We start from the raw sequence: 114,491 nt of genomic DNA, 5'->3' as shown, positions 1-114,491 counted from the left end.
CCGGTGGGTCGCGCATCCTGCTCAAGCGCGAAGATCTCAACCACACCGGCAGCCACAAGATCAACAACGTGCTCGGCCAGGCGCTCCTCGCGAAGCGGCTCGGCAAGACGCGCATCATCGCCGAGACGGGCGCGGGTCAGCACGGCGTGGCGAGCGCGACCGCGGCCGCTCTCTTCGGTCTCGAGTGCGTCGTCTACATGGGCGAGGTGGACACCGAGCGTCAGGCGCTCAATGTTGCGCGCATGAACCTGCTCGGGGCCACCGTCGTGCCGGTCACCGTCGGCTCGCGCACTCTCAAGGACGCCATCAACGAGGCCCTGCGCGACTGGGTCGCGAACGTCGACACGACGCACTACCTCCTGGGCACGGTCGCGGGCCCGCATCCGTTCCCGACCATGGTGCGCGACTTCCACGCCGTCATCGGCACGGAGGCGCGCGAGCAGGTGCTCGAGCTCACCGGCCGCCTGCCCGACGCCGTCGTGGCGTGCGTGGGCGGCGGCAGCAATGCGATGGGCATCTTCCACGCCTTCCTCGACGATGCGGAGGTGCGGCTCGTCGGCAGCGAGGCCGCCGGTGACGGCGTCGACACGCTGCACCACGCCGCGACGATCAGCCGCGGCCGACCCGGTGTGCTGCACGGCGCACGCAGCCTCATGCTGCAGGACGAAGACGGCCAGACGATGGAGTCGCACTCGATCTCCGCGGGCCTCGACTATCCGGGAGTCGGCCCCGAGCACGCCTGGCTTGCCGAGATCGGGCGCGCCGAGTACCACGGTGTCACCGATGCCGAAGCCATGGATGCTCTGCGCCTGCTGAGCCGCACCGAGGGCATCATCCCCGCCATCGAGACGGCGCACGCTCTGCACGGCGCTCTCCTCCTGGGCCGCGAGCTCGGGCCAGACGGCACGGTGCTCGTCTCCCTCAGCGGCCGGGGCGACAAAGACATGGAGACCGCGGCGCGGTACTTCGGGCTTCTCGACGCGGCCGCGGCGGGGGAGGACTCGTGACCGCGAGCACCGTCGAGGCGACGATCGCTTCCCGGGTCGACGCCGGTTCGGGCGCCCTCATCGGCTACCTCCCGGTCGGTTTTCCCGATCTCGACACGAGCGTCGAGGCGGCTGTGGCGCTCGTCGAGAACGGCGTCGACATCATCGAGCTGGGGCTCCCGTACAGCGACCCCGTGATGGACGGCCTCGCGATCCAGGCTGCGACGCAGGCCGCGCTCGAGCGGGGCTTCCGGCTGCGGGACGGCTTCACGGCGCTCGAGCGCATCCGTTCGCGCGTTGACGCTCCCGTGCTCGTCATGACCTACTGGAACCCGGTCGTGCAGTACGGCGTCGAGCGCTTCGCGAGTGCCTTGCGCGACGCGGGCGGTGCGGGGCTCATCACCCCCGACCTCATCCCCGATGAGGCCGGGGAATGGCTCGCGGTCTCCGAAGAGTTCGGTCTCGACCGGGTGTTCCTCGCCGCGCCCTCGTCGAGCGCTGCCAGGCTCCAGAGGGCGGTGGAGGTGAGCCGCGGCTTCGTCTACGCGGTCTCCACGATGGGCATCACGGGAGCGCGCGCCGACGTCGACGCTGCGGCACGAGGCGTCGTCTCGAGGCTGCGAGACGCGGGCTCGACCTCGGCGTGCGTCGGGCTCGGCATCTCCACGGCCGAGCAGGTGCGCGACGTGCTCGAGTACGCGGACGGTGCGATCGTCGGATCCCGGCTCGTCACCGCACTCGCCGAGGGTGGCGTGAGTGCCGTCGCGAGCGCGGCGGCCGAACTCGCTGCGGGCACCGCCTGACCCCCGAGCCGCACCCGTCGCCGCTAGGCTGATCGAGCCCTCCGGCCAGAAAGGTACCCCCTCACCGTGACCCTCCCCATGAGCATTCCGAGCCCCGATCCCGAGTGGCAGGTCTTCAATCTCGGGCAATGGTTGCGCGACCTGGGTCTGAGCTGGTTCAGCTTCGACCTCAACATCTACGCCTACGCGCTGTGCATCCTCGCGGGCATCATCGCGGCCGTGCTGCTCACGCACTACCGGCTCACGCGCCGCGGCGCTGAGCCGTGGATCGTGCTCGACATCGCGCTCTTCGCGGTGCCCTTCGGCATCATCGGCGGTCGCGTCTACCACGTGCTCACCCACCCCAACGACTACTTCTTCGAGGGCGCCGACCTCTTCGCCACTCTGCGCATCTGGGAGGGCGGCATGGCGATCTTCGGCGCCCTTCTCGGTGGTGCGATCGGCGCATGGATCGGCTGTCGCGTGACGGGTGTTCGGTTCACGGCCTTCGCCGACGCCCTCGCGCCGGGTCTCCTGCTCGCGCAGGCCTTCGGCCGCCTGGGCAACTGGTTCAACCAGGAGCTCTTCGGTCTCCCGACCAATGCTCCGTGGGGTCTCGAGATCGACCGACCCAATGCGGCGATCCCGATCGGTCTCCCCGACGACACCCTCTTCCACCCGACGTTCCTCTACGAGATCATCTGGAACCTCGCCGGTGTAGCCGTGCTCCTCCTGCTCGACGCGCGCTTGCGCGTCCAGTGGGGCAAGCTGCTCGGCGCCTATCTCATCTGGTACGGGGTCGGCCGCAGCGTCTTCGAGACGATCCGTCTCGACCCCAGTGAGCTCTTCTTGGGCGTGCGCGTCAACGTGTGGGCGGCCTGGGGTGCGGTGCTGCTCGGTCTCATCATCGTGCTCGTGCAGAGGCGTCGCCACACGGGCGACGAGCCCTCGGTCTACCAGCCTGGCCGGGAGTGGGATCCGAGCGCTGGGGTAGACTCTGACGACGTGTACTCCGACTCGGACGACGACGGCAACGACGCTGCGGAGTCCGGTGCACGCGCCGGGTCTTCCTCCGCCACAAGCGGGGCCGGCGCCACACCATAGCGCCGCGGTCGCCACCCTCGACCATTCGACGGGGTCGACGAATCCCTGCCGCGCGACCAGTTCATCATCGGGCCAGCGACGTCCCGTACGCCTCCAGTCTCACCGTGAGGACGGTTCTTCCATGGCTTCAGCCTCTCCCTATCAGCGGTTCTCCACCGTGCCCGCCGCGCAGGGCCTGTACGACCCTGCGCGCGAGCACGATGCGTGCGGCCTCGCGATGGTCGCCACCCTCCGGGGCACGGCGGGTCATGACATCATCCAGGCGGCACTGGACGCTCTGCGCAACCTCGAGCACCGCGGCGCGATCGGCTCCGATGCCGGCACGGGCGACGGTGCGGGCATCCTCACGCAGATTCCCGATGAGTTCCTGCGTGCGGTGACGGCCTTCGCCCTACCGCCCGTGGGGGCGTACGCCGTCGGCATGGCCTTCCTGCCCACCGACGACGACGAGCGGGCGACCGAGAAGAGCGAGATCGAGCGCATCGCCGGCGAGGAGGACCTCGAGGTCGTCGGCTGGCGCGAGGTGCCCATCGACCCCGACAACATCGGCAACCTGGCGCGCGCGGCGATGCCGACCTTCGAGCAACTCTTCGTGCGGTCCCGCCGTCACGACGCCGAGGGCGAGGCGCTCGTCGGCATCGCTCTCGACCGCCAGACCTTCCGTCTGCGCAAGCGCGCCGAGCGCGAGCTCGGGTCGTACTTCCCCTCGCTCTCGAGCCGCACACTCGTCTACAAGGGCATGGTCACGACGCTCCAGCTCGAGCCGTTCTACCCCGACCTGAGCGACGAGCGCTTCGCGTCGAAGCTCGCTCTCGTGCACTCGCGCTACTCGACGAACACCTTCCCGTCGTGGCCGCTCGCGCAGCCGTTCCGCATGATGGCGCACAACGGCGAGATCAACACCGTGCAGGGCAACCGCAACTGGATGCGCGCCCGACAGTCTCAGCTCGAGAACGAGGTGTTCGGCGATCTGAGCGACGTGTTCCCGATCGTCACGCCCGGCGCGAGCGACTCGGCATCGTTCGACGAGGTCGTCGAGCTTCTCGAGCTCGGGGGCCGACCACTGCCTCACGCGATCATGATGATGGTGCCCGAGGCGTGGGAGAACCAGGTCGATATCGACCCCGACCTCCGAAGCTTCTACGAGTACCACGGCATGCTCATGGAGCCGTGGGACGGCCCTGCGGCGCTGACCTTCACCGACGGCGACCTCGTCGGCGCGACCCTCGACCGCAACGGGCTGCGTCCCGGGCGTTTTCTCGTCACCGAGGACGGCCTCGTCGTGCTCGCGAGCGAGATCGGCGTGCTCGACATCGATCCGGCCCGCGTCGTGCGCAAGGGCCGGCTGCGCCCTGGCCGGATGTTCCTCGTCGACACCGCCGAGGGCCGCATCATCGAGGACGACGAGATCAAGAGCGAGATCGCCGCATCCGGCCCGTGGGGCGAGTGGCTGGAGACCCAGCGCATCAACCTCAAGGATCTCCCGGAGCGGGAGCACATCGTGCACACCCCCGCCTCGATCGTGCGCCGCCAGCGCACCTTCGGCTACACGGAGGAGGAGGTGCGCGTTCTCCTCACCCCCATGGCGAGGACGGGTGCCGAGCCCCTCGGCGCCATGGGGTCCGACACTCCAATCGCCGTGCTCTCCGATCGTCCGCGGCTCATCTTCGACTACTTCACCCAGCAGTTCGCGCAGGTCACGAACCCACCCCTCGACTCGATCCGGGAAGAGGTCGTGACCTCGATGCGGCTCGGCCTCGGGCCGGAGCGCAACCTGCTCGCGGCCACACCCCGGCACGCGCGCCAGGTCGTCCTCGACTTCCCCGTGATCGACAATGACGAGCTCGCGAAGATCCAGCACATCGATCCGCGGCCGGGCAGCTCGCTCACCAAGACGATCCGCGGGCTCTACCGTGTGGATCGCGGCCCCAAGGCGCTCGAGAAGCGACTGGCGGCGGTGTGCGCCGAGGTCGACGAAGCGATCGACGACGGCGCGGAGTTCGTCGTGCTGAGCGATCGCGACTCGAACGCCGATCTCGCGCCGATCCCCTCCCTGCTGCTGCTCTCCGCGGTGCACCACCATCTCATCCGCTCCGAGAAGCGCATGCGCGTCGGCATCATCGTCGAGGCGGGAGACGTGCGCGAGGTGCACCACATCGCGCTCCTCATCGGCTTCGGCGCCTCCGCCGTCAACCCCTACCTCGCGATGGAGACTGTCGAGAACCTCGTGCGCTCCGGCATGATCACGGGCCTCACGCCCGAGGCGGCGGTGCGCAACGTCATCAAGGGCCTCGGCAAGGGCGTGCTCAAGATCATGTCCAAGATGGGCATCTCGACCGTGAGCTCCTACGCAGGCGCTCAGGCCTTCGAGGCGGTCGGTCTTGACCAGGACTTCGTCGACGAGTACTTCACGGGTACGACGAGCATCCTCGGCGGTGTCGGCATCGAGACGATCGCGCGCGAGAACGCCGCGCGCCACGCGCTCGCCTACCCGCCCAGCGTTCCGGTGAACCCGCACGAGCGGCTGCAGACCGGCGGCGAGTACCAGTGGCGCCGCGAGGGCCCGCCGCACCTCTTCGATCCCCAGACGGTCTTCCGACTGCAGCACGCGACCCGGTCCAAGCGCTACGACATCTTCCGCGAGTACACCCGGTCGGTCGACGAGCAGGCCGAGCGGCTCATGACGCTGCGCGGCATGTTCCGCCTCAAAACCGGGGAGCGTCCTCCGGTTCCGCTCGAGGAGGTCGAGTCCGTCGCGTCGATCGTGAAGCGCTTCACGACGGGAGCGATGAGCCTCGGTGCGATCAGCCCCGAGATGCACGAGACGCTCGCGATCGCGATGAACCGGCTCGGGGGTCGTTCGAACACGGGGGAGGGCGGCGAGTCGACCGAACGCCTGCTCGACCCGGAGCGACGCAGCGCCATCAAGCAGGTCGCCTCAGGCCGCTTCGGCGTCACGAGCATGTACCTCACGCACGCCGACGACATCCAGATCAAGATGGCCCAGGGTGCGAAGCCGGGGGAGGGCGGTCAGTTGCCCTCCAACAAGGTCTATCCGCTCATCGCGCGGCTGCGGCACGGAACTCCCGGTGTCGGGCTCATCTCGCCTCCGCCGCACCACGACATCTACTCCATCGAAGACCTCAAGCAGCTCATCTTCGACCTCAAGCGCTCCAACCCGTCCGCGCGCATCCACGTCAAGCTCGTGAGCCAGTCGGGCATCGGCGCGGTGGCGGCGGGAGTGGCGAAGGCCAAGGCCGATGTCATTCTGGTATCCGGTCACGACGGCGGCACGGGGGCGAGCCCGCTCAACTCGCTCAAGCACGCGGGGACGCCGTGGGAGCTCGGCCTCGCGGAGGCGCAGCAGACACTCATGCTCAACAACATGCGTGACCGCGTCACCGTGCAGGTCGACGGCCAGATGAAGACCGGCCGCGACGTCGTCATCGCCGCACTCCTCGGTGCCGAGGAGTTCGGCTTCGCGACGGCCCCCATGGTCGTCTCGGGCTGCATCCTCATGCGCGTGTGCCACCTGGACACGTGCCCGGTCGGGGTCGCGACGCAGAATCCCGTGCTGCGCGAGCGCTTCAGCGGTACGCCCGAGTTCGTCGTGAACTTCTTCGAGTTCCTCGCCGAGGAGGTGCGCGAGTACCTCGCCGAACTCGGTTTCCGCTCGCTCGACGAGGCGATCGGGCGCAGCGAGCTGCTCGACATCGATCGTGCCGTGCACCACTGGAAGGCCGACGGCCTCGATCTGCGCCCGATCCTGGAGGGGCCCGTCTTCGCCGAGGACGTGGCGCGCATCAAGACGGTCGAGCAGGACCACGAGATCGATGAGCACTTCGACAACGAGCTCATCCGTCTCAGCGGCGACGCCCTCGAGCACGGTGGCCCCGTGCGCATCGACCTGCCCGTGCGCAACACGGCCCGCGCCGTAGGCACGATGCTCGGCCACGAGGTCACCCTGCGGCACGGTGAAGAGGGGCTGGCAACCGACACGATCGACGTGACGCTCACGGGTTCCGCTGGGCAGAGCCTCGGCGCATTCCTCCCGCACGGCATCACCCTGCGGCTGTTCGGCGACAGCAACGACTATGTCGGCAAGGGGCTCTCGGGCGGCCGCGTCATCGTGCGCCCGCACCGCGAGAGCGTCTTCCACGCCGAGCGCAACGTCATCGCCGGCAACGTGATCGGCTACGGCGCGACGAGCGGCGAGATGTTCATCCGCGGCATCGTGGGCGAGCGGTTCCTCGTGCGCAACTCCGGGGCCACCGCCGTCGTGGAGGGTGTGGGCGACCACGCGCTCGAGTACATGACCGGCGGCACGGCGCTCATCCTCGGATCGACGGGCCGCAACCTGGGCGCGGGAATGTCGGGCGGGACGGCGTACGTGCTCGATCTTGTGACCGAGCGTGTCAATCGTGACGCGATCGAGTCGGGCGAGCTCACTCTGCGCCCGCTCACCGACGTCGAGCGGGAGGAGGTCACCGAGTTCCTCCGCCGGCACCGCGACGAGACCGAGTCGGCTCTCGCCGACCGACTGCTCGACGACCTCGACACGACCCTCGGTCGCATGACGACCGTCATGCCGCGCGACTTCGCAGCGGTGATCGAAACCCGCCGTACAGCGGCGGATGAAGGACTGGATCCGGACGGCGACGTCGTCTGGGAGAGGATTCTGGAGGTGACCGGTGGCTGACCCCCGCGGCTTTCTGAAGACGACCGAGCGTGAGCTGCCGCCGCGCCGGCCCGTGCCGATTCGACTCATGGACTGGAAAGAGGTCTACGAGCAGGGCGACCCCGCGCAGCTGCGCCGTCAGGCCGGCCGCTGCATGGACTGCGGTGTGCCGTTCTGCCATCAGGGGTGCCCCCTCGCGAACCTCATCCCCGAGTGGAACGACCTGACCTGGCGCGGTGAGGGCCGTCAGGCGATCGAGCGACTGCACGCGACCAACAACTTTCCGGAGTTCACCGGCAAGCTGTGCCCCGCACCGTGCGAGGCCTCGTGCGTGCTCGCGATCAACCAGCCTGCCGTGACGATCAAGCAGGTCGAGGCGTCCATCATCGAGAACGCGTGGAACAACGGCTGGGTGCAGCCGATCCCGCCTGAGCGCCTCACCGGCAAGACTGTCGCGGTCGTCGGGAGTGGTCCCGCGGGCCTCGCGGCCGCCCAGCAGCTCACTCGCGTGGGCCACACCGTCGCGGTCTTCGAGCGGGACGACCGCATCGGCGGCCTGCTGCGGTACGGCATCCCTGATTTCAAGATGGAGAAGCGCCATCTGGATGCCCGGCTCACGCAGATGCAGGCCGAGGGCACCCGGTTCCGCGCCGGGGTGACGATCGGCCGCGACATCACCTGGAGTGACCTGCGCGACCGCTACGACGCCGTGATCGTCGCCACGGGCGCTCCGCAGCCGCGCGACCTGCCCATCCCGGGGCGCGACGCTCTCGGCGTGCACTTCGCGATGGAGTACTTGACGCAGTCCAATCGGGTGCAGGCGGGCGACGCGGTCGACGACCAGATCACGGCCGAGGGCAAGCACGTCGTCGTCCTCGGCGGCGGCGACACCGGTGCTGATTGCATTGGCACCGCGCACCGCCAGGGTGCCCTGAGCGTCACCAACCTCGCGATCGGCGTGCAGCCGCCCGCGGAGCGCCCCGAGCACCAGCCGTGGCCCGTGCAGCCGACGCTCTTCGAGATGCAGAGCGCGCACGAGGAGGGCGGTGAGCGCCGCTACCTGGCCTCGACCGTCGAGTTCTTGCGCAACGACGCGGGCGAGGTGCGCGCGCTGCGCGTCGCCGAGACGGAGTTCGTCGACGGGCGCCGCGTGCCGAAGGCGGGCACCGAGCACGAGATCCCGGCCGACCTCGTGCTGCTGGCCCTCGGCTTCACGGGGGCCGAGCGCGACACGCTCGAGCCGCAGCTGTCCATCCCGTTCGAGGAGCACGGCACGGTGTCGCGCGCCGCCGACTACACGACCTCGGAGCCCGGCGTGTTCGTCGCGGGCGACGCAGGCCGCGGTGCCTCACTCATCGTGTGGGCGATCGCCGAGGGCCGTGCAGCGGCGGCCGAGGCCGATCGCTACCTGCAGGGCAGCAGCGAGCTGCCCGCGCCCGTGCGCGCCACCGACCAGCCGCTGCGCGTGTAGCGACGCACCCACCCTTTCGCACCTCCCTTCTCCACCCCACCACCACCACAGTGAAGGAAGCCATGAGACGAGCAAAGATCGTCGCCACCCTCGGGCCGGCGACGTCGAGCTACGAGAACATCCGAGCGATCATCGAAGCCGGCGTCGACGTCGCCCGTATGAACCTCAGCCACGGCACGTACGACGTGCACGAGGAGGTCTACGGCAACGTGCGCAAGGCCGCGGAGGACACGGGTCGCCCCGTCGCCATCCTCGTCGACCTGCAGGGCCCCAAGATCCGGCTCGGCAAGTTCTCCGATGGGCCGCACGAGCTCGCCGAGGGCGACATCTTCACGATCACGACCGAAGACGTCCTCGGCACGAAGGAGCAGTGCGGTACGACCTTCAAGGGCTTGCCGCAGGACGTCAAGCCGGGCGACTTCCTTCTCGTCGATGACGGCAAGGTCAAGCTGCGCGTGCTCGACACCGACGGAGTGCGCGTGCGTACCGAGGTCGTCGTTGCGGGCGCCGTGTCCAACAACAAGGGCATCAACCTGCCCGGCGTCGCCGTCAACGTTCCCGCGTTGTCGGAGAAGGACGAGGACGACCTGCGCTGGGGCCTGCGCCTCGGCGCCGACTACATCGCGCTCTCGTTCGTGCGCAACGCGAGCGACATCACACGCGTGCACGAGATCATGCGCGAGGAGGGCGTAACCCTTCCTGTCATCGCCAAGATCGAGAAGCCGCAGGCGGTCGACGCGCTCGAGGAGATCGTCGACGCCTTCGACGGCATCATGGTCGCGCGCGGGGACCTCGGGGTGGAGCTTCCGCTCGAGGCCGTGCCGATCGTACAAAAGCGCGCCGTCGAGCTCGCGCGCCGCATGGCGAAGCCCGTCATCGTCGCGACGCAGATGCTCGAGTCGATGATCAGCAGCCCGATCCCGACCCGCGCCGAGACGAGCGACGTCGCCAACGCAGTCCTCGACGGTGCCGACGCGGTCATGCTCAGTGGCGAGACGAGCGTGGGGGAGTTCCCCGTCATCACGGTCTCCACGATGGCGCGCATCGTGGCCGCGACCGAGGAGCACGGGCTCGAGCGCATCCCGCCGCTCGGCACGAAGCCCCGCACGCAGGGCGGCGCCATCACGCTCGCCGCCGCGGAGGTCGCAGAGTTCGTGGAGGCGAAGTACGTGTGCGTCTTCACCGAGGGCGGCGATTCGGCTCGTCGTATGTCGCGGCTGCGGTTCCGCATCCCGATGAAGGCGTTCACGCCGAACCCGCACGTGCAGCGGCGCATGTCGCTCACGTGGGGCATCGAGTCGTTCCTCGTCAAGAGCGTCACCCACACCGACGCCATGTACCGGCAGGTCGACGACGTGCTGCTCGGTCGCGGACTGGCCGAGACGGGCGACAAGGTCGTCGTGATCTCCGGCTCGCCTCCCGGGGTCTCGGGCGGCACCAACGACATCCGCGTGCACACCGTGGGCGACACCGTGGGCACCGAGCTGCCCGCGTGGATCTCGGGCGGCAGCGTCGAGTAGCACCCTCGGCGCCGCGTTGCCGATGTATGCTCGCGTTCATGACGGGGCGCGAGCAGAACTGGTGGGGACGCCGGATGCTCGGCGGTGGCCTCGCGGTGGCGGTGCTCGTCGTCGTTGCCGCGTGCACCGGGCCTGCGGAGCCCCGCGTGCCGACTGAGGCCGCGACGATGGCCCCGACCGAGTCCGCGGCTCCTGCGGCCGCTCCCCGCCCGACGCTCGACGGAGGCCAGGTCGTGGCCACGGGAACTCTCGCGGGCGATGTCGCCGGGACGGTCACGATCACTGCGACCGGTGATGACGGCTTCGGCGTGCGCATCGACGACCTCGAGACCGAGCTCGACGGCACGCTCTCGGCATACCTGAGCACGGAGCCCTTCGTGCCCGGCGAGTACTGCGCGTCGAGACGTGCGGGACTTCACGGATTCGGCGACTTCACGCCCGCGCCTACGTACTCCTTCGCCCTCGGGGGCTTCGGCCATGGAGACTCGTCGTGGCCTGACCCCGCGTACCTCGACGATGTCGTCCTGACGCGCTCAGGAGCACCCCTCGAGGACTGCTTCTACGCGGTCGCGGCTGTCGCACCGCTCACCTGGACGATGCCGGACATGCGACCGGGACTCGTCGTGACGGATGCCGGGTCTACCGGGGGAGCACGGGGCAACGTCGAGTTGTCGGACGGCGTTCCGATCGACTACGCGGTCGCGGACGACGATCGGCTGGCGGAGATCGCTGCACGCTTCGGGATCACCCTCGACGATCTTTTGTACCTCAACCCAGCGCGTCTCGTGCCGGGCGACGACCCCGCACTCGCCTATGTGGGCGAGGTACTCAACCTCGACCCTGCGAATCGCTAGTGATGCGTATCGGCTGTGGGATTCGAACCCCGCGACGCACAGCGTTGCGCAGAGCCGCACGGTCGTGTCGTGCGACTAGTGATGCGTACCGGCTGTGGGATTCGAACCCACACGCCCTCTCGGACAAAGCATTTTGAGTGCTCCGCGTCTACCATTCCGCCAAGCCGGCCCCGCCGCGTCGCAAGCGGCATGTTGACGATACCGTAGGCTCGTGATCGTGAGTGATCAGGAGCAGAGTACTTCAGCACCGCGACGCGTCGTCGTCGCCGAGGATGAGTCGCTCATCCGCATGGACATCGTCGAGATCCTTCGGGACAACGGCTTCGATGTGGTCGGTGAGGCGGGCGATGGCGAGACCGCGGTGGCTCTCGCGACGGAGCTGCGCCCCGACCTCGTCATCATGGACATCAGGATGCCCCAGCTCGACGGCATCGAGGCCGCGAAGCGTCTCAGCGAGAACCACATCGCCCCCGTCGTGCTGCTGACGGCATTCAGCCAGAAGGAGCTCGTCGAGCAGGCGAGCGAGGCGGGTGCTCTCGCCTACGTCGTGAAGCCGTTCACCCCCAACGACCTGCTGCCGGCGATCGAGATCGCGCTGAGCCGCTACCAGCAGATCCTGACGCTCGAGACCGAGGTCGCCGACCTCGTCGAGCGCTTCGAGACGCGCAAGCTCGTCGACCGCGCGAAGGGTCTCCTCAACGAGCGCATGGGCCTCAGCGAGCCGGAAGCGTTCCGCTGGATCCAGAAGGCCTCGATGGATCGCCGCACCACCATGCAGGCCGTCGCCCAGGCCGTCATCGAGCAGCTCGCGCCGAAGAAGGACGCCCCGGCCAAGAAGGCCGCGACCGAGCCCACCGACGACTGACCCGTCGAGGCCGCAGCTCGACGGAGCCTGAACCCGCCGGCGACCTAGCGGTCGCGCAGCAGGTTCGTCATGCGCACGGTCGACAGCCGGCGGCCCTCGTCGTCGGTGATGACGATCTCGTGCGTGCACAGCGTGCGCCCGAGCACGAGGGCCGTGCACGTTCCCGTGACCATGCCCTCGGTGACGGACCGGCTGTGCGTGGCGTTGATCTCGATGCCGACCGCGTAGCGCCCCGGCCCGGCGTGGATGGCTGAGGAGATCGAGCCGAGGCTCTCTCCGAGCACGACGTGGGCGCCCCCGTGCAGCAGACCGATGACCTGCGTATTGCCCGCGACGGGCATCCGCGCCAGGGAGCGCTCGGCCGACAGCTCGACGAAGTCGATCTCCATCTTCTGCGCGAGGGCTCCGCCGCGCGTGGTGACGAGGCGCTCCACGAGCTCCGGGTCGAGGTCGTCGGGCAGTCGGGTCATCGGGTTCCTCTCGAGGTGGGCGGCGAGCCGGGGCGGCGGTCGGTGCGCCTCGCTAGGCTGACCGCGTGACGGACTCAGAAAAGCCTACGCTCCTCATCGTCGACGGCCACTCGCTCGCCTTCCGGGCGTTCTACGCGCTGCCGATCGACAGCTTCGTCACGCGCGACGGGCAGCACACGAACGCCATCCACGGCTTCATCTCGATGTTCCTGGGGCTCCTCGCGAAGGAGAAGCCCACCCACGTGGCGGTCGCGTTCGACATCTCGCGCTACTCCTTCCGCACGCGCGAGTACCCGGAGTACAAGGGCACCCGCGGCGAGACTCCACCCGAGTTCGTGGGCCAGGTGCCGCTCCTGCAGGAGGCACTCGCCGCGATGAGCGTCACGACGATCACAAAGGAGGACTACGAGGCCGACGACATTCTCGCGACCCTCGCCTCCCAGGGCGCCGCGGAGGGGATGCACGTGCTCGTCGTCTCGGGTGACCGCGACACCATCCAGCTCGTGACCGACGACGTCACTCTGCTGTACCCGAACGCGCGAGGGGTCTCCGAGCTCAAGCGCTACGACCCGACGACGGTGCGCGAGCGCTACGGCATAGCGCCCGAGCAGTACCCGGAGATCGCAGCCCTCGTGGGCGAGACGAGCGACAACCTTCCCGGCATCGACAAGGTCGGCGAGAAGACCGCTGTGAAGTGGATCACCCAGTACGGCTCACTCGAGGGAATCTGGGAGCACATCGACGAGATCGGGGGAGTGGTCGGCAACAATCTGCGCGAGCAGCGTGATCGAGCCGAGCGCAACCGTCGGCTCAACCGCCTCGTGACCGATGTCGAGCTGCCCGTCGGCCCGCGCGACCTCGAGCGGCGTCCTATCGACGTGCCGGCGGTGCAGGAGGTGTTCGAGCGCTTGCAGTTCCGCACCCTGACCGAGCGCGTGCTCAAGATCGCCGCGAGCGAGGGCGCCGTCATCGACGACGCTCCCGCAGCCCCGCACGCCGACACGCCCGCGGTGCGCACGCTCGTGGACGAAGAGCTCGCGGCCTGGTTGCGCACCGCGACCACGACCGGCGGCGACATCGCCATGATCGTGGATGCTCCGCTCGGCGAACTCGCCGCGATCGGGCTCGCGACCGCGACCGAGAGCGTGCAGGTGAACTGGGCCGCGCACCGCCCCGACTACGCCGCACTCGAGCAGTGGCTCGCGAGCGACCACCCGAAGGTGCTCGCCGACGCGAAGACGGCGCACTCGGTGCTCAGCGCGCTCGACATCACCCTCGACGGAGTCGTGTGGGACGCGAAGCTCGCCGCGTGGATCGAGCGTCCCGGCGCGAAGTCGTACGCCCTCGCCGACCTCGTGCACAGCGTGCTCGGCGACACTCTGCCCGAGGCCGACCCCAACCAGCTGGTACCCGACACGGGCGCCGTCTCGCCCGCGACCTCGGCGTGGTACCTGCACCGCTTGGCCACCGCGCAGCGCGAGTCTCTCGTGGCGAGCAGTGCGACCGTGCTCACCGACCTCGACCTCCCGACCGCCCCGGTGCTCGCCGCCATGCAGCGTGCCGGAGTCGCCGTCGATCGGTCCGTGCTGGAAGCGCTGAGCGCCGAGCTCGCCGACGTGGCGGCCGACCTCGCCCAGAAGGCCTTCGCAGAGATCGGGCACGAGGTCAACCTCGGGTCGCCGAAGCAGCTGCAGGAGGTGCTCTTCGAGGAGCTCGGCATGCCGAAGACGCGGGCGACCAAGACCGGGTACACGACGGACGCGGCCGCCCTGGCCGATCTGCAGGAGGCGCATCCCCACCCCTTCCTCGGTCTGCTGCTGCAGCACCGCGACGCGACGAAGCTGCGTCAGATCATCGAGACCCTCGTCGCCTCGATCCACACCGACGGCCGCATCCGCACGACCTACGAGCAGACCGGCACGACGACGGGTCGCATCTCGTCGACCGACCCGAATCTGCAGAACATCCCCGTGCGCACGGAGGTTGGGCACCGGATCCGCGCCGCCTTCGTGGCCGGTGAGGGCTACGAGAGCCTGCTCACCGCTGACTACTCGCAGATCGAGATGCGCATCATGGCGCACCTCTCCGGCGACGAGGGGCTCATCGAGGCGTTCCGCTCGGGGGAGGATCTGCACCGCTTCGTCGGCGCGCGCATCTTCTCGGTCGACCCCGCCGACGTGACTCCGGCGATGCGCACCAAGGTCAAGGCCATGAGCTACGGGCTCGCCTACGGGCTCAGCGCCTTCGGGCTCAGCAAGCAGCTGCGCATCCCCTCCGCGGAGGCGAAGCAGCTCATGACCGACTACTTCGCGCGATTCGGAGCGGTGCGCGACTACCTGCGCAGCGTCGTCGAGCAGGCGAAGGTCGACGGCTACACCGAGACGATCTTCGGGCGGCGTCGGCCCTTCCCCGACCTCGCGAGCCCCAACCGGGTGCTGCGCGAGAACGCGGAGCGCGCCGCACTCAACGCCCCCATCCAGGGTTCCGCCGCCGACATCATGAAGATCGCGATGATCGGCGTCGCCAACGACCTGCGCGCGCAGTCGCTCGGGTCGCGCCTGCTCCTCCAGGTGCACGACGAGCTCGTGCTCGAGGTGGCGCCGGGGGAGCGGGAGTCCGTCGAGACCATCGTGCGCGAGCGCATGGGGAGCGCGGCCGAGCTCGCCGTTCCACTCGACGTGCAGGTGGGCGTCGGTGCCGACTGGGACGACGCCGCTCACTAGGCTGACCCGCATGACCGACTCCGCTCCAGCCCGCACCCCCACCCGCGTCGATGCGATCGCAGAAGGCTGGGTCGCCACCCTCGCCCAGCTCGACCCCGAGGTCGCCATCTACGCCGGAGTTCCCGGGCCCGTCGAGACCTTCGCCGACTACTCGCCCGAGGGCGTCGCCGAGCTCGCTCAGGCTGCCCGCGCAGCGCTCGGCGAACTCGAGGCTGCGGAGGCAGAGGACGCGGTCGACCGCGTCACGATCGCCGATCTGTCGAGCGAGCTGCGCCTGCACCTCGAGCTCGACGAGGCAGGGTGGACGGAGCGGGACCTCAACGTCATCGCCTCGCCCGCGCAGAGCATCCGCGAGATTCTTGACCTCCTGCCGACCGGCAGCGAGTCAGACTGGCACACCATCGCCGTCAAGCTCGGCAATGTGCCGGGCGCGCTCGAGGGATACGCGGCGACCCTGCGCGAGGGAATCCGGCTCGGTCGCACACCCGCGCGGCGACAGGTCGAGCGCGTGCTCGAGCAGGCCCGTCAGAACTCCGCGGCTGAGGGCTTCTTTGGCGACTTCACCGCCAGCGCGGCCCTTGCTGAGGGCGAGTTGAGCGCAGCGCTGCGCAGCGACCTTCGCCGTGGCGGCGAGACCGCGGCCGCCGCCTACGGCGCCTTCGCCGACTTCCTCGAGCACGAGCTCGCCCCCGCAGCGACGGAGACCGACGCCGTGGGTCGCGAGCTGTACACCCTTCACTCGCGCCGCTTCCTCGGCGCCACGATTGACCTCGACGAGACCTACGAGTGGGGCATCGAGGAACTCGCGCGCATGGTCGAGGAGCAGACCCGCACCGCCGACCTCATCCTGCCCGGCGCGAGCGTCGAGGAGGCCATCGCGCATCTCGAGCGCGACCCGGCCCGCAAACTGCACGGCCGCGAGGCGCTGCGGCAGTGGATGCAGCAGCTCAGCGACACCGCCGTCGACGAGCTCTCGCGCACGCACTTCGACATCCCGGAGCCCGTGCGGCGGCTCGAGTGCATGATCGCGCCCACCGCGGGTGGTGCGATCTACTACACGGGCCCGACCGACGACTTCTCGCGACCGGGGCGCATGTGGTGGAGCATCCCGGAAGGGGTCGACGAGTTCGACACCTGGCGCGAGGCGACGACGGTCTACCACGAGGGCGTGCCCGGCCATCACCTGCAGATCGGTCAAGCCGTCTACAACCGCGCGCAGCTGAACTCGTGGCGCCGGCTGCTCGCCGGCACGAGCGGTCACGCTGAGGGTTGGGCGCTCTACGCCGAGCGGCTCATGGAGGAGCTCGGCTACCTCGACGACCCCGCCGACCGGCTGGGCATGCTCGACGGTCAGCGCATGCGGGCCGCCCGTGTCGTGCTCGACATCGGCGTGCACCTCGGCAAGATCCACCCCGAGACGGGCGCGGTCTGGACGAGCGATGACGCCTTCCGCTTCCTGCACCGCCACGTCAACATGAACGATGGCTTCATCGACTTCGAGGTGCATCGCTATCTCGGGTGGCCCGGGCAGGCGCCCTCCTACAAGGTGGGTCAGCGCATCTGGGAGCAGCTGCGCGCCGAGACGCGCACTCGCGAGGGGGCGTCGTACAGCGACAAGTCCTTCCACAAGCGCGCACTCGACCTCGGGGGTGTGGGGCTCGACACGCTGCGCGGCGCGCTGCTGGGCTCGTGAACCGGTGGGCTGGCAGTTTGCCGGTCCGGCGCCGAGCAGGATAGGCTGGAGAGTCGTCGATGTGACGACCATCCTGTCCGCATGCCCGAAACGACACTCCAGAACCACGTCGTCCCGGGCCCGAATACTGTCCGCATCGGAGCACTCATCTCTATGACCACCGTAACGACCAAGGCACCCGAGCAGATCGCCATCAATGACATCGGCTCTGCAGAAGACTTTCTGGCCGCGGTCGAACTGACCCTCAAGTTCTTCAACGACGGCGACCTCATCGAAGGAACCGTCGTGAAGATCGACCGCGACGAGGTCCTCCTCGACGTCGGCTACAAGACCGAGGGCGTCATCCCCTCGCGCGAGCTCTCGATCAAGCACGACGTCGACCCCACCGAGGTCGTCTCCGTCGGCGACATGGTCGAGGCCCTCGTCCTCCAGAAGGAGGACAAGGAAGGCCGCCTCATCCTCTCCAAGAAGCGCGCGCAGTACGAGCGTGCCTGGGGTGACGTCGAGAAGATCAAGGATGACGACGGTGTCGTCACCGGTACCGTCATCGAGGTCGTCAAGGGCGGCCTCATCGTCGACATCGGCCTGCGCGGCTTCCTGCCCGCGTCCCTCATCGAGCTGCGCCGCGTGCGCGACCTCACGCCGTACCTTGGCCAGGAGATCGAGGCGAAGATCCTCGAGCTCGACAAGAACCGCAACAACGTCGTGCTCTCGCGCCGCGCCCTGCTCGAGCAGACGCAGTCCGAGACACGCTCGACGTTCCTCAACAACCTCGCCAAGGGCCAGGTGCGCAAGGGCGTCGTGTCGTCGATCGTCAACTTCGGCGCGTTCGTCGACCTCGGCGGAGTGGACGGCCTCGTGCACGTCTCCGAGCTCAGCTGGAAGCACATCGAGCACGCGAGCGAGGTCGTCGAGGTGGGCCAGGAGGTCACCGTCGAGATCCTCGAGGTCGACCTCGAGCGCGAGCGCGTCTCGCTCTCGCTCAAGGCGACGCAGGAGGACCCGTGGCAGGTCTTCGCCCGCACTCACGCGATCGGTCAGGTCGCACCGGGCAAGGTCACGAAGCTCGTCCCGTTCGGCGCGTTCGTGCGCGTCGCGGACGGCATCGAGGGCCTCGTGCACATCTCCGAGCTCTCGGCCAAGCACGTCGAGCTCGCCGAGCAGATCGTGTCGGTCGGTGACGAGGTGTTCGTCAAGGTCATCGACATCGACCTCGAGCGCCGTCGCATCTCGCTGAGCCTCAAGCAGGCGAACGAGGGCGTCGACCCCGAGGGCACCGAGTTCGACCCCGCCGTCTACGGCATGCCCACCGAGTACGACGAGGCCGGCAACTACAAGTACCCGGACGGCTTCGACCCCGAGTCGGGCGAGTGGAAGGACGGCTTCGACGAGCAGCGCGGCAAGTGGGAGCAGGACTACGCTGCCGCCCAGGCTCGCTGGGAGCAGCACAAGAAGCAGGTCGCGACCGCGCTCGTCGAGGACGAGAACCTGGAGGCTCCGTCCACCGGAGGTGCAGGGTTCAGTTCCGACGCCGCGGGTGCGGGCACCCTCGCCGACGACGAGTCGCTCGCCGCGCTGCGCGAGAAGCTCTCGGGCAACGTCTGATCTGAGTCACCACCCGTCACGCCCCGCGCGTGAACTGGGTCGAACGGGCCGTACTCCTCGCGAGTGCGGCCCGTTCGTGCGTTCGGGCAGCAGCGCTAGTGCGGTGAGGGGACGGGCTCGACGGACTGACGTCGACGCCCCGCCCGCCGGAAGGCGAGCACGACGGCGAGCACGAGCCCCACGAGAGCCACGATCACGAGCACGGGGATGAGGAGGGCGAGGAGGCTCAGAACGACCGCGCCGATGTCCTCACCGGTCGACAGCACGGGCGCGGCTGCCCCGGCCGTGAGGGTGTTGGCCGCGGGCCGGGCGAGCATCTTTCCGCCGTGCACCACGAGAGCGATGACGATGCCGACGACGACGGGCACCCACTGATCACCCTCGAAGAAGGCGGCGGGGTCGCTCACCGCGGCCGTCTGCGTGGCGCTTCCCGTGCCGAACACGATGCCGCCCGCCGCAGGGCGGATGAGCGTCTGGAGCCAGTCGTTGATCGAGTCGACCGCGGGAATCTTGTCGGCGATGATCTCGATCACGAGGAGCGCCCCGATGATGATGAGCACCCAGTCGTTGGTGAGCCATGCCCATGCGGCGGGCAGCTCGATGACGTCCACGAAGCGACCCGCGAGGCCGAGGATGAGGAGGGGGATGTAGGCGTTGAGACCCGCGGCGACCGCCAGGCCCGTGCCGGTGAGAATCTCGAGCACGTCGTCCTCCCTCGCGTTCGCTGAGCGCCATGATATCCGCTTCGGCCGCGTGAGCGCCGTTAGGCTGGAGCCCGTGGATGTGATCGCGCTGACGGGGGGAATCGCCGCGGGCAAGAGCACTGTCGCGCGCCGCTGGCGCGGGCACGGCGCAGTGATCATCGACGCGGATGCGCTCGCTCGAGAGGCGGTCGCCCCCGGCTCGGCGGGTCTCGAGGCCATCGCCGAGCGTTTCGGGGCCGAGGTGCTCGACGAGCACGGCACCCTCGACCGCGGCGCGCTGGGCCGTAGGGTCTTCGCCGACGAGGCTGAGCGCTCCGCCCTCAATGCGATCGTGCATCCCGAGGTTCATCGCCTCTACCACGAGTCGGTCGCCCGGGCGCGCGACGCCGATCCGGGAGCGCTCATCGTCTACGACGTACCGCTGCTCGGCCAGGCGCGCGGGCGCGACGAGTTCGGCCTCGTCGTGGTCGTGGATGCCCCCGCGCAGACCCGGGTGCGGCGACTGGTCGAGCATCGGGGCATGACGGAGGAGGAGGCGCGCGTGCGCGTCGCGGCGCAGCTGACGGATGATGAGCGGCGCGCACTCGCCGACATCGTGATCGACGCCTCCGGCACCCTCGAGCGCACCCTCGAGCAGGCGGACCAGGTGTGGAGCACAGTGCGCTCTCGGGCGAGTGTCGGGGGCGCGGAATAGGCTGGCGGCATGCAGCCGACCCGATCCGTGCGCCCCTTCGAGGTCGTCAGTGACTACCAGCCGAGCGGCGACCAGCCGCAGGCGATCGCCGAGCTCGCCGCCCGCATCAACGCGGGCGAGACCGACGTCGTGCTCCTGGGCGCCACGGGCACGGGCAAGTCGGCCACGACCGCCTGGCTCATCGAGCAGGTGCAGCGCCCGACGCTCGTCATGGCGCACAACAAGACCCTCGCGGCGCAGTTGGCGACGGAGTTCCGCGAGCTGCTGCCCCACAATGCGGTCGAGTACTTCGTCTCGTACTACGACTACTACCAGCCCGAGGCGTACGTGCCTCAGACGGACACCTTCATCGAGAAGGACAGCTCGATCAACGCCGAGGTCGAGCGGCTGCGGCACTCGACGACCAACTCGCTCCTGAGCCGACGCGACGTCGTCGTCGTGTCCACGGTGTCGTGCATCTACGGTCTGGGGGCGGCGGAGGAGTACCTCGAGGCGATGGTGGCGCTGCAGGTCGGGGAGACCATCGCGCGCGACGACCTCATCCGCCGCTTCGTCGGCATGCAGTACCAGCGCAACGACGTGGACTTCTCGCGCGGCAAGTTCCGCGTGCGCGGCGACACCATCGAGATCATTCCCATGTACGAAGAGCTCGCCATTCGCATCGAGATGTTCGGCGACGAGATCGAGGCTCTGTACGCCTTGCACCCGCTCACGGGCGATGTCGTGCGCTCCCTCGATGCGGTGTCGGTCTTCCCGGCGACGCACTACGCCGCCTCGCCGGCGACCATGGAGCGCGCGGTCGGCACGATCCGGGTGGAGCTCGAGGAGCGCCTGGCCGAGCTCGAGCGCCAGGGCAACCTGCTCGAGGCGCAGCGGCTGCGCATGCGCACGACCTTCGACCTCGAGATGATGGAGCAGATCGGGTTCTGCAGCGGTATCGAGAACTACTCCCGCCACATCGACGGCCGCGCGGCGGGGGAGCCGCCGAACTGCCTTCTCGACTACTTTCCGGAGGATTTCCTCGTCGTGATCGACGAGAGTCACGCGACCGTGCCCCAGATCGGCGCGATGTTCGAGGGCGACGCCTCACGCAAGCGCACGCTCGTCGAGCACGGCTTCCGCTTGCCGAGCGCGATGGACAACCGGCCGCTGCGCTGGGAGGAGTTCCTCGCCCGCACCGGGCAGAAGGTGTACCTCTCGGCCACCCCTGGCAAGTACGAGCTGGGCATCACCGACTCGGTCGTCGAGCAGATCATCCGCCCCACGGGCCTCATCGACCCAGAGATCGTCGTCAAGCCCAGCAAGGGCCAGATCGACGATCTGCTCGAGCAGATCCGCCAGCGCACCGAACGCGACGAGCGCGTGCTCGTGACGACGCTCACGAAGAAGATGGCGGAGGAGCTCACGGAGTTCCTGACGGAAGCGGGCGTGCGCGTACGCTACCTGCACTCCGACGTCGACACCCTGCGCCGCGTGGAACTGTTGCGCGAATTGCGCCAGGGCGTGTACGACGTTCTCGTCGGCATCAACCTGCTCCGCGAGGGGCTCGACCTGCCGGAGGTCTCGCTCGTGGCGATCCTCGACGCCGACAAGGAGGGCTTCCTGCGGTCGGCGACCTCGCTCATCCAGACCATCGGGCGCGCGGCCCGCAATGTGAGCGGCCAGGTTCACATGTACGCCGACACCGTGACGCCCTCGATGGCGCAGGCGATCGACGAGACCACCCGCCGCCGCGACCGCCAGATCGCCTACAACACCGAGATGGGCATCGATCCGACACCGCTCCGCAAGCGCATCGCCGACATCACCGATCAGCTCGTGCGCGAGGGCGCCGACACCGAGGCCCTGCTCTCCGGGCGCGGCGGGGGCAAGCGCGCTCCGGCACCGGTGTCGCGCCGGGAGGGGCGGGCGGCCTCGGGCGCCGCCGAGCTCGAGTCGATCATCGCCGACCTCAATGCGCAGATGCTCACGGCGGCCGACGAGCTCAAGTTCGAGCTCGCGGCGCGCCTGCGGGACGAGGTGCAGGATCTCAAGAAGGAGCTGCGGCAGATGATCGAGGTCGGGCACGTGCGCTGAGCGCTTCCTGCGCGATGAGTGCGCACGGCTCGTTGTCGGGGGCCCCACCTACAATGACGAGAGTGCCGGCTACTCCTGACGAATCCGTTCCCCACCTGAGCGTGCGCGGTGCGCGCGTGCACAATCTGCGCGACGTCGACCTCGTGATTCCGCGCGACTCGCTCGTGGTCTTCACCGGGCTCTCAGGCTCGGGCAAGAGCTCGCTCGCCTTCGACACGATCTTCGCCGAGGGGCAGCGCCGCTACGTCGAATCGCTCTCCGCGTACGCGCGGCAGTTCCTCGGCCAGGTCGACCGGCCCGATGTCGACTTCATTGAGGGGCTCAGCCCGGCCGTCTCGATCGACCAGAAGTCGACCAACCGCAACCCGCGCTCGACGGTGGGCACGATCACCGAGATCTACGACTACATGCGCCTCCTCTGGGCGCGCGTCGGCATTCCGCACTGTCCCGAGTGCGGGGAGCGCATCCAGCGCCAGACCGTGCAGCAGATCGCCGATGAGCTCATGACGCTCGAGAGCGGTCGGCGCTATCAGGTGCTCGCTCCCGTCGTCAGCCAGAAGAAGGGCGAGTTCGTCGACCTCTTCAAGGAACTAGCGGCGGGAGGGTACTCACGAGCGGTCGTCGATGGCGAGGTCATCCAGCTCAGCGACCCGCCCACGCTCAAGAAGCAGGTCAAGCACGACATCGCCGTGGTCGTCGATCGGCTCGTCGCGAAGGACGACATCCTCACGCGCCTCACCGACTCGCTCGAGACCGCGCTGCGGCTCACCGACGGCCTCGTCGTGATCGACTTCGTGGACGAGGAGGGGGAGGAGACGACCCGCACCTTCAGCGAAAAGCTCAGCTGCCCCAACCGTCATCCTCTGCGACTGACCGAGATCGAGCCTCGCACCTTCTCGTTCAATGCGCCCTTCGGCGCCTGCCCCGTGTGCTCCGGTCTCGGCACGCGCCAGGCGGTCGACGTCGACCTGCTCATCGGTGACCCGAGCCTCACCCTCAATGACGGCGTGATTCTCCCCTGGAACCAGCAGGGCAAGGGGCTCTACAGCTACTTCCAGAAGCTCCTGGGCGGCCTCGCGAACGACCTCGGGTTCTCCCTCGATACGCCGTGGGGAGAGCTCGAGGAGAGCACGCAGCACGCCGTGCTGCACGGCAACGACTTCGACGTGCGGGTGAAGTGGCGCAACCGCTACGGGCGCGATGTGACCTACACGACGGGCTTCGAGGGAGTCATCCCCTACATCGAGCGCAAGTACCGTGAGGCAGAAAGCGACTGGTCGCAGCAGAGGTTCGCCGAGTACCTGCGGGAGGTTCCCTGCCCCGAGTGCGACGGCGCGCGCCTCAAGCCCGAAGTGCTCGCCGTGCTCGTCGACGACCGCAACATCGCCGAGGTCGCCGAGCTGAGCCTGCAGGACGCCTTTGCATTCGTCACCGCGATCAGCCTCACCGAGCGGGAGGCGTCGATCGCCGCGGCCGTGCTGCGGGAGATCAGAGCGCGCCTGGAGTTCCTCCTCGAAGTCGGTCTCGGCTATCTGACGATGGCCCGTGCGGCCGGCAGCCTCTCCGGCGGCGAAGCGCAGCGCATCCGGCTCGCGACGCAGATCGGCAGCGGCCTCACCGGCGTGCTCTACGTGCTCGACGAACCGAGCATCGGGCTGCACCAGCGCGACAATCGGCGACTCATCGACACTCTCGTCAAGCTCAAGAACCTCGGCAACACCCTCATCGTCGTCGAGCACGACGAAGACACCATCCGCACGGCCGATTGGATCGTCGACATCGGGCCGGGTGCGGGGGAGCACGGCGGGCGTGTCGTGCACTCCGGCTCCTACGCCGGGCTGCTCAAGAACAAGGAGTCGATCACGGGGGACTACCTCGCCGGTCGGCGGCAGGTCATCGAGCGCGTGACACGGCGGCCGATCGACCGCGGGCGCATCCTCACCGTGGAGGGCGCGCGTGCCAACAACCTGCAGAACGTGACCGTCGACTTTCCCCTCGGCGTCTTCGTCGCGGTGACGGGCGTGAGCGGCTCCGGCAAGTCGTCACTCGTGAACGACATCCTCTACAAGGTTCTCGCCAACCGGCTCAACGGGGCACGGCAAGTGCCGGGCAAGCACGCGCGCGTGCACGGGCTCGAGCACCTCGACAAGGTCGTGCACGTCGATCAGGCACCCATCGGTCGCACACCCCGTTCGAATCCCGCGACGTACACGGGCGTCTTCGACCGCATTCGCTCGCTGTTCGCCGAGACGCTCGAGGCGAAGTCGCGCGGCTACCTGCCCGGGCGATTCAGCTTCAACGTCAAGGGCGGTCGCTGCGAGAACTGCGCGGGCGACGGCACCATCAAGATCGAGATGAACTTCCTGCCCGACGTCTACGTCGCGTGCGAGGTCTGCCACGGTGCCCGCTACAACCGTGACACCCTCACCGTGCACTACAAGGGCAAGAACATCTCCGAAGTGCTCGACATGCCCATCGAGGAGGCGGCGGAGTTCTTCGAGCCCATCTCGGCCATCCACCGCTACTTGAGAACCCTCGTCGACGTGGGCCTCGGGTACGTGAGACTCGGCCAGAGCGCCACGACGCTCTCGGGCGGCGAGGCGCAGCGCGTCAAGCTCGCGACGGAGCTGCAGAAGCGATCGATGGGCCGCAGCGTCTATGTGCTCGACGAGCCCACGACGGGGTTGCACTTCGAAGACGTGCGCAAGCTGCTCGTCGTACTGGGAGGCCTCGTCGACAAGGGCAATACCGTCATCGTCATCGAGCACAACCTCGACGTCATCCGGGCCGCCGACTGGCTCATCGATCTCGGGCCCGAAGGCGGCGCCGGCGGCGGTCAGGTGCTCGTCACGGGCACGCCGGAGCAGGTCGCTCAGCACGCCGACAGCTACACCGGGCAGTTCCTCGCCGAACTGCTGCCGCAGACCGAGGTCATCGGCGCCTGACATGTCCACGCGCGAGCACTGGCGCCCCGCACGCGGAGAGATTCCCGTCGAGCCGGGGGTCTACCGCTTCCACGACGAGAGCGGTCGAGTTCTCTACGTGGGCAAGGCCAAGAACCTGCGCTCGCGGCTGAGCAACTACTTCCAGCCACTCACGAGCCTGCACGAGCGCACTCGTCGCATGGTCACGTCGGCGCGCGGCGTCGAGTGGACCGTCGTCGGCAGCGAGCTCGAGGCGCTGCAGCTCGAGTACACCTGGATCAAAGAGTTCGACCCGCCCTTCAACGTGCAGTTTCGAGACGACAAGACGTACCCCTACGTCGCCATCACCCTCGGCGAGAGGGTGCCGCGGGTCATGGTGACGCGCACGCGCGGCATGGAGGGCGCGCGGTACTTCGGCCCGTACACGAAGGTCTGGGCGGTGCGGGAGACCATCGACATCCTGCTCAAGGCCTTCCCCATGCGTTCCTGCTCGAATGCCATCTACCAGCGCGCGCAGCGCACCGGCCGGCCGTGCCTGCTCGGGGACATCGGCAAGTGCGCGGCGCCGTGCGTGGGCCGCGTAACGCCCGAGCAGCATCGGGGCATCGCCCTCGATCTCGCCTCCTTCATGGCGGGCAACGACGAGCGCTTCGTGCGCGATCTCAAGCAGCGGATGGCGGCCGCGGCCGCCGAGCTCGACTACGAGAGCGCCGCGCGGCTGCGCGACCAGGTCGGCGCTCTCGAGACTGCTCTCGCCAAGAACGCGATCGTGCTCGCCGAGGACGTCGATGCCGACATCTTCGGTGTCGCGTACGACGAGCTCGCTGCCGCTGTGCAGCTGTTCATCGTGCGCGGCGGGCGCATTCGCGGGGTGCGCGGATGGGTCGTCGACACCGAGCTCGATGTCACGCTCGCCGAGCTCGTCGACACGGTGCTGCAGAAGGCCTACGACGATGGCACGGTACCGGCGCGCGAGGTCATCGTGCCCGCCGTGCCCGACGACGCGGCCGCCCTGCAGACGCTGCTGGGGGAGCGGCGGCGTGCCGCGAACGAGCGCGGTGCCGTGACGGTGCGGGTGGCCCAGCGCGGCGAGAAGGCCGCCCTCGCGCAGACCGTCGCCACCAATGCGCAGGGCGCCCTGCGCCTGTACAAGACCCGTCGGAGCGGCGACTTCACCGCGCGCTCCCAAGCGCTGGCCGACCTCCAGGAAGCCCTCGGGCTCGAGAGCGCGCCACTGCGACTCGAGTGCTTTGACGTTTCCCATCTCGGCGGCACCAACCAAGTGGCGTCCATGGTGGTCTTCGAGGACGGGCTCCCGCGCAAGAACCAGTACCGCACCTTCGCGATCCCGCAGGCCCGCGACGACACCGATGCGCTCTACCAGGTGCTGCGACGGCGCCTCGCTCACCTTGATCGCGGGGTGAGCGAGGAGACCGGTGCGGCAGCCGTGCTCGCCGACTCCGGTGATGCAGCGGTCGGCGACGGAGAGGTCGTCCAGGAGTCGACCCGCCAGTCCTTCCACTACCGGCCGGGTCTGCTCGTCGTCGACGGCGGGCAACCGCAGGTCGAGGCGGCAGCCCGCGCCCTGCACGACGAGGGGATCGACGACATCGCCGTCTGCGGCATCGCGAAACGGCTCGAGGAGATCTGGCTGCCAGGAAACCCGTACCCCGTGATCCTGCCGAGAACCTCGGACGCACTGTTCCTCCTGCAGCGACTTCGCGACGAGGCGCACCGCTTCGCGCTCCGCTACCAGCGCACGACGCGCTCGCGAGATATCCGCAGTCGGCTCTCCACGGTGCCGGGTCTCGGCCCCACGCGCATCAAGCGGCTCCTGCAGCACTTCGGCTCCGTCGCCCGCCTGCGGGCGGCGTCCACCGAGGAGATCGAGAAGGTCGACGGCATCGGCGCGGTCGTCGCGGCGGCGATCCATCGCGAGCTTCGCGACGGCGCGGGAGTCTAGGCTGGTGCCGCCCCATTCCCGACCTGAACACGAGGCCACCGTGAGCGAGAGCACGCCGAACGACGTCCTCATCGTCACAGGCATGTCCGGAGCCGGGCGCTCCACAGTCGCGAATGCTCTGGAAGATCTCGGCTGGTACGTCGTCGACAACCTGCCGCCGCAGATGCTGCGCCCGCTCCTCGACCTCGCCATGCACCCGGGCAGCGCGCTGCCCTCCATCGCCGCCGTCGTCGACGTGCGCGGAGGGAAGCTCTTCGCCGATCTTGCGAGCAACATCGGCGAGCTTCGCGAACGCACGCCCGTGCGTGTCGTGTACCTCGACGCGACCGATCAGGCGCTCGTCCGTCGCTTCGAGCAGGTGCGACGACCGCACCCGCTGCAGGCCGACGGCACCCTGCTCGACGGCATCGCGCGCGAGCGCGCACTCATGAGCTCGGTGCGCGAACTGAGCGACCTCATCATCGACACGAGCGAGTACAACATCCACCAGCTCGCCACGACCGTCACCGAGCTCTTCGCCGACGAGGGTCGAGCCCTCGTGCGGGTGACGCTCGAGAGCTTCGGCTTCAAGTACGGCATCCCGACGGACGCCGACATCGTGGCGGATGCGCGATTTCTGCCCAACCCCTTCTGGCAGGACGAGCTGCGCGGTGCCACGGGGCATGACCCTCGGGTGAGCGAGTTCGTGCTGGAGCAGGAGGGAGCGCGGGAGTTCGTGCAGCACTTCGTCGCCGCCCTCGGCCCCGTCCTCTCCGGGTACGCTCGAGAGAACAAGCCGCACGCGACGATCGCGGTCGGCTGCACCGGGGGCAAGCATCGCTCGGTCGCGCTGGTCGAGGAATTCGCCACCCACCTCCGCGGCATGCCCGGCATCGATGTGACCGTGAAGCACCGCGACCTCGGACGCGAGTAAGGTCGAGTGTCATCCCGACCCGCAGGGCGAGGACGAGGCAGAACGAGAGGAGCGCGATTGTGGCGCTGACCGCCGACGTGAAAGAGGAACTGGCACAGTTGGCGGTCACCAAGACCACCGTGCGTGCGGCCGAGCTCGCGACCGTGCTGCGCTTCGCGGGCGGGCTCCACCTGATCTCCGGTCGTGTGGCCGTCGAGATCGAGGTCGATGCGCCGGCCATCGCGCGCCGCGTGCGGAAGGATCTCGCTGAGTTGTACGGCATGCGCAGCGACGCGGCCGTCATGTCGCCGAGCGGCATTCGCAAGACTCCCACCTACCTCGTCCGAGTTCTCGAGGGCGGCGAGACCCTCGCGCGTCAGACGGGACTGCTGGATGCGCGGCGGCGCCCCGTGCGGGGCCTCCCGAACCGGCTGACGACCGGCACCAAAGAGGAACTCGCGGCCGTCTGGCGGGGTGCCTTCCTCGCGCACGGCTCCCTCACCGATCCGGGGCGGTCAGCGGCTCTCGAGATCAGCTGCCCCGGCAACGAGTCCGCGATGGCGCTCGTGGGGGCCGCTGGTCGACTCGGCATCCCCGTGAAGGCTCGCGAGGTGCGCGGCGTGCACCGCGTCGTGATTCGTGACGGCGACAAGATCGGGCTCATGCTGCGCACGATGGGCGCCGAGCGCACGGTCGAGGACTGGGAGGCGATGCGGCAGCGCCGGGAGGTGCGCGCAACAGCGAACCGCCTCGTCAATTTCGACGACGCCAATCTCCGACGCTCGGCGCAGGCCGCCGTCGCGGCCTGCGCGCGCGTCGAGCGAGCGCTGCAGATCCTCGAGGACGACCTGCCCGACCACCTGCGTTACGCCGGTGAGCTGAGGCTCAACCATCGCGATGCGAGCCTGGACGAGCTGGGCCACCACGCCGATCCGCCCATGACCAAGGACGCCGTCGCCGGGCGCATCCGGCGCCTGCTGGCGATGGCGGACAAGAAGGCTGAGCAGCTGGGCATTCCCGGGACGGAGGCCGGGCTCCCCGCTGAGGTCGACTGAGCGTGAGGTGGGTATCGGGAACACACTGGGAGGCCACGGGGTTGCCCTCACTAGACTGATCACCCGTCAGGAGGGTCGCGCGCACGGCGTTGCGGCCTGACGAGAATTCGCGAGGAGAGATACGCACATGTCCGTCTACACCCTTCCCGAACTGTCCTACGACTACGGTTCGCTCGAGCCGCACATCAGTGGCCGCATCATGGAGCTCCACCACTCGAAGCACCACGCCGCGTACGTCGCCGGCGCCAACAGCGCTCTCGAGGGCATGGCGGCCGCGCGCGAGTCGGGAGACTTCGCCAACATCAACCGACTGGAGAAGGATCTCGCCTTCCACCTGGGCGGCCACGTGAACCACTCCATCTTCTGGACCAATCTGTCGCCCGAGGGCGGCGACAAGCCGACCGGCGAGCTCGCGAGCGCGATCGACGAGTTCTTCGGCTCCTTCGACCAGTTCGTCGCGCACTTCACCGCGGCCTCCATGGGCATTCAGGGTTCCGGCTGGGGAGTGCTCTCCTGGGACCCGATCGGCCGTCGGCTCGTGATTCAGCAGCTCTTCGATCAGCAGGGCAACACCGCCCAGACGACCGTTCCGCTGCTGCAGCTCGACATGTGGGAGCACGCCTTCTACCTCGACTACGTCAACGTCAAGGCCGACTACATCAAGGCATTCTGGAACATCGTCAACTGGCAGAACGTCGCAGACCGGTTCGCCGCGGCGCGCTCAGGCACCGACGCCCTCCTGCTACTGTCGTAAGCGGCATCGTGGCCGGGGCGATGTCCCCGGCCACACTCTTGTCACCACCACCACCCCCACCCGGACCATCCCACGGCGCCGTGGAGCGCCCCCACGACAAGGAGCTCACGTGAGCGTGAAGATCGGCATCAACGGATTCGGACGCATCGGCCGCAACTACCTGCGCGCGGCTCTCGCCCAGGGCAGCGACCTCGAGATCGTCGCGGTCAACGACCTCACGGACAACGCGGCCCTCGCGCATCTACTCAAGTACGACTCCGTCGGCGGCCCGCTCGCCCACGACGTCTCGCACGACGGCGACTCGATCACGGTGGGCGATAAGCGCATTCGCGTCTTCGCCGAGCGCGACCCCGCCGACCTTCCCTGGGGCGACCTAGGGGTCGACATCGTCATCGAGTCGACCGGTCGCTTCACCAAGGCTGAGGATGCAAAGAAGCACATCGCCGGCGGCGCGAAGAAGGTCCTCATCTCGGCTCCGGCCTCGGGCAACGACGCGACGATCGTCATGGGCGTCAATGAGGAGAGCTACGACCCGGCCTCCGACGTCATCATCTCGAACGCGTCGTGCACGACGAACTGCCTCGCGCCCCTCGCGCAGGTCTTCAACGACGCCTTCGGCATCGAGCGCGGCTTCATGATGACCGCGCACGCCTACACCGCTGACCAGAACCTGCAGGACGGCCCCCACAGCGACCTGCGTCGTGCCCGTGGTGCGGCCATCAACATCGTTCCCGCCTCGACCGGCGCCGCCAAGGCCATCGGCCTCGTGCTGCCCGAGCTCAACGGCAAGCTCAGCGGCTCCTCGTACCGTGTGCCCGTGCCCACCGGATCGATCGTCGACCTCACGGTCATCACCCCCGCCGAGGGCCTCACCGCGGAGACCATCAACGCGGCCTACAAGGCCGCCGCTGCGGAGGGGCGTCTGAAGGGCATCCTGCAGTACACGGAGGACCCGATCGTCTCGAGCGACATCCAGCTCAACCCGCACTCGTCGATCTTCGACTCCGAGCTCACGAACGTAAGCGGCAACCTCGTCAAGGTCTCCGCCTGGTACGACAACGAGTGGGGCTACTCCAACCGCCTCGTCGACCTGACCGAGTACGTCGGCGCGCGGCTCTAGCCGAGCATCCAGGAGAACCGTCGTGGCCCTGCGCACGATCGAATCCCTCGGAGACCTCTCCGGCCGCCGCGTCATCGTTCGGTGCGACCTCAACGTGCCGCTCTCCGACGGCGTCGTGACGGACGACGGGCGCATTCGTGCGTCCCTGCCGACGCTCAACGCCCTTCTGCATCGGGGCGCGCGCGTCATCGTCGTCTCGCACCTGGGCCGGCCGGAGGGCGCGCCGGACGCGCGCTACAGCCTCAAGCCGGTCGCCCAGCGCCTGTGCGAGCTGCTCGGCACACCCGTCGCCTTCGCGGAGGACACCGTCGGGTCTGCCGCGGAGAAGACCGTCGGGGCACTCGAGGACGGCCGCATCGCGCTGCTCGAGAACCTGCGGTTCAACGCGGGGGAGACGAGCAAGGACGAGACCGAGCGCCGGGCCTTCGCCGAGCGCCTCGCGCGCTTCGGGGACGCCATGGTCTCGGACGGCTTCGGGGTCGTGCACCGCAAGCAGGCGAGCGTCTTCGAGCTCGCGCAGCTGCTGCCGAGCGCTGCGGGTTCGCTCATCGCCACCGAGCTCGAGGTTCTTGACCGCCTGACCGAGACCCCCGAGCGCCCCTACACGGTCGTCCTCGGCGGGTCAAAGGTCTCCGACAAGCTCGGCGTCATCGCCCACCTGCTGCCCAGGGTCGACCGTCTTCTCATCGGCGGCGGCATGCTCTTCACGTTCCTCAAGGCGCAGGGGCATGCGGTCGGGGCGAGCCTGCTCGAGGAGGATCAGCTCGACACGGTGCGCGCCTACCTCGATGAGGCGCGCGAGCGGGGCGTCGAGATCGTCCTGCCGACGGACGTCGCCGTCGCCGAGTCGTTCTCGGCCGACGCCGCCCACACCGTCCAGCCAGCAGACGACCTCGAGGGCGGACCCGCAGGAGCAGCCGGTATCGGTCTCGACATCGGTCCCGACACCGCTGCGCGATTCGCCGCGCTCGTCTCGTCCTCGGCCACCGTGTTCTGGAACGGGCCGATGGGCGTCTTCGAGTTCCCGCCCTTCGCGGCGGGCACGAAGGCGGTCGCCGAGGCGCTGTCCAGGATGCCCGGCCTCGGCGTCGTCGGCGGTGGCGACTCTGCTGCGGCCGTGCGCGCACTCGGCTACCGCGACAGAGATTTCGGCCACGTCTCCACGGGAGGCGGCGCCAGCCTTGAGTTCCTCGAGGGCAAGAAGCTACCCGGACTGGAGGTCCTCGGATGGTCATGACGCGCACCCCGCTCATCGCGGGCAATTGGAAGATGAACCTGGACCACCTGCAGTCGATCGCGTTCGTGCAGAAGCTGGCCTGGTCCTTGCGCGACGCGAAGCACTCCTCAGCAGAGGTGGAGGTGGCGGTCTTCCCGCCCTTCACCGATCTGCGCAGCGTGCAGACGCTCATCTCCGCCGACAAGCTCGACCTCGCCCACGGTGGGCAGGATCTCTCTGCGCACGACAGCGGCGCGTACACCGGCGAGATATCGGGCGCCTTCCTCGCGGCCCTCGAGTGCCGCTACGTCATCATCGGTCACTCCGAGCGGCGGCAGTACCACCACGAGGACGACGCGCTCGTCGCCGCGAAGACGGTCGCCGCCCTGCGTCACGGCGTGACGCCGGTCGTCTGCGTGGGCGAGACTGCGGAGGACCTCGAGGCGCACGGCCCCTCGGCAGTTCCCGTGGGGCAATTGGCCGCGGTGCTTGCCGAACTCGCTCCCGACCAGGAGATCGTGGTCGCGTACGAGCCGGTCTGGGCGATCGGCTCGGGCCAGGCCGCGACACCCGAACAGGCTCAGCAGGTCTGTGTAGCGCTGCGCGCGGAGATCGAGACTGCCCTCGGGGCCGAGGCAGCGCAGCGTACGCGCATCCTCTACGGCGGCAGTGTGAAGGCCGCGAACATCGCCGGTTTCATGAAGCAGAAGGACGTCGACGGCGCCCTCGTCGGGGGAGCGAGCCTCGACGTCGACGAGTTCTCCGCCATCGCCCGCTTCCCGAAGCACGTCGGCACTGTCTGACGCACCAGCCCTTCCCTGTCCGGTAGGGTAGGAGACTGTCCGAAACGCTCGAGAGGTTCTATCCGTGGAAATTCTTCAGGTCGTGCTCCAGGTCATCCTGGGAATCACGAGCCTCCTGCTGACGCTCATGATCCTGCTGCACCGCGGTCGCGGTGGCGGGCTCTCCGACATGTTCGGCGGCGGCGTCACGTCCAACCTCGGTGCATCCGGGGTGGCGGAGCGGAACCTCAACCGCATCACGATCATCCTCGCCCTCGTCTGGGTGTCCGCGATCATCGTGCTCGGTCTCATCACGCGCTTCGACGCGGCATAGGGGGAAACGTCATGGTGTCAGGAGGAAGCGCTATTCGCGGTTCCCGAGTCGGTTCGGGCCCCATGGGGGAGCAGGACCGCGGGATTCAGGCTGAGCGCCTCACGATCTCGTACTGGGATGCGCTCGGCAACGAGACGGTGCGCCACTTCGCCGCGAATCTGCCAGAGGAGGAGATTCCGGAGACGATCGATTCACCGGCCTCGGGCCTGCCTGCGGGGCGCGACAAGAACAACCCGCCCGCGATGGCGAAGAACGAGCCGTACAAGACGCACCTCGCCTACGTGAAGGAGCGCCGCAGCGACGAGGAGGCCAAGCAGATCCTCGATGAGGCACTGCAGCGCCTGCGTCAGCGTCGCGGCACCGCCTAGCAGCTCCGCCCTTATCCGGCTCCAGCGCTCATCACGTGTCGGTCGGGCGCCAGGTCTCCGGTTGCCAGTCGGACTGGTCCATCGCGCCCGTCCAGTACGACGTCGGTGCGATGAGGGCCTCGGGAACCTCGGCGGAGGCGTCCTCGTCGACGAAGAACACCGTGCGCTTCGTGCCCTTCGCCCCGGCCGCCGGCACGTCGGCGAAGGACGCGCCGGCGAGAGCCAACCCCAGTGCGGGTGCCTTGTCGGCACCGGCGAGAACGAGCCAGATGCGCTCGGAGCGGCGCAGCAGGGGCAGGGTGAGGCTCAGTCGACCGGGCGGCGGCTTGGGGGAGTCGTGCACGGCGATGACGCTGGCGCGCTCGATGGTCGGTCCTTCCCGGTCGGGGAAGAGCGACGCGATGTGGCCATCGGGGCCGACCCCCAGGAAGGTGATGGCGAACGTGGGGAACTCCGCACCGTCAGCGTGCGCGCGCAACGCCTCCTCGTAGCGCTCGGCCGCCTGCTCGAGCTCGATGCCGTCATCCGAGGCGGGGAAGGCGTGCACGTTGTGCGGCGGGATCGCGATGTGATCGATGAGCGCGTGGCGGGCCTGGGTCTCGTTGCGATCCGCGTCACCGCGCGGCAACCATCGCTCGTCGCCCCACCACAGGTGCACGGCACTCCAGGCGACGCTGTCACGGCCCGGGGAGTGCGCGATCGCCTCGAGCACCTCTATGCCCACGCTGCCTCCCGTGAGCACGACGTGCGCCCTCCCCTCGTCCTCGATGAGGTCGACGAGCTTGGTGAGGAACCGGGCGGCCACCGCTCCCGCGAGGGTCGAACGGTCAGGATGCACGAGCACGCGTCGATCGGTGGTCACGAGTATCACGAGCCTTTCAGGTGGGGCGGGGCGCAGCGACGACTCAGCGCGTAGTGGTGGCGCTCTCGCGAGACGCGGCGAGCACGGCACCGAACACGTCGTCCGGGTCGAGCCTACGCAATTCCTCTGCGAGGCACTCCCGCAGCCCGCGGCGCGGCAGCGAGATCTCATGATCGGGCTGCCCCGGCTGGGTGAGGGTTCCCACGGCGGGCTCGGTGCGCGCGAGGCGGATCGGACCGCTCGCGCGGTGCAGGACGACGCTGTGGATGCCCGACGCAGGGGCGTACCCCTCGGTGCGCACCTCGACGGGAACCTCGAGTCGCCACTTCAGCCATGCCGCGAGCAGCGTGGTCGAGGGCGCATCCGGCGCCCCGGAGACCTCCACCGCCGCGATGCTCTCGTACGGAGGCTGGTCCAGCGCCGCTGCGAGCTGAGCACGCCACAGGGTCAGGCGGGTCCAGCCGAAGTCCGTATTGCCGGGTCGATAGCCCGCCGCGACGCGATCGAGGGCTGCGACGGGGTCGCTGCTCGCCGCCGAGTCGGTGATCCGACGCTGCGCGAGACGCCCGAGGGGCGTGTCGCAGACGCCTTCGGGACACTCTTTGGGCCACCAGGAGACCACCGGGGCATCCGGCAGCAGCAGCCCCGTCACGAGGCCGCGCTGGTCGCTCGCCGTCTCACCGTAGGCACGCAGCACGATGACCTCGCTCGCCCCGGCGTCGCCGCCGACCCGAATCTCGGCGTCGAGCCGCGGGGTCTGCTCCGCGTCGTCGGTCGAGACGACGATGATGCGCATCGGGTGCTCGCGCGACGCCTCGTTGGCAGCGGCGATGACCTCCTCCTCGTCACCGATCGTCGACACGATGATGAGCGTGAGCACGCGTCCGAGCGCGACCGCACCCGCCTCGTCGCGAATGCGCACGAGGGTCTTCGAGACCGCGCTCGCGGTCGTGCTGGGCAGGTCGATGATCATGGGCGCCTCCAGACTCGTCCATCGCGCGCGAGCAGATCGTCGGCGGAAGCGGGGCCCCAGGTTCCCGGAGCGTAGGACTCGGGCGTACCCTGCGTCGCCCAGAACTCCTCGATGGGGTCGAGGATCTTCCAACTGAGCTCCACCTCCTCGTGCCGGGGGAAGAGCGGAGGCTCGCCCAGCAGGACGTCGAGGATGAGTCGCTCGTAGGCTTCGGGGCTCGCTTCGGTGAAGGCGTGGCCATAGCCGAAGTCCATCGTCACGTCGCGCACCTGCATGCCGGCGCCGGGAACCTTCGATCCGAAGCGGATCGTCACACCCTCATCAGGTTGCACGCGGATGACGAGGGCGTTCTGGCCCAGTGCCGAGGTCTGGCTCTCCGCGAAGAGGTACTGAGGCGCTCTCTTGAACACGACAGCGATCTCCGTCACGCGGCGCCCGAGCCTCTTGCCCGCCCGCAGGTAGAAGGGAACTCCCGCCCACCGTCGCGTGTTGATGTCGAGCCTCATGGCGGCGTAGGTCTCGGTCACCGACTCAGGGTTCATGCCCTCCTCCTCGAGGAAACCGGGAACCCACTCACCGCCCTGCCAGCCACTCGCGTACTGGCCGCGCGCGGTGCCCGTGGCGAGATCCTTCGGCAGACGCACGGCCGAGAGAACCTTCTCCTTCTCGGCGCGCAGATCCGCCGCCGCGAACGACACGGGTTCTTCCATGGCGGTGAGGGCGAGCAGCTGCAAGAGGTGGTTCTGGATGACGTCTCGGGCCGCCCCGATGCCGTCGTAGTACCCGGCTCGACCCCCGACGCCGATGTCCTCCGCCATGGTGATCTGCACGTGGTCGACGTAGTTCGCGTTCCACAGCGGCTCGTAGAGCATGTTCGCGAATCGCATCGCCAGGATGTTCTGGACCGTCTCCTTGCCGAGATAGTGGTCGATGCGGAACACCGAGTCGGGCGGAAAGACGGACTCGACGACGTCGTTGAGCTCGCGTGCGGTGCGCAAGTCGCTGCCGAAGGGCTTCTCGATGACGACGCGCCGCCACTGACCGTCGTCGGCCTTCGCCAGTCCGCTGCGGCGCAGCTGCTCCGTCACGAGCGGGAACGATTTGGGCGGAATCGACAGGTAGAAGGCATGGTTGCCCATCGTGCCGCGCTCGCGGTCCAGCTCGGCGACGGTCTGGGCGAGCCGGGTGAACGCCTCGTCGTCGTCGAACTCACCCGAGACGAAGCGGATGCCGTGGGTGAGCTGGCGCCAGACATTCTCGTCGAACGGCGTGCGCGCATACTGCTTCACCGCGTCGTGGACGACCTTCTCGAAGTCCTGCGTGTCCCAGTCGCGCCGGGCGAAGCCGACGAGCCCGAAGCCCGGCGGCAGCAGACCGCGATTGGCGAGGTCGTACACCGCGGGCATGAGCTTCTTGCGCGAGAGATCGCCCGTGACGCCGAAGATGATGAGTCCGCTGGGCCCCGCGATGCGGTTGAGGCGTCGATCATCGAGCGATCGCAGCGGATTATGGTCGGAGGAGATCTCGACCGGTGACATGGAGCTCCTAGCGGTCGGGTCGATCAGGATGCGGCGGCGATGACGGCCGCGATCGCGTCCGCATCGCTCACGGTCAGGGTCACGACGGGGCGCCCGTGCTCGGCGAGCACCGCGGAGTCGCCCGCCGCCTGCGCCGCGATGAGCTCACCGAAGGTGAACGGGCGGTCGGCGATCTCGAGGTCGGTGCTCGACCTCCCGACGATCTGCAGGAACACACCGTGCGCTGGTCCGCCCTTGTGGTACTGCCCTGTCGAGTGCAGGAACCGCGGGCCCCACCCGAAGGTGACGGGCCGTCCGGAGCGGGCGGCGAGGTGGTGGCGCACCGCTTCAAGCTCGGGGTGGGCCTGCCGGTCGAGGTAGGCGTGCACCGAGATGTAGCCGTCGGCGGGCGTCGCCTCGCGGAGACGATCGATGGCCTCGGCGATCGTGGATGCTCCCGCCAAGAGCTCCTGTGGTCCACGTGCCTCGACCCCGCCTTCGACGAAGACGGGCTCGGTCGGCTCGGGACGGTGATCCAGCAGCCCGCGCGCGGCGATCTTCGCCGATTCCACGTCGGGCTGGTCGAACGGGTTGATGCCGAGCAGGCGACCGGCGACCGCGGTGGCGTACTCCCACGTCATGAGCAGCGCACCGAGTGAGCCGGAGATCTCGATCTCATCGTCCGCGACCTCGCGTGTGGCGCGCGAGTCTCCGACGAGACGCAGCACCTGAACGTCGGGGGAGCCCGAGCTGAGCTCGGGTGCGTCGGGGCCGACGACGACCGGCAGGATGCCCGTGCCCTCCTTGCCCGTGGATTCCGCGACGAGCTGCTCGATCCAGTCGCCGAGACCGACGACGTGGGTGCCGTCGGCGACGATCACGAGCTTGTCGCGGCGCGGCGTCGCGCCCGCGATGGCGGCGGCGAGTTGCAGACCCGGGTTCGACGGGGAGTCGACCGCGAGGGGCAGCGATGCCGCCTCGGCCTCGTCCAGGAGCTGATCGAGGTCGACACCCGCGAGCCCGGAGGGCACGAGCCCGAAAGCTGTGAGTGCGGAATAGCGGCCGCCCACGGTGGGGTCTGCAAGAAAGACGCGGTAGCCGGCGGCGCGCGAGGCCTCCTCCATGGGAGAGCCCGGGTCGGTGACGACGACCATGCGCTCGGCAGGATCGATCCCCGCCGCGCGGAACGCGGTCTCGAAGGCGCGCTTCTGGCTGTCGGTCTCGACCGTCGAACCCGACTTGGAGGAGACGACGACCGCGGTGGACTCGATGCCCTCCTCCACGGCGGAGCGCACCTGACCGGGGTCGGTGGCGTCGAGGACGACGAGGGGCACCCCTGCCGTGCGCGTGATCACCTCGGGGGCGAGCGAGGAACCACCCATGCCGCACAGCACGATGCGCGTGACGCCGGCCTCGGCGAAGTGGTCCCGCAGCGCAGCGATCTCGCCCACGAGGGGGCGCGAGATCGTCACTGCCTGCGTCCATCCCAGTCGCTTGCCGGCCTCGTCCTCCGCCTCGGGGCCCCACAGTGTCGCGTCGCCCGCCGTGATCCGGCTCGCGACGAGCTCGTCGACGAGTGCCGGTACGAGTCGGTCGATGGCCTCCTGGGCCGACCCTCGTGCCGCGACGACGACCGTCATCGTGCCGCCTCCAGTGCGGCGGCGACGGTGTCGAGCAGTTCGTTCCAGCTCACGACGAACTTCTCGACGCCTTCCTTCTCGAGGAGGGCCGTCACCTCGTCGTACGAGATGCCGAGTTCGGCGAGGCTGCTGAGCACTGCCCGCGCGTCGTCGTAGTGGGCCGTGACCTGGTCGCCCGCGATGACACCGTGGTCGAAGGTGGCCTCGAGAGTCTTCTCGGGCATCGTGTTCACGGTGTTGGCGACGGCGAGCTCGGTGACGTACAGGGTGTCGGGCAGGCTCGGGTCCTTGACCCCCGTCGACGCCCACAGGGGACGCTGCGCGTTGCCGCCCGCCGACAGCAGCGTTGCAGCACGGTCGGTCGCGAACGAGCTCTCGAACAGTTCGTAGGCGAGTCGTGCATTCGCGACGCCAGCCTTGCTCTTGAGGGCGAGGGCTTCGGGCGTGCCGAGGTCGACGAGCCGCTTGTCGATCTCGGTGTCCACGCGCGAGACGAAGAAGGACGCGACCGAGTGGATGGTGGAGAGATCGATGCCCGCGGCGTGAGCCTTCTCGAGGCCCGCGAGGTAGGCCTCGATGACCTCGCGATAGCGCTCGAGGCTGAAGATGAGCGTGACGTTGACGCTGATGCCCGCCCCGATGGTCTCTGTGATCGCCTCGAGGCCCTCGCGCGTGGCGGGGATCTTGATCATGGCGTTGGGGCGATCCACCGTCGACCAGAGTGCGCGCGCTTCGGCGATCGTGCCGGCGGCGTCGTGCGCGAGGCCGGGCTCGACCTCGATCGAGACGCGGCCATCGCGACCGTTTGTCGACTCGTAGACGCCCGCGAAGATGTCGCTCGCGGCAGCGACATCACTCGTGGTGATCGCGAAGACGGCGTCGGTGACGCTCGCCTCGGCGCGCGCGAGCTCGCTCACCTGCTCGTCGTAGGTCGTGCCCGTGGCGAGGGCGGCAGCGAAGATCGTCGGGTTCGTCGTCACGCCGACGACGTTGCGGCTCTCGATGAGGGCGGCGAGCGCACCGGACGAGATGCGGTCGCGGGAGAGGTCGTCGAGCCAGATGCTGACACCGAGCTCGCTCAGCTGTGCGGTGGGGGTGGAGGTCATGGGGTTCTCACTTCTCGTAGGTGGCGGGCGATGAGGTCGTGGGGTGTCAGCCGGCGGCGAGGGAGGCGCGCGCGGCCTCGACGACGGCGTCCGTCGTGATGCCGAACTCGCGGAAGAGGGTCTGGTAGTCCGCCGAGGCTCCGAAGTGCTCGATCGAGACGGCGCGGCCGCGGGATCCGAGGTAGCGGTGCCAGCTGAGGGCGAGGCCCGCCTCGACCGAGACGCGGGCGGTGACGGCACCGGGAAGGACCGACTCGCGGTACTCCTCGCTCTGCTCGTCGAACCACTCGAGGCACGGAGCGGACACCACGCGGGCATTCACGCCCTCCTGCGCGAGGCGCGTGCGCGCCTCGACGGCGAGCTGCACCTCGGAGCCCGTCGCGAGCAGGATGACGTCGGGAGTGCCGCCCGGGGCTTCCGCGAGGATGTACGCGCCGTGGGCGGCGAAGCGCGCCGAGGCGAGCGTGTCGCCCTCCGCCGCGCCCTCGCCGCGCTCGAAGACGGGAATGTTCTGGCGGGTCAGCGCGAGGCCGACCGGTCGGTCGTGGCGCTCGAGCACCGACTTCCAGACCCACGCGGTCTCCGTCGCGTCAGCCGGTCGGGCGATATCGAGGCCCGGGATGGCGCGCAGCGCGGCGAGCTGCTCGATCGGCTGGTGCGTCGGGCCGTCCTCGCCCAGGGCGACCGAGTCGTGGGTCCACACGTACGTCACGGGGATGCGCATGAGGGCGGCGAGGCGCGCGGCCGGCCGCATGTAGTCGCTGAAGATGAGGAACGTGCCGCCGAAGACGCGCGTGCGGCCGTGCAGGGCGATGCCGTTGAGGATCGACCCCATGGCGTGCTCGCGGATGCCGAAGTGCAGGACGCGACCGTACGGGTGGCCGCTCCACTGCTCGGTCGAGTGCTCCGTCGGCACGAAAGAGCCGCCCTCGGCGATCGTCGTCAGGTTCGACTCGGCGAGGTCGGCCGAACCGCCCCAGAACTCGGGCACGACGCCGGCGATGGCGTTGATGACCTTGCCCGATGCGGCGCGAGTCGAGACGCTCGAGCCCGCCTCGAAGGTGGGCAGGGCATCCTCGAGGCCGCTCGGGAGCTCGCCAGCCTGCATGCGGTCCAGGAGAGCCTTGCCCTCGGGGTTCGCCGCGGCCCAGGCGTCGAAGCGCTCCTGCCAGGCGGCGCGACGCTCGGCGCCGCGTTCGACGGCCCCGCGCGTGTGGGTGAGAACCTCGTCGCTCACGTGGAAGTGCTTCTCGGGGTCGGCACCCATGGCGACCTTCGTCGCCGCGAGCTCCTCGCCGCCGAGGGCCGAGCCGTGGATCTTGCCCGTGTTCTGCTTCGTGGGAGCGGGCCAGCCGATGATGGTCTTCACGACGATGAGCGAGGGCTTGCTCGACTCTGCCTTCGCGGCCTCGATCGCAGCGTGCAGGGCGTGCACATCCTCGACGTACTCGCCCGTCTTCTTCCAGTCGACGGTCTGCACGTGCCAGCCGTATGCCTCGTAGCGCGCCGCGACGTCCTCCGTGAAGGCGATGTCGGTGTCGTCCTCGATCGAGATCTGGTTGGCGTCGTAGATCGCGATGAGGTTGCCGAGCTGCTGGTGCCCGGCGAGCGAGCCCGCCTCGCTCGTCACACCCTCCTGCACGTCGCCGTCGCTCGCGATCACGAAGATGTGGTGGTCGAAGACGCTCTCGCCGGGTGCGGCGTCCGGGTCGAGGAGTCCGCGCTCGAAGCGCGCGGCGTAGGCGAATCCGACGGAGGACGCGAGGCCCTGCCCGAGGGGGCCGGTCGTGATCTCGACGCCGTCGGTGTGGCCGAACTCGGGGTGGCCGGGAGTCTTGGAGCCCCACGTGCGCAGCGACTTCAGGTCGTCGAGCTCAAGGCCGTAGCCGCCGAGGTAGAGCTGCACGTACTGGGTGAGCGAGCTGTGCCCGGCAGAGAGGATGAACCGGTCGCGGCCGAGCCAGTGCGGGTCGCTCGGGTCGTGCTCCATGACCTTCTGGTGCAGCAGGTAGGCGACCGGTGCGAGGCTCATGGCGGTGCCGGGGTGCCCGTTGCCCACCTTCTCGACAGCGTCGGCCGCGAGCAGTCGGGCCGTGTCCACGGCAGCGGAATCCAGTTCGTTCCAGATGAGGTCGGTCATGGCAGCAGTGGTGCCCTTTCTCGAATCGACCGCGGGACCTTCTTGGGTGGCGCCCCGCGAGGTAGCCCCTTGCCCGGATCGGCCTCGATCCTGACCGCACTCCGCCCGAGCGCGATGCGCTCCGTTCGAGAGACGGAATACGTGCGGTTGACAAGCACAGCCCAGTATAGGGAGACCGCTCGCGGCGGGCGGCATGCGCCCCGGCGGCCGCTCAGGGCGGCTCCCGTAGACTGTCCGTGCTCGACACGGCCGAAGAGGAGACATGGATACCGCGCTCGATCAGCCTCTGACCTCCCGTCGCCGCGGATTCCGTCGTCTCCTCACCGCCTACGTCGCCCTCACGAAGCCGCGCGTGATCGAGTTGCTGCTCATCACGACCGTGCCCGTGATGTTCCTGGCCGAGGGCGGGCTGCCCGATCTGGGCCTCGTCGTGGCCACTCTCGTCGGCGGATCGCTCGCCGCCGGCTCGGCGAACGCGTTCAACATGTACCTCGACCGCGACATCGACCGCATCATGAACCGCACGCGCAAGCGTCCTCTCGTGACGGGCGAGCTCAGTGATCGGGAGGCGCTCGGCTTCGCATGGATCATCGGAGTCGTCTCGATCGCCTGGCTGCTCCTGACGACCAACGCGCTCGCGGCGGGGCTCGCGCTCACGGCGATTCTGTTTTATGTGTTCGTCTACACGCTCGTGCTCAAGCGACGCACCGAGCAGAACATCGTCTGGGGCGGGATCGCGGGATGCTTCCCGGTTCTCATCGGCTGGAGCGCCGTGACCGGCTCGCTCGACTGGGCGCCGCTCGTCCTGTTCCTCGTCATCTTCCTGTGGACGCCGCCGCACTACTGGCCGCTCTCGATGAAGTACCGGGCCGACTACGCCTCCGTGGGCGTGCCGATGCTGTCGGTCGTGCGCGAGCAGGCCGTGGTGAGCATCCAGGTCGTCCTCTACGCCTGGGCGACCGTCGTGATGTCTCTCATGCTCATCCCCGTGGCGGGCATGGGCGCGCTCTACATCGCGCTGGCCGTGGTGGCCGGTGGCTGGTTCGTCGTGGAGAGCCACCGGCTGTACTCGCGGGCCGCGAGCGGGCGGGAAGCCGCGCCGATGCGCGTCTTCCACGTGAGCAACACCTACCTCACGCTGCTCTTCGTCGGCGTCGCGATCGACCCGCTGCTGCCCTTCTGATCGCGCGCATCCGACCGCGTCGCTGAACCCTCGCTCACCCGCAGGGTGAGCAGCATGTGCGTGAGCGCGGCGACGAGCACGCACGCGAGCACCATGTGCGTTCCGACCAGGAGCTCGGGCAGACCGAGTCGCGCTTGCGCGAGGCCGACGGCCATCTGCACGGCCTCCACAGCGAGGAGGCCGAGGACGGCGCGGCGCAGGGGAGCGTGGCCGACGCGCATCGCGGCGACGAGGAGCAGGACACTGAGCGCCGCAGTGATGTACGCGGGCCAGGAATGCACGTGCTGCCACACTGCGGGATCAAGGCCGTTGCGCGGCGTGTCCGCATCGCCCGCGTGCGGCCCGGAGCCCGTCACGACGATGCCGACGAGAACAGTCACCCAGACCCCGACGGCGGTCGCGAGCGCCAGCAGGCGCACGGGCGGCGGCACCGCAAGACGCGACGTCGCGCGCCCGTGATAGACGCGGTGCACGAGCACGGCGGCGAGAGCCACGAGCACGCTCGACACGACGAAGTGCAGGCCGACGATCCAGGAGTTCAAGCCCGTGAGCACGGTGATGCCGCCGATGATCGCCTGGGCGATGATGCCGAGACCCAGGGCAAGCGTGAGCCGCAGCAGCTCGGGGCGCTCGCGCCGCATCCGCACGACGAAGAGGAAGGCCAGCAGGGCGATGACGATGAGGACGAAGGTGAGCAGACGGTTGCCGAACTCGACGATGCCGTGGATGCCCATCTCAGGCGTGGCGACGAACGAGTCGTCGGTGCACCGGGGCCAGGTGGGGCACCCGAGCCCCGATCCGGTGAGGCGCACCGCGCCACCCGTGCCGACGATCAGGATCTGCGAGACGAGCGACGCGCAGGCGATCACGCGCACCCGGCGATCGATCGTCGTCGGGAACCATTGCCACAGCCGATTCACGGTCTGCATCCTCCTCATTCCAGTGCGAGCCTGTAGAATCGCTGAAGCTCATCAATCAGTGACGATCGCGAGATTCGCGAGAACTGCAGCGCCCAGCCTCGAGTACGAGGTCAGTGTATGCGCGTTCATTGAGCAACAACCCGACGCCTACGACGGAGAGCTCACCCCGCACGTTCAGGCGCAGGAATGCCCGAGAGCGATCTCGGGTTGGGTTCGGCAAAGGAGAGGAATCGCATGTCAGACGTGCTCATCGACCGACCCGAACTGGAGGGTCTCGGCCAGTACGAATTCGGCTGGGCCGACTCCGATACAGCGGGAGCGACCGCGCGCCGCGGCATCAACGCCGACGTCGTCACCGACATCTCCCGACTCAAGAACGAGCCGGAGTGGATGCTCAAGAAGCGCCTGCGCGGCTACGAGATGTTCGGCAAGAAGCCCATGCCGCTGTGGGGCGCCGACCTCTCCGGCATCGACTTCGACAACATCAAGTACTTCGTGCGCTCGACCGAGAAGCAGGCGACGAGCTGGGAGGACCTCCCCGACGACATCAAGGAGACGTACGAGAAGCTCGGCATCCCGGAGGCGGAGCGCCAGCGCCTCGTCGCGGGTGTCGCCGCTCAGTACGAGTCGGAGGTCGTCTACCACCAGATCCGCGAGGACCTCGAGCAGCAGGGTGTCATCTTCATGGACACCGACACGGCGTTGCGCGAGCACCCCGAGTTCTTCGAGGAGCACTTCGGCACGGTCATCCCCGAGGGCGACAATAAGTTCGCAGCCCTCAACACGGCCGTCTGGTCGGGCGGATCGTTCGTCTACGTGCCGCCGGGCGTGCACGTCGACATCCCGCTGCAGGCCTACTTCCGCATCAACACGGAGAACATGGGTCAGTTCGAGCGGACGCTCATCATCGCCGACGAGGGCTCGTACGTGCACTACATCGAGGGCTGCACGGCGCCGATCTACAAGAGCGACTCGCTGCACTCCGCGGTCGTGGAGATCATCGTCAAGAAGAACGCCCGCGTGCGCTACACGACCATCCAGAACTGGTCGAACAACGTGTACAACCTCGTGACGAAGCGCGCCGTCGCCCACGAGGGCGCGACCATGGAGTGGATCGACGGCAACATCGGATCCAAGGTCACGATGAAGTACCCCTCGATCTTCCTCGTCGGAGAGCACGCCAAGGGTGAGACCCTGTCGGTCGCCTTCGCGGGCCCCGGCCAGCACCAGGACGCTGGCGCGAAGATGATCCACATGGCGCCGTACACGACGTCGTCGATCGTCTCGAAGTCGATCGCCCGCGGCGGCGGTCGCGCGGGCTACCGCGGTGAGGTACGGGTGGATGCCACGGCGCATCACTCCGCCAACACCGTGCGATGCGACGCCCTGCTCGTGGACACGATCTCTCGGTCTGACACCTACCCGGCGATCGACATCCGCGTCGACGACGTGCAGCTCGGTCACGAGGCGACCGTCTCGCGGGTGAGTGAGGAGCAGCTGTTCTACCTCATGTCGCGGGGGCTCGAAGAGGATGAAGCCATGGCGATGATCGTGCGCGGCTTCATCGAGCCCATCGCGCGCGAGCTGCCCATGGAGTACGCACTCGAACTCAACAAGCTCATCGAGATGAGCATGGAAGGATCCGTAGGCTAGATGACTTCTGCCATCGACACCGATCGCGTCGTGCCCGGTGCCACCGAGCACGCGCACGGCCCCGGTTCACCCGTTCCCGTCCAGTCCCGCGCCGAGCGCTTCGCGTCCGCCGTCCACGCCGACTTCCCTGAGGTCACGGGCCGCGAACTCGAGTGGCGCCTGACGCCGGTCGCCTCCGTCCGTGATCTTCTCGACGACGCGCTCGACGGCAGCGCGCTCCCCGTCGAGGTGACGGACGCGCCGGGCGTGACGAGCGAGTGGATCGCGCGGGACGACCCGCGCGTCGGCTCTGCGGGTCTCGCCGAAGAGCGCGCCGCAGCGAATGCGTGGAGCTCCTTTGAGAAGGCGCACGCCGTCACGCTCACCTCGGAGACCCCCGTCGAGGTGACGATCCGGCGCGCGAGCCCCGATGCCGCGCCCCGTGCGGCTCACACTGTGATCACGGCGCGCCCGAACTCGCGCGGACTCGTCATCATCGACAACTCCGGGCCTGCTCGGTTGTCGGAGAACGTCGAGATCGTCGTGGAATCCGGAGCGCAGCTCACGGTCGTCAGCCTGCAGGAGTGGGACGACGACGCCGTGCATCTGTCGAGCCAGTTCGCCCGCGTTGACCGCGATGCGAGCCTCAAGCACGTGGTGGTCTCCCTGGGAGGGTCGCTCGTGCGGGTGAACCCCTCGACGAGGCTCGCGGGGGAGGGCGCTGCCGGCGAACTCCTCGGCCTGTACTTCGCCGACGCCGGTCAGCACCTCGAGCAGCAGGTGTTCGTGCACCACATCGCACCGCGCACGGTGAGTCGCGTCAACTACAAGGGTGCCCTCAACGGTGCCAAGGCGCGCACGGTCTGGGTGGGCGACGTGCTCATCGGCCGCGACGCGACGGGCACCGACTCGTACGAGCAGAATCGCAACCTCGTGCTGAGCGATGGCGCCCGTGCCGACTCGATCCCGAACCTGGAGATCGAGACCGGCGACATCGCTGGGGCCGGCCACGCGAGCGCGACAGGTCGCTTCGACGACGAGCAGCTGTTCTACCTGCGCTCGCGAGGCGTGCCCGAGCCGGAGGCGCGTCGCCTCGTCGTGCACGGCTTCCTCGTCGAGGTCGTGCAGAAGATCGGCAACGCCGCCCTGCAGGAGCGCCTGCTCGCAGCCATCGAGGCCGAGCTCGCCCAGATCGAGGTGATCTAGCTCGTGGCCGCCACTCGTGTCTGCTCCGATGCAGAGCTCGCGCCCGCGACCGCGATGCGCGTCGTCATCGAGGGCACGCCCATCGCCGTCGTGAAGGACTCCTCGGGCGCGGTGCACGCGCTCGGCGACACCTGCACGCACGGTGAGATCTCTCTCTCGGAGGGCTTCGTCGAGGACGACGCCATCGAGTGCTGGGCCCACGGGTCGAAGTTCGACCTCGCGAGCGGCGCCCCCCGCAACTTCCCGGCCTACGAGCCGGTGCCCGTGTACGCCGTCACGATCACCGACGGCGACATCTTCGTCGACCCGACACCCAAGCCGTAAAGGACTTCTCAGACCATGACTTCTCTCATCATCCGCGACCTCCACGTGAGCATCGAGACCGACCAGGGCACGACCCCGATCCTGCGCGGTGTGGACCTCACGATCAACTCGGGCGAGATCCACGCCATCATGGGCCCCAACGGCTCCGGGAAGTCGACGCTCGCCTACACGATCGCCGGCCACCCGCGCTACACCGTCGACTCCGGGTCGATCACCCTCGATGGCGAGGACGTGCTCGCAATGAGCGTCGACGAGCGCGCCAAGGCGGGGCTCTTCCTCGCCATGCAGTACCCGGTCGAGATTCCCGGCGTCACGGTGTCGAACTTCCTCCGCACCGCGAAGACGGCTCTCGACGGCCAGGCCCCGCCGCTGCGGTCGTGGGTCAAGGACCTCAAGACCTCGATGGAGGCCCTGCGCATGGACGCGGGCTTCACCGAGCGCAACGTCAACGAGGGCTTCTCGGGCGGCGAGAAGAAGCGTCACGAGATCGTGCAGCTCGAGCTGCTGAAGCCCAAGATCGCGGTGCTCGACGAGACCGACAGCGGTCTCGACGTCGACGCCCTGAAGATCGTCTCCGAGGGCGTGAACCGCGTCAAGGACAACACCGACCTCGGGGTCCTCCTCATCACGCACTACACGCGCATCCTGCGGTACATCACGCCCGACTTCGTGCACGTCTTCGTCGAGGGCCGCATCGCCGAGCAGGGTGGTGCCGAACTGGCAGAGCGCTTGGAGAACGAGGGCTACGATCGCTACACCGCGGGCGCCCCCGTACACTGATCGCCATGCCCACTGCACTCGAACCGAAGCTCTTCGACGAGGTCGAGGAGGGGCTCAAGGATGTCGTCGACCCCGAGCTGGGGGTCAACATCGTCGACCTGGGCCTCGTCTACGACCTCGCCTGGGATGAGGAGTCAGACGCCCTCATCATCTCGATGACTCTCACGAGCGCGGGTTGCCCGCTCACGGACGTCATCGAGGAGTCGATCGCGAACTCGCTCGACGGCATCGTCGCTCAGTTCCGCATCAACTGGGTCTGGATGCCGCCGTGGGGTCCTGAGCGGATCACCGACGACGGCCGCGACATGATGAGAGCGCTCGGATTCAGCATTTGACGGTCCAGTGGACCGTCAATTCCGAGCGCTCCGCCGGTAGGCGGTTGGGCTTCAGCATCTGAGAGCCCAGTGGGCTCTCAGTGCCCAACGCTCCGCCGATAGGCGGTTGGGCTTCAGCATCTGAGCCCCGGCGCGCTCTACTCCGCGGCGCGGCCGCGTTTCTCGGCCATGCGCCACAGGAGCGGCATGAGCGCCGCGGCGATCCCCGCCTTGATGACGCCGCCGATGATGAAGGGCACGAAGCCCGAAGCGAGGACCGCACCCAGGTCGTTCGGCAGTCCGAGCTGACCGAGTGAGACGGCGAGCCACGGCAGTCCGATGGCGAAGACGACGATCGAACCGCCGATGAAGGTCACGAAGGGCTTGTACCAACCCCGATCCCACTGGCGCTCGGCCGCCCAGCCGACGATCGCTGCGGAGGCGATGAAGCCGAGGATGTACCCGCCGGTGGGGCCCAGGAGCACCGTCCAGCCGGACGCCGCATCGCTGTAGATGGGCAGGCCGAGCCCACCGAGCACAGCGTAGAGCGAGAGCGAGGCCGCTCCGCGTGCGGCACCGAGGGATGCTCCGACGAGGAGGACGGCGAGGGTCTGCCCCGTGACCGGAACCGGCCACAGCGGAATCGCCACCTGGGCAAGGATCGCGACGAGAGCGGTGCCGGCGACGACGAGGGCCGCGTCCGTCGCGAGACTGCGGCTCACGACGCGGTCGACGAGGGTGGGGCGTGGCAGGGCGGGGGAGGCGATCGTCACAGTGGTCTTCCTCACACAGGGTCATGGGTCGGGACACGGCTAGACTATCGGGCTGGCCCCCCTGCGCCGGGTCCACCGAATCCCACCAAAGAACAGGACGTTTGCTGTGCTCGCTGTGCAAGACCTCGAGATCCGGGTCGGTGCGCGCCTGCTGATGGCAGATGTCTCCTTCCGGGTCGACAAGGGCGACAAGGTCGGTCTCGTGGGGCGCAACGGCGCCGGGAAGACGACGATGACGCGCGCGCTCGCGGGGGAGGGTCAGCCCACGGGTGGCACGATCACGCGCACGGGCGAGATCGGCTACCTGCCGCAGGACCCTCGTGCGGGCGACCCCGAGCAGCTCGCCCGCACCCGCATTCTGGATGCTCGGGGCCTCGGTTCGATCGTGCTCGAGCTGCAGCAGGCCGGCGTCGAGATGGGCAGCGACGAACCCGCCGTCGCGGAGAAGGCCATGGCCCGCTACAGCCGGCTGACGGATCGCTTCCAGTCGCTCGGCGGCTATTCGGCCGAGGCCGAGGCCGCGGCGATCGCGAGCAACCTCAACTTGCCCGACCGCATTCTCGGCCAGCCGCTGAGCACCCTGTCGGGCGGTCAGCGGCGCCGCATCGAGCTGGCCCGCATCCTGTTCAGCGATGCCGAGACGATGATCCTCGACGAGCCGACCAACCACCTCGATGCCGACTCGGTCGTGTGGCTGCGGGAGTTCCTCAAGGCCTATCAGGGCGGCTTCATCGTCATCAGCCACGATGTGGCGCTCGTCGAGGAGACCGTCAACCGCGTCTTCTACCTCGACGGCAACCGCCAGGTCATCGACATCTACAACATGGGCTGGAAGCACTACCTGCGGCAGCGCGAAGCGGATGCCGAGCGCCGCAAGAAGGAGCGCGCGAACGTCGAGAAGAAGGCGACCGCGCTGCAGCTCCAGGCGGCGCGCTTCGGGGCGAAGGCCTCGAAGGCGGCCTCCGCTCACCAGATGGTCGCGCGCGCCGAGCGCATGCTGTCGGGCCTCGATGAGGTGCGTGCCGTCGAGCGCGTCGCCAAGCTCCGGTTCCCGGACCCCGCGCCGGTCGGAAAGACGCCGCTGCAGGCGCACAACCTCTCCAAGAGCTACGGCTCGCTCGAGATCTTCACCTCCGTCGACCTCGCGATCGACCGCGGCTCGAGAGTGGTCATTCTCGGCCTCAACGGCGCCGGCAAGACCACCCTCCTGCGCATCCTCGCGGGCGTCGACGACCCCGACACGGGCGTGCTCGAGCCGGGCCGCGGTCTGCGCATCGGCTACTACGCGCAGGAGCACGAGACCCTCGACACGCGCCGCAGCGTGCTCGAGAACATGATGAGCTCCTCCGACGCCATCACGGAACGGGAGGCCCGCAGCGTTCTCGGCTCCTTCCTCTTCGTGGGCGACGACGTACAGAAGCCGGCCGGCGTGCTCTCGGGCGGCGAGAAGACGCGGCTCTCCCTCGCGACCCTGGTGGTCTCGAAGGCCAACCTCCTGCTGCTCGACGAGCCGACGAACAACCTCGACCCCGCGAGCCGCGAGGAGATCCTGGGAGCCCTGGCCGCATACTCGGGCTCGGTCGTGCTCGTGAGCCACGACGAGGGCGCCGTCGAGGCGCTCAACCCCGAGCGCGTGCTCATCATGCCCGACGGCGTCGAGGACCTCTGGACGAAGGACTACGCCGAGCTCATCGCGCTCGCCTGATCACAGGCCGCGCCCCTCGGGCGTCTCGGCGGGCGACGGCGTCAGCGTCGTTCGTCGAGCAGGGCATCCTCTTCATCGGCGTCGCTCGGGCCGCGTCGCGACGGTGCCGCCTCGACGCCGCGCAGCCCGCGCCACTCCTGGCGCAGGGCCCAGCCGTAGCCCACGAACCCGAGCAGCGCGAAGAGGTACCACTGGAAGGTGTAGCTCAGATGCGGTCCCTCGTCCGCGATGGGTCGCGTCGCCGCGACCGGCCGATCGGCCGTCGCCGGGTCCTCCTCGGCGAGCAGCCCGTAGGCGCCCGTGATGACCTCGCCCCGGTCGATCTGCTGCGCGATCGTCGGCAAGTGGATCGTCGCGACCTGGCCGGAGGGCGCCCCGCGGCCGGGCAGAGTCGGCTCCCCGGGCTTGAGACGGGCGATGACCTCGACGCGGCCCCGGGGCGGAGCCGGCACAGCATCGGGGGAGTCCTGCTGCGAGCCGGTCGGCAACCACCCGCGATCGACGATCAGAATGGTGCCGTCCTCGAGTGCGAGCGGGGTGAGAACCTCGAAGCCCGGACGGCCGCTGAGCGGGCGATTGCGCACGAGCAGCTGCTCGTCGAGCAGGTACTCGCCCTCGATGACGACGGGCGTCCACTCCCGCTCGGGGTCGAGAGGCGCGTCACCCGGGAGCACACTGGACAGGGGCACGGGGGCCGCATCCCAGTTCTCGGCCACGACGCGGATGTCGGCGACCGCCTCGAGTCGGCGGGCCCACTGCCATTGCGCGAGCGCGACGCACACCACAGCGAAGAGCGTCGTGAAGGCGAGCCACCCCAGCCAGCGTCGGCTCGCCGCGAGGCTCAGGATGCTCACGGCCCTATTCTTCCTGATCGCGCGGGCCGTCCCGGTCAGGGAGGCTCTCCACCACCGTGCCGGCCGGCGTGAGCGTCACGGGGAAGCCGCGCGCATCGACGTAGTCGTACAGGTAGTCGCGATGCTCGTCGCACGCGAGCCAGACCTTGACGCGGTCGATGCCGTGAATGCGCGGGTTGCGCCAGTTGACCGCCCACTCGGCGGCCGCACGGCACCCGCTGCGCGAGCACCGCATGCCGGAGATCGCACCTGGCAGGTCGATCACGCCGTGCCGTTCTGCGTGCTCACCCGCACGATCGACCCGGGGCGCTCGACGTCGCGCCCGCGCGGCGACGCGACCGTGTTGGCGGCCACGACCGCGATGTAGGGCAGGATCACGGCCCCCGCAGCCGGCACGAGTATCCACCAGCCGGGCACCACGAAGCACGCTGCGATGCAGAGCATGCGCACCCCCATCGCGATCGAGTACTTGATCATGCGGTCGCGCCGCTCGTCGTCGGGAGACTCCGGCAGGCTCGTGATCGCGGCGGATGCAGGCTTCATGGTGAGACGATCGTAGCCCGCGGGCCTGCGCATATGCTTGATGCCCATGACCACCCAGCGCACCGTTCTCGTGACCGGCGGCAATCGCGGCATCGGCTTCGCGATCGCCGAGGAGTTCCTCGCCCAGGGCCACCGCGTGGCCGTGACAGCACGCTCCGGTTCTGGACCGGACGGGGCCCTCACGGTCACGGCCGATGTCACGGACTCCGCCTCGCTCGACGCCGCGTTCACGGCGGTCGAGGCCGAGCTCGGACCTGTGGAGGTGGTGGTCGCGAACGCCGGCATCACGCGCGACACCCTCCTCATGCGCATGTCTGACGACGATTTCACGGACGTGATCGACACGAACCTCACGGGAGCGTTCCGCACCGTCAAGCGCGCATCGAAGGGGATGCTCAAGGCGCGTTTCGGCCGCGTCATCCTCATCTCGAGCGTCGTCGGACTGCTCGGCTCCGCTGGTCAGGTCAACTACAGCGCCTCGAAGTCGGCCCTCGTGGGCTTCGCACGCTCGCTCACGCGCGAGCTCGGTGGTCGCGGCATCACGGCGAACGTCGTCGCGCCGGGCTTCATCGAGACCGACATGACCGCTGCTCTTCCCGAGGACCAGCAGTCTGCCTACCGCGCGAGCATCCCCGCGGGGCGCTTCGCGACGCCCCAGGAGGTTGCACGGGTTGTCACCTGGCTCGCCGGCGCCGACGCCGCGTACATCAGCGGCGCCGTGATCCCCGTCGACGGCGGCCTCGGCATGGGGCACTGACCCCAGCAGCGTGACCGGCTGCGCGGGTCTGCTACCCGCGCAGGCCCAGCACGGCGAGCACGGCGGAGAGATCGCGCTCGGGCACGCACACGCTCGCGGTCGCGCACACGACCGGCTTCGCATCGAACGCGATCGAGAGACCCGCGATGCGCATCATCTCGAGGTCATTTGCACCGTCGCCGACGACGATCGTGCGCTCGAGCGGCAGCTCGTGAGCGGTCGCCCACTCGCGGACGGCATCGGCCTTCGCCGCGGCATCCACGACCGGCCCCTCGGTCTCGCCAGTCAGGACGCCCGCGTCGGCGCCGAGGCGATTGGCGCGGTGGTGGTCGAGCCCGAGCGATGCGGCGAGCGGATCGAGCAGCTCGTGGAACCCGCCGGAGACCACGCCGATCGCCCCGCCGCCCGCGTGCACGCCGTCGACGAGATCGCGGGCACCGGGCGTGAGATGGATGCTTGGGGCCAGTTCGGCGAACACGTCACGGCTGAGACCGGCGAGCGTCGCGACGCGCTCCCGCAGCGATTCGGCGAAGTCCAGCTCCCCGGCCATCGCGCGAGACGTGATCTCGGCCACGCGTTCTCCCGAGCCTGCTTCCCGGGCGAGCAGCTCGATCGCCTCTTCCTCGATGAGGGTCGAGTCGACATCGAGGACGACGAGGAATCGCGCCATGGGGTGGGAGGGCTCCTTCTCGGCTCCAGCGGTGAGAGGCGGGCTCAGGCCTCGACGACTGCGCCCTTGCCGACGACCGTGATGCCCGTCTCGGTGACGGTGAAGCCGCGAGCGCGGTCGGCATCGTGGTCGACACCGATCTGCGCGCCGGGCGCCACGACGACGTCCTTATCGAGAATAGCGCGCCGCACGGTCGCTCCTGCGCCGATCGTCGTGCGCTCGAACACGACGGCATCCGTGATGCTCGCGGACTCCACCACGACCCACGGACCGAGCACGGAGCGCTCGATGTGGCTGCCTGAGATCACGGTGCCGAGCGAGACGATCGAGTCGATGACGTCTCCGTTGCGACCGTCCGCGTCGCGCACGAACTTCGCGGGAGGCGAGTTGAGCTGCTGAGAGTAGATCGGCCAGTCGGCGTTGTACAGGTTGAAGATGGGCAGGGCCGAAATGAGGTCCTGGTGCGCGTCGAAGAACGACTCGATCGTGCCGACATCGCGCCAGTAGTCCCGGTCACGATCGGTCGAGCCCGGCACGACGTTGCGCTTCATGTCGTAGACGAAGGCCTCGCCCTTGCGCACGAAGTCGGGCACGATGTCGCCGCCCATGTCGTGGTGCGACTCCGCGTTGTCGCTGTCACGCACGACAGCATCCATGAGCACGTCGGCGTCGAAGACGTAGTTGCCCATCGAGGCGAGAACCTCGTGCGGAGCATCCGCGAGGCCCACCGCATTCTGGGGCTTCTCGTGGAAGGCGGCGATGCGCTGCGGGTTGGTGGGATCAGTCTCGATGACGCCGAACTGGTCGGCGAGGGCGATCGGCTGGCGGATGCCGGCGACCGACACACCGGCCGATTTCTCGATGTGCGCCTCGATCATCGGCCGGAAGTCCATGCGGTAGACGTGGTCGGCGCCCACGACGACGACGATGTCGGGCTTTTCGTCGCGGATGAGGTTGAGGCTCTGGTAGATGGCGTCGGCCGAGCCGGAGAACCACCGCTTGCCCAGGCGCTGCTGCGCGGGCACGGACGCGACGTAGGAGTTGAGCATGCCGGTGAGCCGCCAGGTCTGCGAGATATGACGGTCGAGGGAGTGGCTCTTGTACTGCGTGAGCACGACGACCTGCCGCAGGCCCGAGTTGATGAGGTTGGAGAGCGCGAAGTCGATGAGTCGATAGCCGCCGGCGAAGGGCACCGCGGGCTTTGCTCGATCCTCCGTGAGGGGCATGAGGCGCTTCCCCTCACCACCGGCGAGCACGATTCCAAAGATCTTCGGTGACGGCATAGACCCACAGTAGGCGAGCGTGGGGTGCGGGGCCAGCGGCACTGCTGTACTACCGTCAAGACATGCGCGTCGACATCGTGAGCAGGGAATACCCACCGGAGGTCTACGGCGGAGCGGGTGTGCACGTGGCCGAGCTGGTCCAGGCGTTGCGCCGCCAGCTCGACGTGCGCGTGCGGTGCTTCGGCGCCCCGCGCGACGAGGAGGGGACGCAGGCATACCTCGTGCCGGGGTCGTTGACCTCCGCGAATCCGGCACTCGCGACGCTCGGAGTGGATCTGGCCATCGCCGAGGATGTCGCGGGGGCCGACCTCGTTCACTCGCACACCTGGTACGCCAACGCGGCCGGGCAGCTCGCGCAGCTGCTGCACGGCATTCCCCACGTCGTGACGGCGCACAGTCTCGAACCCTTGCGTCCGTGGAAGGCGGAGCAGCTCGGCGGCGGGTACGCGATCTCCCGCTGGATCGAGAAGAGCGCCTTCGAGTCGGCCGACGCCGTCGTGGCGGTGAGCGATGGGATGCGTCGCGACATCCTGCGCTGCTACCCGGGGCTCGACGAATCGCGAGTCTCCGTCATCCACAACGGCATCGACCTCGACCGGTGGCGCCGCGTCGACGACGCTGACGCCGTGCGCGCACTCGGCATCGATCCCGACCGCCCCTCCGTCGTCTTCGTGGGCCGCATCACCCGGCAGAAGGGGCTTCCCTACCTGCTGGCGGCGGCACGCCGGCTGCCACCCGAGGTGCAGCTCGTGCTGTGCGCTGGCGCTCCGGACACCCCGCAGATCCTGGAGGACGTGCGCGCGGGCGTCGCGTCCCTGCAAGACGAGAGGTCGGGCGTCGTGTGGATCGACCAGATGCTCGGCATCCACGATCTCTCCGCCGTGCTCTCGAACGCAACGACCTTCGTCTGCCCGAGCGTCTACGAGCCCCTCGGCATTGTGAATCTCGAGGCCATGGCCTGCGGCGCGCCCGTCGTGGGCACCGCCACCGGCGGGATCCCCGAGGTCGTCGACGACGGCGTGACCGGTCGGCTCGTGCCGATCGACCAGGTGCATGACGGCTCGGGCACGCCGCTGGACCCTGAGCGCTTCATCGCCGATCTCGCCGGCGTGCTGATCGAGGTCGTGAGCGATCCGGCTGCCGCCGCAGCCATGGGCGCCGCGGGCCGCGAGCGGGCCGAGACGGAGTTCTCGTGGTCGAGCATCGCCGAGCGCACGATCGCGCTCTACCGCAGCCTCGTGCACTAGTCGCGGTGCTCTACGCTGGAGGAATCATGGCTGGCGTTCTGCACTTCGACGATGTCTCTCTCACGCGTGACGGCTCGGCGATCCTCTCCGACATCACGTGGCAGGTCAGTTCCGAGCAGCGCTGGGTCGTGCTCGGGCCCAACGGAGCAGGCAAGACGACGCTGCTGCAGCTCGCCTCCTCGCTCCTGCACCCCTCGAGCGGCAGCGCGACGGTGCTCGACGAAAGACTCGGGTCGAGCGACGTGTTCGAGCTGCGGCCGCGCATCGGTTTCGCCTCCACGGCGCTCGCGCGGCGCATCCCGCAGGATGAGCGCGTGCTCGACGTCGTCATGACGAGCGCGCACGCCGTGACGGGGCGCTGGAACGAGAGCTATGACGAGGTCGACGTTCGGCGTGCCCAGCGCGTGCTGCGCGAGTGGCGCCTCGACTCGTTCGAGGACCGCCGCTTCGGCAGCCTGAGCGACGGTGAGCAGAAGCGCGTGCAGATCGCTCGCGCGATCATGACCGACCCCGAGCTGCTTCTGCTCGACGAGCCGGCCGCGAGTCTCGACCTCGGTGCTCGGGAAGAGCTGCTGCAGCTGCTCGGCGCCTACGCCTCCTCGACGGAGTCTCCCGCGATGGTCATGGTCACCCACCATGTGGAGGAGATCCCCGCAGGGTTCACCCACGCGCTCCTTCTGACCGATGGCCGGATCACGGCGAGCGGCCCGCTCGACGAGGTCATCACGAGCTCGGCGCTCACGAGCGCATTCGGCCTCGAGCTCGTCGTGCAGCGCGACGGTGACCGCTTCACCGCGCGCGCCGCATAGCGCCCTCGCGCGCTTCCGCTCTGCTATCGTTGACCCTTGGCTCTGCCGCTGACGCGGCGCCACGGAGACTCCTGTCTCACCCCAGACCTGCAGCACCTCGACCTCGAGTGAACACAAGGACACCCAGCATGAAGACTGACATCCACCCCGAGTACGCGCCGGTGGTCTTCCGCGACCTCGCGTCGGGCGAGACCTTCCTGACCCGCTCCACGGTCAGCAGCGAGAAGACGATCGAACTCGACGGCGAGACCTACCCGGTCATCGACGTCGAGATCTCCTCCGCCTCGCACCCGTTCTACACGGGCAAGCAGCGCATCCTCGACAGCGCCGGTCGCGTCGAGAAGTTCAACCAGCGCTTCAAGGGCTTCGGCAACTAGCCGCACCCCAGCGCTTCACGAAGGGTCCCGCCTCACGGCGGGACCCTTCGTCGTTGTCGCGGCACCGGGTGCCCCATCGCACCCTTGAAGCTAGGACCGCCGCACGGGCCAGCCGCGGTCGGCCGTGAAGTGCTGATCGCGCTGCGTGCGCATGTAGTCCTCGAAGCTGTCGGCCTGCGTGTCGTGCCACGCGATCTGTGCGGCGTGCAGCTCCTCGAGGGTGCCGGGCATCGCTGCCGCATGCTGCGTCACGATCGCACGCGCCACATGGCCCGCCGCGATCGCATCGATGCTCGCATCGTGCGCGCCGTCGAGGAGCACGCCGTAGTGGGCGCACGCTGCCTCGAGAGTGCGCTTGCCCCGTCGGTAGCGGTCCACCGCCTTGTCGATCACGAGAGGATCGATGACGGGGGAGGGCGTCGCGACCGGCTCGAGACCGTGCCGCACCGCCTCGTGAGCGAGCAGCGTCAGATCGTACGGCGCGTTGTAGACGACGAACGGCAGCCCCCGCTCGAGCACCGATCGCAGCTCGGCGAGAACCTCGGCGACGACGACAGCGGCAGGGCGCCCGTCAGCGCGAGCGCGCTCGGTCGTGATGCCGTGTACTGCGGCAGCGCCCTCCGGTATCTCGATGCCAGGGTCGGCCATCCACGATCGTGAGGAGACGACCTCCCCTGAGGCGTCGAGAACCCCCAGATAGGCCGTCACGATGCGCGCCGTGCGCACGTCGACCCCCGTCGTCTCGAGGTCGAAGACGGCCAGGTCGCGCAGTAGTTCGGTCACGCGCCCAGCCTAGGCGGGGGCTGCGACACTCCGTTCGCCGACATGCAACCAGTAGAAGCTCTGGCTGCCGAGAGTGAGCGTCAGCCGACCGTCTTCGCCGATCGCGGGGAAGGCGGAGCCGCCGAAGAGGTCCGAGAGCGCGCGACCCTCGAAGCCCGGCAGCTCGATCGTCGCGGAGACGGGATTGTGGGCGAACGAGAAGACGCACAGGATGCGCTCGGCGGGATCGCCGAGCTGGCTGCCCGAGCCCTCGTACTCGCGCACGAACGCGAGCACCGACTCGTGATCGGTCTCGAGCACCCGCATGGTGCCCAGACCGAAGGTCGGGTGAGCCTTGCGTACGTGGATGACGTTGCGGATCCAGTGCAGGAGCGATCGCGGCTGGGCGAGCATGCTCTCGACGTTGATCTGGTTGTAGTGGTAGACGAGCGACTGCACGACGGGGAGGTAGAGCTTGCCCGGGTCGGCGTGCGAGAAGCCCGCGTTGCGGTCGGGCGTCCACTGCATGGGCGTGCGCGAGCTGTCGCGGTCGGGGAGCCAGATGTTGTCACCCATGCCGATCTCGTCCCCGTAGTACAGGAAGGGGCTGCCGGGAAGGGCGAACAGGAGCGCGTGGGCGAGCTCGAGCTCGGCGCGCGAGTTGTCGAGCAGGGGAGCCAGGCGCCGACGGATGCCGATGTTGGCGCGCATCCTCGGGTCGTAGGCGTACCAGCCGTACATGGCCTGCCGGTATTCCTCGCTCACCATCTCGAGGGTGAGCTCGTCGTGGTTGCGCAGGAAGACGCCCCAGGCGCTGCCGGGAGGCGCCGCGGTCTCCTCGCCGAGCTGGCGCTGCAGCTCGGTGGCCTGCTGCGAGCGCAGGGCGTAGAAGATGCGGGGCATGACGGGGAAGTCGAAGGCCATGTGGCACTCCGGCTCCTCGGCGGTGCCGAAGAACTCGGCCACCTCGGTGGGCCACTGGTTAGCCTCGGCGATGAGAACGCGACCCGGGTACTCGGTGTCGACCATCGTGCGCAGCTTCTTGACGAAGTCGTGCGTGGCCAGCTCGCCCTCGCCGTTGCCGCCGTCGGTCTCGTAGAGGTACGGAATGGCGTCGAGACGGAAGCCGTCGACGCCGAGGTCGGCCCAGAAGCGCAGCACGTCGAAGATCTCCTCGTGCACCTTCGGGTTCTCGAAGTTGAGGTCGGGCTGGTGGGAGAAGAAGCGGTGGAAGTAGAACTGGCGGCGCTCGGCGTCGAAGGCCCAGTTCGACTCCTCCGTGTCGACGAAGATGATGCGGATGTCTTCGTACTTCTCGTCGGTGTCGCTCCACACGTAGTAGTCGCCGTACGGCCCCTCAGGGTCCTCACGCGAGGCGATGAACCAGGGGTGCTGGTCGGAGGTGTGGTTGATGACGAGGTCGATGACGATACGCATATTGCGCTCGTGGGCCTTGGTGACGAGCTCGCGGAACTCGTCGATCGTGCCGAACTCGGGCAGTACCGCGGTGTAGTCGCTCACGTCGTAGCCGCCATCGCGCAACGGCGACTGGAAGAACGGCGGCAGCCAGAGAGCGTCGACGCCGAGCCACTGCAGATAGTCGAGCTTCGAGATGAGCCCCGCGAGGTCGCCCGTGCCGTCACCGTTGCCGTCGACGAAGGAGCGCACCATGACCTCGTAGAACACGCTCCGGCGATGCCAATGGGGGTCGAGGGTCAGGCCGGGAAGGGTGATCGGTGCAGTGAAGTTCACAACGCTCCTCGGCGCTGGGGGCGGACAGTGCTCACCACTGTAGACCGGCTCGACAACCGGTTCCACATGCCGTGCCGACCTAGACTGATCGGGATGTCTGCACCGTCTCCCTACGCCGCTGCGCTCGCGCGCATCCCGAGCAAGGATCGATCGATCGACGTGCTCGGCTCCCGCACCCACCTGGTGGAGTACGGGCCATCGGACGCGCCGCGAGCGCTCGTGCTCGTGCACGGCTTCCGCGGCGACCACCATGGCCTGGAGCCGGTCATCGCGCACCTGCCCGAGTTCCGCATCCTCTCGCCCGATCTGCCCGGGTTCGGCCTCTCCGCGCCGCTGGAGGGCCGTGCGCACGACATCGCCTCCTACGCCGCGTGGCTCGACGCGCTCCTGCAGGAACTGGGAATTCGCGGTGAAGCGGTCATCCTGGGCCATTCCTTCGGCTCGATCGTCGCGAGTGCCGCGGTCGCGAGCGGCACCCCGACGCCGAACCTCGTGCTCGTCAACCCGATCGGCGCTCCGGCCCTCTCCGGCCCGCGAGGAGTGCTCACGCGGCTCGCGGTGGCGTTCTACCGCGCGGGGGCCGCCCTGCCCAGCCGGCTTGGCTTCGCCGTCCTCCGCAGCAGGGCCGTGACGCGCATCATGAGCGTGACGATGGCGAAGACGCGCGACCGCGCTCTGCGCCGCTGGATCCACGCCGAGCACGACCGCTACTTCTCGGGATTCGCCACGCGCGACATGCTGCTCGAGGCCTTTCGCGCCTCGGTCTCGCACGACGTCTCGGAGTTCGCGGCCGACGTCGCGTCACCCACTCTCCTCGTGGCCGCCGTCGACGACGACATCACCCCGATCGCGCGACAGCGCGAGCTCGTCGCGCTGTTCCCCGACGCCCGCCTCGTGGAGATTCCCGACGTCGGCCACCTCATCCACTACGAGACGCCCGAGACCGCCGCCTCCGCGATCCGCGAGTTCCTCGCGTGAGAATCGTCGTCGACTGCCGCTACGTGCGCTTCCCCCGCCACGACGGCATCAGCCGGTTCACGGCCGGCATCGTGGATGCCCTGCGCCCGCTCCTCGGCGAGGGGGAGTCTCTCGAGCTGCTCATCAGCGATGAGCGTCAACTCGCCATGCTGCCCGAGGGCATTCCCTGGCATCGCGTGAGCGGGCCGACGAGCGCCCGCGAACCGTTCGTGGCGCGCCAGGTGAACCGCCTCGAGCCCGACGTCGTCTTCTCGCCCATGCAGACGATGGGCACTCTCGGTCGCCGCTACCCGCTCGTGATCACGCTGCACGATCTGATCTACTACGCGCACCCCACGCCACCCCGCGACCTCCCGTGGCCCGTGCGGCTCGGCTGGCGCCTGTACCACCGGGCGTGGTGGCCGCAGCGGCTGCTGCTGAACCGGGCAGACGCGGTCGTCACGGTGAGCGAGACGACGCGCGCGCTCATGCTCGACCACCGCCTCACGCGGCGCGCGATCACCGTCGTGCCGAACGCGGCCGAGCGGCCCGCGGGCGTCGAGCCGCGCATCCGACCCAAGGGCATCGAACTCGTCTACATGGGCTCATTCATGCCGTACAAGGGTGTCGAGACGCTCGTGGCGGCGCTGCACGTCCTACCGGGAGCGCGCCTGCATCTGCTGAGCCGCATCCGCCCTGCCGACCGCGCACGCCTCGCGGCGGCCGCCCCGGCGGGCGCGCTCGTGGCGCACGACGGCGTGAGCGACGAGGAGTACGCTGACCTGCTCGACCGCGCCACAGCACTCGTGAGCGCCTCGCGCGACGAAGGGTTCGGCATCCCGCTCGTCGAGGCCATGGGGCGCGGCACGCCCGTCGTCGTGAGCGACATCCCGATCTTCCGCGAGATCGGTGGTCAGACGGCGCTCTATGCGGCAGCCGGGGATGCTCAGGACTTCGCCGCCCGCATCACCGAGCTGCTCGAGCCGGGGGAGTGGGAGCGGCGATCCGCCGCCGCCCCCGCCGAGGCTGCGCGTTTCGACTGGGCCCGATCGGCTGCCGTACTGCTCGAGCTGCTGCGCGCGCAGGCCGCGCGCGGTCGCGTCACCTGAGAGTTCAGCGCGTGCCGATGGAGGCGACGTCGCCGGCTGACCACTCGACGAGCTGCTGCGGAGCGGCGGGGAACACGTCGTTCGCGCTCCCCGCAGCCGACCACACGGTCGAGTAGCGCAAGAGGTCGCGGTCGACGACCGTGCGTACGGGCGCAGGATGCCCGATCGGAGGTACGCCGCCGATCGAATAGCCGGTCGCACGCTTGACCGTGGCCGCATCGGCCTTCTCGATGCGCGCCCCCAGGTCGGCCCCGAGCGCGTCGACGTCGGCCCGGTTGTCGCCCGACACAAGGACGAGCACGGGTTCACCGTCAGCGAGGAAGACGAGCGACTTCACGATCGCGCCGACCTCGCACCCCACGGCGGCCGCGGCCTCGGCGGCCGTGTGGGTCGAGTCGGGCATCCGCTGCGGGGCGAGGCCCAGGTGCGCGGTCGCCGCGGCGAAGCGGTCCGCTCCCGACCCGGCCATCAGGAGGTGCTCCGCGCGTCATCCTCGCGATGGGCGAGCGGGTTCTGGTCGAGGAAGTCCTCCGCGAAGGGGAAGATCGACTGCTCGTCGAGCGGATCATCGAAACGCGCGAGCTCGAGACCTCCGTCAGCGTGCTGGAAAGAGTGCACCGAGCCGTTCGTGATCGGTTCCCGATGCCGGCCCGGCGCCACCGTCTCGAGGACGCTGCGGATCACGCCCCCGTGTGCGACGACGATGATCGACTCGCCAGGGTGGGCGGCGGCGAGCCTGTGCAGCGCCGCCACGACACGCTCGCCCACCGCGTCACGTGACTCGCGGCCCGGCACGTCGACGCCCTCGGGAAAGCGTTCGTCGAGCTCGGCGCCCGTGAGTCCCTCCGCCTCGCCGTAGTTGCGCTCGACGAAGGCCTCATCGAGCTCAGGCTCGGCGAGCCCCGCCTCCATAGCGATGAGCCGCGCGGTCTCGGCCGCGCGCACGAGGGGCGAGGCGACGATGCGGCTCCACGCGCGGCCCGCCAGGAGACGACCGGCCGCGCGGGCCTGCTCGCGGCCCGTGTCGTTGAGCGGGATGTCCGTCGCCCCCTGGATGCGCCGAGCGCGGTTCCAGTCGGTCTCGCCGTGGCGCACGAGCGCGAACGCAGTCACACGTCTCCTTCCGCCGGTCGGCGGAGGTCGCGCGCACCGGTCAGGCCCGCAGAGCCTCGCGTAGAGCGGCGAGCGTCTCGGTCGTGCCCGCTTCGATCTTAACCGCTGCCCGGGCATCGGCCTTCGTCTCACCCCGGTTGACGATGATCGTCGGGATGCGCTTGCGACCCGCCTGCACGACGAGGCGGATGCCCGAGTTGACGACGAGGGACGACCCCAGGATCAAAAGCGCGTCGGCGCGAGCGACGAGCCCGCGTGCCTCCTCGAACTTCACGGGCGGCACGAACTCGCCGAAGAACACGATGTCGGGCTTGAGCGTGCCGCCGCACACCGAGCACTCGGGCACCTCGAACAGGGTGATGTCGTCGACCTCGGCATCGCCGTCTGGGTTGATGTGATGGTTGTCTCCCGCCACGAGCCACGGGTTGAGGGTGGCGATGCGGTTCGCGACCGCGGCCCGCGAGAAGGTTTGACCGCAGTGCAGGCAGCGGACGCGGTCCATGCTGCCGTGCAGGTCGACTACGCGGCGGGAGCCCGCGCGCACGTGCAGACCGTCGACGTTCTGCGTGATGACGCCCGTCACAGAGCCGTCCTCCTCGAGCTGCGCGAGCGTCTCATGGCCGAGATTCGGCCGGGCCTGCGCGAAGCGTTCCCACCCCAGGTGGCTGCCCGCCCAGTAGCGCTTGCGATACGGCTCGTCGGCGAGGAACTGGCTGTACGTCATGGGGGTGCGCACGGGCGCACCGGCACCTCGGTAGTCGGGAATGCCCGAGTCGGTGCTCATACCCGCCCCGGTCAGCACCGCGATGCGGCGGCCGGCCAGGATCTCCGCCGCCTGGGCGAGTGAGGCTTGCGCGACGGCATCGAGAGGTCGAGCATCCGCCGCCATCATGCTCACGGTCGCCTCCCCACGCCTCAGTCAGACTGTCTACGAGACTAAACGCCCGGGGTTTCCGATATGTTTCCACGGGCTGGGACACGCCCACCGAAAGGACCCGCACATGCACCTCGAGCGACTCACGACGCTCGACGGAGCCGACCTCCGCGACTACGCGCGTCTCACCGACGTTGCTTTGCGGCGCGTGCAGGAGCCAGCGGGAGGCCTCTACCTCGCGGAGTCGCTCACCGTCATCGGCCGTGCGCTCCGCGCCGGGCACCGCCCGCGCTCCGTGCTCACGAGCGAGCGCTGGCTTGACGACCTCGAACCACTGCTGCGGGACCACGACGTGCCCGTCTACGTCGGCGCGCCAGGACTTCTCGAGGAGCTGACCGGCTTCCACCTGCATCGCGGCGCCCTCGCGAGCATGCACCGTCCCGAGCCCCTCGACCCGGTTGCCCTGCTGCGGGATGCTCGGCTCGTCGTCGTCGTCGAAGACGTCGTCGACCACACCAACGTGGGGGCGATCTTCCGTTCCGTCGCTGGCCTCGGCGCCGACGCCGTGCTCATCACGCCTCGCTGCGCCGACCCGCTCTACCGACGCAGTGTGCGGGTGAGCATGGGCACGGTGCTGCAGGTGCCGTGGGCCCGCCTGCCCGACTGGCCGGCGGGCGCCGAGCTGCTGCACGAGCTCGGCTTCACGATCGCGGCCCTCGCGCTCGCGCCGGAGACGGTGGGGCTGCGCGAGTTCGCCGCCGAGCGGCCCGAGCGGGTGGCCCTCCTGCTGGGCTCCGAGGGCGATGGGCTCAGCCGCGGCGCACTCGGTGCTGCCGACGTCGTCGTCACGATCCCCATGGGGCACGGCGTCGACTCGCTCAACGTCGCAGCGGCCAGTGCTGTCGCGCTCTACGCGCTCGGCAGTGCGGCAGCGCCCCGCACTCCGCCTGCTTCCTAGACTGGGGCGCGTGACCCGCCGCCGCCCCCTCCTGCGCTCGGTCGCCATCGCCGCTCTCGTCGCCCTCGGCGCGAGCACCCTCGGCTACAGCGCCTTCGCCGCGCTCGCCCCCGTGCCGGCCGCCGAGCCGCACGTGCAGGCCCTGCCGGAACTCGTCACACCCGCGCCCGAGGTGAGCATCCCCGGCTACGGCGCCGCCGCGATCGGCGCCGCGGACAGGCGTCAGGTGTTCGCGAGCCGCGGTCTCGACGAGGTGCGCCCCATCGCCTCGATCACCAAGGTCATCACCGCTCTCGTCGTGCTCGACGCGCACCCCGTCGAGGAGGGCTCGTCCGGCGCGACGATCACGCTCACCCAGGCCGACAGCGACCTCGTCGCCCGATATCGAGCACTCAACGGCACGACGGCTCCCGCTCCGGCCGGTGCGACGATCACGCAGCGCGAGGTCATCGAGCTCATGATGGTCGCCTCCGCCAACAACTACGCCGAGACGCTCGCGACGTGGGCGTTCGGCTCCGTCGCCGACTACCTGACGGCCGCGCGCGCCTGGCTCGACGCGCACGACCTGGCATCCATCTCCGTGGGCGATACGACGGGGTTCTCGCTCCTCAACCGCGCGAGCCCGCGCGCGCTCCTGGACCTCGGCCGGCTCGCTCTCGCCGATCCGGTCGTGGCCGCGGCGGCCGCGCTGCCCGCGGTCACCGTGCCCGGCATCGGCACCTACGAGAACCGCAACCTGATCGTGGGGGTCGACGGTGTCACGGGGCTCAAGACGGGCACACTCATCGAGGCGGGAGCGTGCCTGCTCTTCTCGGCGCGAGAAGTCATCGACGGCGAGGAGGTCGATGTCGTCGGCGTGGTGCTCGCCGGGCCCGACCATCCCACCGTTGCCGACGACGTGCGCACCCTCCTCGCGAGCGCTCGAGACGACTTCCACGAGATCACGATCGCCACGGAGGGGCAGCTCGTCGCCCGCTACGAGACCGAGTGGGGCGCGAGCGCGAGCCTGCACGTCGCCGAGACCGTCGCCGACCTCGTGTGGGGAGAGGTGCGTGCGATCGGCGTCGTGCGCGCCCCGCAGCTGCAGCCGGGCGTGCCGCTGCCCGACCCCGGCAGTGTGACGGTGCGCTACGGGGACCGTCGGGTGAGCATCCCGCTCGAATGGCGCGGAGCGCTCGAGGGGCCCGACCTCGCGTGGCGCCTCGCGCAGCCGCTCGAGGCCGTCTGGGGCGAGTAGGAGAGGCGCCGCACTACCGGTGCGGATGCGAGGCGTCCGGCCGCTTCGGGGTGATGTGGTCGCCGGAGGACTGGTGGCGGATGCGCCTCACGACCCACGGCACGAGGTACTCGCGTGCCCACCCGAGATCGTCGACGCGCGCCTGGCGCCAGCTGCGCCTCGGCATCAGCTCGGGCTCGCGCGGCTCGAGGTCGTGCTCGACGCCGAGCGCCTCGAGCGCCATGATCGCGATCGTGTGGTGGCCCATCGGCGAGAAGTGCAGGCGGTCGCGATCCCACATCTGCGGGTCACGCAGCTCGCGCAGCTTCCACATGTCGGCGACGATCGCGTCGTGCTTGGAGGCGATCGCCCGCAGGTTCTCGTTGTAGATCGCCACCTTGCCGCGCACGCGCCGCAGCACGGGCGTCATGCCGATGTCGGGGCCATTGAACATGAGCACCGTCGCGCCGTTGCTGCGCAGCTGCACGACGAGCTCCTCGAACCGCTCGGCGACCTGATCGGGGTCGGTGCCGGGGCGGATGATGTCGTTGCCGCCCGCGGAGACCGAGATGAGATCGGGGCGCAGCGCGAGCGCGGGCTCGACCTGCTGCTCGGCGATCTGCTTGAGCAGTCGACCGCGCACCGCGAGATTCGCATAGGCGAAGTCGTCGGTGCGCAGGGCGAGCTGCTCGGCCACACGATCGGCCCACCCGCGATGACCGCCAGGGCTCTGCGGCTCCGGATCGCCGATGCCCTCGGTGAAGGAATCGCCGATGGCGACGTACCGGGACCACGGGTGAAGCTGTGCCATGGCTCTAGAGTGCCAGAGCCTCAGCGACCGCGCGGCCTGAGAATCTCCTGGACAGTGGATCCCCCCGAACGGGGGTGAACCTGGTTGACTGTCGGCTGAGCGTTTCCACCGGAGCGCTCGAACAACGGCTGACACTCGAACCGAGTGCGGCCACAACGAAAGGAGCGCCCTATGGGATTCCTCGCATTCCTCCTCATCGGACTCATCGCCGGAGCCATCGCCAAGGCGATCCTGCCGGGCAAGGGCCCGGGGGGCTGGCTCGCCGCCCTCGTCATCGGAGTCATCGGCGCCCTCCTGGGCGGCTGGCTCGGCAGCGTCATCTTCGGCGTCGACCTCGGCGGGTTCTTCTCGATCGAGACCTGGTTGCTCGCCATCGGCGGGTCGCTGCTCGTGCTCGTCATCTACGGCGCCATCACGGGTCGTCGACGCGCCTGACGCGCGACACGCACGACACCCGCGACGGGCGGGGCGCCACGGCGCCCCGCCCGTCGCGCTATGTGAGGATGCACCCGTGAGGATGCAGTCGTGAGGATGCAGTCGTGAGGCGGCCACCGTGAGCAAGCAGGACGGCACCGGTCGGCAGGTCACCGAGACCCCGACGGGCGACACGAGCGCGAGCATCCTGCACCTCGACATGGACGCGTTCTTCGCCTCCGTCGAGCTGCTCTCCCGACCCGAGCTGCGGGGGAAGCCCGTCATCGTCGGGCACCGCGGCGCACGCTCGGTCGTGACGGCCGCGACGTACGAGGCTCGGCGCTACGGCGTCAACTCCGCCATGCCCATGAGTATCGCGCTGCGCCGCTGCCCGAACGCGATCGTGCTCGAGCCGCGCTACGAGCGCTATCAGGAGGTCTCGCGCGCCGTCATGGCCATCCTCGGCGATGTGACGCCGCTCGTCGAGCCGCTCAGCATCGACGAGGCGTTCCTCGACGTGAGCGGTGCCCGAGCCCTCTTCGGGCCGCCCTACGACATCGCCCAGAGCCTGCGCGCCCGCATCACGCACGAGACCGGGCTCGTCGCCTCGGTCGGCGCCGCCGCGACCAAGTTCGTCGCCAAGCTCGCCTCCAGTCGCGCCAAGCCCGACGGGGTCCTCGTCGTTCCCGAGGCCGAGACCGCGGCCTTCCTGCGGCCGCAGCCGATCAGCGCGCTCTGGGGTGTCGGAGCCGCCGTCGCCGAACGGCTCGAGCGGATCGGCGCGCGCACCGTCGGCGACGTCGCCGACCTTCCGCTCGCCGCGCTCGACGCAGCCGTCGGGGCCGCTACCGCCGGCAAGCTGCACGAGCTCGCGAACGGCATCGATCCGCGGGCCGTGACCCCTACGCGACTCGAAAAGTCGATCGGCCACGAGATGACCTTCGAGACCGATCTGCACGACCGCGCCGCGCTCGACCGAGAGCTGCTGCGGCTCGCCGACCTCGTCGCGCGGCGCCTGCGGCGCGGCGGATGGGTCGCGCGCACCGTGGCGATCAAGGTGCGGTTCGGCGACTTCACGACCCTCACGCGTTCGCAGACGATCGCCGAGCCCACCGAGGTGGCGCAGCGCATCGCGACGGAGGCCCGAGCGCTCTTCGCCGCCGCGCCGACCCAGGGGAGGGGCATCCGCCTCATCGGCGTGCGTGCCGAGAACCTGCTGCCGACCGGGGCGGTCGCCCGCGGCCTGTGGGACGACGACGAGTCCTGGCGCGAGGCGGAGGGCACGATGGACGCGCTCGCCGAGCGCTTCGGTCGCGGTGCCGTGCAGCGGGCGTCTCTGCTGTCGACCACGCCGCGTCGGCGCTCCGCGCTGTCGGGTCAGGATGCTCCGCCCGCGTCGCCCGAGCTGCCCGAGCCGCCCGCGCGCGCGTGAGCGGTGTCGGTCGTCTCGACTAGCATCGAGGTCGCATGTCTCCGACCTTCCGCCGCGCACCCCACGTCGGCACCTTCGCGGCGGAGCACCTCTCACCCTCCTACCCGGAGCGCGCGGCGCGCGGCACGGCCGACCGATTGCGCGCCTGGCAGGCCGAGGCGCTCGATGCGTACTTCGCGCACGAGCCACGCGACTTCCTGGCCGCGGCCACACCGGGTGCCGGCAAGACGACCTTCGCGCTCCGCCTCGCGGCCGAGCTGCTCGCGCGGCGCACGGTCGAGCGGGTCATCGTCGTGGCCCCCACCGAGCACCTCAAGCGGCAGTGGGCCGACGCGGCGCACCGCGTCGGCATCCGCCTCGATCCGGCCTTCCGCAATGCCTCCCGCGTGATCCCGCGGGCCTTCCACGGCGCTGCCGTCACCTATGCGCAAGTCGCCGCGCAGCCCTTCGTGCACCGCGTTCTCGTCGACCAAGTGCCCACCCTGGTCATCCTCGACGAGGTGCATCACGGCGGGGACGCGCTCAGCTGGGGCGAGGCGATGCGGGAGGCGTACGGCACCGCAGCGCGGCGGTTGTCGCTCACGGGCACGCCGTTCCGATCGGACACGGCGCCCATCCCGTTCGTCTCCTACGTGGACGAAGGCGACGGCATCCGCGTCTCCCGCACCGACTACAGCTACGGCTACGGCCGCGCTCTGCGGGACGGCGTCGTGCGCCCCGTGCTCTTCCTCTCCTACGCGGGCCGCATGCGCTGGCGTACGACCACCGGTGACGAGATGGAGGCCGTGCTCGGGCAGGGCGACACTGCCGACATCACCGCGCAGGCCTGGCGCACCGCACTCGACCCCGAAGGGCAGTGGATGCCTGGCGTGCTGCGTGCCGCCGACACCCGGCTGACCGAGGTGCGCCACGCGATCCCCGACGCCGGCGGACTCGTCATCGCGAGCGATCAGGCGACGGCCCGCGCCTATGCGGGGCTCCTCGCGGGCATCACAGGGGAGCAGCCGACCGTCGTGCTGAGCGACGAGGCCGGCGCCTCGGAGCGCATTGCCGAGTTCGCGGAGTCGGAGGCGCGCTGGCTGGTGGCCGTGCGCATGGTGTCGGAGGGTGTCGACGTGCCCCGGCTCGCGGTCGGCGTCTATGCGACGAGCGCCTCGACGCCGCTGTACTTCGCGCAGGCGATCGGGCGCTTCGTGCGGGCTCGACGCCGGGGCGAGGTGGCCTCGATCTTCATCCCGAGCGTGCCGACGATCCAGTCGCTCGCGAGCGAGCTCGAGCGCGAGCGCGATCACGCGCTCGATCGCGAGGGCGACGAGCTGCTTGACGACTCGCTACTGGAGGCCGCCGAGCGCGAGGAGAAGGCGAGCGAGTCGGAGCTCGCCGAGTACACCTACCAGGCGCTCGAGTCGTCGGCGACCTTCGACAAAGTCCTGTACGAGGGCACCGAGTTCGGGCAGCTCGCCGAGGTCGGCAGTCTCGAAGAACTCGACTTCCTCGGCCTGCCCGGCATCCTCGAACCCGACCAGGTGCACGAGCTGCTGCGCGGCCGCCACCAGCGCCAGGTGCGTCGCGCCGCCGAGCGGCCCGCGACCCAGCCGGCGCCTCAGCCCATGTACCGGTCGCTCAAGGAGCAGCGCACGCTCCTGCACAGCCTCGTGGGCCTGCGCGCGAAGCTCACCGGGCAACCGCACGGCATCATCCACGCCGAGCTGCGCCGCGTGTGCGGCGGCCCCGCCGTCGGCCAGGCCACGGTCGCGCAGTTGCAGTCGCGCATCGAGCACCTGCGCCGCCAACTCGCCACCGGCGGCTAGCGCGCCCTCGCACGCGCCAGCGCGCGCGCCGCGCGTCCCTCCCGCCCGCGCGTTGTGCCAGATCTGGCGCAAACGGGCGCTCGCCACGAGCGATAGCGCCCATGCGTGGCAAATCTGGGCCCCGTGCAGCGTGCCCCGTGCCGCGTACCTCGTGGTGCCCCACGCCCCACGCCGCGTGCCGCGTGGCCCATGCCGCGCGCTGCACACCCCCACATCGTGCGCCCCCACCTCGAACCCGCGCGCACCCACGCCCATCGGAGCGCCTCCAGATTGGTCGCAAAAGGCGACTTGGCCGTCGTACAAGCGCCCGTTCGCGCCAGATCTGGCACGAAACGGGGGAGGATGGTGGGGTGCGCGATACTCCTTACCTCGTGGTGGACGAGGGCGTAGCCGAGGGCAACCTCGCGGCGATGGCGGCGCACGCCCGCGCTCTGGGCGTCGCCCTGCGGCCGCACGCCAAGACGCACAAAACCGTGGAGCTCGCGCGCCGGCAGCTCGCGCACGGCGCCGTCGGTCTCACCGTCGCGACCGTCGGTGAGGCCGAAGTCTTCGCCGACGCGGGAGTCGTCGACCTGTTCATCGCGTATCCGCTGTGGGCGGTCGGGCCGCGCGCAGAGCGGCTGCGCGCGCTCGCCTCGCGCGTGCGGCTGCGGGTGGGCGCCGACTCCGTCGACGGCGTGAGGATGCTCGCACGGGCTATGCACGCCGGTCACCACGGCGCGGTGCCGCTCGCCATCGCAGTCGAGGTCGACAGCGGCCACCACCGCAGCGGCGTCCCGCCCGAGAGCGCTACGGACGTGGCGGTCGAGGCGCTCGACGCCGGGCTCGTCGTGGACGGAGTCTTCACGTTTCCGGGCCACTCCTACGGTGCCGACGCGGCGGGGCCTGCGGCCGGGGACGAGGCCGCGGCCCTCGGGCAGGTGCGCGATGCGCTGACGGCCGCGGGCATCCCATGCCCCGTGGTGAGCGGCGGATCCACACCGAGCGCCGGTGCGGCCGACGGCGGCGTGCTCACGGAGCTGCGGCCGGGCGTGTACGTATTCGGTGACGCGCAGCAGTGGGAGCTCGGCACCATGCCGCCGCACTCGATGGCCCTGACCGCGCACGCCACCGTGGTGAGTCGGCGCGACGGTGTCGCGGTGCTCGATGCCGGCAGCAAGGTGCTCGGGGCGGACCGTGCCGCCTACGCGACCGGGTACGGCCGGCTCCTCGACCACCCTGAGGCGCGCATCACGGCGCTCTCGGAGCACCACGCGACGGTCACGTTCCCGACCGGCGCGGCGATCCCCGCGCTCGGCGAGGTGCTGCGCGTCGTGCCGAACCACGTGTGCAACGCGGTGAACCTCGTCGACGAGCTCATCATCGAGCGCGACGGCCTGGAGGTCGGCGCGTGGGCTGTCGCTGCCCGCGGCCGCAACTCCTAGCCGAGGTTGGCGTAGCGCGCGCGAGCGAAGCAGTACACGCCGTAGGCGATGAGTCCACCGCCGACGAGGCCGAGAATCCACACGCCGAAGGGCAGTGCGAGCAGGGATCGCAGGGCACCGTCGAGCCCCGTCGACCCAGATGCGTCGGAGGTGACGGCTGCCGCGATGAACAAACCGCCGACGGCGAGGAGGGCGACTCCCTTGGCCACATAACCGGCGACCCCCAGCCCGGTGATCACGGTGCCCGCAGTGCCCGCGGGAATGCTGAGGTCGTCGCGGAAGCCCTGGGTGACGCCCTTGTGGATGAAGTAGCCGCCGACGGCGAGGACGACGAGACCGACGAGGAACACGAGGATGATCCCCGCGGGCGCCGCCATGAGCTGCGCCGTCATGCTCTGGGTGTCGCCGGAGGAGTCGGACGAGCCGCCCAGGGCGAAGGACAGCGCGGTGCTCGCGAGTGCCAGGTAGACGAGGCCCTTCACGATGCCGACCACGAGCTTCTTCTTCGAGTCCCGAGCAGGCCCCTGCAGGATGCCGTCGACGATGAGCCACAGGCCCAGCATGGCGAGACCGATCGTCACGATCCACAGCAGGATGCCGCCGAACGGAGTGGACGCGAGGCTCTGCAGCGCGCCGCTCTGATCGGCATCGGTGCTCTCCCCGCCGGTCAGGAGGAGCTGGAGCGCGATGACTCCGATGAGGATGTGGAGGAGGCCGTTCACCGCGTAACCGCTGCGAGCGATGACGCGTACGGCGTGGCTGTTCGTGGCGGAGCGCGCGCTGCTGCGGGCGGAGTGGGAGGCGGAGGATCTGCTGGTGGACGGCATGGCCGTCACGGTAGCGCGGTGAGGCTCGGTGCACTCCGGCACATTCTCAGGACTCGGCCGGTCGCGAGTGGCGCCCGCTCTGCGAGCACCAGGTCAGCGGAAGTCGCGACTGGGCATGGTCACGCGCAGCGGCAGCTGCTCGACGCGGTCGGCGACGATGTTGACGACGCCCTGGGCCGAGCGCTCGAGGGTGCCGCGCACGATGAGCGCGCGGGATTCGCGCACGGTGCGGCGGTAGCGGCTCCACAGCCCGACCGAGCAGATCACGTTGACGAGCCCCGTCTCATCTTCGAGGTTCAAGAAGGTTATGCCGCTCGCCGTCGCGGGCCGTTGACGGTGGGTGACGACGCCCGCGACCTCGACGCGGCGGTTCGGCTCGGCGCTGCGCAGCTCGCGTGCGCTCAGCACCCCGCGCTCGCGCAGCAGCTCGCGCACGAAACGCACGGGGTGGTCACCGGGGGCGATGCCCGTCGAGACGAGGTTGGCGACCATGGTCTCGTAGCCGTCGAGCTCGGTGAACAGTGGCGGCTGCACCGCCGTGACGATGCCCGGCAGGTACTCGGGCCGGGCCTGCGCCGCCGCGCCCGCCGCCCACAGTGCCTCGCGCCGGGAGAGCCCGAGCACATCGAAGGCGCCGGCGGTCGCGAGGGCTTCGACCTGAGCGGCGGTGAGCCCGGTGCGGTAGACGAGCTCGGTGAGGTCTCTGTACGGCCCCCCGCGCTCGCGCTCCGCGACGATGCGCTCGGCGGTCGGGCGGCCGATGCCGTTCACCCCGGCGAGCCCGAGCCGCACGGCGAGGTCACCATCGCGGCGGTGCAGCGCGCAGTCGGCGAGGTCGCCGTTCGTCGAGGCGGGCTCGAACTCGGGCACGGGCGGCTGATGGCGATGGATGCACTGCTCGAGCCCGGTCGGAGGCGCGCGCCGGGCATCCGGGGCCACGGGCTCGTGCGCCGAGGCGACGACCAGATCGAGGCGCTCGAGCCCCGCGTCGACCTCGGAGCGCAGGATGCACGGCGTGCGCACCTCGACGCCGTGCCGCTCGGCGTCGGCGGTGAGCGAGGAGGGGGAGTAGAAGCCCATCGGCTGCGCGCGTAGCAGGGAGGCGAGGAAGACGCCGGGGTAGTGCAGCTTGATCCACGAGCTCGCGTAGACGAGCAGCGCGAAGCTGAGGGAGTGGCTCTCGGCGAAGCCGAAGTTCGCGAAAGCCTGGATGCGGCCGTAGATCTCGTCGGCGAGCTCGCCCGTGATGCCGTTGCCCGCCATGCCGGCGTAGAGCGTCTCGCGCAGCGACTCGATGCGCTCGAGGCCGCGCTTGCTGCCCATCGCGCGGCGCAGCAGGTCGGCGTCGTCGCCCGTGCAGCCGCCGACGGCCATGGCCACCTGCATGAGCTGCTCCTGGAAGACGGGGATGCCCAGCGTGCGCTCGAGCGGCCCCTTGAGCTTGGGATGGTCGTAGGTGATGGGTTCCTGGCCGAGCTTGCGGCGCACGAAGGGGTGCACGGCACCGCCCTGGATGGGCCCGGGGCGCACGAGGGCGATCTGCACGACGAGGTCGTAGAACTTTCGCGGTTGCAGGCGCGGCAGCAGGCCCATCTGGGCGCGGCTCTCGACCTGGAAGACGCCGATCGAGTCGGCACGGCACAGCATGTCGTAGGTCGCCTGCTCCTCCTTGGGCAGGGTCGACAGCTCCCACCGCTCGCCGAGGTGGGCATCCATGAGGTCGAAGGAGTGCTGCAGAGCGGCGAGCATGCCGAGGCCGAGCAGGTCGAACTTGACGAGGCCCATCCACGCGCAATCGTCTTTATCCCACTGCAGGACCGTGCGGTTCTCCATGCGGGCGTGCTCGATCGGCACGATCTCGCCCACGGGCCGGTCGGTGAGCACCATGCCGCCGGAGTGGATGCCGAGATGGCGCGGATAGGTGAGCACCTGCTGGGCGAGGTCGACGACGGGGGCGGGGATGTCGTGGTCGTCGCTCGAGAGCACGGCGCCCCACCTTTCCACCTGCCGTGACCAGGCATCCTGCTGCCCGGTCGAGTACCCGAGCGCGCGCGCCATGTCGCGTACGGCGTTCTTCGGCCGGTACGAGATGACGTTCGCAACCTGCGCGGCGTTGCGCCGGCCGTACCGCTCGTAGACGTACTGGATGACCTCCTCCCTGCGGTCGGAGTCGAAGTCGACGTCGATGTCGGGCTCCTCGTCGCGCAGGGCGGAGAGGAAGCGCTCGAAGGGCAGCTGATAGCCGATCGAGTCGACGGCGGTGATGTCGAGCAGGTAGCAGACGGCCGAGTTCGCGGCCGAGCCGCGCCCCTGGCAGAGGATGCCGCGGGAACGTGCAAACTGCACGATCTCGTGGACGATGAGGAAGTAGCCAGGAAAGTCCTTCATCTCGATGACATCAAGCTCGCGCACGATGCGGGCGCGGTCGTCGTCGCTCGCGTCGGGGTACTTGCGCGGCACGGCCGCCCAGACGAGCTCGCGCAGCCAGCTCATGGGCGTGTGACCGGGCGGCACGGGTTGCTTCGGCAGGTTCGGCTTCGCCTGCCGCAGCGGAAACCCCAGCTCGGTCGCGAGCTCGACGCTGCGCTCCACGGCCCCCGGGTAGCGGGCGAAGAGCCGCTGCATCTCGGCGCCGCTGCGCAGGTGGACGGTGCCGGCGGCGGGCAGCCAGCCCTCCATCTCGTCGAGGCTGCGACGAGCACGCAGCCCGGCGAAGGCGGTCGCGAGCGGGTGCCGGGCGGGGGTCGCGTAGTGCACAGCGCCGGTCGCGACGATCGGCAGCCCGCGCTCGGCGGCGAGAGCGGCGAGCACGTCGTTGTGCACGGTGTCGAGCGGGCGGCCGTGATCGAAGAGCTCGACGACGACGCTGGATGCTCCGAACCGGTCGACGAGCGCGTCAAGCTCGGCGCCCGCCGCGGCGATGTGCGCCCGCGTCGGCCGCGTGCGGGCGACGGCATCCGGCCCGGAGGCATCGCGCGCAGGATCGCGGCCCTCCAGCGCCGACCGCACGGCACCCTTGCGGCACCCGGTGAGGATCATCCAGTGGTCGCCGCTCGTGGCGTCGCCGCCGCGGCCCGCGTGCTCGGCGAGCGCGTCGAGGTCGTAGACCGGTCGGCCCTTCTCGCCGCCCGCGAGCTGCGCCTCGGTGATGGCGGCTGCGAGGCGGTGGTAGCCCGCCTGGCCGCGTGCGAGGACGAGCAGGTGGGTGCCCTCGGGGTCGGCGACGCCCTGCTGCGGGCCCGTGAGCCCGAGCGACAGCTCGGCCCCGAACACGGTCGTGAGGCCGTACGGCTCGGCGGCCTCGGCCATGCGCACGACGCCGTAGAAGCCGTCGTGGTCGGTCAGGGCGAGCCCTGTGAGGCCCAGCCGCGCAGCTTCTTCCAGCAGCTCTTCGGGGCTCGAGGCGCCGTCGAGGAAGCTGAAGGAGGAGTGCGCGTGCAGCTCGGCGTAGGGCACGACCGTCGTCGGGTCGGGCTGCTCGATGCCGGCCCGGCGGTACGGCGCCCGCTTGGGCGACCACGCGGGGGAGTCGCCGCCGTCGGCGCCGGGGGGCGGTGTCGTGCCGGGCCGGTTGCCGTTGCGCAGGCTGCGCTCGAACTCGCTCCACGGGATCGGCGGGTTGTGCCAGCCCGCCATCAGCGCACCCCCGGAGGCGTGCGCGCAGTCCACGGAGACTGTGCTGTCTCAGTCATAGCGCGCCTCCGCCCACCACGAGCCGCCCTCGAGCACGAGCAGCCACGCGACCCCCGCGGAGTCCACGACCTGCAGGCGGTGCAGCAGGCGCCGCCGCGGGATGTCCCACCAGCGCTCCTCGAGCGGCCACGGCCCCGCCCACGAGGTCACGGGCCGCGCGGCCCCGCCCGCACCCGGGGCGAATCCTGCGGGGGCAGCGCTGAGCCGCATCCTCTCGTCGACGTGCACCGGGGCGCCGGACGCGTCGAGCACCGTCACAGCATGCCGTGAGGGGAATACGGTGCCGGGGGTCGGCTGGGGCAGGGCTCCGGGCCAGGGCCGATCAGCGGGGCGGGGGCTCACGAGCCGGTCGCCCCAGGGCACGAGGGCGCCTCGCTCGGCGAGGGTGCGACCGCCCGTGCGCTGGGCGGTGAGCACGGCCTCGTGCCCGAGCAGGCTCTGCACGCGGGAGAGGGCGTGGTGCACGCGCTCGTCGGGCGCCGCCCCCCACAGCCCGGGTTCGTGGTGGGCGAGCGCGTCGACGCTCTCGGGCATGATCGTCACGCGCGTGATGGCAGAGCGCAACCCGGGGCCCCGTTCGGCGGCGCTACCAGGTGAGCCGGGGCGCGTGCCGAGGGTGCGCGTCTCGCCGCTGAGCTGCCAGCGCACGCGGTCGACGATCTCGCTCGCCCGGAACGAGCGGGGGTGCAACCACGCGCGCTCGCTCTCGACGCCGTGCTCGTCGCGGAACCCGATGCGAATGGCCGTGGCGACGAGCAGGCGTGCGACGAGGGATTCGACGAGGTCGTCGGCGAGCTGGCGCACGGCGAAGGCGAGCTGGTCGACCCGGTCGAGGGGCGGCTCGAGGTCGAGCACCCGCTCGAGGTCGGGCGGGGGAGTGCGCGGCAGGAGCGGTGTCGCGTCGGCGGCACCTGCGAGCGCGTGCCGGTGGGCCCCCGCCGCGCCGAAGCGGTCGCGCACGGCCGAGGCGGGCAGCGCGGCGAAGTCGCCGAGCGTGCGCACCCCGAGCCGACCGAGGAGGGTCGCGAGGTCGGGGTCACCGAGGGTCGTCACGGGGAAGGGCGCGAGGAAGGCTGCAGTGGCCTCGCGCGGCACGATGCGCACGCTCTGCACCGGCGCCCGTTCTCCGGGCGCAGTCGGCTCTGGCGCGGTGCTGCGGGCGGCGAGTTCGGCGGCGAAGGGTCCGTCGGCGAGGCCGAGCCGGGCATCCGGTATTCCCTCGGCGAGGAGGGCGCTGCGCAGGGCGAGGGCGGCGGCCTTCTCGCTGCCGTAGTAGCGGGCCGGGCCGCGCGCGGCGAGGGCGAGCAGTCCGGGGCGCACGACTTGCACACCCGCGACGAGGGATTCGATGACGTCGATGAGGGGCGAGAACAGGCGGTGGTCGCGGTCATCGTCGGCGGGCACGATGCGCAGCTCGGTGCACAGCGACTGGGCTTCGCGGCGGCGCTGCCCCGCCCGCACGCCCTGCGCGCGCGCCGCCGACGAGCAGGCGAGGATGCGATTCTGCTGCACGACCGCGACCGCCTGCCCCGCCGTCACGAGCCCCTCTCGCACGGCGGCGAGGATCGGCCAGTCTGGTACCCACGCGACGATCGTGCGGGTCATCAGCCGGCCCTGCGGGCGGGGGTGCTCCAGCGCTCGTGCGCGCGCTGGGTCGCATCGGCGGGCTGGGTCGCGTCGGTGTGCTGAGCGGCATCGGCGCGATCGAGGCGCCGGATGCCCAGCTCACCGTCGGGCAGCAGCAGTCGCCCGCTGCGGGGGCGCGGGCTGCGTCGCGAGCTCACGCTGATCGTGACCTCGCGCTCACTCAGGTAGCCGTGGCCGTCGCCGAGGCCCGACCAGCGGCTGCCCGTGATGCTGATCATGGCTTCGGCCTGCGGCCAGGCACCGGCCACGAGCAGCGTGGAGCCGCGCTCGCGCACGCGCCCCGCGAGCTTCGCGATCGCGCCGTCGCTCGCCGCACGCCCCGGCCGCACGGCGATAACGCTGAGGGCATCGGCGATCGCCGCGGTCACGGTGAGCCACTGGTCGCCGGGGTGCGGCACGAGCACGAGTCGATCGAGGTCGATTCCCATGGCCTCGGCCGCCTCGATGCCGAACTCGGGCATGCCGACGACGCCGCACCATGCTCCGGCCGCCGAGGGGCCGGCGAGCAGCGCCATCGTGAGGGCGCTCGAGGGGCTCAGCGTGTAGACAGCACCCTCTTGCAGACCTCCCGCAGGCAGCAGGTCGGCGAGTGCCTCGTGCGTGGGCAACAGGCGGCTGTCGAGCCGCGTGCGCTGCAGGGAGTCGATGCGGGCCTGCAGCGCCTGCACGGTATCGACGGTCTGGATGCGCGCCGCACCCGTACCGCCGACGGGTTCATCGACGGGGGGATCCTCAACAACAGAGAGCGCGAGGGCGGGCATCTCTCCATGATCGAACATACATTCGAATATGGCAACTGCCACCGACACTCGAGCGGCGTGTCGCGCGAGCCTCCGAGGTTGCTGGCAGGTCACCGCGGGGAAGCACGCTCGAGGCCAGGATGGACGGTGACGACCGCACCGGCGAGGGAGAGGAAGCCACCCGATGCAGAGCGAACTGGCCGCGAAGATCTTCGGCGATCGCGAAGACCCGAGCGTGCGGCTGCAGAAGCTCTTCGACGACCGCTCGACGACGATGGGCGCTCCGCCCTCCGCGCGGGAGTGGGCCGCGAAGGTGCTGCGCGAGCGGCGCATCGACCCCAAGACGGATCCCGAGGACGCGGTCGCGGCCGTGCGGCAGGCCTACCCGCGCCTCACGACGAAGGTGGCGCGCTACCTCGTGGAGGATGCTCGCCAGCGCTGAGCCCGCCCGGGCCCGCGCCCTCGAGCAGGTCGGCCCGAGCATCCCGACCCATGGCGCGATAGGCGACCGCCCAGTCCCTCGCCTCGTCCACCAGCTCGAGGGCGGCGAGAAGCCCGGAGCCCCCGACGACGGAGGGCACCCCCGCCTCCGCGAGCGCCGCCTGCAGCGCCCGCACCGTCTCGAGCGGGGGAGTGCGCGACGCGGTCACGGCAGCTCGGCGACGCGGCGCCGCAGGAACGCCGCCCCCGCATGGTCGTGCACGAGGTCGCCCTCGACGACGACGTCGTACTCCTTGCCGAGCACGCCGTCGGCCGGCCGCACGTCCAGGTGCGCCACGGGGATGCCGCGCGCGTGCACCGCGTCGGCCATGCGGTAGTCGGAGCGCGAGTCGCCCACCGACCACCAGCGCTGCGCCGTGACGCCGCGCGCGGCGAACCAGTCGAGCGCGCGATCCGCCCCGCGATCCTTGTCGAGCAGCACCGATTCGACGTCGGTCGAGATGATCGTCGAGTCGATGCGCCACGGCACGCGGCCGAGACCGTCGTGCGCCTGGCGGTCGCGGTAGCGCAGCCCGAGACCCGAGCCGACGAGACGCTCGTAGACCTCCGCCTCGTAGCGGGACTGGGCGGCCTGATACGCGGCGGGGGAGACGTCGGTGCGCGCCTCGAGCGAGATCATCACGTGCTTGCCCTCGTCGACGAACATCGTGTCGGCGTACTGCTCGCGCGCGAGGCCCTCCACCGCCGCGCGCACCGACTCGGGCACGGCGAGCTCTCGGTCGATGTCGAGCTCGCCGAGCCCCTGCGGGGTCACCGGCGCCCAGCAGCCGCCCTTCTCGAACACGCCGAAGACGTGGGAACGAGCATCCAGCCCGCCGTCGACCAGTCGCGCGACGACCTGCTCGCGCATGAAGGCGTCGCTGCGGCCCGTGATGAACGCGATCGGGATGCCCGCTGACGCGAGAGTCAGCAGGTCGTCCACGATCGAGTCAACGGCGATGCGCCGAGACTCGGGGCTCGCGATCGGCCCGTCGACGTCGAGCAGCAGCCCGAACGGGGCGATCATGGTGTCATGACTCGTCACTGGAATGCTCCCGCCATCGTGTTCCTCGTCCTCGCCGTCGTGGGGCTCATCGGCACCTGGACGTACAACATCCAGGCCATCATTCAGCAGTCGGACTTCCTCGGCGACTGGTTCGCGAACGGTCCCGCCGTGGGCTCCCTCACCATGGACCTCCTCATCATGGCAGTCGCCGCGTGCGCGTTCATCGTCGTCGAGGGCCGCCGACTCGGCATGCGGCACCTCTGGGCGTACATCGTCTTCGCGGGGCTCACGGCGATCGCGTTCACGTTTCCGCTGTTCCTCGCGAACCGCGAGCGGCGCCTGCGGCAGCTCGCCCAGGAGGCCGCCGCGGTCGCCGCCCAGGAATGACGAACGGCCCCGGGCGCGTCGCCTCGGGGCCGTTCACGGTATCTCTACCGCACTGTCTCAACCAGTTCGTTGTTCACACACGGGGTGAACCGTGCGCGAGGGGGGACTTGAACCCCCACGCCCTATCCGGGCACTAGCACCTCAAGCTAGCGCGTCTGCCATTTCCGCCACCCGCGCTGGTCGTGGTCGCACCGCACGAGGCGGCTCGACCGAGGTATGACATTAGCACGGAATGTGCTCTCACCAGCACGCCAGGTAGCGTGGTCGCCATGGCCTCAGAGCACCTCGATGACACGGCGCGCATCGCCCGCGATCTGATTCGCTTCGACACGACGAACTACGGCGAAGGGCGCAGCAAGGGCGAGACCGAGGCAGCCGAATACGTCGGCGCGATCCTCGAAGGGCTCGGGTTGCAGACGGAGTACATCGACTCCGCCACGAGCCGCACGAGCGTGATCACCCACGTCGAGGGCCGCTACGAGAACGAGGTCGACACGCGGCGCGGCGAGCGCCCCGGACTCGTCGTTCACGGTCACCTCGATGTCGTGCCAGCCGACCCGGTGAACTGGTCGGTCGATCCCTTCGCCGGCGAGATTCGCGACGGCATGCTGTGGGGTCGTGGAGCGGTCGACATGAAGAACATGGACGCCATGATCCTCACCGCACTCGACGAGATCCTGCGCGACGGCGGGCAGCCCAACCGTGATCTGACGATCGCCTTCTTCGCCGATGAGGAGAACGGCGGCGCCTACGGCTCCCACCACATCGTGAAGAATCGCCCCGAGGTCTTCGCCGGCGCGACCGAGGCCATCAGCGAGGTCGGCGGGTACTCGGTGCAGATCGGCGGCACGCGCGCCTATCTGCTGCAGACCGGCGAGAAGGCTCTCGTGTGGATCAAGCTGATCAGCCGCGGCACGGCCGCGCACGGCTCGCGCGTCATCCACGACAACGCTGTGACGAAGCTTGCCGAGGCTGTCGTGACGCTCGGCCGTCGCGAATGGCCGCTGCACCTCACGGCGACGACCGAACTCCTCCTGGGCGAGCTCGGTCGCATCCTCGACGTCGATGTCGAGAAGCTCGGCCCTGACGAAGTCATGCTCCGCACCGGCACGGCGGCGGGCTTCCTCACGGCGACGGTGCGCACGACGAGCAACCCCACGCTGCTGAGCGGGGGGTACAAGCACAACGTGATCCCCGACCAGGCAGAGGCGCTCATCGACCTGCGCATGATGCCGGGGGAGGAGGATGCGATCCTCGCCGAGGTGCAGCAGCTCGTCGGCGACGACATCGAGATCGAGGTCATGCACCGCGACCTCGGGCTCGAGAACCCGTTCTCCGGGCATCTCGTCGACGCGATGGTCAGCACTCTGAACCGGCACGACCCGGGAGCGGAGGTTCTGCCGTACCTCATGAGCGGAGGCACCGACAACAAGGCGCTGAGCCTCCTCGGCATCGCGGGTTACGGTTTCGCACCCTTGCGCCTTACGCCCGAGCTCGACTTCCCCGCGATGTTCCACGGCGTCGACGAGCGCGTGCCGCTCGAGGCGCTGAGCTTCGGGCACCGCGCGCTCACCGACCTGCTCACGACCTACTGAGCCGCCGCGTGTCACTCCTCGAAGCCCTCATCCTCGGGCTCATCCAGGGCCTCACCGAGTTCCTGCCGATCTCGTCGAGCGCGCACCTGCGCATCGCGGGGGAGGTGCTGCCGAGCGCCACCGACCCCGGTGCCACGTTCACCGCCATCACGCAGATCGGCACGGAGGCCGCCGTCCTCGTCTACTTCTGGAAGGACATCACGCGCATCATCGGCGCGTGGTTCCGGCACGTCACGCGCCGCGGCCTTCCCGCGAATGACCCGGACGTGCGCATGGGCTGGCTCATCATCATCGGCACTCTGCCGATCGTCATCATCGGCTTCCTCGCCCAGGAGTACATCCGCTCCGCGTTCCGCTCTCTGTGGCTCGTCGCCATCGTGCTCATCGTCTTCGGCATCCTGCTCGGCATCGCCGACTGGCTCGGTCGCCGCGATCGTGAGCTCACGCAGCTGACCTACCCGCACGGTCTCGCCTACGGTGCCGCGCAGACCCTCGCGCTCATCCCCGGAGTCTCACGGTCGGGTGCCACGACGTCGATGGGTCTCGCTCTCGGCTACACCCGCCCGGCGGCGGCGCGCTACGCCTTCCTGCTCGCCGTGCCCGCGGTTTTCGGCAGCGGTTTCTACGAACTGCTCACGGCCATCCGAGAGCCCGGCTCGAGCCCGTTCAGCTATCTCGAGATCGCCGCGGCCACGGTCGTCGCCTTCGGCGTCGGGCTCGCGGTCATCGCCGGGCTCATGGCCTACATCTCGAAGCGCTCTTTCCTGCCCTTCGTGATCTACCGGCTCCTGCTCGGCGGCACGCTGCTCGTGCTGCTCGCCACGGGAGTCATCGACCCCCTCTGACCGGGGCGCACCAACCCCTGGTCGCTCGGCGGTTGGCTGCGCGAGCGCGGCCCCGAGCATCCCGTGCCCGTCTCCACAATTCAGGAGAATGCGATCTTCATCGCGGTGCCTGGATGCTCCACCGGCGTGTCGCGCGGGCCTCGAGCACGCGACTCCTGAGTTGTGGAGGCGGCGCGCGGCGAACTTGCTCGCGCGGCGTGGTGTCCGCTGCACCGACAGCAGCGCCCGACACGCCGCAGAATCGTCGGCGACGCGCCCGCGCGGCGAAGGACGCGTCGGTGTCGCAGACAGCTGCCGCGCGGAGCGGTCGCAGACAGCTGCCGCGCGGAGCGCAGTCGCCCGCCGAGCTCCGCACCCGCCCTCGGGGCGCGCAGCGCCTAGACCGGGTTCTCTCCCGCGACTCCGCCCGCCGGCGGGTCGTCGCGGCGCTTGCGCAGATAGCGCTCGAACTCCTGCGCGATCGCCTCGCCGCTCGCCTCGGGCGCCTCGACCGCGTCGCGCGCCGTCTCGAGCTGCGAGATGTAGGCGGTCATCTCGTCGTCCTCGCCCGCGAGAGTGTCGATGCCCTCCTCCCACGCACGCGACTCGTCGAGCAGGTCGCCGCGCGGGATGACGACGTCGACGAGCTCCTCGAGCCGGTCGAGCAGGGCGAGAGTCGCCTTGGGGGAGGGCGCGTTGTGCACGTAGTGCGGCACAGACGCCCACAGCGAGACGGTGGGGATGCCCGCCTCCTCCGCAGCGGAGGCGATGACGCTCAGGATGCCGACCGGCCCCTCGTAGGTCGAGCGCTCGAGGCCGAGCTCGTCGCGCACATCGGGGTTCTCGCTCGAGGCGTGCACGGCGATCGGCCGCGTGTGCGGCACGTCGGCGAGGAGCGCACCGAGCAGGATGATGCCCGTGATGTCGGCGGCGAGCGCTTGATCGATCGTCTCCGTCGCGAAGGTCTTCCACCCGCGGGAAGGCTCGGTGCCCAGCAGCAGGTAGATGTTCTCGTGATTGTCGCCGCTCACGTCGAGAGGCGAGTCGGTGCTGGGACGCTCGCGGGGCATCCCGTCATCGCCCACGGGCCCGAAGAGCGTGACGCTCGGCCACTGCAGGCGCCGATTGCCCTCCTCGTCGAGCTCGATCATGGGGCGGTTGAGCTGAAAGTCGTAGTAGTCCTCGGGGTCGATGTCGGCGATGGGCATGACATCGAGCACCTGCTTGAGCGAGCGCACGGCGCCGCTCGCCGCCTCGCCCGCATCGTTCCAGCCCTCGAAGGCGACGACCAGCAGTCGGCCGCCGCGGAACAGATCGCTCGTGGTCACTCGCTCACTCTCGTCGCCGGATCCCGGAACCTCACCGGGGCGTCGCCCCAGGATAGAACGCAACTAGACTTGCCCGTCGTGACCACTCCGATCCGCCCCGCTGCCGTGCTCTGGGACATGGACGGCACGATCGTCGACACCGAGCCGTACTGGATGCGCGCCGAGATCGACCTCGTGACCTCGCACGGCGGCACCTGGACCGAGGCGGACGGCATGCAGCTCGTCGGCTCCGGGCTCGTGCAGTCGGCGCGCATCCTGCAGCAAGCGGGCGTCGCGCTGCCCGAAGAGGCGATCATCGACGCGCTCACCGATCGCGTCATGGCGCAGATCGAGCAGGCGGTGCCGTGGCGGCCCGGCGCCCGAGAGCTCATCGAGCAGCTGCGGGCCGCGGGCATCCCGATCGCCCTCGTGACCATGTCGATCCGGCGCATGGCGCTCCAGGTCGCTACCGCGATCGGCGACGACGTGTTCGATGCTGTCGTCGCGGGCGATGACGTGACGAACCCCAAGCCGCACCCCGAGCCGTACCTGCGCGCTGCCGAGCTGCTCGGCGTCGACATCGCCGACTGCGTCGCGCTCGAGGACTCGCAGTTCGGCCTCGTCTCGGCGGTCTCCTCGGGGGCCGCGACGATCGGCATTCCCCTGCACCTGACGCTGCACGAGGGGCCGACGCACGAACTGTGGTCGAGCCTCGCCGGGCGCAGCATCGACGACCTCTCCGCCGCGCTCGCGCGGCATCAGCACCGGGCGACGGGGGTCGTGTCGTGACTCTGCGGCGCCAGAGCGGGCCCTTCGTGGAGGGTGACCAGGTGCAGCTCACCGACCCCAAGGGCCGCCTCAACACGATCACGCTCATCCCCGGTCAGGTGTTCCACAGCCACCGCGGAACGATCGCGCACGACGACCTCATCGGCCTGCCCGACGGCAGCGTCATCGACAATTCGAGCGGCATCTCCTACCTCGCACTGCGCCCGTTGCTCACCGATTTCGTCATGTCGATGCCGCGCGGCGCCGCGATCATCTATCCGAAGGACGCCGCGCAGATCCTCGGGCACGCCGACATCTTCCCCGGCGCGCGCGTCGTGGAGGCGGGCGTCGGCTCGGGCGCTCTCTCGATGTGGCTGCTGCGCGCCATCGGCGACCACGGCGAGCTGCTCTCGTTCGAGCGCCGTGAGGAGTTCGCGCAGATAGCCCGCGGCAACGTGAGCGCCTACTTCGGTGCAGAACCCGAGAACTGGTCGATCACGCTCGGTGATCTGACGGATGCTCTGCCGCAGCGCGTCGAGGCGGGCAGCGTCGACCGCGTCGTGCTCGACATGCTCGCTCCCTGGGAGTGCCTCGAGGCGGTCGCGAACGCCCTCACGCCCGGGGGAGTGGTGCTGTGCTACATCGCGACCGCGACCCAGCTCTCGCGCGTCGCCGAGGCGATCCGCAACACGGCCTCGTTCACCGAGCCCGTCTCGAGCGAGACGATGGTGCGCGGCTGGCACGTGGAGGGGCTCTCGGTGCGTCCCGACCACCGCATGGTCGCCCACACGGGGTTCCTCATCACGGCGCGACGGCTCGCCGACGGCACCGAGCGCTTCATCAAGGCCAAGCGCGGCTCGAAGACGGAATTCACCGACGAGGACGTGGAACTGTGGACCCCGGGAGCCGTCGGCGACCGCACGGCGAGCGACAAGAAGCTGCGCAAGGCGGCCCGCGAAGCGCAGTCCCTCGCCGAGCGATCGGCGCGACGCCAGCCGATAGAGTGACCTTCGACGCTGCTCGCCCGATCGAAAGAGGTTCCGTGCGCTCCCTGGCACCCGCGCTCATCCTGACCACCGCACTGGTCGGCTCGCTCGCCGCGTGCACCACGCCGGGCGTGGCGCAGTCCTGCACGCCGCTCGTCCCCGCCGGCGAGCCCGCCTCCTACGTGCAGGCCACGGGTGCGATCGGCACTCCTCCCGAGGTGACCTTCCCCACTCCGCTGCGTGCCGAGAGCGCCGTGCAGGCGGTCATCGAGAGCGGCGACGGGGAGGGCGCGGTCGCGGGCCCCGGCCAGGTCGTCGACTTTCAGGTGAGCCTCTTCAACGGCGCCGATGGCGAGCTCATCACCCAGACCTCCTACGACCCGGACGCCGCGCCCGTGCGGCGCACCGCGGGCGCTGACACCGACATCCTCGCGAGCGTCGTGCAGTGCGCCGAGGTCGGTTCGCGCATCGCCGCGACCGGCACGATCGCCGACGTGTTCGGCGAGGGCCAGCTCGACCCAGGCCTGGGTCTGGCCGACGACGATGCGATCGTCATGGTCATCGACGTCGAGGCCGCGTACCTCGGCAAGGCCACCGGCATCCCGCAGCTGGGCAGCGAGGGCGTTCCCGCCGTCGTCACGACGCCCGAGGGCGTGCCGGGCATCACGATCCCCAATGAGGAACCCCCGTCGGATCTCATCGTGCACACGCTCGTGCTCGGCCAGGGCGCCGAGGTCGCGGAAGGTGATGCGGTCGTGCTCCACTACACGGGTGTGCTGTGGAACACGGAGCGCGTGTTCGACTCCAGCTGGGAGCGCGAGGTGCCGTCGACGTTCACGGCGGCGAGCTTCGAGGATGACCCCACGGGCGTCGTGCCGGGTCTCGCCGAGGGCCTCATCGGCCAGACGGTCGGGTCGCAGGTCATCGTCGTGATTCCGCCCGAGCTGGGCTACCCGGCCGGTCAGGCGCCCGCGAGCGTGCCCGAGGGCTCGACGATGGTGTTCGTCGTCGACATCCTCGGCCTCGAAGGCTGACCGCGGAAAGCCCCGGAGTTCTCGTGGCCCGCACGATCCCCGTCGAAGAGCGCCTCTTCAGCCTCGTGCTGGCGCTCCTCGCGACGGAGCACGGCCTCACGAAGCACGAGATCCTCTCCACCGTCACGGGCTACGCGGCGCGCTACGCGACCGACCGCGATCGCGGCAGTCTCGAGCGCCAGTTCGAGCGCGACAAGGAGGAGCTGCGCGACCTCGGCGTGCCCCTGGAGACCTTCGATGCGCAGGGCGCGGAGAACGACACGAAGTTCCAGCGCTACCGCATTCCCGCCGACCGCTACCAGCTGCCCGACGAGGTGCGCTTCACGCCCGACCAGTACGCGCTCCTCGGTCTCGCCGCGCAGGTGTGGCGCGAGGGCTCCCTCTCGCAGGACTCGCGTCGGGCGCTGACGAAGCTGCGCTCGCTCGGTCTCGCGCTCGACGACGCCATCATCGGCATGGCGCCGACGATCCGCACGCGGGATGCCGCGCACGAGCCGCTCACCCTCGCGATCGATCGCGGCCAGCAGGTCACCTTCCGGTACCTCAAGCCGGGTCGCACGGCACCGGAGCTTCGCCGCGTCTCACCGCTCGCCCTCGTGCATCACGAGGGCCGCTGGCACCTGCAGGCCCACGACGATGCCGCGGATGCTCCGCGCACGTTCCTTCTGCGCCGCATCGTCGGCCAGGTCTCGGTCGCGGGCGCCGCGACCCGGCGTCCCGCCGCCGATGAGCCGGCTCGAGCCCTCGCCGAGCTGCGCGAGATCTGGCAGCGGACGGTCGCGGTCGTGCGACCCCGCCCCGGCAGCGAGGCCGACGTCGTGCTGCGCAACCGCGCCGAGACCCGCGTGCTCGGGGAATCCCTCGAGATCCGCACGACCGACCTCGACATCCTCGCCGACGAGCTCACCGCCTTCGGCGCCGACGTCGTGGTCGTGGAGCCTGCGTCCTTGCGCGACGCGGTGGACGCGCGCTGGCAGGCGATCCTGGAGCGTCATGGCTAAGCGCGCTCCTGCCCCGAAGGCGGGCGACAAGCTCACCTTCCTCCTCGCTCTCGTGCCGTACCTGATCGACCAGGTGCGCGTGAGTGTCGACGAGGCCGCCGCGCACTTCGGCGTGCCGCCGCAGCGCGTGCGCGACGCGGTCTCGCTGATCACGACGAGCGGCCTGCCGGGCGACGACGGCGCCTACTCGCACGCCGACCTCTTCGACATCGACTGGACGGCCTACGAGGAACGCGATGTCATCACGATCATCCGCGCGCCCGTCGATGAGATTCCGCGCCTGTCGTCCCGCGAGGCCGCGGCGCTGCTCGCGGGCCTGCAGGTGCTCGCGGCGAGCCCGAGCTTCGCGGCGCGCACCGACGCCGTCGAGCTCATGGAGCTGCTGGGCAGGGGGGCCTCCGAGTCCATCTCGCCCGTCGCCGTCGCGCCGTCGGCTCCCGACGACCTGCGCGCTCTGCTGACGCGCGCCCTCGACGAGCGGCTGCGCGTGCGGCTCGACTACGTGTCGACGCGAGGGGAGCGGCACTCGCGCGAGGTCGATCCGATTCGGCTCGACGGCCTCGACGACGTCTGGTACCTGCGGGCGTGGTGCCTCCTGCGCGATTCCGAGCGCACCTTCCGGCTCGATCGCATCGCGGACGCGGAGCTCGTGGGTCCCGCCGCCGAGCACGAGGCCGTGAGCGTCGACCCCGAGCAGCTGTTCCGCCCGGCGCCGGACGATCAGCGCGTCACGCTGCGGCTGCCGGTCTCCGCGCTGCCGCTCGTCGCCGACTACCGCGGCCCCGACGACGAGCTGAGCGTCGACGCCGAGAACGGCACGGCGACTCTCACCCTCATGGTCGGCCACGACGGCGTGCTCGGGCGTCTCGTGAGCAGCGCCCCCGGCGCGATCGAGATCGCGGCTCCGCCCGAGGCGCGCGCAGCCGTCGCGGCGTGGGCACGCACGGCTCTCACGAAGGAAAGCGTCTAGACTCGACCCACACCGCGTCTCGAGCAAAAGGATCAGAGCACATGCCGGCAAATCTCGGAGGCTGGACAGGCCTCATCCTCCTTCTCGTGGTCATCCTGCTCTTCGCCGCGCCCAAGCTTCCCCAGCTCGCCCGCAGCCTCGGCCAGTCGATGACGATCTTCAAGAAGGAGATCAAGAACAAGGACGGGGATGCTCCTGCCGAGTCGAGCGGCGACAGCAGCTCGACGGCCTCGGGCGAGGGTTCCGACTCCTCCAGCTCGAAGTAGCGCGTGTCAGGCCGCACGCCGCGGCCCCGGAATCCCGAGGGCCGCATGTCCCTCGGCCAGCACCTCGTCGAGTTGCGCAAGCGCCTTACGCGCGCCGGTGCGGCGATCCTGCTCGCCGCGGTGGGCGGCTGGTTCCTCGTCGACATCGTCTGGGCCGAGCTCAGCCGACCCGTGCTCGAGTTCGCCGAGCGCGCGGACCGCGAGGCCGCCATCAGCTATACGACGGTGACCGAGGCGTTCGACACCCGACTGCTCATCACTCTCACGCTCGGCGTCGTGATCGCCTCGCCCATCTGGCTGTACCAGCTGTGGGCCTTCATCGTGCCCGCTCTGCATCAGCGCGAGAAGCGCTACGCGATCGGATTCCTCGGCGCGGCCGTGCCGCTCTTCCTCGCGGGCTGCGCTACGGGCTGGCTCATCCTGCCCAACATCGTGAGCCTTCTGACCGGCTTCGCTCCCGATGACACGACGACGCTGCTCACGGCGCGGGTCTACCTCGACTTCTCGCTCAAGCTCATCATCGCGATCGGTATCGGCTTCGTGCTGCCCGTCGTGCTCGTCATGCTCAACTTCGCGCGAGTGCTCACCGCCGCGTCGATCCTCAAGAGCTGGCGCTGGGCGATCATCGCGATCGCGTTGTTCACGGCTCTCGCCACTCCTGCCGCTGACGTGCTGTCGATGTTCCTCCTCGCGATCCCCATGGTGGGCCTGTACTTCCTCGCCGCGGCGATCGCAACGTTCCACGACCGTCGAGTCGCCAAGAAGGAGGCGGCCATGAACGCAAGCTACGGCATCCCCACCGATGCCGAGTAGCGGCGTGCCGGCGGCAGAACCCACGCCGGCCGAACGATACGCGGCAGCGCGCACCCTGCGGGGGCTTCCCCGACTGCGCGCCTTCCGCGACGGTCTCGCGATAGACCTCGACCCGTTCCAGCTTGCCGCGTGCCAGGCGCTCGAGGAAGGTCGCAGCGTGCTCGTCGCCGCCCCCACGGGTGCGGGCAAGACGATCGTGGCCGAGTTCGGCGTGTTCCTCGCGATGTTCGAGCCGAAGGCGAAGATCTTCTACACGGCGCCCATGAAGGCGCTCAGCAACCAGAAGTACACGGAGCTCGTCGCCGAGTACGGAGCGAGCGAGGTAGGGCTGCTCACGGGCGACACGAACATCAACGCGAGCGCGCGCATCGTCGTCATGACGACCGAGGTGCTGCGCAACATGCTCTACGCCGATTCGCCGCTCCTGACCGATCTGGCCTACGTCGTCATGGACGAGGTGCACTACCTCGCCGACCGGTTCCGCGGGGCCGTGTGGGAGGAAGTGATCATCCACCTGCCGCTCGCAGTGCGGCTCATCTCCCTGAGCGCGACAGTCTCCAACGCCGAGGAGTTCGGCGACTGGCTGCAGGCCGTGCGCGGCGACACCGACGTCATCGTGAGCGAGACCCGCCCCGTACCGCTCACGCAGCACGTGCTCGTGCGGTCGAAGATGCTCGACCTCTTCGACTCGTCGGGGCAGGCGGCCACGAACCGCGTGAATCCCGAACTCGTGCAGCTCGCGCGCGCCGGCGGGGCGAAGGTGCACCGCGGTCGCGGCCACCACCCCAAGCGGTGGGAGAAGCGCGCGGGGCGCTCCGGCGGCTTCGGCGGCGAGGAGGGCCGCATGGATCGTGCGGCGATCGCGGGGATGCTCGGGGCCAAGAACCTGCTGCCCGCGATCTTCTTCATCTTCAGTCGGGCGGGGTGCGACGCCGCCGTCCGCCAGCTCGTGCGCTCGGGTCTTCGCCTCACCGACCAGGCGGAGCGCGACGAGATCCGCGCGATCGTCGAAGAGCGCTGCCGCACGCTGCGCGACGACGACCTCGCGGTGCTCGGCTACTGGGAGTGGCTCGACGGGCTGCAGCGCGGCGTCGCCGCCCACCATGCCGGTCTTCTGCCGGCCTTCAAGGAGGTCGTCGAGGAGCTCTTCCAGAAGAAGCTGCTGCGCGTGGTCTTCGCGACGGAGACGCTCGCCCTCGGCATCAACATGCCCGCACGCACTGTCGTGCTCGAGAAGCTCGAGAAGTTCAACGGCGAGGCGCGCGTGCCCATCACGCCGGGGGAGTACACCCAGCTCACCGGCCGGGCAGGCAGGCGCGGCATCGACACGGAGGGTCACGCGGTCATCCAATGGACGGGCGGCCTCGACCCGCAGGCGGTCGCCTCGCTCGCCTCGCGACGCACGTATCCGCTCAACTCGAGCTTCCGGCCGACCTACAACATGGCGGTCAACCTCATCGAGCAGTTCGGCCGCGACCGCGCCCGCACCATTCTCGAGAGCAGCTTCGCGCAGTTCCAGGCCGACCGCGCCGTCGTCGACCTCGCGCGCACGGTGCGCAAGCAGCAGGAGTCTCTGCAGGGCTACGCGACGGCCATGGAGTGCCACCTGGGCGACTTCGGCGAGTACTCCGCGCTGCGCCGCGAGCTCAGCGACCTCGAGAAGGGCTCGACGGGCCCGGGTAAGGGCGCGTCGCAAGCAGAACGGGTGCGCCGTCAGAAGCAGATGGAGGGCGTGCGCAAGCGCATGCGCACGCACCCCTGCCATGGCTGCGCCGATCGGGAGGCGCACTCCCGGTGGGCGGAGCGCTGGTGGCGGCTCAAGCGCGAGAACGACAAGCTCGGCCGCCAGATCTCGGGCCGTACGGGTGCCGTCGCCGCGGTCTTCGACCGCGTCACGGTCGTGCTCGAGAAGCTCGGCTACCTCACGAAGGACGAGCACGGGCGCACTGCCCTCACCGTCCACGGCCGCTCGCTGCGACGCATCTACGGGGAGCGCGACCTGCTCGTCGCCGAGTGCCTGCGTCGCGGGCACTGGAAGGATCTCGACCCCGCCTCCCTCGCCGCGATGGCGAGTGCGATCATCTTCGAGGCCCGTCGGGATGACGGCCAGGCACCCGAGTACCACCTGCCGCGGGGCGCCTTCCGCCCCGCGCTCGAGCGCACCCAGGAGCTGTGGGCGCGGCTCGACGACCTCGAGCGCGACCACCGGCTGCCCGGGTCGATCCCGCTCGCCACGACCCTCGCCCTCCCGATGCAGCGCTGGGCGCAAGGCGCGAGCCTCGACGTCGTGCTGCGCGACGCCGACATGGCCGCGGGCGACTTCGTGCGCTGGACCAAGCAGACCATCGACCTCCTCGACCAGATCTCGATCGTCGCCGACGGCGCCGTCGGGCGCACCGCGCGGTCGGCCCTGGACGCGATCCGCCGCGGCATCGTCGCCTACAGCTCGGTCGCCTGATGACTCACGGCACGACCGCTCCCGCTCCGCGCGCTTCGGCGTGGTCGCTCCCCGCCGCGCCCCGGCTGCCGCTCGCCCTCGCGATGGGCGCGCTGGGTGGCTGGATGACCGACCTCGGGTTCCCCGACGGCGCGGCCTGGCCGCTCACGATCGTCGGGGTCGCGCTCGTGCTCGCGAGCCTGCGCGGTCGCAGCGTCGGCGGGGCGCTCCTCGTCGGCGCGGTGAGCGGCTTCGCGTTCTACGGCACCCTCATCGAGTGGCTCACGATCTACCTCGGCGTCGTGCCGTGGCTCGCCCTCACCCTCGCGCAGGTGTTCTTCACCTCGCTCGGCGCTGTCGTCATCACCCTGGCCTGGCGCTGGGTTCCGCGAGCCTGGCCGGGCACGGCCGGGCGCCTCCTGCTGACCCCGGTCATCGTGGCGGGGGCCTGGACGCTCCGGGAGGCCGTCTCGAGCACGTTCCCGTTCGGCGGCTTCGCGTGGGGCCGTCTCGCGCACAGTCAGGCCGAGGGTCCGCTCGGGCACTGGGCCGCGTGGATCGGCTTCTCCGGCCTCACCTGGCTGCTCGCCACGCTCGCGGCGCTGCTCGTCGTCGTGGCGATCGAGTCGCGGGAGGGGGTGCTGCGGCGCAGCATCCTCGTCGTCGGTGTCACGGCGACCGCCCTCGTGTGGCCCGCGTTCCCCGTTACGGTCACGGGCACGACGACCGTCGCCGCGGTGCAGGGCAACTCCGATGCGGGGCTGTTCGCCGGGCGCGAGCCCGGCGACATCCTGCAGGACCACTACGACGCGACCGTGCCCCTGTTCGATACCGGGCTCGATCTCGACATGGTCGTCTGGCCCGAGAACGCCTCCGACCTCGACCCCCTGCGCAGCGAGCTCTCGGCCGCGGTGCTCGACCAGGTGAGCGATCGCCTCGACGCTCCCGTCGTCGTCGGCACGATCACGGTCGACGGCGACGAGACCTTCAACAGCGCGCTGCTGTGGCGCGACGGCGAGAGCGCGATCGACCAGTACGACAAGGTGCGGCCCGTGCCGTTCGCCGAATACCTGCCCGCCCGCGAGTTCTTCTACCCGCTCGCCCCCGACCTGTTCGACCTCGTGCCGCGCGACTACGCGTTCGGCCAGAGAGACACCGTGTTCGACATCGACGGAGTCATCGCGGGCATCGCGATCTGCTTCGACATCGTCGACGACGACCTCCTGCAGCGCATGGTCGACGAGGGCGCCCAGGTGCTGCTCGCGCCGACCAACAACGCCGACTTCGGGCGCACCGACCAGAGCGTGCAGCAGCTCGGCATCGCGCGTCTGCGCGCCATCGAGCAGGGCCGCAGCCTCGTCAACGCCTCGACCGTGGGAGCGAGCGCGATCGTGGCGCCCGACGGCTCGACCATCGACGACCTGCCGCTGTTCGAGAAGGGCACGATGGTCGCGGAGGTGCCGCTGAGCGACACCATCACGCCGGCTCACGCGCTCGGCCGCACGGTCGAGTGGTTCGCGATCCTGCTCACGCTCGCGAGCATCGCGATCGCCGGCGTCAGCGCACGACGGGAGCGCGCATGAGGGGCACTCTCGTCGTCGTGCCGACCTACAACGAGGCCGCGAGCATCCGCACCATCGTGGGGCGCGTGCGCGACGCCGTGCCCGACGCCGACGTCCTCATCGTCGACGACGCCTCGCCCGACGGCACAGGGTCGATTGCGGACGAGCTGGCCACCGCCGACCGCCGCATCACGGTACTGCACCGGTCGGCGAAGAGCGGGCTCGGTTCGGCCTATCTGGCCGGGTTCGCGCGTGCACGAGAGGGCGGCTACCGGTACGTCGTCGAGATCGACGCCGACGGCTCGCACGATCCGCTCGAATTGCGCCAGATGATCGCCCTCGCGGAAGCGGAGCAGCTCGACCTCGTCATCGGTTCCCGGTGGGTGCCGGGCGGCTCGGTCGTCAACTGGCCGTGGTCGCGACGGTTCATCTCCCGCACGGGCAACCGCTACGCGCGCGCCATGCTCGGGTCGAGCATCCGCGACATCACCGCGGGCTTCCGGGTCTACCGGCTGAGCGCCCTCGACGGGCTGGACCGCGCCGTGGTCTCCTCGCAGGGGTACTGCTTCCAGGTCGAACTCGCCTGGCGCGTCGAGCGCGCGGGAGGCCACGTGCGCGAGCTGCCGATCCAGTTCGTGGAGCGCGTGAGCGGCCGCTCGAAGATGGGGCCCGGGATCGTCGCCGAGGCTCTCTGGCGGGTCACCGTCTGGGGCGTCGCGACGCGTCTGGGCCTGTCGCCCCTCGCCGACGCCTAAGCGCCCTTGCGCGCTGAGCCTCCGCGACGTTCGCGCAGCAGGGCGAGTCGATCTTCGAGAAGCTCCTCGAGCTCGTCCCGCGTGCGACGCTCGAGCAGCATGTCCCAGTGCGTGCGAGCGGCCTTGATCTCGCTCTCCACGAGGTCGACCGGGGTGCCGTCGGGGGAGAGCAGCACGCCTTCCTTGCCCGATTTCGGGGACTGCCAGCGGTCGGGCAGCTCGGCATCGGAGGCGAAGATCACGTCGAAGGTCTCGCCGTCGGCGGTACGGAACTGCACGCGCTGACGAGACGCGAATTCCACGCCTTCCTCCGTCTGCATGCTCTGGGAGCCGAGTCGCATGCCTCGCAGGGTTCGATCTGCCATCGCGCACCTCCATCAGTCATCGGGAAATCCATGTATAGGTATAGACCCCTGAGAGGGTGCACGCCCAATGAACAGGGGCTTTCCCAGAGACTTGCCAGCGCTTACGGACGTGAGCGAACCACATCCATCGCGAGGTCGGCACGATCGGTCACGATGCCGTCGACCCCGAGGTCGAGGAGGCGGCCCATGGAGTCGACGTCGTTGATCGTCCACACGTGCACCTCGACGCTGGCTGCGTGGTACTGGCGCAGCCGGCCCGGGGTGACCGTGTTCATGCCGAGCGCGCGCTCGGGAATCTGCACCGCCTGGATGCCGCGCAGGAGGCGCCGCACCGCGGGCCCGCCGCGTACGGAGGCGGCGAGCAGCGCCCCCGCGAAGAGAGGCCCCGACGCGCTCGTGGCGACAGCGGGGAGCTGAGAGAGGGCGGCGCGCCGACGCCGCTCGCTGAACGAGGTGAGCAGCACGCGCTTCTCTGCCCGCAGGGAGGTGATCGACTCCACAGCCGAGGGCACCGCCGCGGCGTCCTTGAGGTCGATGTTGACGCGCGCGTCGGGAAAGGCATCGAGGGCTTCGGCGAGGGTGGGCATGTGCTGCCCCTCGCCGAGGTCGAGCGCTGCCAGCTCTGCGACGGTCAGATCGCTGACCTTCTCGGGCCGACCGAGCACGCGCGACAGGTCGGGGTCGTGCGCGACCATCGCAACGCCGTCGGCACTCGCGTGCACGTCGGTCTCGAGGTACTCCACACCGAGGGCGAGCGCGTGCGCGAAGGCGAGCAGGGTGTTCTCCGGCGCCTCCAGCGCGAGCCCCCGGTGCGCGAGCACGCGGGGGCCGTCGGGGGAGAAGTAGTGGTCCTCCGGCGACACCGCTCAGGCCTTGGGCGGGGTGCCGCCGGGGCCGAAGAAGCCCTGGCCGATGCCCTTGAGCGCCTCGGTGAGCTCGCTCGGAATGATCCACATCTTGTTCGAGTCGCCCTCGGCGAGCTTCGGCAGCGTCTGCAGGTACTCGTAGGCGAGCAGCTTGCTGTCGGGGTTGCCGGCGTGGATGGCGCCGAAGACGATCTTGATCGCCTCCGCCTCCGCCTCCGCACGCAGAACCTGCGCCTTGGCGTCACCTTCCGCATTGAGGATCGCCGACTGCCGCGCGCCCTCCGCCTCGAGGATCTGCGACTGCTTGGTGCCCTCCGCGGTGAGGATCACGGCGCGACGGTCGCGCTCGGCGCGCATCTGCTTCTCCATCGAGTCCTGGATGCTCACGGGCGGGTCGATGGCCTTGAGCTCGACGCGGTTGACGCGCAGGCCCCACTTGCCCGTCGCTTCATCGAGCACGACGCGCAGCTGGCCGTTGATGTTGTCGCGGCTCGTGAGCGCCTCCTCGAGGTTGAGGCCACCCACGACGTTGCGCAGGGTCGTGACGGTCAGCTGCTCGACTCCGGCGAGGTAGTTCGCGATCTCGTAGGTCGCGGCACGAGCATCCGTCACCTGGAAGTAGATGACGGTGTCGATTGAGACCACGAGGTTGTCCTCGGTGATGACCGGCTGCGGGGGGAAGGAGACGACCTGCTCGCGCATGTCGACGAGAGGCCGCATGCGGTCGATGAAGGGCACCAGGAGGTTGAGGCCCGGCTGGAGCGTCTTGTGGTAGCGGCCGAGGCGCTCCACGACGCCCGCGTAGGCCTGCGGCACGATGCGGATGGCGCGGATGAGGACGACCACGACGAAGATGCCGAGGACGACGAGAAGAGCGATCACGAAGATCTGCCCGAGGAACTCCGAGGGAGCGATCACGAGGGGTCATTCCTTTCTTCCGGAGCGACCTCCACGGTCGCTCCATCGACACGGGTGACGACGACGCGGTCGCCTTCCCCGAGGCTGAGGTGGTCGGTCAGGTCGGCGGCGAGGCGCGCCGTCCAGGTCTCGCCGTTGGCGAGCTTGACCTGGCCGCCGGTGTCGGTCACGGGGAGCAGCACGCGAGCACGCATGCCGTAGAGCGCATCGACATTGCTCTTCGCCGGATCCGCGCCCTTGCGCAGCGTTTGCAGCAGCAGGGGTCTGATGGTGAAGAGGAGCAGAGCGGAGAGGATCGCGGCCGCCCCCACCTGCACCCACCACTCGGCACCGATGAGGTTGAGGCCCAGGCCGCCCAGGAGTGAACCCGCCGCGATCATGAGGAAGGTGAACTCGAGTGTGACGACCTCGATGATGACGCAGATGATCACGAAGACGAGCCAGATGATCCACAGATACTGCGTCAGATCGATCACGATGCCCTCCTCGCCGGCGTGCGGCTCACGCTATCACCGGGAGGTGACCGTTGATCGGGTGCCACGAGCCGGTAGGGTCGAGAACCGTGAACAGCCCTCTGCAGCCCGGCCAGCTCGCCGGCACGACCGCCCTTGTCACTGGCTCCTCGCGCGGCATCGGCGCCGACACGGCACGCTACTTCGCGGCCGCCGGCGCGAATGTCGTCATCAACTACCGCTCGAAGGCGCCGCGCGCCGACAAGCTCGTCGCCGAGCTCGGAGCAGCGGGCACGGAGGCGATCGCGATCGGCGCCGACCTCACCGACCCCGCGTCGGTCGAGTCGATGATGGAGACTATCCGCTCCCGCTTCGGCACCCTCGAGATCCTCGTGCTCAACGCCTCCGGCGGCATGGAGTCGGGCATGGGCGAGGACTACGCGCTGCGGCTCAACCGCGATGCGCAAGTGAACGTGCTCACTGCGGCGCTCCCGCTCCTGGGGGAGGGCTCGCGTGTCGTCTTCGTGACGAGTCACCAGGCGCACTTCATCCGCACGACGCCGACGATGCCGGAGTACGAGGCCGTCGCGCTCTCCAAGCGTGCGGGTGAGGATGCTCTGCGCGAGCACATCGGCACGCTCGCCGACCGCGGCATCGGGTTCACGGTCGTCTCGGGCGACATGATCGAGGGCACGATCACGGCCACGCTGCTCGAGCGCGCCGCTCCCGGTTCCATCGACGCGCGCAAGGAAGCCGCCGGCCGCCTCTACAACGTGAGCGAGTTCGCCGCCGAGGTCGCGCTGGCCGCCGTCGAGCCCGTGCCGGAGGACAACACGAAGCTCGTCGGCGACGTGAACTACTTCACCTCAGCGGGGGAGTAGTGGCGGCGGCGCCGGGCCTGCGCCGGACATCCCGCATTCTGCTCATCGACGCCGACGGCGCCGCCCTGCTGTTCTTGACGGCCGCGCCCGACTCGAGCCGCTTCTCGCGCTGGATCACGCCCGGCGGGGGAGTGGACCCGGGGGAGTCGCACCACGAGGCTGCGGTGCGCGAATTGTTCGAAGAGACGGGACTCGTCGTCGACAGCGTGGGGGAGCCGGTCTGGAGCCTCGACTTCGACGTCGTCTGGGATGAGGCCGATCACAATCGCGGCCATGCCGAGTACTACCTGGTGCGCTGCGAGCGCTTCACGCCGGCGTCGACGAATTGGACGGCGGAGGAGCACGTCGACGTGACGGCGCACCAGTGGTTCACGGCCGACGAGCTCGAGGCCTCGGGCGAGCCGTTCGAGCCCGTCGACCTGCCCGCCCTCCTGCGCCGCTTCGGTTCCGCACCGGCGTAACGCGCCGGGGTTACGCTCGCGGCATGATGATCGATCCAGGGGTGATCAGGTGGATGCTCGACACCGACCCGGCCCTTCGCTGGCAGGTCGAGCGCGATCTGCTCGAGGAGCCCGAAGCCGTCTGGCAGGCGACGCGTGCTCGAGTGGCCACCGAGGGGATGGGGGCCGAGCTGCTCGCGCACCAGGACCCCGACGGGCAGTGGGCGGGCGGCGCCTACTTCCCCGGCGACTTCGACTGGCACGGCCCCGAGGCGGCCGACGGTGCCGGCCAGCCGTGGACGGCGACGACGTGGACCCTCAACACCCTGCGCGAGTGGGGTCTCGACGGCGCTGCACTCGACGGCACCGCCGAGAAGCTCGCGGCGAACAGTAGGTGGGAGTACGACGACCTTCCGTACTGGGGCGGCGAGGTCGACGCGTGCATCAACGGCTTCACCCTCGCCAACGGCGCCTGGCTCGGTGTCGACGTGGAGAGTATCGCCACCTGGTTCGCCGAGCACGCGATGACCGAGGGCGGCTGGAACTGCGAGTGGGTCGAGGGCTCGACGCGCTCGAGCTTCCCCTCGACGCTCAACTCGCTGAAGGGCATCCTCGACTGGGAGATCAGGACGGGCGACGCGCGCCTTCGGGAAGCGCGTCACGCGGCCCAGGATTACCTGCTGCGGCGGCGGATGCTCCACCGCGCGTCGACGGGCGAGCTCGTCGGCCCCTGGGCCACGTCGTTCGGCTACCCCTTCCGACACGTGTACACCGCAATGAACGCCCTCGACTACCTGCGCAGGGCATCCCTGCACGACGGCGTCGCCCCTGACGAGCGCGCCGCCGACGCCATCGAGGTCGTCCGCAGCGCTCAACAGCCCGACGGCACGTGGCTGCAGCAGCGCCGCTACCCGGGGCGCGTCTGGTTCGAGCTCGACGTGCCCGTCGGCGAGCGCTCGCCGTGGCTGACGTTCTTCGCGCTGCGCGTGCTGCGCTGGTGGGACGAGAATGACGCGCGCTGACGGTGCATGGCACCAGAATGTCGACATGACCTCAGCGCAGCATCACGCCGACAGCCACGACCTCATCCGCGTGCAGGGCGCGAGGGAGAACAACCTCAAGGGCGTGAGCGTCGACATCCCGAAGCGCCGACTCACGGTCTTCACGGGTGTGTCGGGCTCGGGCAAGAGCTCGCTCGTCTTCGCGACGATCGCCGCCGAGTCGCAGCGCATGATCAACGAGACCTACAGCGCGTTCGTGCAGGGCTTCATGCCGAGTCTCGCGCGACCCGACGTCGACGTGCTCGAGGGGCTCACGACCGCGATCATCGTCGACCAGGAGCGCATGGGGGCGAACTCTCGCTCCACCGTCGGCACGGCGACGGATGCGAATGCCCTGCTGCGCGTGCTGTTCAGCCGCCTCGGCGACCCGCAGATCGGGCCTCCCAACGCTTTCTCCTTCAACGTGCCGACGACGCGCGTGAGCGGCGAGAGGACGAGCTCGACCGGGGAGACCGTCACGATCGAGAACGAGATCTACCTCGGCGGTATGTGCCCGCGATGCGAGGGCATGGGGGCGGTGAACGACATCGATCTCGCCGAGCTCTACGAGGCCAGCACAGCGATCAACGATGGCGCTATCACGGTGCCCGGCTACACGGCCGACGGCTGGATGGTGCGCATCTTCACCGAGTCGGGATTCGTCGACGGCACCCTGCCGATCCGCGACTTCAGCCCCGAGATGCTGCAGGACTTCCTCTACAAGGAACCCACCAAGGTCAAGGTGTCGGGAATCAACATGACCTACGAGGGGCTCGTGCCGCGCATCCAGAAATCGATGCTCAGCAAAGACGTCGACGCGATGCAGCCGCACATCCGCGCCTTCGTGGAGCGCGCCGTCACCTTCACGGCCTGCCCGGAGTGCGAGGGCACCCGCCTGAGCGAGGCCGCCCGGTCGTCGCGCATCGACGGCGTGAGCATCGCCGAGGCGTGCGCGATGCAGATCAGCGACCTCGCGATCTGGGTGCGGGCGATCGACGCACCGGGTGTCGGCCCGCTGCTGACGACCCTGCAGGGCGCGCTCGACTCGTTCGTCGAGATCGGGCTCGGCTACCTGAGCCTCAATCGGCCCGTGGGCACGCTCTCCGGGGGAGAGGCGCAGCGTACGAAAATGATCCGGCACCTCGGCTCCTCGCTCACCGACGTCACCTATGTCTTCGACGAGCCGACGGTGGGCCTGCACCCGCACGACATCCAGCGCATGAACGAGCTGCTGAAGCGTCTGCGCGACAAGGGCAACACGGTGCTGGTCGTCGAGCACAAGCCCGAGGCGATCGCGATCGCCGATCATGTCGTCGACCTCGGGCCCCGCGCAGGTACGGCGGGTGGCGAGATCGTCTTCGAGGGAACCGTCGCGCAGTTGCGGGGGAGCGGCACCCTCACCGGCCGCCACCTCGACGATCGGGTCACCCTCAAGACGACGGTGCGCACGCCCTCGGGTGCGATCGAGGTGCGCGGAGCATCCAGCCACAATCTGGAGGCCGTCGATGTCGACGTGCCCCTCGGCGTCCTTGTCGTCGTCACCGGTGTCGTGGGCTCGGGCAAGAGCTCGCTCATCCACGGCTCGGTCGCCGGAAGGGACGGCGTGGTCGCCGTCGACCAGGGTGCCATCCGCGGCTCGCGGCGCAGCAATCCGGCTACCTACACGGGCATGCTCGAGCCGATCCGCAAGGCCTTCGCGAAGGCCAACGGCGTCAAGCCGGCGCTGTTCAGCGCGAACTCGGAGGGCGCGTGCCCGACCTGCAAGGGCGCTGGCGTCATCGACACCGATCTCGGGATGCTCGCCTCGGTGTCGTCACCGTGCGAAGACTGCGGCGGCCGGCGCTTCCAGGCGTCCGTTCTCGAGTACCGGCTGGGCTCAGCCACCATCACCGACGTGCTCGAGATGCCCGTGAGCGAGGCCGTGGAGTTCTTCGCCGCGGGGGAATCGCGCGTGCCCGCCGCGCACGCGATCCTCGAACGCCTCAACGACGTGGGCCTCGGCTATCTGACGATCGGGCAACCGCTCTCGACCCTCTCGGGCGGAGAGCGTCAGCGGCTCAAGCTGGCCATGGCGATGGCCGACACCGGTCGGGTTCTCGTGCTGGACGAGCCGACCACCGGGCTGCACCTCGCCGACGTCGAGCAGCTGCTCGGCCTGCTCGACCGGCTCGTCGACAGCGGCACCTCGGTCATCGTCATCGAGCACCATCAGGCCGTCATGGCGCACGCCGACTGGATCATCGACCTCGGGCCCGGCGCGGGCCACGACGGCGGCCGCATCGTCTTCGAGGGAACACCCGCCGACCTCGTCGCGGACCGCGCGACGCTGACCGGTCAGCACCTCGCGGAGTATGTGGGCGCGTAAGCGACAGTGTTGCACTTTGCTATCAGTGCTACACTCTCGGCATGCCCACTGTACGAGCGCGCCACATGCTGACGGAGACCGATGATCTCGCGCGCGCTCTCGACGATGCAGCGGCGGCCTGGCCCGAGCTGCGCGGCGATCGCCCAGCTCTCCTGCGCAGGCTTGTGCAGGCAGGGCACGCGACCCTCGAGGTGCGCGGGGGAGCGCGGGAGATCGTCCGAACCGCAGCGGGCGCTGCAACGGGATCCTATCCACGCGACGCACTGGCCGCCCTGCGGACAGAGTGGCCAGAGTGATCATCCTCGACGCGAACGTCCTCATCGCCTTCCTCGACGGCAGCGACGCGCACCACGAGGCGACGCTGGATCTGCTCGAGCGACGACTCGTTGACGGGTTCGGTGCGAGCGTACTGACGGTGGCCGAGGCTCTCGTACATCCCGCCCGCGCGGGTCGCGAGAGGGCGGCGATGGAGTCGCTGAGGGCGATCGGAGTCCAGGTGCTTCCGGTCACGGCCGACTCCGCCGAGGCGCTGGCGCTCGCGCGGAGCGGCCACCGAGTACGCCTGCCGGATGCCGTGGCTCTGCACGCCGCCGTGAGCACAGGTTCGGAGCTCGCGACGTTCGACGACGCACTTGAGACCGCTGCCGAGAGTGCCGGAGTCGTCGTCGCACGCTAGAGCCGACTACCGGCCCGTGCTTCCTCGCATACCTAGTATCCGATAATGCACATTATGTCAGATCGAAGTTACTCTGATTGCACTTTTTGCAATCAGAGTAGAAACGGGTAACACCCGAGCCACTCCCCGACTGCTCGTCTGACCAGGACTTTCTCTCAGAGCACGCCGACAGATCGCGACTGTACTGTGTCGAGGATCCTGCTGTTGCTTCTGCCTGCTCAAGCCCGTTTGATCAGGTATTTCTCCTTCATCAATTGCATAAAGTGCAATCGGAATGCAAAACTTGCAAACGAGCGGAGGGGTGATCAGTGCCGGATGGATCGGGAAACGTCGCGTACCTCCCTGTCGCCAGCGATGCTCAGAATCCCGATGCTTTCCTCGAACGAGTGCTCGAGGGTTGGGAACGTGCGCAGCGGGCCAGCGACTTCTCGCCGAACACGATTCGCACCCGCCGAGCGGTCGTGATCAAGCTTGTCGACTTCTCCGGGCACTATCCGTGGGAGTGGTCGATCGGCGATGCTGACGAGTTCTTCGCTCACGCCCGCGGCGTGAAGAACCTGTCGCATTCGACGGTTCGCGCCTATCAGGGTGCGATCAAGCTGTTCTGCGACTACGCCTGCAACCCGCGATACGACTGGTCCGTGGCGTGCGCCAAGTTGTTCGGCACGGTGTTCATCCAAGTCATCACCGAGCTGAACCGGGTAGCCCACTCCCAACCGAGCGAGACCCGGCCGGCGAAGCGCCCGTTCACCCAATCCGAGCTGCAGCAACTGTTCGACCTGGCCGACCTCGAGGTGGAGAGGATCCTCAACTCCGGCCGGCACGGCGCGTTGAGTGCGTGGCGTGACTCGGTCGCCTTGAAGACCGCCTATGCCTGGGGGCTTCGCTCAAACGAGCTCCGCCACCTGCAGGTCGTTGATCTCTCACGGAACTACAAGGCGCCCTATTTCGGCGACTACGGGGTGATGCGGGTTCGCTGGGGCAAACCCCATCGCGGGTCGGCGAAGAAGCCGCGATCGGTGCTCACCGTGTGGGAATGGTCGGTTGAGGTCCTCCGCGATTGGGTCGAGCGCGGACTCCCCCGGTACGGCACTCCGCTCACCGACCTGTTCCCGACGTCGACAGGAGCCATCCTGGGCGGGACGCATCTGCTTGACGTTCTGCATCGGCTGCTCGACGAGCTCGGCTTCCCGCCCGGGCTCGACCTTCACTCGTTCCGTCGCTCGTATGCGACCCACCTGATCACCGCGGAGGGCTTCGACGTCGCGTTCGTGCAGATGCAACTCGGCCACGAGCATGCCTCCACGACCTCGATCTACTCGATCCCCTCCCCCGACTACCAGCGCCTGGCTCTCGAAAGGGTCCACAACCGAACCCTTGACGCCGCGCGAGCACTGCCACCACGAAAGAGGAACCCATGACACGCGAGATCACCTACGAGTGGAAGGTGCGGGAGTTCATGGCCCGCAGCCATATCTACAACAGCAAGGAGCTGACCGAGCTGCTGCGCCAGAGGGGAATTACGCTCTCGCCCACCCAGGTGTGGCGCCTCGTCACCAAAGACCCCGAACGGATCTCGTTCGCCGTGCTCGGTGCACTGTGCGACATCCTCGGGGTGCAGGTCAACGAGCTGATCGTGTTCAAAGCGGCTGACGCGCGAACGCTGCGTCGCAAGGCCGCCGGTGGCACCGATCTGCCCGACCTTCGCGACTACCGTCCGGTCAGAGCGCGAATCGTCACGGATGACGTCGACGAGTAAGCCGACCGGAAGGCCGGCGACTAACGGAATAGGGGTGTCCCGCTCCCCCACGATCGAGAACCTCTCAAAGCCTCGACGCCGCGGCCGCCCCCGATCGACCGGCAACAAGCATTGCGACAGATGCGGGCTGGACGTCGCGAAGATCCGGGTTCGCTGGCCCGATGGAGCGATCTGCGGAGCGTGCTTCACTTCGGCCGTTCACGAGTACGGCCGATGCTCCGGCTGCGGCGAAGAACGCATGCTCCCGGGACGCTCACCCGCCGGCGAACACATCTGCCGTGACTGCGCAGGGATCACGACCCTGCTCGTCTGCGACCGCTGCAGCCACGAGGCCGAGCGATTCCGCAAAGGCGTCTGCGCGCGATGCGTCGTGCGCGAGGACCTCGAGTCCCGCCTGAATCCGAACTCACCTGCCGATGTCCGCCTCAAGCGACTCGTTGCGATCTTGGCCGACTCCGCGCGGCCCGAGAGCGTCTACACCTGGATGAACCTCAAGGCGCCAAAGCACCTACTGGAGCTGATCGGTCGACGGGAGCTCGATCTCACGCATGAGGCCTTCGACGCCTACTCTCCCTCGCCCGCGGCCGCTGGCCACCTCCGGGAGATCCTTGTGCACCACGGGATGCTGCCGAACCGGGCAAGCTTGCCGTTCGCGCTCTTCGAGCAGTGGCTTGCAGGGCGCCTCACCGAACTCGAGGAGTGGCCAGACATCCACGGCCCGATCGAACGATTCGCCCGCTGGCACCACATGAAGAACCTCCGCCGGAAACTCGACGCCGGCGCCGCGAACATGAACACGGCGACCCTCTCGGCGAAGCAGGAAATCACCGAGGCCGGCAAGTTCCTGCGATGGCTGCTCGAAGAGCACGGTGTGGTCGCCGACGGCATCCAGCAGGCGCATATCGACCAGTACATTGCAGAGGGCACCAGCACCCGCAAGCACATCCGAAATTTCGTGCACTGGCTCCAACCGGGCCGACCTCGGCGCCGGACGGTCACAGTTCCCTACCGAACGGCGAAATCCATCCCGATGCTGACCCAAAGCCAACGCCTCGAACTCGTCCGCAACTGTCTCGAGTTCCAGCAGGTAGCCCTCTCCACCCGCGTCGCTGGCTTGATCTCTCTGCTCTGGGCGCATCCGCTCGTGAAGATCGTTGCCCTTACAACTGACCGGCTCGAGCGGCTTCCCGAGGGGATGACAATCAAGCTCGGGGATAACCCGGCCGCCGTCCCAGAGCTGGTCGCACCGCTCTTCTGGGAGCAGCTCTCTAACCGCGGCAACCAGCAAACGGCCAACACCGGCACTGACTGGCTCTTCCCCGGTTTCCGTGCCGGCCAGCACATCCATCACCGCACGCTCGGGGAACGATTCCTGGTGCTCGGGATCGACCCTCAGCGGGCTCGCAACACCACCCTGCAAGACCTCGTGCGCCAGGTCGACGCCCGTTCGCTGATCGATCTCCTGGGCTACAGCGGGACGATCGTCACCCAGCACGCTTCGCGTGCCGGTGCCCCGATGTCCGACTACGTCGACCTTCGCAAAAGTCACGCCGATCGCCAGGGCAACGATAAAGTTGATTGACGCAGCGACGGGAGCGGAGATGGCCAATAGCCCTAAGCCATCGATCACACCTGCTGAGATCGCTCTCCGCCGCACAGTCCTCGAGCAGGCCGAGCACAGCGGCGAGATGGAAGGTCTGCACATCAATGAAGCGGCTCGAGCCGACGGCGAGGACTATGCCAATGGTCGTATCGACATCGACGAACTCGTTGGGCGAGGTCGGGCGAGATACGGACTGAACTAGGGCCATACGATGTGACCATGAGAGCCGGTTGTTGAATAATGCCCGCTGCGAAGAGCCCTGCGGAAAACGGATTCGTACTCCTTCCGGAACAGCTACCTGACCAGGTGGCCGCCGTCGATATGGCTACGGTCATCGAGGATGTGGAAGCTGACCGGTGGTGGTTCTTTTTGACCAACGTGAGCAACCCGAATCCAAAGCCAAACCCAGGGGCTTACCTCGACCTTGGCCCACGCACCGAGACGCCACCAATCGAAGAGCTGGATGCGATTCTTAAGGCCCACGGACTGACCTCGTTCTTCGGAGGCTGGCGAGCAGTCCGAGGCGAACCAGGCGAGCGAAGCCGAGCAACGCGCGTGACGACGATCGAATCAGCCAAGAAGATGGAGGAGCTCGCCGCGACGCGAAAGGCAGACGACGCCGCAAGTAGCCATCGTTCAGCCATCAACGCAACGACGGGCTTCGCAGTTGCGGGCGCGGTCGCCCTATTTGTCTCTGTGTTTGACTTGCCGATCGGCTACTACTCGTTCCTCCGTCTGGCCATCCTTGTGATTTGCGTCGTTCTCATGGTGCTCACCGCGAGGGCCAATGCCGCGGGTTGGTTCGCTGGACTCATTCCTGCAGCGATCCTCTGGAACCCTCTCGCCCCGATCTACATGGCACGTTCCGACTGGCTACTGGTCGATCTTGCCGGGGGCGCCTTCTTCGTCGGACTGGCGATCTGGAGCGGTCGAAGGCTGTCTAGCCCGTAGGCCGGGCGCGGAGAGAACCGGTCCCCTTCGGCAGGCGAAGCGTCTCCACCGAGGTCGCCGGACGGCTGACGTAGCCGCACAAACTGTGGCGACTGCGGTGGTGCTGCTCGGGGTCTTAAAGTCCCGTCTGCAGCTGCAGCATGTCCCTCGACGCGGTCCAAGGCGTTCCGTCTCGCCGCTCCACCGTTCGCTCAGCTGCCGGCTTCGCGGAGCGAACGGTGGGTCTGGTTGAACCGCGCTACGCTGCGCCTCGTCGGAGCACCGCGAGGCTGCGTGAACTCATGCCGAACGTGGCGTTGGGCGACGTGCCTTCCCCGCGTCGGTATGGGTAACCGGCGATGATCGCGGCCGCAATAAATTCACCATTCGCGACGTACGCTCCGAGGTGCCGCTCGGCCATGTGCTTGAGGCCGTAACTGCCGTAATCGGGGTTGATAGTCTTACGGCGCTCGACGTTGCTCTCCAGCCATTTGAGGATCTCCGCGACGTGGGTCGCGCGCCCCCTGAGCTCGAGACGCCATCCGGCGAACCGAGCACGGCGAGCTTCGAGCGGCACGTCGAAGGAGCCGGCCCCGAAGCCGTTGATGCACAGATGCGGTTCGAGTGTCATGGCGACCGCGAGGTCGCGGTCGGCGGATGAAGCGCCCCGCAACGCATCCCACGATGCGTAGCCGGCGTTCACTGCGACCAGGTGCTGCACTCTCTGCAGACCGACAGAATCGCTCGCGATCGACCCGCGGAACTCACGGTGCTGAGCCTTGGCGAGGTCCTTGAAGTAGCGAAGTGTGTCCATGATGTTGATTCACATTCCCGGCTCGTCCGCGCTCGCATGACGGTGGAGCCGATACGTGTAATCAACGGATATGGCACTACCGAACTACTGGAAATGGCGAAGCCTTCACGCGAGCCGCAGGCACATCCCGGTGCCGCAACCGAGCCTACGCGCCAGGGCCAACGATCGGAAGGCCCAGCGCCGACGCGGGCGCCCACTACCGCTTTGACTCGCATGGCTCAAGCTATCCGGACACTGCTCGAGCAGCACCAGTCGGCGACCGTCAGTGTGAGAACGGATAACGCGCTTCACCAGCAGAAGTTACTCTATCTGCAGAAAGACAATCAGCGGGTAAGCGGGTAAGGCCGGACGGCTGCCCGATTACCTGTCTGATCGGGATTTTCTCTCGCGCAGACCGACTTATCAGCAGCCGCTGCCACCGCACGGTGGCCCGTCGGGCTGGATCAGGCCCAGGCCGATGTAGGCAGCGCTGCCGAGCAACAGGGCAACCCCAAATGCTAGGAGGACGGAACCCCATCGTACGTGCCGAGCCAATGCGATTCCTCCCAAGATTGCCGCCGCTCCCCCGGCGATCCAGACCAGCCACATCGCCAAGGCCGAGCCGAACAGTCCGACCACGAGGCCCGCAAGCCCAGCGATCGCCAGACCGATCCACAGGCTGGCACCATTGTGGGGCCGGGCAACGGTAGAGGCTGTCATGGCACGAGCCTACCTATCGCGACACCTCGAAAGGAGTGGACTTCATCGGGCCTTCCCGTCTGAGCGAGCACGAAGCCATAGGGAAGGACGGTTAGGTAAGTCTCACCGCAAAACGTTGCAGCTGGCGGGCGAATAGTGGGAAAACGGATAACGGTCTTCGCCGAGATAATCGAGCGCTGGATCTCAGACCTATGAATTTGGGACGATTCGAGTCCGAGCGGACATTCTCTAATGTGATGGATCTTTCCGAGAGCACCGAAGCCGCGCTGTGGGAGCGCGCGCGCCGCGACGATGGCGACGCATTCGGGTCCTTGTTCGATCTTCATCACGATCGCACCTACCGCCGTGCGCTCGGGCTGATGGCGAACACCCACGATGCGGAGGACGTCGCGGCGTCCGCGTTCTTCGAGCTGTGGCGCAAGCGGCGAACGGTGCGGCCTGTCCAAGGATCGGTCCTCCCCTGGCTGCTCGTCACGACCGTCAACCTGGCGCGCAATGCCCAGCGGTCGAGCTCGCGATATCAGCAAGTGATTCGGACCATACCGCGGGCCGAAGCACTCGCCGCGCCTGATTCCGAGACCGTGGAGACGAAGAAGCGCCTCACGGACTCACTGCAACGCCTCTCCCCCGTCGACGGCGCTCTCTTCGTCCTGACCGCGCTCGAGGACATGCCGCTGGCTGAGGCCGCCGAAGCCGTCGGGCTCAAACCGTCCACCGCGCGCATGCGACTCCACCGTGCCCGGCTGCGACTCCGCACCGACCTCCATGACCTCAACCCGATCGTTCAGCCTGCCGTAGAAGGGAACCACTGATGAGCACGACCGAGATGGACACCGAATTCGCCCGAGGTGTACGAGCGGAACTGACCGCGATCGGCACCAAGGACAGCCGATTGCAGCGACACCAGCGCCGCGCCCGCGCTGTTGCAGTGAGCGTTGGTGCGGTCGTCATGGTCGGCGCCCTTACCGGCGCGGCCGTGGTCATCAGCAACCTTCCTGGGACAACTACTGTCGTACCTCTGGGAAACATCGTCACGGCGGCACACACCGGCACTGCGAGTATCGACCTGGGTTCCGCTCCGGCCAACGCGACCGTTGTCGTTATCGACCTAACCTGCGTCAGCGGTGACGGCCGGGTCACCGCGCTGACCGTCCCAAGCGCAGGTTCCGAGGGCGCCGACGGCTCGGGCGTGCACTGCGCGATAGGGCAGACCGCTCACATCGAGAACGGCTTGCTCCCGGCAGCCGGCACAAGCTCGATCACGATCACCGCCGACCCAGGCACAGCCTGGAGCGCCACAGCCCAGTACGGAACCTCGTCGACGACGGAGTGGGGCGTCAACGCCAACGGACAGACCTACGGTGTTCCCAACGTCAACGGTGTCCCCGACCTAACCCCTGCACGTGCCTCCAACGGGGCATGGGGCTACGTCTTCGCCGAAGAACTCTCGGCCATGGACCAGGAGGGCTTCATCAACGTCTACGAATCCGACGGCACCACCATCATCGGCCAGCAAGCCTTCCACATCAGCGAAAACATCCCGCTAGACCCCCGCCTCATCCCGCGGGAAGCGACGACCGAAGACGGCAGCGAGTGACAGACCCGAGCCCCGACGCGATCAATCTGGAGGCCACTCACTCGATCGACGTCACCTGGGCGCTCAGCACTCCGGACAGCGAGGAGAAGCTTCCAAGGAGTGCAAACTGGTAACCATGTGGCCCAACCGGCGAATCCTCGGCATGGCCGGCATAGCCATCGCGACCGGAGCGACGCTGGGCGGGGTGCTGACCTTCGTCACCCAACTCGCAACGCAGCTGTCCTTGCCGTCGGCCCCAACGTCACCGTCCGCACTGTTTGCCGGCGCGCTACCGTTCGCGCTATTCGTCGGCCTCGTCGGCCTCCTCGTCGGGGCGATCGTCGCAGCAGCAGCATCGGTCGGCGCGACCGCCGTCCTCCTGGCAACTCGTCGACGCCCGATCCGGCAGTGGCTGCGCCCGGCCCTGGCCGGTCTCGGCGCCGGGATCACCGGCATGCTGCCATTGGCCTACATCTTTCTCCGACCCGGCTGGGTTGGCGGCGAGAGCAGTCTCTGGGTCCTCGGTGCAGCCGCGGCGCTCATCGCCGCTGGCGGGGTCTGGCTCTGCGAACGCCGCCAGATGTCCTCCCCCGTGGCCACCGCTGAGCGCCATGGCCCTTGAATAGCGTGAAAACGGATAATGGTCTTCACCAGCAGGAGTTTCTCCGACTGCAGGATGAGCCCCGGGACTCGCCCCTTGGCCTGCTGTCTGGCGCCCAGTTAGGTCGGCGCCAACGTTCTGTAGGAACGGATTCGATGTGAAGACCCGGCGACGCTTGGCGAAATCTGTAGTGCTCAAAGACCCTCCCCGACCTACTCGCATGGCTGGGACCTTCTCATTTTCGATTGCGGACGACGAGACTCGGCGACTATTCTGGCGCCGGCGTCGTCGCACGCCGGACTTCCTTGACTGTCGACCGCACTCGACGGCTGGGTGGGAGCAGAGGTGGCATCTATGCCGTCGTGACGTGCAGCGTCATCCGTTCGGTGATCCTCCGATCAAGCGGCCGGCGCCGGGCTGTGCGGGGTCGCGGGCGCTCGTGGTCGCGGAGAGATCTGGCAATGACCGAGCAGCGATCGCTCAAGAAGCTCGTCCGGGAGCGCATGCAGCGCACCGGCGAGAGCTACACCACCGCCCATCGTCACGTCACCGCTCGACGGGAGGTGCCGATCCCGCCAGGCACCGCGCCGGGATACCCCGGTTTCGGCGCCGCGGCGCACGTTCCATCGGCCCTGACCCGGCACCTTCTGGCTCAGGCAGGGCTCGAGGTCTCGGAGGCCGTAGCCTGCGGGCTCGGCGGGGGCATCGGGTTCCTGTACGCCGTGTTCGAGTACAAGCAGGTGCCGCACCCGCTCCTCACGATCGTCGCCCAGCACCACCCGGAGCCGTGGCTGGACGCCGTCGCCCGGCACACCGGCGTCGAACTGACTACCGCCACCTCGTCATCCGCGGCCGCGGCGTTGAGAAAGCTCGACGCCGCGCTGGAGACAGGCTCGGCGGCGCAGCTCACCCTCGCGCGGGGCGCACTCCCCTGGCACGAACCCGTCGAACAGGCCGAACGGGCCGACCCGCACCGGATCGTCGTCGCAGGGCGACGCGGCGGAGCGTATCTCGTCGACGACGGCCTGGGGTCGCCGCACGCCATCGGACCGGACGCCCTCGCGGCGGCCTGGACGGCCCACCGCAAGGGCCGCTTCGCGCTGCAGACCATCGGAGCGGCAAACGACGTGGACCTCCCCCGCGCGATGCGCGCCGCGATCGCCACGACGCACGCGCATCTGACCGGACCCGTGCTCGGCAACTACTTCGACGTCAACATGGGACTCTCCGGCATCGCCAAGCTCTCCGCCGACCTGCACGACACCTCGACCAAGTCCGGTTGGTGCCGGCGGTTCGGCACCCCGGAGGCGTTCCAGGCCGGCATGACCCGCCTGGCCGAGTGCCTCACCTGGGCGCACACCGCCGAAGGCGGCACCCGCCCCCTGTACGCCGAGTTCCTGACCGAGGCCGCCCTGATCGCGGGGCTCGACCTGGACGCCGCCGCGGCCGCAGCATCCGCGTCCGGAGACGGATGGCGCTCGATCACGGATCTCGCGGCGCAGGCCGCGACGACCCAGGCGCCAGCGGACGACTTGTTCGACGAGCTGGCTCGACTCGTCGACGGGTGCCTCGCACATGAGCAGCGACTTGCTTCGGCTCTCGCCGCGGCTCTCGAGCGCGCCCGATGACTCGCATCTCGGGATGCGAGCCGGAACAGGATTAGAACGCACAACACGCTTCACCAGTAGAAGAGGCCACACTACGTGCGGGACTGCGGGGCGGGTCATGGGAGGCTTGACAACTAACTCTATCTAGATAGACTATTGCCATGTTCACGATGAGGCGACCATCTCCCCAGACCGCAACCGTGTTGCGTGCTCTTCATGAGCGAGGCCCTGAATGGAGCCACGGATACGAGTTGTGCCGCGCCCTGGGCCTCAAGGCCGGCACGCTGTATCCGATCCTGATCCGGCTGGCCGATCGCAATCTGGTCGAGACGGCCTGGGAACAGGAAGTACCCCAGGGTCGCCCGGCTCGGCACCTCTACCGGCTCTCTACGACCGGTGCGACGTTTGCCGCCACCCTCCCCCGACCCGTCGGCTCAGACCCGACATCCCCGTTCACCGCTCGGCCCGTACTCGGGGAGGCAGGCGCATGAGCTCGCGCGACGGCGCCGAACGCCTCCTCACCCTCGGGACGACAGGACTCCCCGCGCACCGCGCCGAGTGGGGCACCGCGATGCGCGCCGAACTCGCTGCGATCGACGACCCCGGCGCGCGGCGGCGCTTCGCCCGCAGCGCTTCCTTCGCCGCGTTCCGGCAAGGATTCGTCATCCGCATCGGCTTCGGGTTGATCACGGGAGTGCTCGTCGCTGCCGTCGCGCTCATGGCGTCACGGCTACAACTCGCCGACGGCGCTCCCGGGCTCCTCGAGGTGACTGTGCCCGTCCCGGCGTTCCTCCTCCTGCTTGCGGCCCTGCTCTCAGCCGGGCTGACCCGGTCGTTCCGCATCGGGTTGGAGACCGGCGCAGTCGCATTCATCGCCAGCTCAATCGCCCTGTTCACGGTTCTCGCTACCGAGGGGTTGATCTGGATGGATCGCCACGGTGTCTTCCTCCTCGACGGCGACCCGCCCCGCGGCCCCATCGACACGTCTGCCGTCGTCTTCAACATCTTCTCGACCGGGATGTGGGTTGGCCATCTGATCGTCTGGTGGCCCGCCCTCCTGATCGGTGCTGCTCTCGGCGCCTGGATCGGCGGTCGGCGAAGCCCCGCCGTTGTGGCAGGCAGCTCCGCATAGTCCAGGAAAATGCGCAACCGCATCGCACGGACGCGAGCGAAGCCGCGGCAATAGTCGACGAGACGGGTAACGCACTTCACGATCAGAGTTCTACGTGCGGGATTCGCGCAAGCGCAGGCCTCGACCAAGAGTTTCCTTGAACGGTCGACCGAGTGCCGTCCATCCTCCACGCTCGAGACGAGCGACGCGGACCCGCACCGATGTGGTCGATCGTGTTCTGGCGCTGGTATCGCTCCACGATCGCTTGGTCGCTGTTGCTCGCCGGCGGGATCGGATCGGTTCTCGGATTCGCTCTGTATGCGGGCGGAAACCCAGACTGCCGGGCCAGCGCAGGGCTGCTGGGAGTCTTCTATTGGCTGGCCCTGGGCGCGGTCCTCGGAATGGCGACGGCCCTGCCCGCGCTCGTCGGATGAGCCATCGCCCTGCTGGCCGGGGATCGGCGGTTCACCGCCCACCTCGGTCGCGGATCGTCGCGGGAAGCAGCGGCGCGGCAAGCGGTGCAGCTGCCTTGTGGCTCGGCATCTTCACCAGTAGAAGTTATTCCGACCGCAGGAGCAGCCGAGGCGCGCCCGCCCGTCGGCCTCTGATGTGCAGCCGGTCAGGCCGGCGTCAATGCCCTGTAGGACCGAACTACGCGGCGTCCCTCGCGCACGATGTAGAGGCCGTAGGCACTTGTCACGAGCGCGCCGCCGACTCCGGTCACGCCCCAAGTGAGCTGCCAGCTGATTGATGTCGACAACGCTCGAAAATTGGACAGTATCGACGCTTGAAAAGTGAACACTCGACGA

General features: G+C 69.2%; 109 protein-coding genes and 2 tRNA genes (1 of these 111 running past the window's edge). 74 read left to right on the top strand and 37 right to left on the bottom strand.

Annotation, left to right across the window (positions count from 1 at the left end; translation table 11 throughout):
• From trpB to FK219_RS01585, 7 genes are all read left to right on the top strand, one after another.
• A protein-coding gene (gene trpB / locus FK219_RS13395) for a tryptophan synthase subunit beta (RefSeq protein ID WP_152582861.1) crosses the window boundary here: on the top strand, window positions 1–1,007 show its 3' portion. The gene continues 211 nt to the left of window position 1, outside the view; 1,007 of the gene's 1,218 nt are visible here — the last part of the coding sequence; the start codon falls outside the window, past its left edge; it ends in the stop codon at window positions 1,005–1,007.
• Window positions 1,004–1,789, top strand: a complete 786-nt coding sequence (trpA, locus tag FK219_RS01610) for a tryptophan synthase subunit alpha (protein ID WP_152582860.1) — start codon at window positions 1,004–1,006, stop codon at window positions 1,787–1,789. Before trpB ends, trpA begins: the two co-directional genes overlap by 4 nt.
• Window positions 1,790–1,867: 78 nt before the next feature.
• The gene (gene lgt, locus FK219_RS01605) at window positions 1,868–2,872 is read left to right on the top strand and encodes a prolipoprotein diacylglyceryl transferase (protein ID WP_152582859.1); all 1,005 of its coding nucleotides are present in this window, start codon (window positions 1,868–1,870) and stop codon (window positions 2,870–2,872) included.
• A gap of 121 nt (window positions 2,873–2,993) precedes the next feature.
• On the top strand, window positions 2,994–7,571 hold the full coding sequence (gene gltB / locus FK219_RS01600; protein WP_152582858.1) for a glutamate synthase large subunit: 4,578 nt from the start codon (window positions 2,994–2,996) through the stop codon (window positions 7,569–7,571).
• Complete coding sequence (locus FK219_RS01595; RefSeq protein WP_152582857.1) at window positions 7,564–9,021, top strand: glutamate synthase subunit beta; 1,458 nt, start codon at window positions 7,564–7,566, stop codon at window positions 9,019–9,021. The genes gltB and FK219_RS01595 overlap by 8 nt, the downstream gene beginning before the upstream one ends.
• Window positions 9,022–9,083: 62 nt before the next feature.
• Entirely contained in the window at window positions 9,084–10,541 is a 1,458-nt protein-coding gene (pyk, locus tag FK219_RS01590; RefSeq protein ID WP_152582856.1) for a pyruvate kinase, read from the top strand.
• Between the two features lie 38 nt (window positions 10,542–10,579).
• A complete protein-coding gene (locus FK219_RS01585) occupies window positions 10,580–11,395 on the top strand; it encodes a LysM peptidoglycan-binding domain-containing protein (RefSeq protein WP_152582855.1) in 816 nt (271 codons plus the stop codon).
• 86 nt (window positions 11,396–11,481) lie between these two features.
• On the opposite strand, the gene FK219_RS01580 is transcribed toward FK219_RS01585, so the two are convergent.
• Window positions 11,482–11,564 (bottom strand) — tRNA-Leu (locus tag FK219_RS01580).
• A 48-nt stretch (window positions 11,565–11,612) separates the two neighbouring features.
• Between FK219_RS01580 and FK219_RS01575 the strand changes: the two genes are divergently transcribed.
• Window positions 11,613–12,260: an ANTAR domain-containing response regulator gene (locus FK219_RS01575; RefSeq protein ID WP_152582854.1), complete on the top strand. Its 648-nt coding sequence runs from the start codon at window positions 11,613–11,615 to the stop codon at window positions 12,258–12,260.
• Window positions 12,261–12,304: 44 nt separating this feature from the next.
• Here FK219_RS01575 and FK219_RS01570 read toward each other — a convergent pair whose 3' ends face one another.
• Window positions 12,305–12,730, bottom strand: a complete 426-nt coding sequence (locus FK219_RS01570) for a hotdog fold thioesterase (RefSeq protein ID WP_152582853.1) — start codon at window positions 12,728–12,730, stop codon at window positions 12,305–12,307.
• A 65-nt stretch (window positions 12,731–12,795) separates the two neighbouring features.
• On the opposite strand from FK219_RS01570, the gene polA reads away from it, so the two are divergent.
• From polA to rpsA, 3 genes are all read left to right on the top strand, one after another.
• A complete protein-coding gene (gene polA / locus FK219_RS01565) occupies window positions 12,796–15,453 on the top strand; it encodes a DNA polymerase I (protein WP_152582852.1) in 2,658 nt (885 codons plus the stop codon).
• A 10-nt stretch (window positions 15,454–15,463) separates the two neighbouring features.
• On the top strand, window positions 15,464–17,146 hold the full coding sequence (locus tag FK219_RS01560; protein ID WP_152582851.1) for a DUF885 domain-containing protein: 1,683 nt from the start codon (window positions 15,464–15,466) through the stop codon (window positions 17,144–17,146).
• 153 nt (window positions 17,147–17,299) lie between these two features.
• A complete protein-coding gene (rpsA, locus tag FK219_RS01555; protein ID WP_152582850.1) occupies window positions 17,300–18,751 on the top strand; it encodes a 30S ribosomal protein S1 in 1,452 nt (483 codons plus the stop codon).
• 95 nt (window positions 18,752–18,846) lie between these two features.
• On the opposite strand, the gene FK219_RS01550 is transcribed toward rpsA, so the two are convergent.
• Window positions 18,847–19,455 (bottom strand): DUF4126 domain-containing protein, encoded by a 609-nt coding sequence (locus tag FK219_RS01550; protein WP_328821561.1) that lies wholly within the window; start codon window positions 19,453–19,455, stop codon window positions 18,847–18,849.
• Between the two features lie 73 nt (window positions 19,456–19,528).
• On the opposite strand from FK219_RS01550, the gene coaE reads away from it, so the two are divergent.
• From coaE to FK219_RS01490, 12 genes are all read left to right on the top strand, one after another.
• A complete protein-coding gene (gene coaE / locus FK219_RS01545) occupies window positions 19,529–20,149 on the top strand; it encodes a dephospho-CoA kinase (RefSeq protein WP_152582848.1) in 621 nt (206 codons plus the stop codon).
• 9 nt (window positions 20,150–20,158) lie between these two features.
• Complete coding sequence (uvrB, locus tag FK219_RS01540; protein WP_152582847.1) at window positions 20,159–22,225, top strand: excinuclease ABC subunit UvrB; 2,067 nt, start codon at window positions 20,159–20,161, stop codon at window positions 22,223–22,225.
• 53 nt (window positions 22,226–22,278) lie between these two features.
• Window positions 22,279–25,170 carry an excinuclease ABC subunit UvrA gene (uvrA, locus tag FK219_RS01535; RefSeq protein WP_152582846.1) on the top strand — a complete coding sequence of 964 codons (2,892 nt, stop codon included), beginning with the start codon at window positions 22,279–22,281 and terminating at the stop codon, window positions 25,168–25,170.
• A gap of 1 nt (window position 25,171) precedes the next feature.
• Complete coding sequence (gene uvrC, locus FK219_RS01530) at window positions 25,172–27,112, top strand: excinuclease ABC subunit UvrC (RefSeq protein WP_152582845.1); 1,941 nt, start codon at window positions 25,172–25,174, stop codon at window positions 27,110–27,112.
• Between the two features lie 40 nt (window positions 27,113–27,152).
• Window positions 27,153–28,025: an RNase adapter RapZ gene (rapZ, locus tag FK219_RS01525; RefSeq protein ID WP_328821559.1), complete on the top strand. Its 873-nt coding sequence runs from the start codon at window positions 27,153–27,155 to the stop codon at window positions 28,023–28,025.
• A 59-nt stretch (window positions 28,026–28,084) separates the two neighbouring features.
• A complete protein-coding gene (gene whiA / locus FK219_RS01520; RefSeq protein ID WP_152582843.1) occupies window positions 28,085–29,059 on the top strand; it encodes a DNA-binding protein WhiA in 975 nt (324 codons plus the stop codon).
• Window positions 29,060–29,186: 127 nt separating this feature from the next.
• Window positions 29,187–29,813, top strand: a complete 627-nt coding sequence (locus FK219_RS01515) for a superoxide dismutase (protein WP_152582842.1) — start codon at window positions 29,187–29,189, stop codon at window positions 29,811–29,813.
• Window positions 29,814–29,922: 109 nt separating this feature from the next.
• Entirely contained in the window at window positions 29,923–30,933 is a 1,011-nt protein-coding gene (gap, locus tag FK219_RS01510; RefSeq protein WP_152582841.1) for a type I glyceraldehyde-3-phosphate dehydrogenase, read from the top strand.
• A gap of 22 nt (window positions 30,934–30,955) precedes the next feature.
• Window positions 30,956–32,170 (top strand): phosphoglycerate kinase, encoded by a 1,215-nt coding sequence (locus tag FK219_RS01505; protein ID WP_152582840.1) that lies wholly within the window; start codon window positions 30,956–30,958, stop codon window positions 32,168–32,170.
• Window positions 32,167–32,952, top strand: coding sequence for a triose-phosphate isomerase (gene tpiA, locus FK219_RS01500; RefSeq protein ID WP_152582839.1), 786 nt, complete (start codon window positions 32,167–32,169; stop codon window positions 32,950–32,952). Before FK219_RS01505 ends, tpiA begins: the two co-directional genes overlap by 4 nt.
• 64 nt (window positions 32,953–33,016) lie before the next feature.
• The gene (gene secG, locus FK219_RS01495) at window positions 33,017–33,265 is read left to right on the top strand and encodes a preprotein translocase subunit SecG (protein ID WP_152582838.1); all 249 of its coding nucleotides are present in this window, start codon (window positions 33,017–33,019) and stop codon (window positions 33,263–33,265) included.
• A gap of 11 nt (window positions 33,266–33,276) precedes the next feature.
• Window positions 33,277–33,633: an RNA polymerase-binding protein RbpA gene (locus FK219_RS01490; protein ID WP_152582837.1), complete on the top strand. Its 357-nt coding sequence runs from the start codon at window positions 33,277–33,279 to the stop codon at window positions 33,631–33,633.
• Window positions 33,634–33,664: 31 nt separating this feature from the next.
• On the opposite strand, the gene pgl is transcribed toward FK219_RS01490, so the two are convergent.
• Genes pgl through tkt form a run of 6 tightly spaced genes read right to left on the bottom strand, consistent with a single transcriptional unit; the run spans window position 33,665 to window position 41,871 of the window.
• Window positions 33,665–34,495 carry a 6-phosphogluconolactonase gene (gene pgl / locus FK219_RS01485; protein WP_152582836.1) on the bottom strand — a complete coding sequence of 277 codons (831 nt, stop codon included), beginning with the start codon at window positions 34,493–34,495 and terminating at the stop codon, window positions 33,665–33,667.
• 43 nt (window positions 34,496–34,538) lie between these two features.
• On the bottom strand, window positions 34,539–35,468 hold the full coding sequence (locus FK219_RS01480) for a glucose-6-phosphate dehydrogenase assembly protein OpcA (RefSeq protein ID WP_152582835.1): 930 nt from the start codon (window positions 35,466–35,468) through the stop codon (window positions 34,539–34,541).
• Window positions 35,465–37,006, bottom strand: a complete 1,542-nt coding sequence (gene zwf / locus FK219_RS01475; protein WP_152582834.1) for a glucose-6-phosphate dehydrogenase — start codon at window positions 37,004–37,006, stop codon at window positions 35,465–35,467. Before zwf ends, FK219_RS01480 begins: the two co-directional genes overlap by 4 nt.
• Window positions 37,007–37,029: 23 nt before the next feature.
• The gene (locus tag FK219_RS01470) at window positions 37,030–38,625 is read right to left on the bottom strand and encodes a glucose-6-phosphate isomerase (protein ID WP_152582833.1); all 1,596 of its coding nucleotides are present in this window, start codon (window positions 38,623–38,625) and stop codon (window positions 37,030–37,032) included.
• Entirely contained in the window at window positions 38,622–39,731 is a 1,110-nt protein-coding gene (gene tal, locus FK219_RS01465; protein ID WP_152582832.1) for a transaldolase, read from the bottom strand. Before tal ends, FK219_RS01470 begins: the two co-directional genes overlap by 4 nt.
• Before the next feature lie 46 nt (window positions 39,732–39,777).
• Window positions 39,778–41,871: a transketolase gene (gene tkt / locus FK219_RS01460; protein ID WP_152582831.1), complete on the bottom strand. Its 2,094-nt coding sequence runs from the start codon at window positions 41,869–41,871 to the stop codon at window positions 39,778–39,780.
• Between the two features lie 262 nt (window positions 41,872–42,133).
• Here tkt and FK219_RS01455 point away from each other — a divergent pair, with 262 nt between their 5' ends.
• The gene (locus tag FK219_RS01455; RefSeq protein WP_152582830.1) at window positions 42,134–43,054 is read left to right on the top strand and encodes a heme o synthase; all 921 of its coding nucleotides are present in this window, start codon (window positions 42,134–42,136) and stop codon (window positions 43,052–43,054) included.
• Here FK219_RS01455 and FK219_RS01450 read toward each other — a convergent pair.
• Window positions 43,000–43,983, bottom strand: a complete 984-nt coding sequence (locus FK219_RS01450; RefSeq protein ID WP_235923669.1) for a COX15/CtaA family protein — start codon at window positions 43,981–43,983, stop codon at window positions 43,000–43,002. The two genes, FK219_RS01455 and FK219_RS01450, sit on opposite strands and share 55 nt — an antisense overlap.
• 225 nt (window positions 43,984–44,208) lie before the next feature.
• Here FK219_RS01450 and sufB point away from each other — a divergent pair, with 225 nt between their 5' ends.
• The 5 genes from sufB to FK219_RS01425 are packed head-to-tail and all read left to right on the top strand — an operon-like array spanning window position 44,209 to window position 48,251.
• Window positions 44,209–45,627 carry a Fe-S cluster assembly protein SufB gene (sufB, locus tag FK219_RS01445; protein WP_152582828.1) on the top strand — a complete coding sequence of 473 codons (1,419 nt, stop codon included), beginning with the start codon at window positions 44,209–44,211 and terminating at the stop codon, window positions 45,625–45,627.
• Window positions 45,628–46,812, top strand: coding sequence for a Fe-S cluster assembly protein SufD (gene sufD, locus FK219_RS01440; RefSeq protein WP_152582827.1), 1,185 nt, complete (start codon window positions 45,628–45,630; stop codon window positions 46,810–46,812). It abuts the gene before it with no gap.
• Window positions 46,813–46,815: 3 nt separating this feature from the next.
• A complete protein-coding gene (locus FK219_RS01435; protein ID WP_152582826.1) occupies window positions 46,816–47,136 on the top strand; it encodes a non-heme iron oxygenase ferredoxin subunit in 321 nt (106 codons plus the stop codon).
• A gap of 15 nt (window positions 47,137–47,151) precedes the next feature.
• Window positions 47,152–47,916, top strand: a complete 765-nt coding sequence (gene sufC / locus FK219_RS01430; RefSeq protein WP_152582825.1) for a Fe-S cluster assembly ATPase SufC — start codon at window positions 47,152–47,154, stop codon at window positions 47,914–47,916.
• Between the two features lie 5 nt (window positions 47,917–47,921).
• Window positions 47,922–48,251 carry a metal-sulfur cluster assembly factor gene (locus FK219_RS01425; RefSeq protein ID WP_152582824.1) on the top strand — a complete coding sequence of 110 codons (330 nt, stop codon included), beginning with the start codon at window positions 47,922–47,924 and terminating at the stop codon, window positions 48,249–48,251.
• A gap of 137 nt (window positions 48,252–48,388) precedes the next feature.
• On the opposite strand, the gene FK219_RS01420 is transcribed toward FK219_RS01425, so the two are convergent.
• Window positions 48,389–49,003 (bottom strand): biotin transporter BioY, encoded by a 615-nt coding sequence (locus tag FK219_RS01420; RefSeq protein ID WP_152582823.1) that lies wholly within the window; start codon window positions 49,001–49,003, stop codon window positions 48,389–48,391.
• Between the two features lie 106 nt (window positions 49,004–49,109).
• On the opposite strand from FK219_RS01420, the gene FK219_RS01415 reads away from it, so the two are divergent.
• Complete coding sequence (locus FK219_RS01415; protein WP_152582822.1) at window positions 49,110–50,708, top strand: ABC-F family ATP-binding cassette domain-containing protein; 1,599 nt, start codon at window positions 49,110–49,112, stop codon at window positions 50,706–50,708.
• Window positions 50,709–50,749: 41 nt separating this feature from the next.
• Here FK219_RS01415 and FK219_RS01410 read toward each other — a convergent pair whose 3' ends face one another.
• Genes FK219_RS01410 through FK219_RS01400 form a run of 3 tightly spaced genes read right to left on the bottom strand, consistent with a single transcriptional unit; the run spans window position 50,750 to window position 52,105 of the window.
• Window positions 50,750–51,562: an SURF1 family cytochrome oxidase biogenesis protein gene (locus FK219_RS01410; protein ID WP_152582821.1), complete on the bottom strand. Its 813-nt coding sequence runs from the start codon at window positions 51,560–51,562 to the stop codon at window positions 50,750–50,752.
• A 4-nt stretch (window positions 51,563–51,566) separates the two neighbouring features.
• Window positions 51,567–51,827, bottom strand: a complete 261-nt coding sequence (locus FK219_RS01405; RefSeq protein ID WP_328821558.1) for a hypothetical protein — start codon at window positions 51,825–51,827, stop codon at window positions 51,567–51,569.
• The gene (locus FK219_RS01400; protein WP_152582820.1) at window positions 51,824–52,105 is read right to left on the bottom strand and encodes a DUF3099 domain-containing protein; all 282 of its coding nucleotides are present in this window, start codon (window positions 52,103–52,105) and stop codon (window positions 51,824–51,826) included. The genes FK219_RS01405 and FK219_RS01400 overlap by 4 nt, the downstream gene beginning before the upstream one ends.
• 46 nt (window positions 52,106–52,151) lie before the next feature.
• Between FK219_RS01400 and fabG the strand changes: the two genes are divergently transcribed.
• A complete protein-coding gene (fabG, locus tag FK219_RS01395; RefSeq protein ID WP_152582819.1) occupies window positions 52,152–52,862 on the top strand; it encodes a 3-oxoacyl-ACP reductase FabG in 711 nt (236 codons plus the stop codon).
• Between the two features lie 31 nt (window positions 52,863–52,893).
• On the opposite strand, the gene serB is transcribed toward fabG, so the two are convergent.
• Together serB and glgC are read right to left on the bottom strand one after the other, a co-directional pair.
• Complete coding sequence (gene serB / locus FK219_RS01390) at window positions 52,894–53,532, bottom strand: phosphoserine phosphatase SerB (RefSeq protein ID WP_152582818.1); 639 nt, start codon at window positions 53,530–53,532, stop codon at window positions 52,894–52,896.
• Window positions 53,533–53,576: 44 nt separating this feature from the next.
• Complete coding sequence (glgC, locus tag FK219_RS01385) at window positions 53,577–54,815, bottom strand: glucose-1-phosphate adenylyltransferase (protein ID WP_152582817.1); 1,239 nt, start codon at window positions 54,813–54,815, stop codon at window positions 53,577–53,579.
• Window positions 54,816–54,877: 62 nt separating this feature from the next.
• Here glgC and glgA point away from each other — a divergent pair, with 62 nt between their 5' ends.
• From glgA to FK219_RS01370, 3 genes are all read left to right on the top strand, one after another.
• Entirely contained in the window at window positions 54,878–56,062 is a 1,185-nt protein-coding gene (glgA, locus tag FK219_RS01380) for a glycogen synthase (protein ID WP_152582816.1), read from the top strand.
• Between the two features lie 26 nt (window positions 56,063–56,088).
• Window positions 56,089–56,871, top strand: coding sequence for an ABC transporter ATP-binding protein (locus FK219_RS01375; RefSeq protein ID WP_152582815.1), 783 nt, complete (start codon window positions 56,089–56,091; stop codon window positions 56,869–56,871).
• A gap of 128 nt (window positions 56,872–56,999) precedes the next feature.
• On the top strand, window positions 57,000–57,248 hold the full coding sequence (locus tag FK219_RS01370; RefSeq protein WP_152582814.1) for a type B 50S ribosomal protein L31: 249 nt from the start codon (window positions 57,000–57,002) through the stop codon (window positions 57,246–57,248).
• Window positions 57,249–57,338: 90 nt separating this feature from the next.
• On the opposite strand, the gene FK219_RS01365 is transcribed toward FK219_RS01370, so the two are convergent.
• On the bottom strand, window positions 57,339–58,031 hold the full coding sequence (locus tag FK219_RS01365) for an exonuclease domain-containing protein (RefSeq protein WP_152582813.1): 693 nt from the start codon (window positions 58,029–58,031) through the stop codon (window positions 57,339–57,341).
• Window positions 58,032–58,040: 9 nt separating this feature from the next.
• A complete protein-coding gene (gene treS / locus FK219_RS01360) occupies window positions 58,041–59,762 on the bottom strand; it encodes a maltose alpha-D-glucosyltransferase (RefSeq protein ID WP_152582812.1) in 1,722 nt (573 codons plus the stop codon).
• 93 nt (window positions 59,763–59,855) lie between these two features.
• Here treS and FK219_RS01355 point away from each other — a divergent pair, with 93 nt between their 5' ends.
• Window positions 59,856–60,740, top strand: coding sequence for an alpha/beta fold hydrolase (locus FK219_RS01355; protein ID WP_152582811.1), 885 nt, complete (start codon window positions 59,856–59,858; stop codon window positions 60,738–60,740).
• Window positions 60,737–61,828 carry a glycosyltransferase family 4 protein gene (locus tag FK219_RS01350; protein ID WP_152582810.1) on the top strand — a complete coding sequence of 364 codons (1,092 nt, stop codon included), beginning with the start codon at window positions 60,737–60,739 and terminating at the stop codon, window positions 61,826–61,828. Before FK219_RS01355 ends, FK219_RS01350 begins: the two co-directional genes overlap by 4 nt.
• A gap of 4 nt (window positions 61,829–61,832) precedes the next feature.
• On the opposite strand, the gene FK219_RS01345 is transcribed toward FK219_RS01350, so the two are convergent.
• From FK219_RS01345 to FK219_RS01335, 3 genes are read right to left on the bottom strand one after another with little or no spacing between them, the layout of a single operon-like run.
• On the bottom strand, window positions 61,833–62,297 hold the full coding sequence (locus FK219_RS01345) for a YbaK/EbsC family protein (protein ID WP_152582809.1): 465 nt from the start codon (window positions 62,295–62,297) through the stop codon (window positions 61,833–61,835).
• Window positions 62,297–62,941, bottom strand: coding sequence for a histidine phosphatase family protein (locus FK219_RS01340; protein WP_152582808.1), 645 nt, complete (start codon window positions 62,939–62,941; stop codon window positions 62,297–62,299). Before FK219_RS01340 ends, FK219_RS01345 begins: the two co-directional genes overlap by 1 nt.
• Window positions 62,942–62,981: 40 nt before the next feature.
• The gene (locus FK219_RS01335; protein ID WP_152582946.1) at window positions 62,982–63,830 is read right to left on the bottom strand and encodes a Sir2 family NAD-dependent protein deacetylase; all 849 of its coding nucleotides are present in this window, start codon (window positions 63,828–63,830) and stop codon (window positions 62,982–62,984) included.
• 112 nt (window positions 63,831–63,942) lie between these two features.
• Between FK219_RS01335 and FK219_RS01330 the strand changes: the two genes are divergently transcribed.
• Together FK219_RS01330 and FK219_RS01325 are read left to right on the top strand one after the other, a co-directional pair.
• Window positions 63,943–64,773: a TrmH family RNA methyltransferase gene (locus FK219_RS01330; protein WP_152582807.1), complete on the top strand. Its 831-nt coding sequence runs from the start codon at window positions 63,943–63,945 to the stop codon at window positions 64,771–64,773.
• Window positions 64,774–64,783: 10 nt separating this feature from the next.
• Window positions 64,784–66,010 carry a D-alanyl-D-alanine carboxypeptidase family protein gene (locus FK219_RS01325; protein ID WP_165638008.1) on the top strand — a complete coding sequence of 409 codons (1,227 nt, stop codon included), beginning with the start codon at window positions 64,784–64,786 and terminating at the stop codon, window positions 66,008–66,010.
• 13 nt (window positions 66,011–66,023) lie between these two features.
• Here the strand turns inward: FK219_RS01325 and FK219_RS01320 are convergent, their stop codons facing one another.
• Complete coding sequence (locus FK219_RS01320) at window positions 66,024–66,800, bottom strand: SGNH/GDSL hydrolase family protein (RefSeq protein ID WP_152582805.1); 777 nt, start codon at window positions 66,798–66,800, stop codon at window positions 66,024–66,026.
• Between the two features lie 171 nt (window positions 66,801–66,971).
• Here FK219_RS01320 and FK219_RS01315 point away from each other — a divergent pair, with 171 nt between their 5' ends.
• The 4 genes from FK219_RS01315 (at window position 66,972) to FK219_RS01300 (ending at window position 71,881) form a co-directional block, all read left to right on the top strand.
• Window positions 66,972–67,235: a GlsB/YeaQ/YmgE family stress response membrane protein gene (locus FK219_RS01315; RefSeq protein WP_152582804.1), complete on the top strand. Its 264-nt coding sequence runs from the start codon at window positions 66,972–66,974 to the stop codon at window positions 67,233–67,235.
• A gap of 118 nt (window positions 67,236–67,353) precedes the next feature.
• Window positions 67,354–68,646: a DNA polymerase IV gene (locus FK219_RS01310; protein ID WP_152582803.1), complete on the top strand. Its 1,293-nt coding sequence runs from the start codon at window positions 67,354–67,356 to the stop codon at window positions 68,644–68,646.
• 35 nt (window positions 68,647–68,681) lie between these two features.
• On the top strand, window positions 68,682–70,457 hold the full coding sequence (locus FK219_RS01305; protein ID WP_152582802.1) for a DEAD/DEAH box helicase: 1,776 nt from the start codon (window positions 68,682–68,684) through the stop codon (window positions 70,455–70,457).
• Between the two features lie 350 nt (window positions 70,458–70,807).
• Complete coding sequence (locus FK219_RS01300) at window positions 70,808–71,881, top strand: alanine racemase (protein WP_328821557.1); 1,074 nt, start codon at window positions 70,808–70,810, stop codon at window positions 71,879–71,881.
• On the opposite strand, the gene FK219_RS01295 is transcribed toward FK219_RS01300, so the two are convergent.
• The 4 genes from FK219_RS01295 to FK219_RS01280 all read right to left on the bottom strand — a co-directional run bounded on the left by FK219_RS01295 (window position 71,878) and on the right by FK219_RS01280 (window position 78,827).
• A complete protein-coding gene (locus FK219_RS01295) occupies window positions 71,878–72,603 on the bottom strand; it encodes a DUF1206 domain-containing protein (RefSeq protein WP_328821556.1) in 726 nt (241 codons plus the stop codon). The genes FK219_RS01300 and FK219_RS01295 overlap by 4 nt on opposite strands.
• 198 nt (window positions 72,604–72,801) lie before the next feature.
• Window positions 72,802–76,344 carry an error-prone DNA polymerase gene (locus tag FK219_RS01290; protein WP_152582799.1) on the bottom strand — a complete coding sequence of 1,181 codons (3,543 nt, stop codon included), beginning with the start codon at window positions 76,342–76,344 and terminating at the stop codon, window positions 72,802–72,804.
• Between the two features lie 48 nt (window positions 76,345–76,392).
• Window positions 76,393–78,006, bottom strand: a complete 1,614-nt coding sequence (locus FK219_RS01285; protein ID WP_152582798.1) for a DNA polymerase Y family protein — start codon at window positions 78,004–78,006, stop codon at window positions 76,393–76,395.
• The gene (locus tag FK219_RS01280) at window positions 78,006–78,827 is read right to left on the bottom strand and encodes a hypothetical protein (RefSeq protein ID WP_210416746.1); all 822 of its coding nucleotides are present in this window, start codon (window positions 78,825–78,827) and stop codon (window positions 78,006–78,008) included. The genes FK219_RS01285 and FK219_RS01280 overlap by 1 nt, the downstream gene beginning before the upstream one ends.
• Before the next feature lie 145 nt (window positions 78,828–78,972).
• Here FK219_RS01280 and FK219_RS01275 point away from each other — a divergent pair, with 145 nt between their 5' ends.
• Window positions 78,973–79,230, top strand: a complete 258-nt coding sequence (locus FK219_RS01275; RefSeq protein WP_152582797.1) for a hypothetical protein — start codon at window positions 78,973–78,975, stop codon at window positions 79,228–79,230.
• Here FK219_RS01275 and FK219_RS01270 read toward each other — a convergent pair.
• Entirely contained in the window at window positions 79,181–79,438 is a 258-nt protein-coding gene (locus tag FK219_RS01270) for a hypothetical protein (RefSeq protein WP_152582796.1), read from the bottom strand. The two genes, FK219_RS01275 and FK219_RS01270, sit on opposite strands and share 50 nt — an antisense overlap.
• Window positions 79,435–80,295 carry a hypothetical protein gene (locus FK219_RS01265; protein ID WP_168212380.1) on the bottom strand — a complete coding sequence of 287 codons (861 nt, stop codon included), beginning with the start codon at window positions 80,293–80,295 and terminating at the stop codon, window positions 79,435–79,437. Before FK219_RS01265 ends, FK219_RS01270 begins: the two co-directional genes overlap by 4 nt.
• A 6-nt stretch (window positions 80,296–80,301) precedes the next feature.
• Between FK219_RS01265 and FK219_RS01260 the strand changes: the two genes are divergently transcribed.
• Entirely contained in the window at window positions 80,302–80,661 is a 360-nt protein-coding gene (locus FK219_RS01260; RefSeq protein WP_152582795.1) for a DUF2834 domain-containing protein, read from the top strand.
• Between the two features lie 92 nt (window positions 80,662–80,753).
• Here FK219_RS01260 and FK219_RS01255 read toward each other — a convergent pair.
• Window positions 80,754–80,838, bottom strand: a tRNA-Leu gene (locus FK219_RS01255).
• A gap of 92 nt (window positions 80,839–80,930) precedes the next feature.
• On the opposite strand from FK219_RS01255, the gene FK219_RS01250 reads away from it, so the two are divergent.
• Both FK219_RS01250 and FK219_RS01245 read left to right on the top strand, forming a co-directional pair.
• Entirely contained in the window at window positions 80,931–82,256 is a 1,326-nt protein-coding gene (locus tag FK219_RS01250; protein WP_152582794.1) for a M20/M25/M40 family metallo-hydrolase, read from the top strand.
• Window positions 82,257–82,264: 8 nt separating this feature from the next.
• A complete protein-coding gene (locus FK219_RS01245; protein ID WP_152582793.1) occupies window positions 82,265–83,101 on the top strand; it encodes an undecaprenyl-diphosphate phosphatase in 837 nt (278 codons plus the stop codon).
• A gap of 377 nt (window positions 83,102–83,478) precedes the next feature.
• Here the strand turns inward: FK219_RS01245 and FK219_RS01240 are convergent, their stop codons facing one another.
• Complete coding sequence (locus FK219_RS01240) at window positions 83,479–84,408, bottom strand: PAC2 family protein (RefSeq protein ID WP_152582792.1); 930 nt, start codon at window positions 84,406–84,408, stop codon at window positions 83,479–83,481.
• 78 nt (window positions 84,409–84,486) lie between these two features.
• Here FK219_RS01240 and FK219_RS01235 point away from each other — a divergent pair, with 78 nt between their 5' ends.
• Genes FK219_RS01235 through FK219_RS01190 form a run of 10 tightly spaced genes read left to right on the top strand, consistent with a single transcriptional unit; the run spans window position 84,487 to window position 94,979 of the window.
• On the top strand, window positions 84,487–85,176 hold the full coding sequence (locus FK219_RS01235) for an HAD family hydrolase (protein ID WP_328821555.1): 690 nt from the start codon (window positions 84,487–84,489) through the stop codon (window positions 85,174–85,176).
• Window positions 85,173–86,162, top strand: coding sequence for a tRNA (adenine-N1)-methyltransferase (locus tag FK219_RS01230; protein WP_152582791.1), 990 nt, complete (start codon window positions 85,173–85,175; stop codon window positions 86,160–86,162). The genes FK219_RS01235 and FK219_RS01230 overlap by 4 nt, the downstream gene beginning before the upstream one ends.
• A 35-nt stretch (window positions 86,163–86,197) precedes the next feature.
• Window positions 86,198–87,175, top strand: a complete 978-nt coding sequence (locus FK219_RS01225) for an FKBP-type peptidyl-prolyl cis-trans isomerase (RefSeq protein ID WP_152582790.1) — start codon at window positions 86,198–86,200, stop codon at window positions 87,173–87,175.
• Between the two features lie 23 nt (window positions 87,176–87,198).
• A complete protein-coding gene (locus tag FK219_RS01220) occupies window positions 87,199–88,176 on the top strand; it encodes a helix-turn-helix transcriptional regulator (RefSeq protein WP_328821554.1) in 978 nt (325 codons plus the stop codon).
• Window positions 88,169–89,146, top strand: coding sequence for a helix-turn-helix transcriptional regulator (locus FK219_RS01215; RefSeq protein WP_152582789.1), 978 nt, complete (start codon window positions 88,169–88,171; stop codon window positions 89,144–89,146). Before FK219_RS01220 ends, FK219_RS01215 begins: the two co-directional genes overlap by 8 nt.
• Window positions 89,147–89,187: 41 nt before the next feature.
• Window positions 89,188–89,412 carry a twin-arginine translocase TatA/TatE family subunit gene (locus FK219_RS01210; protein WP_152582788.1) on the top strand — a complete coding sequence of 75 codons (225 nt, stop codon included), beginning with the start codon at window positions 89,188–89,190 and terminating at the stop codon, window positions 89,410–89,412.
• A gap of 3 nt (window positions 89,413–89,415) precedes the next feature.
• Window positions 89,416–90,225, top strand: a complete 810-nt coding sequence (tatC, locus tag FK219_RS01205; RefSeq protein WP_328821553.1) for a twin-arginine translocase subunit TatC — start codon at window positions 89,416–89,418, stop codon at window positions 90,223–90,225.
• Window positions 90,215–92,683, top strand: a complete 2,469-nt coding sequence (locus FK219_RS01200) for a DEAD/DEAH box helicase (protein WP_152582787.1) — start codon at window positions 90,215–90,217, stop codon at window positions 92,681–92,683. Before tatC ends, FK219_RS01200 begins: the two co-directional genes overlap by 11 nt.
• Window positions 92,683–94,245, top strand: coding sequence for an apolipoprotein N-acyltransferase (gene lnt / locus FK219_RS01195; RefSeq protein ID WP_152582786.1), 1,563 nt, complete (start codon window positions 92,683–92,685; stop codon window positions 94,243–94,245). Before FK219_RS01200 ends, lnt begins: the two co-directional genes overlap by 1 nt.
• Window positions 94,242–94,979, top strand: a complete 738-nt coding sequence (locus FK219_RS01190) for a polyprenol monophosphomannose synthase (RefSeq protein ID WP_152582785.1) — start codon at window positions 94,242–94,244, stop codon at window positions 94,977–94,979. The genes lnt and FK219_RS01190 overlap by 4 nt, the downstream gene beginning before the upstream one ends.
• On the opposite strand, the gene FK219_RS01185 is transcribed toward FK219_RS01190, so the two are convergent.
• The 4 genes from FK219_RS01185 to FK219_RS01170 all read right to left on the bottom strand — a co-directional run bounded on the left by FK219_RS01185 (window position 94,976) and on the right by FK219_RS01170 (window position 97,604).
• Window positions 94,976–95,344, bottom strand: a complete 369-nt coding sequence (locus tag FK219_RS01185; RefSeq protein WP_152582784.1) for an RNA polymerase-binding protein RbpA — start codon at window positions 95,342–95,344, stop codon at window positions 94,976–94,978. The two genes, FK219_RS01190 and FK219_RS01185, sit on opposite strands and share 4 nt — an antisense overlap.
• 101 nt (window positions 95,345–95,445) lie before the next feature.
• Window positions 95,446–96,207, bottom strand: coding sequence for a glycerophosphodiester phosphodiesterase family protein (locus FK219_RS01180; RefSeq protein ID WP_152582783.1), 762 nt, complete (start codon window positions 96,205–96,207; stop codon window positions 95,446–95,448).
• 3 nt (window positions 96,208–96,210) lie between these two features.
• Window positions 96,211–97,128, bottom strand: coding sequence for an SPFH domain-containing protein (locus tag FK219_RS01175; RefSeq protein ID WP_152582782.1), 918 nt, complete (start codon window positions 97,126–97,128; stop codon window positions 96,211–96,213).
• The gene (locus FK219_RS01170; protein ID WP_224744388.1) at window positions 97,125–97,604 is read right to left on the bottom strand and encodes an NfeD family protein; all 480 of its coding nucleotides are present in this window, start codon (window positions 97,602–97,604) and stop codon (window positions 97,125–97,127) included. The genes FK219_RS01175 and FK219_RS01170 overlap by 4 nt, the downstream gene beginning before the upstream one ends.
• An 86-nt stretch (window positions 97,605–97,690) precedes the next feature.
• Here FK219_RS01170 and FK219_RS01165 point away from each other — a divergent pair, with 86 nt between their 5' ends.
• The 11 genes from FK219_RS01165 to FK219_RS01115 all read left to right on the top strand — a co-directional run bounded on the left by FK219_RS01165 (window position 97,691) and on the right by FK219_RS01115 (window position 107,295).
• A complete protein-coding gene (locus tag FK219_RS01165) occupies window positions 97,691–98,461 on the top strand; it encodes an SDR family oxidoreductase (protein ID WP_152582780.1) in 771 nt (256 codons plus the stop codon).
• Window positions 98,461–98,922, top strand: a complete 462-nt coding sequence (locus FK219_RS01160) for an NUDIX hydrolase (RefSeq protein WP_152582779.1) — start codon at window positions 98,461–98,463, stop codon at window positions 98,920–98,922. The genes FK219_RS01165 and FK219_RS01160 overlap by 1 nt, the downstream gene beginning before the upstream one ends.
• Window positions 98,923–98,945: 23 nt before the next feature.
• Entirely contained in the window at window positions 98,946–99,923 is a 978-nt protein-coding gene (locus FK219_RS01155) for a squalene cyclase (protein ID WP_152582778.1), read from the top strand.
• Window positions 99,924–99,948: 25 nt separating this feature from the next.
• On the top strand, window positions 99,949–102,306 hold the full coding sequence (locus FK219_RS01150; protein ID WP_152582777.1) for an ATP-binding cassette domain-containing protein: 2,358 nt from the start codon (window positions 99,949–99,951) through the stop codon (window positions 102,304–102,306).
• A 41-nt stretch (window positions 102,307–102,347) separates the two neighbouring features.
• On the top strand, window positions 102,348–102,602 hold the full coding sequence (locus FK219_RS01145) for a hypothetical protein (RefSeq protein WP_165638007.1): 255 nt from the start codon (window positions 102,348–102,350) through the stop codon (window positions 102,600–102,602).
• The gene (locus FK219_RS01140) at window positions 102,599–102,982 is read left to right on the top strand and encodes a type II toxin-antitoxin system VapC family toxin (RefSeq protein ID WP_165638006.1); all 384 of its coding nucleotides are present in this window, start codon (window positions 102,599–102,601) and stop codon (window positions 102,980–102,982) included. Before FK219_RS01145 ends, FK219_RS01140 begins: the two co-directional genes overlap by 4 nt.
• Window positions 102,983–103,290: 308 nt before the next feature.
• On the top strand, window positions 103,291–104,403 hold the full coding sequence (locus FK219_RS13555; RefSeq protein WP_152582775.1) for a tyrosine-type recombinase/integrase: 1,113 nt from the start codon (window positions 103,291–103,293) through the stop codon (window positions 104,401–104,403).
• On the top strand, window positions 104,400–104,741 hold the full coding sequence (locus FK219_RS01130) for a helix-turn-helix domain-containing protein (protein WP_152582774.1): 342 nt from the start codon (window positions 104,400–104,402) through the stop codon (window positions 104,739–104,741). The genes FK219_RS13555 and FK219_RS01130 overlap by 4 nt, the downstream gene beginning before the upstream one ends.
• 238 nt (window positions 104,742–104,979) lie before the next feature.
• Window positions 104,980–106,323 carry a hypothetical protein gene (locus FK219_RS01125; protein ID WP_235923668.1) on the top strand — a complete coding sequence of 448 codons (1,344 nt, stop codon included), beginning with the start codon at window positions 104,980–104,982 and terminating at the stop codon, window positions 106,321–106,323.
• A gap of 19 nt (window positions 106,324–106,342) precedes the next feature.
• Window positions 106,343–106,546, top strand: coding sequence for an antitoxin VbhA family protein (locus FK219_RS01120; protein WP_152582773.1), 204 nt, complete (start codon window positions 106,343–106,345; stop codon window positions 106,544–106,546).
• 104 nt (window positions 106,547–106,650) lie between these two features.
• Window positions 106,651–107,295: a DUF6804 family protein gene (locus tag FK219_RS01115; RefSeq protein ID WP_152582772.1), complete on the top strand. Its 645-nt coding sequence runs from the start codon at window positions 106,651–106,653 to the stop codon at window positions 107,293–107,295.
• Between the two features lie 238 nt (window positions 107,296–107,533).
• On the opposite strand, the gene FK219_RS01110 is transcribed toward FK219_RS01115, so the two are convergent.
• Window positions 107,534–108,088, bottom strand: coding sequence for a hypothetical protein (locus FK219_RS01110; RefSeq protein ID WP_152582771.1), 555 nt, complete (start codon window positions 108,086–108,088; stop codon window positions 107,534–107,536).
• 402 nt (window positions 108,089–108,490) lie between these two features.
• A complete protein-coding gene (locus tag FK219_RS01105) occupies window positions 108,491–108,787 on the bottom strand; it encodes a hypothetical protein (RefSeq protein ID WP_152582770.1) in 297 nt (98 codons plus the stop codon).
• Window positions 108,788–109,023: 236 nt separating this feature from the next.
• On the opposite strand from FK219_RS01105, the gene FK219_RS01100 reads away from it, so the two are divergent.
• The 7 genes from FK219_RS01100 to FK219_RS01070 all read left to right on the top strand — a co-directional run bounded on the left by FK219_RS01100 (window position 109,024) and on the right by FK219_RS01070 (window position 114,116).
• The gene (locus FK219_RS01100; protein WP_152582769.1) at window positions 109,024–109,599 is read left to right on the top strand and encodes an RNA polymerase sigma factor; all 576 of its coding nucleotides are present in this window, start codon (window positions 109,024–109,026) and stop codon (window positions 109,597–109,599) included.
• Complete coding sequence (locus FK219_RS01095; RefSeq protein ID WP_152582768.1) at window positions 109,599–110,384, top strand: hypothetical protein; 786 nt, start codon at window positions 109,599–109,601, stop codon at window positions 110,382–110,384. The genes FK219_RS01100 and FK219_RS01095 overlap by 1 nt, the downstream gene beginning before the upstream one ends.
• 142 nt (window positions 110,385–110,526) lie before the next feature.
• On the top strand, window positions 110,527–110,985 hold the full coding sequence (locus FK219_RS01090; protein WP_152582767.1) for a hypothetical protein: 459 nt from the start codon (window positions 110,527–110,529) through the stop codon (window positions 110,983–110,985).
• 440 nt (window positions 110,986–111,425) lie between these two features.
• Window positions 111,426–112,592: a BtrH N-terminal domain-containing protein gene (locus FK219_RS01085; RefSeq protein WP_152582766.1), complete on the top strand. Its 1,167-nt coding sequence runs from the start codon at window positions 111,426–111,428 to the stop codon at window positions 112,590–112,592.
• A 140-nt stretch (window positions 112,593–112,732) separates the two neighbouring features.
• Complete coding sequence (locus FK219_RS01080) at window positions 112,733–113,062, top strand: PadR family transcriptional regulator (RefSeq protein WP_152582765.1); 330 nt, start codon at window positions 112,733–112,735, stop codon at window positions 113,060–113,062.
• Complete coding sequence (locus FK219_RS01075; RefSeq protein ID WP_152582764.1) at window positions 113,059–113,703, top strand: hypothetical protein; 645 nt, start codon at window positions 113,059–113,061, stop codon at window positions 113,701–113,703. The genes FK219_RS01080 and FK219_RS01075 overlap by 4 nt, the downstream gene beginning before the upstream one ends.
• A gap of 200 nt (window positions 113,704–113,903) precedes the next feature.
• On the top strand, window positions 113,904–114,116 hold the full coding sequence (locus FK219_RS01070; RefSeq protein WP_152582763.1) for a hypothetical protein: 213 nt from the start codon (window positions 113,904–113,906) through the stop codon (window positions 114,114–114,116).
• Between the two features lie 185 nt (window positions 114,117–114,301).
• Here the strand turns inward: FK219_RS01070 and FK219_RS13390 are convergent.
• Window positions 114,302–114,491: hypothetical protein (locus FK219_RS13390; protein WP_210416745.1), on the bottom strand; the 190-nt coding region annotated here is incomplete at its 5' end.

The sequence above is a fragment of the Microcella pacifica genome (assembly GCF_009371975.2).
GTDB classification, from domain to species: domain Bacteria; phylum Actinomycetota; class Actinomycetes; order Actinomycetales; family Microbacteriaceae; genus Microcella; species Microcella pacifica.
This window is presented reverse-complemented; position numbering and strand designations above follow the sequence as displayed.

Excerpts from the sequence above, each read along its gene's own strand:
- FK219_RS01570 (WP_152582853.1), bottom strand. The coding sequence starts at position 12,730 with ATGACCCGACTGCCCGACGACCTCGACCCGGAGCTCGTGGAGCGCCTC.
- FK219_RS01585 (WP_152582855.1), top strand. The coding sequence starts at position 10,580 with ATGACGGGGCGCGAGCAGAACTGGTGGGGACGCCGGATGCTCGGCGGT.
- pyk (WP_152582856.1), top strand. The coding sequence starts at position 9,084 with ATGAGACGAGCAAAGATCGTCGCCACCCTCGGGCCGGCGACGTCGAGC.
- FK219_RS01185 (WP_152582784.1), bottom strand. The coding sequence starts at position 95,344 with ATGGCAGATCGAACCCTGCGAGGCATGCGACTCGGCTCCCAGAGCATG.
- FK219_RS01320 (WP_152582805.1), bottom strand. The coding sequence starts at position 66,800 with ATGGCACAGCTTCACCCGTGGTCCCGGTACGTCGCCATCGGCGATTCC.
- tpiA (WP_152582839.1), top strand. The coding sequence starts at position 32,167 with ATGACGCGCACCCCGCTCATCGCGGGCAATTGGAAGATGAACCTGGAC.
- FK219_RS01080 (WP_152582765.1), top strand. The coding sequence starts at position 112,733 with ATGTTCACGATGAGGCGACCATCTCCCCAGACCGCAACCGTGTTGCGT.
- sufD (WP_152582827.1), top strand. The coding sequence starts at position 45,628 with ATGACTTCTGCCATCGACACCGATCGCGTCGTGCCCGGTGCCACCGAG.
- FK219_RS01375 (WP_152582815.1), top strand. The coding sequence starts at position 56,089 with ATGGCTGGCGTTCTGCACTTCGACGATGTCTCTCTCACGCGTGACGGC.
- lgt (WP_152582859.1), top strand. The coding sequence starts at position 1,868 with ATGAGCATTCCGAGCCCCGATCCCGAGTGGCAGGTCTTCAATCTCGGG.
- FK219_RS01130 (WP_152582774.1), top strand. The coding sequence starts at position 104,400 with ATGACACGCGAGATCACCTACGAGTGGAAGGTGCGGGAGTTCATGGCC.
- FK219_RS01400 (WP_152582820.1), bottom strand. The coding sequence starts at position 52,105 with ATGAAGCCTGCATCCGCCGCGATCACGAGCCTGCCGGAGTCTCCCGAC.
- FK219_RS01260 (WP_152582795.1), top strand. The coding sequence starts at position 80,302 with ATGACTCGTCACTGGAATGCTCCCGCCATCGTGTTCCTCGTCCTCGCC.
- FK219_RS01125 (WP_235923668.1), top strand. The coding sequence starts at position 104,980 with ATGCTCCCGGGACGCTCACCCGCCGGCGAACACATCTGCCGTGACTGC.
- FK219_RS01085 (WP_152582766.1), top strand. The coding sequence starts at position 111,426 with ATGACCGAGCAGCGATCGCTCAAGAAGCTCGTCCGGGAGCGCATGCAG.
- FK219_RS01480 (WP_152582835.1), bottom strand. The coding sequence starts at position 35,468 with ATGATCATCGACCTGCCCAGCACGACCGCGAGCGCGGTCTCGAAGACC.
- FK219_RS01515 (WP_152582842.1), top strand. The coding sequence starts at position 29,187 with ATGTCCGTCTACACCCTTCCCGAACTGTCCTACGACTACGGTTCGCTC.
- FK219_RS01190 (WP_152582785.1), top strand. The coding sequence starts at position 94,242 with ATGAGGGGCACTCTCGTCGTCGTGCCGACCTACAACGAGGCCGCGAGC.
- FK219_RS01210 (WP_152582788.1), top strand. The coding sequence starts at position 89,188 with ATGCCGGCAAATCTCGGAGGCTGGACAGGCCTCATCCTCCTTCTCGTG.
- glgA (WP_152582816.1), top strand. The coding sequence starts at position 54,878 with ATGCGCGTCGACATCGTGAGCAGGGAATACCCACCGGAGGTCTACGGC.
- sufB (WP_152582828.1), top strand. The coding sequence starts at position 44,209 with ATGTCAGACGTGCTCATCGACCGACCCGAACTGGAGGGTCTCGGCCAG.
- tal (WP_152582832.1), bottom strand. The coding sequence starts at position 39,731 with ATGACCTCCACCCCCACCGCACAGCTGAGCGAGCTCGGTGTCAGCATC.
- FK219_RS01330 (WP_152582807.1), top strand. The coding sequence starts at position 63,943 with ATGCACCTCGAGCGACTCACGACGCTCGACGGAGCCGACCTCCGCGAC.
- lnt (WP_152582786.1), top strand. The coding sequence starts at position 92,683 with ATGACTCACGGCACGACCGCTCCCGCTCCGCGCGCTTCGGCGTGGTCG.
- FK219_RS01070 (WP_152582763.1), top strand. The coding sequence starts at position 113,904 with ATGTGGTCGATCGTGTTCTGGCGCTGGTATCGCTCCACGATCGCTTGG.
- fabG (WP_152582819.1), top strand. The coding sequence starts at position 52,152 with ATGACCACCCAGCGCACCGTTCTCGTGACCGGCGGCAATCGCGGCATC.
- FK219_RS01200 (WP_152582787.1), top strand. The coding sequence starts at position 90,215 with ATGCCGAGTAGCGGCGTGCCGGCGGCAGAACCCACGCCGGCCGAACGA.
- FK219_RS01215 (WP_152582789.1), top strand. The coding sequence starts at position 88,169 with ATGGCTAAGCGCGCTCCTGCCCCGAAGGCGGGCGACAAGCTCACCTTC.
- gltB (WP_152582858.1), top strand. The coding sequence starts at position 2,994 with ATGGCTTCAGCCTCTCCCTATCAGCGGTTCTCCACCGTGCCCGCCGCG.
- FK219_RS01285 (WP_152582798.1), bottom strand. The coding sequence starts at position 78,006 with ATGACCCGCACGATCGTCGCGTGGGTACCAGACTGGCCGATCCTCGCC.
- rpsA (WP_152582850.1), top strand. The coding sequence starts at position 17,300 with ATGACCACCGTAACGACCAAGGCACCCGAGCAGATCGCCATCAATGAC.
- FK219_RS01315 (WP_152582804.1), top strand. The coding sequence starts at position 66,972 with ATGGGATTCCTCGCATTCCTCCTCATCGGACTCATCGCCGGAGCCATC.
- FK219_RS01110 (WP_152582771.1), bottom strand. The coding sequence starts at position 108,088 with ATGGACACACTTCGCTACTTCAAGGACCTCGCCAAGGCTCAGCACCGT.
- uvrB (WP_152582847.1), top strand. The coding sequence starts at position 20,159 with ATGCAGCCGACCCGATCCGTGCGCCCCTTCGAGGTCGTCAGTGACTAC.
- FK219_RS01275 (WP_152582797.1), top strand. The coding sequence starts at position 78,973 with ATGCAGAGCGAACTGGCCGCGAAGATCTTCGGCGATCGCGAAGACCCG.
- FK219_RS01425 (WP_152582824.1), top strand. The coding sequence starts at position 47,922 with ATGCCCACTGCACTCGAACCGAAGCTCTTCGACGAGGTCGAGGAGGGG.
- FK219_RS01290 (WP_152582799.1), bottom strand. The coding sequence starts at position 76,344 with ATGGCGGGCTGGCACAACCCGCCGATCCCGTGGAGCGAGTTCGAGCGC.
- FK219_RS01305 (WP_152582802.1), top strand. The coding sequence starts at position 68,682 with ATGTCTCCGACCTTCCGCCGCGCACCCCACGTCGGCACCTTCGCGGCG.
- sufC (WP_152582825.1), top strand. The coding sequence starts at position 47,152 with ATGACTTCTCTCATCATCCGCGACCTCCACGTGAGCATCGAGACCGAC.
- FK219_RS01490 (WP_152582837.1), top strand. The coding sequence starts at position 33,277 with ATGGTGTCAGGAGGAAGCGCTATTCGCGGTTCCCGAGTCGGTTCGGGC.
- uvrA (WP_152582846.1), top strand. The coding sequence starts at position 22,279 with ATGACGAGAGTGCCGGCTACTCCTGACGAATCCGTTCCCCACCTGAGC.
- FK219_RS01455 (WP_152582830.1), top strand. The coding sequence starts at position 42,134 with ATGGATACCGCGCTCGATCAGCCTCTGACCTCCCGTCGCCGCGGATTC.
- FK219_RS01280 (WP_210416746.1), bottom strand. The coding sequence starts at position 78,827 with ATGTTCGATCATGGAGAGATGCCCGCCCTCGCGCTCTCTGTTGTTGAG.
- FK219_RS01265 (WP_168212380.1), bottom strand. The coding sequence starts at position 80,295 with ATGATCGCCCCGTTCGGGCTGCTGCTCGACGTCGACGGGCCGATCGCG.
- glgC (WP_152582817.1), bottom strand. The coding sequence starts at position 54,815 with ATGCCGTCACCGAAGATCTTTGGAATCGTGCTCGCCGGTGGTGAGGGG.
- serB (WP_152582818.1), bottom strand. The coding sequence starts at position 53,532 with ATGGCGCGATTCCTCGTCGTCCTCGATGTCGACTCGACCCTCATCGAG.
- FK219_RS01145 (WP_165638007.1), top strand. The coding sequence starts at position 102,348 with ATGCCCACTGTACGAGCGCGCCACATGCTGACGGAGACCGATGATCTC.
- FK219_RS01120 (WP_152582773.1), top strand. The coding sequence starts at position 106,343 with ATGGCCAATAGCCCTAAGCCATCGATCACACCTGCTGAGATCGCTCTC.
- FK219_RS01150 (WP_152582777.1), top strand. The coding sequence starts at position 99,949 with ATGACCTCAGCGCAGCATCACGCCGACAGCCACGACCTCATCCGCGTG.
- FK219_RS01155 (WP_152582778.1), top strand. The coding sequence starts at position 98,946 with ATGATGATCGATCCAGGGGTGATCAGGTGGATGCTCGACACCGACCCG.
- FK219_RS01095 (WP_152582768.1), top strand. The coding sequence starts at position 109,599 with ATGAGCACGACCGAGATGGACACCGAATTCGCCCGAGGTGTACGAGCG.
- FK219_RS01090 (WP_152582767.1), top strand. The coding sequence starts at position 110,527 with ATGGCCGGCATAGCCATCGCGACCGGAGCGACGCTGGGCGGGGTGCTG.
- FK219_RS01450 (WP_235923669.1), bottom strand. The coding sequence starts at position 43,983 with ATGCAGACCGTGAATCGGCTGTGGCAATGGTTCCCGACGACGATCGAT.
- FK219_RS01335 (WP_152582946.1), bottom strand. The coding sequence starts at position 63,830 with ATGGCGGCGGATGCTCGACCTCTCGATGCCGTCGCGCAAGCCTCACTC.
- FK219_RS01250 (WP_152582794.1), top strand. The coding sequence starts at position 80,931 with ATGGCCTCAGAGCACCTCGATGACACGGCGCGCATCGCCCGCGATCTG.
- FK219_RS01560 (WP_152582851.1), top strand. The coding sequence starts at position 15,464 with ATGACCGACTCCGCTCCAGCCCGCACCCCCACCCGCGTCGATGCGATC.
- FK219_RS01470 (WP_152582833.1), bottom strand. The coding sequence starts at position 38,625 with ATGACGGTCGTCGTCGCGGCACGAGGGTCGGCCCAGGAGGCCATCGAC.
- FK219_RS01355 (WP_152582811.1), top strand. The coding sequence starts at position 59,856 with ATGTCTGCACCGTCTCCCTACGCCGCTGCGCTCGCGCGCATCCCGAGC.
- FK219_RS01370 (WP_152582814.1), top strand. The coding sequence starts at position 57,000 with ATGAAGACTGACATCCACCCCGAGTACGCGCCGGTGGTCTTCCGCGAC.
- FK219_RS01345 (WP_152582809.1), bottom strand. The coding sequence starts at position 62,297 with ATGGCCGGGTCGGGAGCGGACCGCTTCGCCGCGGCGACCGCGCACCTG.
- tkt (WP_152582831.1), bottom strand. The coding sequence starts at position 41,871 with ATGACCGACCTCATCTGGAACGAACTGGATTCCGCTGCCGTGGACACG.
- uvrC (WP_152582845.1), top strand. The coding sequence starts at position 25,172 with ATGTCCACGCGCGAGCACTGGCGCCCCGCACGCGGAGAGATTCCCGTC.
- FK219_RS01075 (WP_152582764.1), top strand. The coding sequence starts at position 113,059 with ATGAGCTCGCGCGACGGCGCCGAACGCCTCCTCACCCTCGGGACGACA.
- FK219_RS01100 (WP_152582769.1), top strand. The coding sequence starts at position 109,024 with ATGGATCTTTCCGAGAGCACCGAAGCCGCGCTGTGGGAGCGCGCGCGC.
- zwf (WP_152582834.1), bottom strand. The coding sequence starts at position 37,006 with ATGTCACCGGTCGAGATCTCCTCCGACCATAATCCGCTGCGATCGCTC.
- FK219_RS01105 (WP_152582770.1), bottom strand. The coding sequence starts at position 108,787 with ATGACAGCCTCTACCGTTGCCCGGCCCCACAATGGTGCCAGCCTGTGG.